Origin of the sequence: Paenibacillus sp. PL2-23, from assembly GCF_040834005.1 — a bacterium.
GTDB lineage: Bacteria > Bacillota > Bacilli > Paenibacillales > Paenibacillaceae > Pristimantibacillus.
Genome location: NZ_CP162129.1, coordinates 4,925,434 through 5,040,776 on the forward strand (window position 1 = coordinate 4,925,434; position 115,343 = coordinate 5,040,776).

Below are 115,343 nucleotides of genomic sequence, written 5' to 3' on the forward strand. Positions count from 1 at the left end.
TGCCATGGATTATCAGGTGTTCCTCGTCTCCTCCATGCGCGAATCCTATGTGCACGGACAGCGAGGACGGGACAGCGTCATTCAGGGCTACAACCACGCCAGCCGCGTCGTTGTCGCGGCTGCCGTCATCATGGTTGCCGTATTCGCCGGCTTCGTGCTTACGCATGACATCATGATCAAACAAATCGGCTTCGCCCTTGCGATCGGCATTCTGATTGACGCCTTCTTCGTCCGCATGGCGCTTGTGCCGGCGATCATGGCCCTGTTCGGCGACAAAGCCTGGTGGCTGCCGAAGTGGCTTGACCGCATGCTGCCGAATCTCGACGTCGAAGGCGACAAGCTGATTGCCGAGCTTCACGCTGCAGAAGGCAAGGATACCGGAAAAGTCGTGAAGGTAGCCGCCAAGACAAAAGCCTAAAGCCTTTAGCATTCCCGCATTTGCCTATTTACCTATTTACCCAATGACCCATGTAGTCATGGCACAGCCGTTCTGGCAAGCGCACCATACGCAGATAACTACGCCCCCCTTCACTGCCGAAGGGGGGCGTTTGAGCGTTATTGGGCGCGCGGCGTACTCTCATTTCTTATTCGCAGGCCTGCTACGATTCACTCTTGTTCAACGTGACAAGTTTCGTTATATTGGATGCAATACCCGTCTAATGGGAGAGGATCATATTGTCAGCTATCGTAAGCACGAATCTGAATGATGGCTCCTTATATTTCGTATACCGGCGCGTCAGCATGGACAACCGTCACAAGGAGACCTTTCACTCCCATCGCGGGCTGGAAATCCTGTTCATTCACCAGGGCCGGGGCACGATGATCGTCAACAATGTCAGCTATGCTATACGCCCGGGTATGCTGTGCGTCTTCCAGCCCTTCCAGCTCCATCACCTTCAGCTGGAATACACGGAGGGCCAGACGTTTGAACGCTCCCTCGTCATTTTTGAGCCGTCGCGTTATGCGTCTTATATGGCCAATTGGCCTTCGCTTCACGCCTTCTTCAACCGGCTGTGGTCCAGCGTGCTTCCCGCTCCCTGCATCTACGGCATAGACGAGCAGAGCGAGGTTGTTGCCGCGTACCGAAGCATGCAGCTTAGCTTGCCAACTCTGTCAGAGGCGGATCAGCATGAAGAAGCTTCATTATTCCTCATTCAGCTGATTCGCAGCCTCAAGCCCTTATGGCTGGAGCAGCAGGACAAGCAGCCAGCCTCCGCCTTGCGCATGCGCAGAAATCATCAGGCTGAGCTCATGCTGGAATGGCTGGAGGGCCACTATGCGCTGCCCTTCCATCTGGAGGATATGGCGAAGGAGCTGCACCTCTCCACCTATCATCTGTCCCATTCTTTCAAGGAGGCTGTCGGCGTCAGCATGACAGAATATATCGCCGCGCGCAGAATGCACCAGGCCGTTATCCTGCTTACGACGACGGATAAGCCCATTACGCTGATTGCCGAAGAAATCGGCATTACGAACAGCTCTTATTTCTGCAAGTTTTTCAAATCCCGAATGGGCACAACGCCGCATCAGTACCGCAAGCGCTCAGGGGGCTGAATGGTGCTGGCTCCGGCTCTGCTCCGGACGCGTCACTCCCGCTTCTCCTCGCGGAGCGGCTTCACGTCGAGCGGAATATGCTCAGGGGACGTGTCGACCAGGCGAGCCTGGAAGGAGCCCTCGTATTGGAACACGGTGCCCAGCAGCGGATTGTTCACCTCCACGGAGATGCGATACCGCTCCGCCCGGTCGTCATACCATTCGCATACATCGGCAACGCCGGTCAACCCTGCAGGGAACCGAAACTGCAGCAGCCCCTCATAGAATCTCTGCTCGCCCGAGCGGATCCGGATGCCGCCGTTAGGAGCGGCGCTGATCTGCAGGTCGACGGCCAGATGCTGCTTGTTGCCCAAGTAATCGACGATCCGCTCCCGCTCGCCGCTGTAGATCATGGTTGCGTCGAAGCGGCGAATGGCCTGGGGGAACTTGAACTTGCGAATCCACGTTACCGTCTCTCTTCCGAATTGATCAAGGTAAGCGAAGTTCTCAATCGTAAACGGAACGCCCTTCCCCCCTTGAGGAAACATAATATGGCGCTTCGTGCCCCAATAAAGCGGCAGCGCTGCCACCTTGGCATACCAGATGCGCTCCATCACCCCTGTCCCGATAGAAGCGACGCGGTCTGCGCTGCTGAAGCCGAAGCGCTCCTGGATGCGGGGATGCAGCCTGCGGAACTCATCGCCCAGCACCAGCTCATAGATCGATGGCATCATGCCCGCCTCCCCTCTGTCCACTCTCTTCCCGTAATCGGCGCCGGCATCTTCGCGCGCTCGGAACACCATCAGCCGTCATTGCCGCAATCAGGCACAGCACGGCCATGGGCATGCTTGTCGTCAAAGGATTAAACGGCGAAGCCAGAAGCTCCGGCGCCCCTATACATGCCGCTGCTCCAAGCAGGATCAGCAACCCCAATGACACCGCGTATACAATTAGCTTCCTGTGCCAGATCAGCACTGCCGCTCCTGCCGCCAGCTCCGTAATCCCCAGCGCGGGCAGGAGTATCTCCTCTGCCCCCGGGAATAGTCCCGTCGCGGAATAGATGGCCAGCTCGCCGCCCTCCGGATACAGCAGCTTGGGCACAAGTCCCTCGAACAGCCATAACATCGTGATCGCAGCAACACTCATATAGTGGACAGCGGCCAGCTTGAGGCTGACAGCCGGCGTAAGCCCGCGCTCCAGCCACAGCCGCAGCCGGTCGAAGCTCCAAGCCGTGGCATAACCGAAGAAGGGACGGAATAGCAGCCCGTCCAGCAGTCTGCCAAGCTTGCCGAAGCGCGTCTCATAATGGAAGCTGGTGCTGAACGTAACACCAGCGCCGTTCGGCTTGTAGCGCCAGTAGCCGCCGCCTTGGCTTATGAGCGATATCGGCTGTGCGGAGCCGAATACGAGTGTAGACATCCGCTGCCCTGACGTTGACCAGGGGGGTGTGCGAGCTTCACCGGTCCCTTGTATATGGAGCCCGAAGCCGATTCGGGTCCGGTACAGAAAGCGCTGCGGCTGGCCCTCCGCCTCCTTGGGGAGGTAGTTGATCTCCGTAAAGCGCAAATCCCACTGCTGATGCAGCGCCGGCTCCTGCGTATGACGCCATAAGCTCTCCATGTCTGCTGCGATATCCAGCTCCACATATATCGGGTTCCCTTTCATTGGCCCTGCCTCCATCCTCCGCCGACAATTCACACGACTTAGATGCCGGCTTGTTACACCGATTGTAGCCCACTTCCCGCTGCTTGCGGCAGTTCTCTCTTCTGTAGGCCCCATGCCAGAAGGGGTACTACGTCGCGTAGTACCCCTTCTCCCGGCTATTGCCCTTATTTCTTAATCCGCTATCGCCCTTGTCACTTCTTGCCTATTACTTATCGCTTCCCAGCTGTCGCCCTTGTCACTTCTCGCCTATTGCTTATCGCTTCCCCGCTGTCGTCCTTATCGCCCATCCCGCTTGCGGAACAGGCCCTTCCGGCGCACCAGCTCCACCGCTTCCTTGCTGCTCCTCACGCCAAGCTTCTTCAGCATCTTGTTCACCTGATTCTTCAGCGTGCTCTCCGCCTTGTACAGCTTCCTCTCGATCTCGGGCCCCGTATACCCCTTCTCGATCAGCTCGAACACCTCGCGCTCCGCGGGCGTCAGCCTCTGAAGCTGCTCCTCGCGCTTCAGCCTTGCAAATTCCTTCAGCAGCGCGTCCATGGCAGCAGGCTGTCGATAGGCGCCGCGAATCGCGGAGGGCAGCTCCTGATAGCGCGTTTTCTCCACATAGTTGACTGCCCCGGCGGTGAACGCTTGCGTCATGACCTCTTCATCGGTCACCGATGTGAGCATAATGATTTTGGCCGGACGTATATCATGAATTTCCATCGCGGTGTAGATGCCTTCGAAGCCGCCCTTGGTCAGCTGAATGTCCATAAGCACCACATCGAACGATAATGCCTCTGCCAGCCGCAGCGCCTCCTCGGACGTAACGGCAGCTCCTACTACCAGCATATCCGGCTCCCTGTTCAGGTACGACGTCATCGCCTTAATCCAGTCTGGATCATCCTCTACAATGAGCACCTTAATGGGTTCCGCCGTCATCGTTCTCCTCCTTCATGTCCACCCGCATGACCTTCCTCCGGGGAAAAACAAGCGAAGCCGTTGTCCCGCCGCCTTCCCGATTCACCATTGCAACCGTCCCGCCGCACTCCCGCATCACTTGATAGACATAGGATAGTCCCAGTCCAAAATGCTCGGAGCCGTTCTTCGTGCTGTAGAACGGCTCGAACAGCCGGTCCGCCTGCGCGTGCGGAATGCCCGGACCGTTGTCGTCGACCGACAGCCGCACGCTTCGCTTGACCGTATCCACCCGCACCACGATATGCCCGCTGCCAGGAGGCACCGCCTCTATCGCATTGGACAGCAAATTGCCGAACGCCTCGCGGATATGGACGGGATCGCAGATCACCGTAGGCTGGCAGCGGAGCTGGATTTCCATTGCAACACCGTCGCTTGGCAGACGCTCCTGATGCTCCCGCATGACCATAGCGGCCAGCTCGTCCAGTCGAACCGGCCGCTCCTGCAGGACAATGTCCTTGGTCTGGCTGTGAATGCGGCCCACCATGGCCAGCATATGGCCGGAGGCGCGGTCAATCATGCCAAGGTGCGCGCTCGCCTCCTCGCGAACGCCCTCCGGCAGCGTATGGCGGAGGTTATCCGCGCTGATCGCGATTTTGCCAATTTCATTTTTGATCGTGTGATTCAATAGCTGGGTGCCCGAGCTGGCCGCCTTCATCGCGCTTTCCAGCGGATCGCGCTCCATTCGCAGCTTCACTCCAAGCACACCATATACAAAAGCGAGCAGCACCCCAGCCGCCAGCGAATAAGCAATAAAAAAGGATATGTAGTCGAAAAAAGCAAAGGCCGGCGAGACCACTCTAGCCACATAGATGAAGCCCAGCACCGCAAGAAGCGTCGGAACAATCAGAACGGTAGCGATCAGACGGGCTCGCCTTCTGCGCTCATCCCGCTCTCGCCATAGGGACCGCAGCAGCAAATAGCAGGCGAGCAAATAATAAGGTCCGCTCCACAGCAGAAGCAGCAGGTTATGGATACGAAATTCCGCTTGCCCAAAGCCCGCCGCCAGCATGATCGGAACCGGCAGGAATAACAGCCACTGCGGCAAGCGCGGCCGCTGCTGGCCGCGCTTGCCGACATCCGCATAGGAGATGGCGAACGCCAGCACGCCGCATGGCGTTACTGTCAAATTCAGAAACTCGATGGCGCGCGCCGCACCCTCCAGCCCCGCTTCCCTGGCTGCCCCAGACAAGCCGCCGATGGCCGCGAACAGCAGAAAAAACGCGCCCCAGCGGTTCGTGCTGCTCCGAATATCGCTCGCCAGCAGCACAGCCGCGGTTGCCAGCAAGGCCAAAAAATAATAAATCATCCTAATCGACTCCGATATCGAAATGAGACGTCTCCCTAGATACAGCTATACTCATTCTATACCAGGCTGGAACAGTATGCCATTCCATGGGATGTCTTCATTTCTCAGGAATCAATTCCCGCTATTCCACCTTCACCGCGTCCCGCTGGGCGATCAGGCATAACTCAGCCGCCTTGAAGGCGTGCTCCTGCGTCATCGCGTTTTCGGTACGGTGGAAGCAGTCGAGAATGAGCTGGCCGAAATACGGATGGCCTACCTGACCCGACACATTCCAATAATATTCGCCTTCTCCATTCACCAGATAGACGTTGCCGCCTCTCTTCTCCCTGCCGATGTCCACATATTTGCGCAGCTCTATATAGCCTTCCGTCCCCAGAATGACAGTACGGCCATCCCCCCATGTGCTCAGTCCGTTAGGGGTGAACCAGTCTACCCGCACATACCCCGTTGCTCCATTGTCTGCGATCAAGGAGGCGTCGCCGTAATCCTCGAACGCGGGGTGCCCCTTGTGATGGTAGTTCGCTGTTTTGCTGTGCACAACCTCGGCATTCCGGGCCCCGGTATAATAGAGGAACTGCTCGATCTGATGGCTGCCAATATCGCATAGAATGCCTCCGAACCGTTCCTTGTCGAAGAACCATTCCGGACGGCTGCCGGCGTTCACACGATGGGGTCCCAGTCCCAACACCTGCACGACACGCCCGATTGCGTCCCGCTCGATAAGCACCCCAGCGTATACAGCGCTCTCCACATGGAGCCGCTCGCTGTAGTAGACCGCGTATTTGCGCTTCGTCTCGGCCACCGCCCGCTTCGCCTGCTCCAGCTGTTCAAGCGTCGTAAGAGGTGCCTTATCTGTAAAATAGTCCTTCCCATGCGCCATGACCCTCAGCCCCAGCGCACAACGCTCGGAAGGAATGGCAGCCCCCGCAACAAGCTGAAGGTTGGAATCCTGCAAAATTTCCCCCTCCGAGCGGGCGACCTTAACGCCCGGGAACTGTCTCTGGAAGGCCTGCACCTTCTGCGGATCGGGATCATACACCCAGCTAAGCTGGCCGCCAGCCTCAATAAGCCCTTGGCTCATCCCATAAATATGACCGTGATCCAGCCCAATAGCCGCAAATTGGAATTCGCCAGGCGAGCATACCGGCTCCGGCTTGCCCTCCGGTACATAAAACATTCCGCTTTTGTTGTTGTCCATGCTAAGCCTTCCTCTCCTCAAGACTGCTTCCCATCGTTATGGTGGAATCTGCAAAATTCTCGATATGTCCCTTCTTCTCGTAGAAGTAGACCGCATTCCGCAGCACGCCCTCCCGCGTATAGAAAGGATCGTCCGGCTGCAAAGGCAGGCTGACGGTCTCCCCTGTGCTGGCAGACTTGTAAATAGCCATAATCAGCTCCAGCGTATCGCGTCCGCTGTCGCCGTCGATGAGCACCGACGCCCCCGTCTCCATTGCCGTCAGCACATCGTCAATCTGCGCCGTATGACCCTCATGCGCAAGCTCAGGCAAGCTGGCGTACAGGCTTTGGATTTGGTCTTCCAGCTCCCCATCCTTCTCGGGAAAGCCGTTCGGTCGTGAGACTGAGGCTGTCAGCTTCCACGGCGCGGAGATCCGAGCGTTCAGCCCCTGGAACACCAGCTGCTGCTCCTCGCCATGGTGGACAACCGAGCTTGTCACTTGCCCAAGCGAACCGTCCGGATACCGCAGCATGGCCAGAGACAAATCCTCGATTTCCGCATTATCATGCGCGACATTGCTCATGAAGGCCTGCACCTGGCTTGGCCGTCCCCGCATCCACAGCAGGGCGTCGATATGGTGTACGGCATGATTCAGAGTCGGTCCCCCGCCCTCCTTCTCCCATGTGCCGCGCCACCACAAGTCATAATAGCAGTGTCCGCGCCACCAGTGGGAATCCACCTGCGCGTGCACAATCCGGCCCGCGAGTCCGCTGTCCAGCACCGCCTTGAGCTTCATCATAGGGTTGCGGAACCGGTTCTGCGCAATAACGGATACGATTCTCCCGCTTTGGCGGGCGGCAGCGTTGATTCGATCACATTCCTCAAGCGAAGCGGCCATCGGCTTCTCGATCAGCACATGGCTGCCCGCGCACAAGAAATCAACGGCAATATCCGCATGCGTATACGGCGGTGTGCAGATGGAGACCAGGTCAATGTCCTCGCTCAACAGCTCCCTGTAATCCGCAACCACCTTGGCATGCAGGCCGAACTGCTCCGCTCTTGACCTTGCTTTATCGGGATAAACATCGCTAATCGCAACAATCTCGCAGCGCTCTCTGAATGTCAGATACCCCTCTATATGAGCCGTCGATATAGCTCCTGCGCCGATTATAGCCACCTTCAACATGGGCAACCCTCCGTGAATTCGTTTTCAACGTAAGAATACTGCATTCGCGAATAGAATTGTCCTGCTGTAATGCGGGAAAAATGACGCTCCGTTGCGGTTCTGCTAAAATAAAGACAAACGATGTTAATCACGAATAGGAGCGGCAAAGCTATGTACCCAACATTGGAAGCATGCGTCAATGATCTGGAACGAAATGGACATCTCGTGCGGATTCGGGAGGAGGTCGATCCTGACCTGGAGATGGCCGCCATTCATCTAAGGGTGTTCGAGGCGGGAGGACCGGCTCTCTTGTTTGAGAATGTGAAAGGCACACGCTACCGGGCAGTCTCCAATCTGTTCGGGACGTTGGAGCGAAGCAAGTTTATTTTCCGGCAGACATGGGAATCGACGCAGAACGTCATTGCGCTGCGCAACGATCCCATCAAGGCGCTGAAGCAGCCGCTTCGTCATGCCCGGGCCGCAACGGCGGCAACGAAGGCACTGCCCATGCGGCAAGGCGGCGGCGCTGCCGGCTTCGAGGAAATCGCGGTCAGCGAGCTGCCGCTGATCAAGCATTGGCCTATGGATGGAGGAGCCTTCGTCACGCTGCCGCAGGTATATACCGAAGACCCGGACAAGCCCGGCATCATGAATGCGAACCTGGGCATGTATCGGGTGCAGCTAACAGGTAATGACTACATCACGGACACGGAGATTGGCCTGCATTATCAGATTCATAGGGGCATCGGCATTCACCAGCACAAAGCGGACCGCAAGGGCGAGCCGCTCAAGGTAAGCATCTTCGTCGGCGGACCTCCCTCGCATACGCTGTCGGCCGTTATGCCTCTGCCGGAGGGCCTCAGCGAGCTAACCTTCGCCGGCTTATTGGCGGGACGCCGCTTCCGGTATGGCTATGAGGACGGCTACTGTATTAGCCGCGAAGCGGATTTTGTCATAACCGGGGAGATTCATTCCGGCGAGACGAAGCCCGAAGGACCATTCGGCGACCATCTGGGCTATTACAGCCTCGTGCACCCCTTCCCTATGATGCGCGTTCACAAGGTCTATGCGAGGCCTGGCGCCATCTGGCCGTTCACCGTCGTCGGCCGGCCGCCGCAGGAGGATACCGCGTTCGGAGCGCTTATTCATGAGCTGACCGGAGACGCGGTCAAGCAGGAAATTCCCGGCGTGAAGGAGGTGCATGCCGTGGATGCGGCAGGCGTCCACCCGCTCCTGTTCGCGATCGGCAGCGAGCGGTATACGCCATATGCGCCTGCCAAGCAGCCGGCTGAGCTGCTGACAATCGCGAATCGTATTCTCGGCACGGGCCAGCTGAGCCTTGCCAAATATTTGTTTATTGCCGCCGAGGAGCAGGAGCCGATCAGCACGCATGACGAAGCGGCGTTTCTCTCGTATATACTGGAGCGAATCGATCTGCAGCGGGATATTCATTTCCAGACGAATACAACCATTGATACGCTGGACTATTCCGGCACGGGCCTGAACCAGGGCAGCAAGGTGATTCTGGCCGCCTGCGGGGACAAGAAGCGCGAGCTGGGCGCCAGTGTGCCGGCGCAGCTGCAAGGGCTGCGGGACTTCGTTCATCCGCGGCTCGTTCAGCCCGGCATCGTGGCGCTGGAAGGCCCGGCGTTTGCAAGCTATGCCGAGGCGGAGCGCCAGCTGCAGGAGCTGTCCGAGGCGATCGCTGAGCGCGGCGCTATGCCGGAATGCCCGCTGATCGTGCTCTGCGACGACAGCGCGTTCCTCTCGGCGTCGCTGTCCAACTTCCTGTGGGCGACCTTCACCCGCAGCAATCCGTCCCATGACATGTACGGGGTGAACAGCGGCTATTCCTTCAAGCATTGGGGCTGCGACAACCTCATCATCGACGCTCGAACCAAGCCTCACCATGCTCCGCCGCTCATCCCCGATCCCGCTGTTCAGAAGCGGATCGACCGCCTATTCGCCTCCGGCGGCAGCTTGAGCGGCGTGCGATAGGCCATTGATCGCGAGCGCTCAGCGCTCATAATGGTAACCGCCCCTCCGAAACACGCAAACGGAGGGGCGGTATTTGTATCAGGAGTAAATCCTGCGAAATCTGCAGTAATTTAGGCTCTGAAGGTAGGTTAGAGATTAACTTGTTGCAAATGTGCAGGATATCATCTCATACTGATCGCAAATGGGCCGCTCTCGCGTAATTTCATGTATAATCGCAGCAATTCCCTTCGTTTGAGCCGAAAGATTGGTGAAATATTGTAATTTTGCAGGATTCCTAGCCGATACCCCGAACGGTAGTAAAATAGCGGACAGACGTAGATCAACAGTGAGAAATCTTCTATCGCTGCCCTTAAATCACTTCCCCTTAAATCGCTACACTTAAATATTCCTTGACAGGAATATTCCCAATGAGGTATATTCAATGTGCAAGCAAGAGGCACCGCTAAGACGAGGTGAAGGTCACCCTATGATGGACAGCACAACGTTTAGCGCTCTGGCAGAACCACACCGATTACGCATCGTAGATTTGCTGGCTGGCGGACCGCTCTCCGTTGGGGAGATCGCGGAGCGCCTTCAGCTGAGGCAGCCGCAGGCGTCAAAGCATCTGAAGGTTTTGTTGGAGGCCGGTCTGGTTGAGGTCGAAGCCGAAGCGAATCGGCGGAACTACAAGCTCCGCATTCAGCCTCTGCAGCAGATGGATGAATGGCTGGAGCGATACCGGCGGATCTGGAATGAGCGTTACGACAACTTGGAGCGTTATTTGCAGAAGATGCAAGAAAAGCCTAAATCGTAAACCCAAAATTCGAGGAGGAACTATGATGACAAACCAAATGCTAAGCAAGGTAGAAGGCAACGTATTGATCCTGGAGCGCGTATTCAATGCCCCCCGCGAGCTGGTATTCCAAGCATTCTCCGAAGCTGAGCACCTGAAGCAATGGTGGGGACCTCGCGGATGGACAGTCCCGGTATGCCATGTGGACTTCCGCCCGGGCGGCGTATGGCACTACTGCATGAAATGCGAGGATAAGAACCAAGGCGACTTCTACGGCATGGAATCCTGGGGCAAGGGGATCTACAAGAACATCGTCACAGGAGAGCTTATCGAATACACGGACTACTTCTCCGATGCTGAAGGCAATTTAAACGCAGACATGCCGAGCACAGAAATTGTCCTCGAGTTTATAGAAGTGGATGGCGGAACCAAGTTGCTCAACAAGGCGACGTATGCTTCGGCGGAATCGCTCCAGCAAGTGCTGGATATGGGCATGGAGCAGGGCATCACAGAAACCTGGGATCGCCTCGAAGAGCACCTGCAGAACGTCTAATAAGCTACAAGCAAGGAAGCCGCCGCAATGGCGGCTTCCTTTCGTTGTTCAGAACGTTCACTTTGGAGCACGAAGCCTATGAAGACGCACTCGACTTCGATGACCTATATGGCTTCAGCCCTTTCTGCTCCTACTGGACAAAATGAGACATAACAAACACCGCAGGCGAATTCCAGTAGATGGTCACTTCATTCGTGGAATAGCTCTCCATCACGTCGGCGAACGAGGCAGCCGGCGCCCTGCCCGCCAAATGCTGCTTCGCGTAGTCGTCATGCAGACCCGCATTGGGGCCGCCGGAGACAAGCCCGGGAACCGGCTCATCTACACCGTCTCCCTCTGATGGGCGATGATGCGGATAGCGGATAGCGTTGTTCCCAAAGCCCGTGACATAGCTCATGCCGACAACATTCATCCCGAACAAATAATGAACATGCGCAAGAGCATGGCGCTCATACAGGGCGGAGCCTGACAGCCGATCTGCCAGCAGCAGCAGCATCGCATTGTTCAGCACCAGCATATTGCTGCCCCAAATATAATGCTTCGGCAGGAGCGATATGCCGTAGCCGTCCTTCTCCGATACAGCCGCCAGCTCTTCAGCGCGGCCAAGCCAGCCCTCCCGCAGACGGGACGCCAGCTCCGGGGACTTCTCCCGCTCCGTACGTATATACGCAAGCGAGCCGTAGCCGCTCATATTCGACCAGCCCAGCTCGAACAAGCCTTGCGCTTCCACCTGATCCACCAGCGCCTGGAAGGCCTGGTGATACGCAGCCTCTCCCGTGGTCCGGTACAGCTCCGCCGCCGCCCAATACCGTTCGTCGGCGTCAATAGGGTCCCCATATTCTCCCGTCGCGATCTCAGGCGGATTGCGGAAGCCCGGTGCGTCCGGGTTCCCTTCAAGCCAGGACCATGCGCGCTTGGAGGCAGACAGACACGTCTCCGCAAAATGACCATCATAGGCGATATAACGTCTTGCGGCCATCGCCATGACAGCAGCGAAGCAGCCTGTCGCCGTCGCCGATATGGGCGAGACATACAACTCCGCCGTATCCTCCTCCGGCATCGTATCCCCTGGAGGGAACACAAGCGTAGTCAGCTTGTGATAGACGCCGCCCGTCTCCCCATCCTGCATCCGCAGCATCCATTCCAGCTCATACCGGCATTCGTGCAGCACGTCCGGCATGTCGCCATCCGTCTCGGGTATAAGCAGCGGTCTTGCGAACGCCTCCGGGTAAAGCTCCTCCGCCAGCAGCAGATCCGCCACGGCCTTGGCGCCTGGACCCACATATTTGCCATAATCGCCGGCATCATGCCAGCCCCCGTACGCATCTACCCGCTTCTCTTCATCCCCGTAGACAATGGCAGGGGAGGAATGACAGGCGCCATGCTTCCACGGGCCAGCATACCTCTCCTCCAGTTCCATCCCGCAGCGGAAGAAGTAGAACGCTTTCAATAATGCGGCGTGCGCGTCTACATACACCTCATCGCTAATCACGAATGGGCAGGACACGCTCCCGTCCCCGCTCTCGATCCGGTAAACCCCGGGCTGCTGCCAAGCGGAGAAGTCCGCGCGGCTGACCGTCTCCCCGCTTGCCGCGTCCCGCTCGGCGACGCCAGTCTCCCCTTGCCATACCGTGCCGCCGCTGGCCATATCCACGAGTCGGAAGCTACCGCTTCCGCCTCTCATTACAGCGAGCTTCAAATCCTGGCTTCTATAGCCGAGCTGATTAACCGCGATGTCAATCGTATGGCTTGCTCCCATGTGCGCACGTCTCTCCTTTGGCTGATGGAACGAGCGAAGCCCGTCCTATCAACGACCCATTAAGATGAATAATGCCAGCTTTATTTTATCACAGAATTTTTTGTACCAACGCCAACAACGCCAACAAACCCGGCTTTCTCTCCACTTCAAGCAATTAGAGATTCAAACCGGGCTGATGGAGGTATAATGAAGTACACCGTTTGACCATCCTAATGCCAAGGAGGTGAGTATCCATGGCCAAAGATGTTCTGTGCGAAGTGAACTCCTGCAAGCATTGGGCTGCAGGCAACCAATGTAATGCTTCTTCGATTTACGTGGTCAGCCACCGCGGCAAACAAGCCAACAACTCGGAAGAAACAGATTGCAAAACGTTTGAACCAAAAGTGTAACGCTAGCTCCACGAGGACAGCCGTGCCATCGGCTGTCCTTTCTGCCGCTTGCCATTATTTTAACCAATAATGATAATTATTATCAGGGTTTGTGGAAATTTTGCTGAAGCTCCGTCCATATTCCCCTAGCCATTCTCATGAAGAACAACGACTGCTCCCACCGATCGCTGATCTCATGCTTGCGGCCGCCGCATTCGTCCGTCGTGATCGCATAAGGCGGGGGGCCCAGCTCCACGACAAACGGCAAAACGTCCCCTTGACCGGCAGAGTCCAGCCAATAGGCCATCCCGCTGCGCCACCATCGCTCGAAATGCCGCAGCATGGCATGCTCGCCATTCCCAACGTCCACCTGCACCTGCTCGCCGTTCGATACTCTGGCATGAATAGCCCCTGTGCGCGTCAGCAGCTTTCCAAGCAGTGCCTCCGCCTCGGCGCTTATGGTATGCATCTCCCCCGCCACTACATAATGAGACAGATCGATCGTCAGGCGAAGATCATCCAGAGCTTCGATATAAGAGCATGTACGCAGCAAATCCTGTGTAATCGTGCCCCGATGAGTCTCGATATAGACCGGAATGCCAGCCTCGCGAGACAACCGATTCAGGTCTCCAAGCAGCTCTACAGCTCTGCCCTCCACCACGAAGGGCGTCATCACCTGCACGTTAATATGCTGGATGCCCCCAAATTCCACAGCCCTCTCCAGGAACCGGCTCATATCCTCCGGTGCGGAAGGGTACGCATTCACGCTCAGGGTCAAGCCATAATAGGCCAACAGCCGCTTCCACTGTTCCTCCTCCTCTGGAGAAGGGATGAAGCCGTTAATGCCGTCAAAGCCCGCTTGCGCAATCGATGCAATTTTTTGCTCTAGGGTATATTCCCTTCCGCCCTGCTCCAGTCCAGTCATTCCCCACCAGGACATATGAACCTCCAGCTTGGGTGCACCAAGCTCTGGAAGGCTCAAGCGAGAGCGATCCGATAACATGGTCATAGCCGTCACTCCCTCCAATAAGGCTATACCCAGTGTAGGACAGCCGGCATAGCAAGGGGGAGTAGCAATACTGCTGTTGGCTCACACAATCCTGCAATCTGCCGAGATTTCCGCTGCAGCAGCTGAACGTTATAAAGCCGCCGATAGGCTTCGGCGGCTTGTCGAACACGAACGAGCTATTGTCTAAGCATGTACATGATGACGCCCAATAGGTACGATCAGAGGCGATCCGGAGACGGGATCGCTGATGACCGTGCAATCCATGCCGAACACATCCTTAATCAGGTCGCTCGTAATGACCTTGGACGGCTCGCCCTCTGCGATCAGCTTCCCTTCGCGGAGCGCGAAGATATAATCCGCATAACGGGCGGATAAGTTAATGTCGTGAAGCACCATCACTATCGTTGTGCCATGCTTCCGGTTCAAATCGGTGAGCAGATCCAGGATTTCAACCTGATAGGTAATATCCAGGAAGGTCGTCGGCTCATCCAGGAACAAGATATCGGTCTGCTGTGCCAAAGCCATCGCAATCCAGACGCGCTGGCGTTGACCGCCGGACAGCTCGTCGATGTTCAGATTAGCCAGCTCCGTAATCTTCATAATATCCATAGCCTCCGCCACGGCCTCGTAATCCTTCTTGGACCAACCGCCCAGCCAGGTCTGATGCGGGAACCGTCCTCGACCGATCAGATCCGAGACTGTGATGCCTTCCGGCACGATAGGCGATTGCGGGAGCAGTCCGACGATTTTGGCTAGCTGCTTGGGCGGGTATTGATCGATCGACTTGCCGTCGAGCGTCACTCGACCGCCTTCCGGCTTGATCAGTCTGGCCATCGTCTTGAGCAGCGTCGACTTCCCGCAGGCGTTGGCGCCGATTATGACGCTGATCTGATTGCTGGGAATAGAGAGGCTTACGCCATGGACAACCCTTCTGTTCTCGTAGCCCGAGACGGTATCCTCCGCTTGGAACTGATGCAACGGCTTCATGTTTAGAAATCTCCCTTTCGATTCATTCGGATAAGCAGATAGATCAGATAAGGCGCTCCCAGAATACCGGTAATAACGCCGACGGGGAATCTGGTCTGAAACGCAAATTGTCCGATTAAATCCGATGCCAGCACCAGGATGACGCCGACAAGACCTGCTGGAATGACCGTAGAATAGCCTGCTCCGACTAACCGCCTTGCAATCGGTCCAGCCAGGAACGCCACGAAGGCAATCGGACCCGTTGTAGCGGTAGCAACGGAGATCATGCACACTGTGGCCAGAATGAGCATGATTCGTGTTTTGTCGGTATGGATGCCAAGCGATGTCGCCGCCTGCTCACCCAGCTCCAGCAGACTAAGCCTCTTCCCTAGCAGAATGACAATAGGCGTACATACCAGCACCGTAATGATAAGCGTAGGCAGCTCCTCCATCTGGGAGCCGTTAAGACTACCGCTTAACCAACGGTACGCTGTAGCGACGTCATGCTCAGAGCTGATGCGCAGCAAATAAGCGATAAGCGCCCCAAGCATGGCGTCCAAGCCGATGCCAATGAGAATCAGCCGCCCTAACGCGAATGTCCCTCTAATGGATAGCAGATAAAGCACCAATACCGTAAGAAGGCCGGCAACAACGGAAGCGATGAACAGCACAGCTTCGCTTGTATGGAGAATAATAATGCAGAATACAGCCGCAACGCTGGAGCCGGCCGTTATCCCCAGGACATTGGGATTCGCAAGCGGGTTGCGAAGCATCGTCTGGAACACGCTTCCCGCTAAGCCGAAAGCGAAGCCGGCGAACAGACCGGCGAGCATTCTAGGGAGCCGTATCGTCTCAATCGCAAACGAAGCACCCTTGATTGGCTCCCCCATCAACACCCGCGCGATGACATCCACGGAATACAGGGTGTTGCCCAGGTACAGCATCAAGCCGCAAAGGGCCACAGAAATGATTGCAAGTATAGAAGTAATCAGCACATAACGACGCCTTCTCTGGCGTCTGCCCGACATGATCAACTGAATGGTGTTTGTAGGATTCATCATAAGGCACGCACTTTCGCTCTCATCGCTAATAGAATCAGAATGGGAGCGCCGACGAAGGCAGTCACGATGGCCACCTCAAGCTCGCCTGGTCTGCCTAGAATCCTGCCTATCACGTCGGACCCCGTTAATACAATCGCTCCAGCCAGCGCCGACATCGGAATGAGGAAGCGCTGATCTGGGCCAATCATCAATCGAATCAGGTGGGTTGCCAGCAGCCCGACAAAGCCGATAGGCCCTGCCAGCGCGGTTACGGTTCCGCACAGGACAACAGCCGCCAGCGACGAGACTACACGCAGAACACCTGTGCGAACGCCCAGCCCCGTAGCCGTCTCGTCACCCAGCGCCAACGCGTTCAGCGCGGGAGCTGTGAATAGGACGATCAGAATGCCGACAATCAGAAAGGGCGAGAAGGTTGCGATATCGCTCCAGGTAGTCCCGCCTACGCTTCCCACCTGCCATCGCCGGACTTGATCCAGGACATTCGTTCGGGGAATCATAATGGCGCTTATAAGCGAAGTAAGCGCAGCGCTGGTAGCCGCCCCCGCTAATACCAGCTTAACGGGCGTAGGTCCGCCATGTCCCATCGAGCCGATGCCCAGCACAAATAATGCGGTAATGGCTGCACCGAGGCAAGCCATCAATATATACTCATTCGCCGATCCAATGTTCAGGAAGGCAATGCCGGCCACAACAAACAAGGACGCTCCTGTATTCACGCCCAGAATGCTGGGGTCGGCAATGGGGTTGCGAGTGACTGCCTGCATCAAGGCGCCGGAGATGCCAAGCGCACCGCCGCATAAGAGGCTGAATACCGTACGGGTCATTCTCTGCTTGATGACATCGGTGTTATACGAATCAATGGACGGGTTGAATAACCCGTCCATTAACTCCTTAAATCCCATGACTCGCGAGCCGAAAGCCAACGATGCCAGAACACATAGACCGAGAACAAGCAGGCAAAGCACGAGCACCATCGTAAAGTGCTTCGGTGTGAGCGGCTTATGCAGCTTGTCGGCAAGAGGCGCTGAATTATTCATTGATCTTCTTGGCTGCTTCTCCGATCAATCCTACATATTCATCGATTGTGTACGCAACCGACAACGGATTCGGGTTGCCCGCAGCCGCAAGCGGCGAATTGTCTTCCACGACTACGACGGAGCCTCTGGCGATGGCCGGAACCTTGCCCAGCAGCGGATCGGCTTGCAGAGCGGCAAGCAGCTCGGCATTGCCATAGGTCACGATAATGTCCGTGTCATTCAGCGCATCGGCATTCTCAGCACTCAGCTGCAGGTAGAAGCTGTCGGTAACCAGACTTGCCAGTGCGTCAGGGAACGGCATGCCCAGCTCGCCCAGGAAGTCGCCGCGCGGGTCTCCAGGGGCATAGATCGAAAGCGTCGACAGGTCAGCAGGGTTAATAAAGGCAAAGGCAGCTGTCTTGCCTTGAAGCTCTGGATGAGCGGCTGCCGTGTCCTGGATCAGCTTCTCTGTATCCTTAATCAGCTGCTCGCCCTCCGCTTGCATGCCCATACCCATGGCGTTGAACATCACTTGATCGCGCCAGCTTGCCACCCAAGGAGCCGACTGGTACGCGACGACCGGGGCTATTTTGGACAATGTATCATATTCCTCTTGCGTAATGCCGGAGTAAGCGGCCAGAATAACGTCTGGGCTCGCGTCCGAGATGGCTTCAAAGTCAAGGCCGTCTGTATCCTGGAACAGGTTCGGCTCGGTAACGCCAAGCTCCTCCAGCTTCTTCTTCGTCCAAGGCAGCAGTCTGGAGCCATCCTGTACGCCGTAGTTCGCTTCGGAGAAGCCTACAGGCACAACGCCCAGGGCAAGCGCAACGTCATGGTTCGCCCACGAGATCGTTACGACGCGCTCCGGCTTGGCTTCAATAACAGACTCGCCAAACGCGTGTTTAATGGTAATAGGATATTGAGCCGCCGCTTCCGATGCAGAAGCATCGCTTGCTTCAGGGCTCGCGCTTGGAGCAGCGGTTGGCGCTGCGCCGGCATTGCTATTGGCATTGCCGTTGTTCCCGCCGCAGCCGGCAAGCAACACAACAAGTGCTAGTGAGGATAGAAGCATGGACATCGATCGTTTGTTACGTGCTTTCATGTGTAGACCCATCCTTATTCATTGGAGTTAATTGATAATGATAATCAATTTCCTCTAAATTATATGACCAGGCTATTTCATTGTCAATGTTAAAACATGTAAGTCAATGACCCCCACTTAACTAACGTTTGAAGTGGGAGCTTGTAACGACCCGATCGTACGAACGTCTTGCGACTCCGATCTTTTGGCGTTCCGAAGAACGTGGTGTTACATCCTCGAGTAAGTCTTCGCCTACCAATGGGCAGATTGACAGCTGCCCTGCAAGCCTAGTCATGCTAAGCCTGCACCTTCAAGAAGGTACTCTCTTCCCTTCAGACAGAGATTCATGGCGCCGATCCGGTCATCATTGCTTGCATATCCGCATGCCTGGCAACGAAAGCGATGCCTGCGTTTATCCCGGTTTTCTTTGTCCGTGTGGCGGCATAGGGGACACGCTTGCGAAGTGTGCTTCGGATCCACGGCTATCACCATCGATCCTGCAAGCTTCGCCTTATACGTCACCATCTGACGCAGCTGATAGAACGCCCACGATACCGTCACATACCGATACTTCAGCTTTGACTTTTCCGCCCTGCGGCGGATCCCTGTCAGATCCTCCAGCACAAACAGCGTATTCGCCCCATATCGGGTAACGAGTGCCTTACTTACCTGATGGTTCACATCGGTCATCCAGCGGTTTTCTCGTTCTCCGATTTGCTTCAGCCTGCGGCGGGACGAAGCCGTTTGTTTGCGTTGCAGCTCGGAACGCAATCGTTGGTAGTTTGCTCGTTTGTGTTTGAGCTCCCTTCCTCGAAAAAACAGCGTTCTCCCCTCGGTGTCATACACCGTAGCTACAAAGTTGATGCCCAGATCAATCCCTGCAACGTGTTCAATCTCCTTAAGCTCAGGAGAGGCCATTTCCTTAGACACTGGAATATGCAAAAACCACTTCTGCTTTTTGCATACCAGCTTGGCTGTACCGAATGTCCATGTGCCGTCGAAATAGGTCTCCATTCCTTTGGCTTCGAAGGGGATCTTAATGCGGCCTTGCAGCGTATTGACGGAGAATAGCTTTGCGCTTAGCGAGTAATCCCGTCTCCAGACGAGATCGTATTCCGGCTTCTTAAATTGTACGAGAGTCCAAGCATGCCCACTGCTCAAGATGGTCTTGTATTTAGCCCGTACCGTTTTCAATACCGACTGCGCCATTTGAGAACGCAGGCCCATCGCGCTGCGCAGGGTTCGATACGTCATTCGGTGCAGGGCAGACTGCCGGCGCTCGCTCGTCTCAAACACAAGGGCAGAGACAAAATTACACCCTTGACGATAAGCGATCATCGTTTGTTGCAGGGCCATCATTTGACTTTCTGACGGTTTGATTTTGATTTTCGCCGTCACGGTAACGATCATACGTTCGCCTCCTCACTATACTAATTTTAGCATAGTAGGGAGAACAAGAACACACCAAATATCATTCCGGCTAACGCCGAACGCCCATTCCTCCCCCGCTTATAGAAGACGGGAGTATCCTGGGCGATATTGATGAAGCGGCTATTTTCACAAGGTGAGGGCTAGGCATGAAAAAGGCAGTCCCAGCCTCCTCCCTGACTGCTCAAGAGGATTAGGGACTGCCTGATTAATAATAAAAGCCAACCAAGTTGTAGTACTGCATAATCAAGAGGAAAATGAGGCTAGCTGCCACGAAGAAAGGCATATACAGCTTGTTGAAAAGCTTCATTGCTCTCCAATTCCGTACCGTATGATACGCCAATACGAAGGTCAACAGCAAGGCGAGCAGCGGGGCCGCCATCGCAAGCTTCAGCAGGAGAGGAACCTCGCTATTGAGATAAAACATCGTATCCACCGTCGACACATAATAGACGAAGCTGCCCATTAGAAACAGGTGGCACAGCGATATCGACAACAGGAGCAAGCCTCTTGCCCGCGACGCGCGCACAGCCTTGCGCAAGGCCTGGATACCCATCTGAATGGGAACCGCAATGGCTGTCACCAGAAACACAGCGGCTGCAGCCAGCAGGATGATGGGATTATGGTTCAAGGAGATGTGATACCAAGGCAGCCTCTCGAACACGACTCCTGCATATACCAGCTGTCCGTCAGCAGGCTCGAAGTAGATATAATCCCCCTCCTCCGAGCGGAACAGAGCGTCGCCTACGGGATCATAAGCGATCTCCTCCCCGTACCCGATCAGCTTCAGCCGCTCTCCATCAGCCTCGACAGTCAGCTCCTCTGAGGTCAGCAGCGTAAAATGTGTAAAATCGTTAACGGGATAAATATTAGGGGCGTACACCCCTTCAAACGGCTCCAGCGTTGGCAACGCTGCCGTCGGCGGCGGCGAAGCTTCGGCTTCGGGCTCCGGCACAAAGGCCGCCAGAAAATCATTGGCAATGTGCCTGCCATTCATCTCGCCCACAAACACATAATAAAGTCCAAAGCTGCGGTCAGGACTAAGCAGCATGTAGCTGTTCGTCGCAGCCATCGTTCCTCCATGCTCCAGATACCTCTCGCCGCCGTGGAATCGTTCATGGAAGCCGTACGCGTACCCCGGTATGGCGGGATGATGCCTGAACTGCGGATCGTAGATCGGCTTCGTCTCACTCTGGAACAACACATCGGCACGACCGGACATTTCGTTCAAGTGGCCAAGCATATACTTCGCCACATCATCCGTTGAAGCGATGATTTCTCCTGACGGAAACGTGTTTTCGCTGTAGATTTTGATTTCTTTGTAGGCGTCATTCTTGTATACATATTCAAGCGCCAGACGGTCCAGCCATTCCGGGCGAATATCCACGTCCGTATGGCTCATGCCGAGTCTGTCTAGAATATGGACTTTCACATACTGCTCATAGGGCATGCCTGAAGCGAGCTGCACCAGATAAGCCGCCAGCGTCGGGCCAAAATTGATGTAGGCGATTGCCTTGCCCGGCTCGCGGATCCGCTTGGGGAGGTACTCCTTGACGTAGTCCTCAAGGGGAAGCCGGTTCTCATAATGCAGCGAGACGGTGTTGAGATAGACCTCCTCCAGCCCGCTTGTATGCGTCAGCAAGTGGTGCAGGGTAATCGGCTCGCTGAAGGTTTCGGGTATTTGAAAGGTGGTCAAATAGTCATTAATATCGGTGTTCATGTCCAGCTTGCCTTGCTCAACGAGCTGCATAACTGCGGTTGCGACAACGGTTTTGCTAATGGATCCGATTCGGAACATCGTTTCGTCCGTGGTGGCCGCTGTGTCTTGGTCAATATTTGGTTTGCCGAATGCCTTGCTGTAGACCGTCTTGCCGTTGTGCACGACAGCCATAGCGGCGGCGGTGAGATGATGCTCTTCCAGCTTCTCCTCCGAAAAATATTGCATCGCGAAGTCGTCCAGCTCCTGCTCCTTCCAATCCAATGCCTCCGCGAATGCAACGGCTGGCGAAAACACGAGAAAAGCGAATGCTGCTAACAGCATAATGGCTGTATTCCGTTTCATTTTACAATCCCCCTCAGCAACAGATTCTAACAAATTCCATGCGGGTTTTGGCTGGACCGAGGTCGGGTTTACAATAAATTAAACAAAAAAGCCAGATCCCGGGAATGGGCTCCAGCCTTGCTGCCTATAACTTTTTTGCTGCTATGATAAAATATTCCCGCGTGTTCTTCTTCAAGCATACCGATTCCACCACGGAGAATGCCGCTTCCTCCTCTATCGTGCGGGCAAGTGCGGCTCCCTTAAACGGCTTGATGGTCGGCGCTAAGCCGGCTTTGCCTAGAAGGGACAGCAAGCCCTTCAAGAGCGGCTTCTCCCCCACGCATGGCGTAGTAGAAATCAGCAGCCCTCCCGGCTTTAACATCTCATTTAATCTGCGAAGAGCCTTGCGCTCATCCTCCAGCAAATGCAGGACGTGAAAAGCAAAGATGACATCGTAGGCGCCTCTCTTGAACCGTTCGTCCATTAGAGTGGTGTGTATGTAATCGACGTTGGTGATGCCGCGTTCTTGAGCCTTCTTTGCTGCGATGGCGATCATATTCGATGAAAGATCAATGGCGTGTATACTGCTCACATATTGCGCCATCTCGTTCGTCATCAAGCCGGTTCCGCAGCCGACCTCCAGCACGATGTCGCTTGGCTTGAGATGCTTTTGTGTTCGCTGCATGATGCTCCTGTAAGTGGGCTCCGCCTTTTTCTCCTGCTGATCGTAAGTATGCGCCGCCTTGTCCCAGAATCGCTCCGATCGACTCATATCGCGCCCCCCTGATTCGCCGTATACTGTGCGCCGCACAGCGTCATCCGGATTGTCTCATGCAGGGGGGAGCAAGTCAACGGCTTGGTGGAGTTTGGGAGGAGGGATTGAATGAGAGAGTGAGTGAAGGCTGGACCTCTGTCAATAGATTGGACACATCAAACCGAGAGAATTACGCCATCTTTTGGAACGTACGTTCGTACTGATTGGGTGTAAGGTATCCTATGGAAGAGTGGATCCTTTTTCCATTGTAGAAACAGGTTATATATTCAAAAATTTTGGCCTTTGCCTCGGCCCTCGTTTTGAACTTATTTAGATAGATCAGCTCTTTCTTCAGAACGCTATGGAACGATTCGATGCAGGCATTGTCGTAGCAATTTCCTTTGCGACTCATGCTGCCAGTTATCTTGTAATTTTGGAGACGTTCCTGGTATTTGGCTGACGCGTACTGGCTGCCGCGATCGGAATGATGCAGCACCCCCTCCTCCGGCATTTGGAGGCGATAGGCCTGATCTAGAGCCTTTAAGCACAGCTCCTTTGTCATCCGTTCATCCATGTGAAATCCTGCGATTTTGCGTGTGCAGAGATCTTCCACACTAGCGAGATAAAGCCAACCTTCATCTGTGGGAACATAGGTGATATCCGCCATCCATACCTGATTGGGCTTCTCGGCCGTAAAGTTCTGATTTAAGACATTCTCGGCCACCGGCAAGTTGTGTTTGGAGTTCGTCGTAGCCTTATATTTCTTGACCGTACGCGATCTCAAGCCCATTTCGCGCATTCTCCGGCCTACCGTCTTCTCTGAAACCATTACGCCTTGCTGTTTCAATTTCTGATGGATTTTCGGGCTTCCGTAAAGCTCTCTGGAGTCCACGAATGCTTGCCGTATATGCTTATCTAGTTCTTTACGTTTAAGGCTTTGCTCACTTTCTTCACGAGTCGTCCACTCGTAATAACCGCTTCGGGATACACCTAACCAAGAGCACAACTTCGTGACACAGCGCTTTGAGCGGTGTTCATGAATGTAAGCATAAATCAACGCCGGTCTTTGGCGAAGTAGTGCATGGCCTTTTTTAGGACTTCATTTTCTTCCTCCAGATCACGGATTCGCTTCTGGAGATCACGCATGGCTTTGTCATCTGGCTTCAGTTGACCGCTACCAGGAAAAGCTTGAGCTCCGTCCGCTTTAAACTCTGCTAGCCAACGGTAAAGGGTATTCTCATGCAGCCCCATTTCGCGGGCTACCTGCGCCACCGTTTTCCCTTCTTCTTGAATGAGCCGCACGGTGTGCATCTTGAATTCTCTGTCATACTTTTTGGTCACGTCAAACACCTCGATTAAGAATGGATTTATTGTCGCACTCTCGGTTCGATGTGTCCAATTAAAAGTCTAGCACCAGGCCTCACGTGTTGCTCAATATGAGCAAATGAGTCGGTAGATGTGCCAGAAACGTCTATTTGTGCTAGGACGGGTGGTTTGGCGCATTTAGACGTGCCAGAAACGTCTATTTGTGCTGGGACGGGCGGTTTGGTGCATTTAGACGTGCCAGAAACGTCTATTGGAGCGTGGAGCGGGGGTTTGCAGCAATTAGACGTGCCAGAAACTTCTATTTATGCTAGGACGGGTGGTTGGGTGCATTTAGGCGTGCCAGAAACTTCTATTTGTGCTAGGACGGGTGGTTTAGTGCATTTAGACGTGCCAGAAACGTCTATTGGAGCGTGGAGCGGGGGTTTGGAGCAATTAGACGTGCCAGAAACGTCTATTGGAGCGTGGAGCGGGTGGTTTGGCGCATTTAGGCGGGTCGCTGCTGAACAAATGGAAGGCCCCGGCGGGGCAGCAGCACGCAAAGCGCGTTGCTGACGCCCGACGGGGCCTTCATGGCTTATTGCCTTCCCAGCAGATCCAGCCTCAGCGGGGTGAACGCGTCCAGAAGCTTGCTCGGCTTCAGCGCCCGGCAGCCATGCTCGGCGTTGCTCGGAATACGGATCGTCTCACCGGCTGTGATAACCGTCTTCTCTCCATCAATCGTAAATTCCAGCTCTCCCTCAAGACAATACGAGAACTGCTCGTGCACGTGACGGTGCAAGTACCCTTCCGCACCTTCCTCGAAGTGCACCTCCATCATCATAATCGACTGACCCGGCTCGAATATATGCCGCTTCACGCCAGGCTCTGCCGCTTCCCATACCTTCTTCTGCTCCATGTCATGCCCTCCTCCATATTTGGTTCTACTCTGACCCTTACTCCGGCATCCGGAAGCTTGTGCGCACTCCATCACGCAGCAGCGTCACCACGGGACGGCCTTCTGCATCCAAAGCCGCGCTCCAGCCGTCACCCGCTCCTGAGCCTTCCACACTCCGGAGCCCCTTCGGCGCTTGCCCCAGACTCGGCTTCATGTCTTAGCCGAATGCCTGTCTCAAGCGGACGCCTTCGGCAAGACTGCGTGGATAACCTTCACCTGCATGTAATCCTATTATAAGGCAAAAGCCCCGTCGGGAGTGACGGGGCAATTCACTATGTTGGGGGGACGAAACGACTGTTGCGGCCACACAAGCCCCCCGGACTTGCGTGAGCCTGGCTGGCGCTGCATTAGGCTACAGCATGCCCAGTCGCAGCTCGTAGAAAAATTGCACAACGGGATGCTTAAGCTTCATGATCTCGCTCATATTCTGAAGCCGCTTCTTGCCGACGCGTCTGTCTACCAAAGCGAATATATTCAATAAGATGTCCCGGCTTCCCAGGCTCTCTTCTATGGAGGTGGATAAAAAAAGCTGCGCGGCAACAGTAAAATCCGTTTTGCTTAATGCCGCTTGCGCGGCCATCAGCTCCTTCGCATGCTCCGAGGCTTTCCGGCCTCTTGCCATGACAACCAGCCGCTCCTCCGGAATGGCTCCCTTGCCAGTCTTTCTGACCGCTTCAATCTCTTCATTGGTGACTGGGATTTGGATGGCGGGGTCGTTCTTGATCTCTATCTCATTCTGATACCACCGGATGGAGGTTGTCTTGTCGTTCATATTAAATATCTTCTTATGATCCACAGCCAGGTAGCATAACCCCGCTTTATCCGGCACATAACGGTAGCTGGTGGCCAGATACGTCACCCTGCCCTGCAAGGCGGGACTGAGAAAGCTCTCCAGCTGCTGCTTCAATTTGCTCCAGGACATGTTGTTCTCCTATGCTCCGCCAGCTTCGCGTCGATGAGAGATAACACGTACTGGCGATCTGTCTCCTTATTTTCGAAGTCGATGCCATCCACGTTGATCTTCAGAAGGGGCGAAGCGCTGTATTGCTCGAAATATTCGGCATAATAATGATTCAGCCTCTCCCAATAGCCGCGTTCCACGATCTGCTCGTAGTCTCGGCCACGCTTCTGAATGCGCGCAATAGCACCGTCTACCGACAGCTCCAAGTATACCATCAGCCTCGGAGCCTTGCAGTGCTCGATCATATTCTCGAAAAGGTCCATATATAGCTTGAACTCCTCGGTCGACATGTCGCCGCTGTCATGAAGCATCCGGGCAAAAATCAGGTCCCCGTAAATCGAGCGATCCAATACCGCATGGTCGACCTTCGAGGCTTCCTTAATATGGCGGAACCGTTGATTTAAGAAAAAAATCTGGAGGCTGAAGCTGTAGCGCTCGCGGTCGTGATAAAATTTGTCCAGCAGCGGATTATCCACCACCGGCTCCTCAAAGGGCATAAGCCCTCTCTCCTTGACCAAAATATCCATGAGCGTGCTCTTGCCTGCCCCTACTACCGCATCAATAACGACCATGTTCCATCTTCCTTCCTGCTGCAGTTTTCCAAGATGCTGAGAGAACAGCATATCGCTCACCTCGTTTGTTGTACAGCACATTACCAAAAAAACAGCCGCTTTGACTGACCCATCCGCGGATCCTCAAAGCGGCTAGTGCACCCAGCCCTATATGAGGTTGGACTGGATAAGCAGGCGTTGAATCATGACGGCAACCTCCGCACGGGTCACCCAATCATCCGGTGCCAGCAGCATATCGTTTCTACCCTTCACAATGCCCGCCTGTACGGTATTCGACGCAGCGCTCAACGCCCAATCGGACAGCTCTTTCACGTCGGCATATAATTGGATAGCTTCTTGATCTTCAGACTCGGCACGCAAATTCGTAATACGCATAGCTCTGTCGAGAATGACCATTGCTTGTTCGCGCGTAATACGCTCATTCGGCTTGAAGGTGCCGTCTTCAAAACCAAGAATTAATCCATATTGATGGGCAACAGTGATAACACCATTATACCAAGCATCTGACGCTACATCCGTAAAAATATCCTTTCCGTTCTCCAGCTTCATTCCCAAGCCCCGTACAATGATTGCCGCAAATTCAGCACGGGTAATGGCATCCTCAGGTAGAAATATACCTTGATCCGTGCCCTCAATAATCATTCGCGAGCCCATGTCGTTGACCGCAGCTTGCGACCAGTGCCGCTCGACGTCGCGGAACGTAATGGGGTTCCATATCAGCGCATAGTCGCTGTTAGTCAGACTGTTAATAACGGCTGCATAGCTTTCCCCTTCAACTGTTACTTGAGTAGGCACATGCCGGACCGACCCATCCTTCTCCACAACAATACCTGTTGTGATTCGTGCAGGATCAGTTCCTTCCGGTAGAATGATGGAACGTTCTACATAAGTGTCGAAGGTAGACACCTCAACAGAAACACCCTCGTACTCCGCCGTCATTTCGAATTGAAGCGGTGAAGCCTCCATCGAGAGCCCTTGTGCATCCAATACTTCAACCAAATGGTTCAGCGAAGCTTCTGGCAGAGCGGATACTTCAATCTGAATCTTAATTTCGTCTAATGAAGCGAAATTCCCCAATTGCTGGAATATGGCTTCCAAGTCGATTTGTCCGGGTTTTATCGAGTAGCTGCCTTTGTCGGTTCGAATCTCGAGAATGGCTTGATGGTCCTCGATATCCTTGAACATTTGACCGTTCATTTCCACAATCACCGTATCCTGCTTGGATGTGAGCCCCAATTGAACACGGGCGTTCTCGCCTTCCTTGATCAAGCTGTCTTTCAATTTGTTCTGGTCAAATGTAACAGTCGTTACCGTCTGTCCTTGGACCGTCTTACTGGCAGCCCTTGCAAAATTCATATCTTTCCCGTTAACCAAACCTAAACCGACAGCAGCTGTTCCGTTATTAGAGGCACCGCCATCTATGACGATTGGAGCCCATGGAACAACAGTATTCGTTACATGAGAGGCAGCACTTGTGCCAGCCGCATTTTTGGCCTTGACGGTAAAGGAATAGCTAGTCCCGTTCATCAATCCCGTGACAACGATTGGACTTGCCGTTCCGGTCAGTACCAGATTGCCCGGCATCGTCACAACCTCGTACTCCGTAATAGGGCTGCCTCCGTTGTCGGAAGGAGGTGTGAACGTAACGGTGGCTTGACCGTTGCCCGCAACCGCGCTTACATCCGTTGGCACAGCTGGCACCGTCATTGGCACCGCTGAGACTTGATTGGAATAAGGGCTCTCCAGGCTGCCGTTAACGGATTTAATCTCAAAATAATAGGTCGTACCATTCGTTAAGCCCTCAATTTCAACCTCTGTTACGGAAGCAAGCACACTTTCTACTTCTACGCCATGCGCTCCAGCAGTATCACTCTGATAGACCTTGTATGCGGTAGCGTGCGATACAGCGTTCCATTCCAGCGATACCTTCCCATTAGCACCGGATGATGTGAGAACCGGCGCTTCCGGCGTAGATAGAACGGTCAGCGCAGCCCCGTTCGATGTTGCGTCTGGCGTTGCAGCCCCCGTCACCACGGCACGGTACATATAGCCGTTCATCGCGGATGTAGCGCCCGTAATGCTCAGTGTGGATGTTGTTGCGCCGCTATATAGCGCTCCGTTTGTGATGTTTGTGTAACCCGAACCCGTATTTACTTGCCACTGGTAGTCCATTGCGTAACTCGCCGTTACCGTGAACGTCGTATTCTCTCCTGCCACAATCGTCGAGTTGCTAGGGTGCGACGTTATCGCTGGCGGCGAATTCACCGTCAACGCAGCCCCGTTCGATGTTGCGTCTGGCGTTGCAGCCCCCGTCACCACGGCACGGTACATATAGCCGTTCATCGCGGATGTAGCGCCCGTAATGCTCAGTGTGGATGTTGTTGCGCCGCTATATAGCGCTCCGTTTGTGATGTTTGTGTAACCCGAACCCGTATTTACTTGCCACTGGTAGTCCATTGCGTAACTCGCCGTTACCGTGAACGTCGTATTCTCTCCTGCCACAATCGTCGAGTTGCTAGGGTGCGACGTTATCGCTGGCGGCGAATTCACCGTCAACGCAGCTTCGTTCGATGTTGCGTCTGGCGTTGCAGCCCCCGTCACCACGGCACGGTACATATAGCCGTTCATGGCGGACGTGGCACCCGTTATGGTCAACGTGGACGTTGTTGCGCCGCTATATGGCGCGCCGTTTGTGATGTTCGTGTAGCCCGAGCCCGTATTTACTTGCCACTGGTAGCCCGTTGCATAACTCGCCGTTACCGTGAACGTCGTGTTCTCTCCTGCCGCTATGGCCGAGTTGCTAGGGTGCGACGTTATCGCTGGCGGCGAATTCACCGTCAGTGCTGCTCCGTTCGATGTTGCCTCTGGCGTAGCAGCCCCCGTCACCACCGCACGGTACATATAACCGTTCATGGCGGATGTAGCGCCCGTAATCGTCAGCGTGGTCGTTGTTGCGCCGCTATATGGCGCTCCGTTTGTGATGTTTGTGTAACCCGAGCCCGTGTCCACTTGCCACTGATAGCCCGTTGCATAACTCGCCGTTACCGTGAACGTCGTATTCTCTCCTGCCGCAATCGTCGAGTTGCTTGGGTGCGACGTTATCGCTGGCGGCGAATTCACCGTCAGAACAGCTCCGTTCGATGTTGCGTCTGGCGTTGCAGCCCCCGTCACCACGGCACGGTACATATAGCCGTTCATCGCGGACGTGGCACCCGTTATGGTCAACGTGGACGTTGTTGCGCCGCTATATGGCGCTCCGTTCGTGATGTTCGTGTAGCCCGAGCCCGTATTTACTTGCCACTGGTAGCTCGTTGCGTAACTCGCCGTTACCGTGAACGTCGTGTTCTCCCCTACCGCTATCGTCGAGTTACTTGGATGTGACGTTATCGCTGGCGGCGAATTCACCGTCAGTGTAGCTCCGTTCGACGTTGCGTCTGGCGTTGCAGCCCCCGTCACCACGGCGCGGTACATATAGCCGTTCATGGCGGACGTGGCACCCGTTATGGTCAACGTGGACGTTGTTGCGCCGCTATATGGCGCGCCATTTGTGATGTTCGTGTAGCCCGAACCTGTGTCCACTTGCCACTGATAGCCCGTTGCGTAACTCGCCGTTACCGTGAACGTCGTGTTCTCCCCTGCCGCTATGGCCGAGTTGCTTGGATGTGCATCAATATGCGGTGCCAAAGCTTCACTGGCAACGGCTAATAAGTTATCGATGCCAATAGCACCACTGAGCGTGTAGCTATCATTCGGCAGAATCCTGAAGGCATCAATTCCGATAAAATGACTATTACTCGAAACATCAAAGGATGTTAAGGTCACATTTGGATTCGAAGCATTAGAAATCGTCTGCGATAATATTGCGCCCGGTACCGGATTCCCATTCCGGTAGCCTATCAACTCCACAGGTGCGCTGCCCGCTTCATTAACACCATCAATCGTAATATCAACCACATAAAGATTAAATGCTCTTCCGTCATGTCTGGATACATCAACATGCGTCAAATTGGTTACACCATTCTGCGAACTGGCGTATAACAGGGGCGTTTCAGCTGTGAACGGTTCAATGCCGATATCTACATCCTCAGCATCGTTCGATGAGTAAACAGTGAAGTCATACCCCTTAATATCTAATGCCGTTAAACCCTGATCTGCAGCTTTCGGAGCGCCGTTCACCAAGCTCACATAGGTTCCGCTGTAATAGGAGTCAAACGTTACAACCGGTTTGCCAATCTCTATATTGTTAATGGCAATCCACATCTCTTGATTTGCTTGGGGCGCTATACGTATTTCATCTACATTTTCAAAAAAAGACGACGTTAATCCGTTACTCTTATTAAACGTATTCTGCCAGCCGTTTTGAGTCGTATCTAGTTGCACGGTGCCTGTTGGCGCCCCATTATCGTAGCCGGTTACTTGAATGGCACTGCCGCCATAATCACTAATAAAAATAGATCGAAAATCAAAGTTGATCGCGGGGTCTGCACTTTTTATCGCAATTAAATTGGAAGACGCACTATTAAGATAGCTTGCAGCTATTCCAGACGCTGGAGCATAGGGTGTTTCGTAGCTCCAATTGTAACCATCGCCGCTCGTGATTTGCAGTGTTATCCCTGGAATCGCAGTCGAACCGCCTTGACCGGCTGTGACCGTAGATCCTGCAAAATCGTAATCATGCGTGAAGCTCACCAGGTCTGACGCTGGAGCGGCTTGAACGGAATAGTGAGGCCAATAGGTACTGATTAGAAGCATAGTCAACATGATGGATAACGACTTGCGCCAATACGGCTTTTTATTACGTTTCATGGGATGACAACCTCCACTGTCGATTCATTTACCTCATAAATTCGACAGAATAAGCCAAGTTACCTCTCTCCTCTTCGGAAAACTATTTAGCACCTGCAAGAAACCGCAGCAGAAGCGACCTTGCCTCTTCGAAGCTCCTGTATTCGCGATAAAATTGTTGATACGTCGTTATCCTTCCCTCTAAAAACTGATATTGTGGGAACATTTCGAAGAAGGAATACTTCAACATGTTCTGTTGACTCCTTGGAATTTTGAACAAGCTCCCCGTTAATACGTAGCTTCGAGACCCCGCTATGTTCATGCAATAGGTATTAAAATCGGCAATCAAGGAACTTTCATCTTCTTGCAGGTTTTGAAAATTGGTTTGAAAATCCTCCAGTAATTGATGGATATCCCCATATGGAAACGGATGGTCCAATTCAATACTCCCGAGCTTTTCAACTAGACTATTCATATTGTATCTCCTCTATTATTTAGCCCCTCTTATGCAATAGGAGTTCCATTGGCAACTGGGGCATCAGGCCTTAATAACACCACATCTCCTTCCTGTGGAGTTCCGCCTAAGACCAGTACCTCGGATTTAAACCCTGCTATTCGTCTGGGCGGAAAATTAACAATACACACCACCTGTCGCCCAATCAGCTGCTCCGGAGTATATCTATAGGTGATCTGGGCAGAGGATGGCTTAATTCCGAGTTCGCCCAAATCAATCATAAGCTTAATCGCGGGCTTCCTCGCTTCCGGGAATGGCATTGCCTCTATTATGGTGCCAACGCGCAGGTCCAATGCCAAAAAGTTATCCAAATGCGCAAATGTGTGGCCGCTAGAGCTCTGTTCCATTTCAATCCCTCCTGAACTAAAATAACCCCTTTCGTCCCCAGTCAACAATAAAGCTCTGTTGGCTGGAGGGACGAAAGAGGAACATCTTTTGGCAACACCCTAATTTGCAGAAAATTGTGATTCTAAGTCATGAGGTGAAGATTTCCTATACAATCTTCTGAATAGCAATTTCCAACACTATAGTTGCCATAACACTGATACAACTTGTGCACTTTCCGCGCGTGTTACCTCAGCCTGTGGAGCAAACAGGTTATGCCCGCGGCCTTGAATAAAGCCAAGCTCAGCTGCAAGACTAACTGCATCACGAGCCCATGTATGCACAGAAGCAAAATCGGCAAAGCCTGCTTCAGTGGAAGCTGTGACCATCTTTCCAGCTTTAACCTCATAAGCTTTGACAAGCATCATCGCCATTTCTTCACGTGTAATGTATGCGTTCGGCGAAAATCTATCCGCACTGTAACCCGATACGATACCCGCTTCATAGGCTGCTGCAATTGCTTCTGCATACCACTCAGAAGTGTCTACGTCATTAAAACTCACTTTTTGCGCTGCCTCTAAACCGAGAACTCTCACAAGTAATGCCGTAAACTCTGCTCTTGTTATGGACTGCTTCGGTGCAAATTCCGTTTCACTTTTACCTGCAACAATATGCTTCGCCGCCATAAGTTTAATCACATCATGAGCCCAGTACTTCACATTGACATCTTCGAAAGTCTTGTCGTATTCAAGCACCGCATATTTACTAAAGTGTGTGACTTCTGTTGTCATGACGCCATTGTACAGCTGACCTCCAACATATGCAAGGCTTCCGTCATCCGCAACATAATAGATGCCTAATAGATCAGGATCTGCTTCACTGTTAACAGCCAGTCTGATTTTGATCGGTTGTATGAACGCAATCAATTTCAATTCCTTACCGTCTTTCGTCAGCAAGCATAAGTTAAATTCGTAGATTTCACCAGCCGCTTTAACGTTCGCTTTATATTTGGACTTCGCTTGAGCCATAAGACGTTTGGTTTGTTCCGTATCAACCAAGTCCATGCTGAAAGCTATTTGTGCATCTCGTAGTGGCTCCGTTTTCCCAAGAGCCTTTAGCGCTTCTAATACCTCTGCAGGAATTTCTATTTGTGCGTTTTCTGCCGATAGGCTCAAAGCATTTTTGCCGTCGATTGCCGTTGCATTCGCTGGAAGCAACACCCGCTTTTTGCCTTTTGCAATCGTTACTGCAATTTTCCCATCCTTAGCCACAGGATTACTAATCACTTGTTTATCTTCCTCAACAATAACAACCGGAGCATATCCATTAGGATCTGCTGGTGAAGAGAGCACCATCTCCTCAACCTGCTGGACATACATATGGTCAATAATTACACCGCCTTCACGAGTAACAACGGTTATAGAATCACTCTGAATGCCGTTACTGACTTTGATAGAGTATGTTCCGCTTGGTACATTAAAGTAGTAATACACATAATCGTTAACGATATTCCCCTGATCATCTTTGAGATCCATGACACCATATATCGTTTCTGCTTCAGTACCGTACGATACAGAATAGAGAATAACCCCTTCTTCATCAGCGAGCTCCACAACAGTATTAGCCTTTTCGTTACCATTCAGCTTCACCCCTCCATATAGGTGATAAGTCGTTGGCAATTCCGGCTCTACAATCTCTTCAGGTGCAGCAATTAATTGCACATCGTCAAACCCGGTCCAATTGCCGCCTGTCGCGTCGGAATAGAGCGCAACTTCAACTTTACCTGTTGTCACTTCGAAAGGCTCGCTGACAAAGAGCGTCCATTCGGAAGAGGATGCACTTAACAAATCTATATGCTGCTCGACACCTCCATGCTGCTTGACTTCCAAGCGAAGAGCATTCTGACCGCCGCCTGTTCGTACCCAAACAGATGCTTGGTACTTACCGTTCTCAAGTTCAATAGTACGATAAGTGGTCTGCATATAATCCGTACTGCCCCAATGTGTAAGCTTGTATGTTCCTGTACGAGGATCTCCATCATCCACGTACTGAGCATTGCCGCTATTATCCCAGCCGCTCCATCCTGTCAGATCACCAAGCTCAAAGCCCGCGTTTTCAAATGCCACCACTTCATTGGGAACCAATGTTAAGATAGCTGATTTCATCGATTCGTTACCGTCTGTATCTACAGCACTGACGGCAAAATCATAAGCTTGACCATTTTCTAATCCTGTAACGTTATAGGTTCGGCTGGTAAGCTCTTGAAGGAACACGCCATCCTGATACACTCTATATGCTGCAAAATCATGTTCAGAGTTAGCTGCCCACTGTAGCGAGGCTTGACCTTCGCCGCCGACCCCGATTAATGCAGTTGGAGCATGAGGTGCATAGCTGTAAATCTCAAAATCATCAATTGCAGCCCAATTGCCAGCCTTCGCATCTGAGAACACTGCGATCTCCATCTGACCGTTAGTTACTTGAACGTGATTAATAGAGAACGGCGTCCACTTGCCGCCGTCAGCTGACCTTAAATCCTTCTTCAACTGCTCGCCGCCATAATTTTTCACTTCCAGCTGGAATGTATTTTGCCCGCCGCCTGTTCTTACCCACACTTGCACTTTATAAGTCCCATTCGGCACCTGCAAGGTACGATAAGTCGATTGCAAGTAATCTTCTGGTCCCCAGTGCGTGAGCTTGTATGCCCCTCTAGGACTGTCATTATCGACAAAGTTGGCGGCAGGCTGCTCTCCCGGGTGCCACTCATTCCATCCTTCGAGAGTACCAGACTCGAAATCTAAATTCTCGAATGCAAGCTTAATGCCCGATGCATTTGGGGCTGCACTCACTGTACTGCTGTGAGGCGATTCATTGCCATACTTATCAACTGCTGTGATAGTGAACTCATAACTCAACCCCGGTGTCAATCCAGAAGCGGTATACTGGGTCTGCGTTACCGGGTCGACGGAAGCAAGACGCTCCCCATTGCGATAAATATTGTATTTCAGAAAATCACTTTCTAAGCTATGTTCCCATACAAGCTCCACACTTTCGATGCCTGCCACAGCCTGAAGCTGTGTTGGCGCTGCAGGTGCCGTCAGATCATGGCCAGATGCAGTAACGATGTGAGCTGAAGGCGAAACCAACGATTGGCCATCCGCGTTAAATGCCGTAACGACATAATAATAAGTTCGATTCCCTTGCAGCCCGGAATCCCTATAAGAGGTGACATCCGCTGAAGTCAGACTAACTTCAGCAAATTCTAAGTAAACATCGTTCGTAACCGTTGCGTACGGAATATCCGTTATGGAACGATAAATCTTATAGCCTGCCGCATGCTCAGACGGTTCCCAATTAATGATGGCTTCAAAACCGCCATCAATGGAAGCCGTGACAGCTGTGGGTGCTGCCGGAACTCCTTCATTCCCAGGAGAAGCTGGTGCATTCGTCGTTACACGTTTTAATTCAAAGTCATCAAATGCAGCCCATTCTCCCGCCGGACTATTGGAGTAAACTCCAACTTCTACTTGCCCATTCGTCACATGGATATTATCAATTATTAATTCCTTCCACGAGCCGATATACTCAGTCCCTGCGTCAACCGATAGATTCGGCCCACCATAATTTTTCACATCGAACCTAGTCTCAATCACAGAGCCTTTACGCAGCCACACCGATGCTTTATACGTTCCATTCGGCACTTTAACTGTACGATAGCTAGTTTGTTGATAGGCCTCTCCTAACCAATGAGACAGCTTATATTCACCGGTTCTCGGTTCGTTAGCGTCAACCTTATGCGCAGAAGCTTGGCCCTCTGGGCTCCAGCCATTCCATCTTGATAGGTCCCCTGCTTCAAAGTCACCATTGTACTCAAGGTAGTTTAACGTGTCTTGCAAATAATCTTTACTGAATTGAAACCAGTTTAGATTCACAGAGCCTTTGAAAACGAGATACAAAGTATGAACACCGCTTACCCCGTCAATAGAACTTGATTTCGTCTTCCAGGTTTGCCAGCCGCCTGTATCAGATAAGCTAACACTGCCCACAAGCTCTCCATCCGGCCGGTCTAAACGAAATTCTATGCTGGCATCTTGCCTTGTAGCAGCCCGAACCTTCACACTCGCTGTTCCATCTACAAACTCTACATGATTAAAGGCGATATAATCACCGTCATTCGTTTGCCCTACTAATTGTCCGCCCCCATTGTCGGAGGTAATCTCTGTGCCAACACCGCTCATGGCGTCATAATCCTCTGCTTGAACAATACTATAAGGAGTTATGAATGGATCTCCTGCAGGTGTACCATCCCAGGTATAAGTAGCAACTGCACCTGCCGGCAGCGAGGTAGTAAAGCTTTGACTACCCCAGCGAACCTTAAACGACCTTGCTTCTTTGGATGAGTTCAGTGCAATGAGCACCTTCGAATTATCAGGATTTTTAAACGCAACGGTTTCAATGCTTCCATTACCGAATGTATTAGACTTAATGCGAACTGCACCCGTCGAAACAAATTTACTTGCATGGCCGAAAGCGTAGTATTCTTCGTTGTACAAGACCTCATTAGCTGTACGGTCAACAGTCACCACGCCTCTGCAATCCTCACAACCCCCAATATATGGTCCATGATTTTCATCCAGGGCCAAATTCCATTTGAGGGATGTCTTAGCCCAGTTTCTAGTGGCGCCAATGATTAAGTTTTGAACGTCCCAGACGAGATTTTCTCCGAAGTTAGGAGCAAATTCTCCCCCAGAGCTCTCAGTAAAATAAATGCCTCTATCCGGATGCTGATCATGAACAAGCGATTGATTCTCCACTACGCCTGCATAACCATGAAAAGCTGTACCATCGATATAGGATTTCGCTTCAGCATCGTTTAAAACCTCGATTGGGTATTCTGGCTCATCCCAATTATGGTCCCAAACAATAATTTTGGTATCGATACCCGCTTCCTCAAATGCAAGACCCAAGTGCTTTGCTAATGCTGCTTGATCCTCTGGCTCCATTCGCATTCCCGAATAATTGCTAGGTTCATAGTGCGGCTCATTTTGCAGCGTTACTGCATCAATGGGGATGCCTTCCGCTTCGTAAGCCTCAATAAATTTCACAAAATACTGTGCATAAACCGAATAATATTCTGGCTTTAATTTCCCTTTATACAGCGAACCATTATCCTTCATCCAAGCAGGAGCACTCCAAGGCGAGCCCATGAACTTCAGGTCTGGATTTATTGCTAACGCTTGCTTTAGAATCGGGATAATATAGGCTTTGTCATACTGAATCGAAAATCGACTCAATTCAAGATCAGTTTCGCCCTCGGGGATGTCATTATACGTGTAAGAAGTATCCGCTTGCGTAAAATCACTTGCCCCCATCGGAATGCGAACATAACTGAAGCCTGCGCCAGTGGATCGATCGAACAGTTGCTGCATAACCTCGTTTCTTGCGGCCTCATCTAATTGTGTGTATAAAAGCCATGCTGACGAATCTGTCATGGAAGCGCCGAAGCCGTCCATCTCTTGATAAGTGACATTTTCATCCACATTAATCGTGAGTTCCATCGGGCTTGTATCCGCCGAGAAGAAGAGATCAGCCTCCCTGTTCAACAGTTTATTCTGATCTCCTGTAGTTAGCCAAGCGTTTACCTGCTCTCCTGCAGCATATGTCTTATTAGTGGCTAATCCGGTACTCATTGTAAAAGCCAGAGAAAAGCATAAAAGAAAATAAATACATCGTTTCATATTCACCTTCCACCTTTCTATTCCTTATAATATGGAATCGATTTCACCAATAGTCTACGCCTGCAATCGCTTAGTTTGGCATCCAGCTCTTTGCCCCAGATACGGTGGCCTTCATACTTTCTATTTTCAAACCCTCAGCAATACGTGATTTCACTGTAATCGATTTCACTTCAGACAGGTTTATCCCCTCTGCTCGATATAGAGGAATATAAATCGGATACGAGGTTTTGGCTAGTATGTCGAAAGACGCATAGGTCCAGCTATTCCCCGCTTGATCCTCAAGAATAACATCCACGCCATTTGTAGACTGCTCACTGAACACATTTATATTTAAATACTCATAAGCGGCTAAATTAGCTTCTATTGAATCCAATGACAAGTGGTTTAATGCATCCTCTCCCTCATACAATAACAGATCCCGCTGCAGGTCAGCCCCACTTGCAAGACCTCGATTGCCTGAGATCGCCCTGCCATAGTCCCCGCGTATGATACTCACAACCTTCTTCTCTTCCTGTCGGTCCATATGATAAGCGCCAAAGGTATCTATCCATTGATTGTGGTTAACATACCAGTCATACATGATCCAGAAATCAATCCCCGCTACATAACCGTCTGCATTCCTGCTTCCATCCGGGTTAACCGTTCGCTTTTCGAGCAGTGCCTGAACCATGGCATCATATGCCTTCACCTGCTCAGCCTCCAGCACATCCCGATCTCCTGTCCAATGTCCATATTCGGTATTTAGTACTGGTTTATCCGGAAACGCACGATGAGCCTTTTCGAGAAAGAGTCGAGTCCCCTCATAATACGTGCTTCCATGAAAAACTCCAAAATACATGGTCCAACCCGCTACATCAAGCGGCTCCATTGAAGGGTCATTAAAGCCGGGCTGATCTGCTGCTGCACTTTGAGTAATTAGACGTCCATCATCATAATGCTCATGCAAATCCTTAACTAAACGCTTATTATATTCAAGCCTTAATTGAACATCCTTAGACTCATTCTGCGTACTCCACATAATCACAGACGGACGATTATATTGAGAGAACACCATCTCCCGCCACATCTGATCAGCGAATTGACGAGTATTCTGCAATTTGTAATGGATCGTTTCAAACTGCCATAATGGTATTTCGCTCATAGCTGTCAAGCCTAAACGATCCAGAAGCATATAGGTGTATACATGATTGGGATAATGCCCCGTCCGTACCATATTGACATTTAGATTCTTGATTTGCTGTAGATCCGTAAGAATTCTATCCCAGCTGGCAGTTCTTCCAAAGCTCGGCCATTCCTCATGTCTAGCCATACCTGCTAGAAAGACTGGCTTTTCATTCAACAAGATTTGGGTCTGATCCGTCCCAAGTGTACGAATGCCAAACTGGGAATAGAAAACATCTGAAACCTGCTTGTCTTCTTTATCCACAAGCATCAGCTTAGCTACATACAGGTTGGGCTCCCATATTGACCATAGCTTGGGATTGTTAATGGTCAGCTTGAAGGTCAGTACCTTGACTGTTCCAGGCTCAATCGTTAGCTCTTGCTGTATCGGCGTACTAGTTGCCGCTTGTGCACCCAAGCTGGCCGCAGGGCTTGGATCCGTTAGAAAATTAGGGGAGTTCGAGTCCGATTCATAGAATACCCCATCTAAATGTAAGGTGCGCTCTGTATGACCTCGGTTTTCCACAACAACATTCATTTTCACGTTCCCATTTGTATCAAGCGGAACCACATCCACTCTAGACATATGAACTGCGTTGGTTACTTCCAAATAGATGTCCTGCAAAATTCCTGTATAGTTAAAAAAGTCGGTGGAGGCCAGCGCAGGAATGACTTCATGACGACTCCCCCATGGCGGGTTGTCTACACGAATTCGAATTTGATTCTCCCCATCCTCCAGGAATGGCGTCACATCAAAGGCGAATGGTGTAAAGCCGCCTTCATGATAGCCAATCCAGCTGCCATTCACCCAAATATCAGCCACATAACTAACACCAAGCAGCTTTAGAGTGACAACCTGATCGCTGCCATCACGTTCATAGTTAAAGCTTCTTTTGTACCAAACACCATTCTCATAGGTCTCAGCAGCGTGCGCTTCCTCCCTCCCGCTCAGTTGATTTTCCGGCATTGGAATCACATGCGTACTCCAAGCCTCACCGTTGTCATTCAAGAACTGTCCTTCTATCTGTTCCAGCTTTTCCAGCCAGGCTTGATCTCTTGGTGCCATCGTTAGATCATGATCGGCATCAAACCGCTTTTTTCCCCATTCTCCGTTCAGGGTTATAACTTGCCTCTCTTGAGGTTCAAACGCTGGTACAGGTATACCATTCTGAAATGGAATTTGAACTTTATCAATCGACTTTAATGATAATGTTGTTTGGAGGTAAGGTCCCTCTGCGCTGTCTTCGATTGGATTTAAATTTGTATATATGTTTTTCTGCTTTGTATTGTTCGATTGCTGTATCATCATGTAGACCCCTCCCGCTGTCAGAAATATAATCAATACGATCACAAACCATTTACTCTTCATCCTTAAACTCCCTTTCCCAATCTAACCTTTCACTCCACCAGCATTAATGCCTTTCATAATATGCTTTTGAAAGAATATAAAGATGATGATTAGAGGAATGGCAGTAATTACCGAGGATGCCACCATGATGGGGTAATTCTCAGCTTGCTTTAATGTCGAAAGAAGAGCTCCTAACCCAAGCGCAATTGTGTAGTTTTCCGGGCTATTGATGACAACCAAAGGCCACAAGAAATTGTTGTAATTCCACATGAAGGTGAAAATCCCCAATGTGACGACAATCGGCTTTGCAAGCGGAAAGGCGATTTTCCAGAACACAGTGTACCAACTCGCTCCATCCACAATACCAGATTCCTCAAGCTCACGAGGCAGAGTCAGGAAGTGCTGACGCATCAAAAAGATGTTGTAAACCGACATGATAAAAGGAATCATTAAAGCACCCAAGTGATCGTATAGGCCTAATTCATTCACAATGATCATATTCGGGACCAGCAGCACCGTGCCCGGGATCATCATCGAGGTCAGGATCACCTTAAAGAGTAAATCCCTTCCCTTAAAGCGTAATCTAGCGAAGCTGTAGCCAGTCAATGAGTTGAAGAACGTATTCGCTATTGTATTTACCGTTGCAACTAAAAATGTGTTGAGAAACAATACAGAAAAATTCATTCGATTAAAAGCATTCTTATAATTCTCTAATGTGAATGTAAATTCACCTGTATCCGGATCTCTTGGAATCAACGAGAATACTGGCGAAAAAATATCTCTGCTTTCCTTAAAAGAAGATGACAGCAACCAGATAAAAGGGAAAATCAAAATGATTACAAAAACCCATAAGAATAGGTAGGTGAATATCCGTTCTTTAAATTTCACAGCCATCGTTGTCATCCCCTCCTATTCATCAAAGCGCTGCGGCACAAATTTGAAATTTATCCAAGTGACCAATAAAATAACCAATAGTAGCAAGTAAGACATCGCAGCAGCCGTTCCCATCTCAAAGTATTTAAATGCATGATTATATAAACTGAACAAATAAGTTGTCGTTGAACCGTTTGGTCCGCCCTTCGTCATTAAGTACATCTGATCAAAGGCTTGGAAAGAGGCTATCAATCCAGTCACAATTAAAAAGAATATAGTAGGCTGGATCATCGGTAACGTAATCTTAAAAAAACGCTGCAGCATGTTGGCTCCGTCGATGCGGGAGGCTTCGTACAGATCATCTGGAATACCCTTCATACTGGACAGGATAATCAACACATTGTACCCAAGACCGCCCCAGATCGCCATGACGCCAAGAGCAGGCAGAGCAGTATTTTCATTTGCGAGCCAAGAGGTGGTAGAGAATTGATCCAACCCCGGGATCTTCTCAAGAAGCTGATTCACCAGACCAAATTTGGGATCCAATAAAAAAACCCACATCGCAGCAACCGCAACTGCCGCAGTAATATTAGGTATATAATAGGCGGTTTTAAAGAAGCTTTCGCCTTTGACATTCGAATTCAGCACAGAAGCTAGCACTAAAGCAATGAATATCCCTAATGGCACACTATATATAATGTATTTTAGGGTTACGATCAAAGAAGGCCAGAAATCTGGATAACGCACATCATCCGTCAACAAGTTTTGGTAGTTGTCAAGACCAACCCACTTGGGGTCCGTACGCAAGTTCCACTCTGTAAAGCTCACACCAAACGATATCATCATAGGCAATAATTGAAACACAAGGAAATATAAAATTAGAGGCAAAATAAACAAAACACCTGCGCCAGCTTCGCTTTTCAACCAAGCCGGGAGACTTTTCCTTATGCGTACTTGCTCGCGATTGTTTTTCATTCGTCTCACCCGATCTCCCATCTAAATAAACGAGGAAATCAGGAGTTGATTTCCTCGTTTCATCTCTAGTGAACTTACTGATTGATAATTTGAGTAGCATTTTCTGCTGCTTTTTTCATTACATCTGACGCATCCTCTTCGCCAATGAATACTTTCTCTAATGCCTTGCCGATGATTTCGTCATTGATTTTTAACCACTCTGTAATAGTTGGTCTTGCGACTGCCGTTTCCATTTGCTTCAAGAAGACGCTTAGATCTGGATCATTCGAGAACTTTGGATCTTGTGCTGCAGCAAGACGAACAGGGAAGTTGCCAGTTACATCAGCCATTAAGATAGAATTTTGATCATTTGTTAAGAATTTAATGAAATCCCAAGCTGCTTCAGGCGCCTTTGTGTTTTCGTAGATAACAAGGTCGTCGCCGCCAATGTTAGAATAGGACTGTTGGCCTTCAGCGTGTGGAATTAAAGCTACGCCATAATTCAAGTCTGGAAAGTTGCTTTTGAATCCGCCCATTTCCCATGGTCCGCTGATTTTCGTTGCAATAAGACCATTACCGAATGCATTATTACTTTCACGAACTGCCTTATCGGAGTACTCTAACAATTGATTAACAAGCTCAACTGCTGCGATACCCTGCTCACTGCCGAAGGTTGCAGCTGTTTCTTCGTCATTCACCATCGTGCCGCCTCCACTGTGTACCAATGCCGGAAGCAGCCATGCACCCCAACCGCCAGTGCCTAAGCCTTCAAATGCTGCAATTTCATTAGCTTTGTAGATTTCACTGGATGCCTGCACCCACTCTTCCCACGTTTGCGGTGGAGTTGGCATCAAATCTTTATTGTAGAATAATGCAACTGTTGTTTGGTTTAGCGGCAAGCCGTATAGTTTACCGCCAACTGTTACCGTACCTAATGCGCCTTGATAAAACTCCTCTTTATTGATACCGTTTTCACCATTTGCGTAGGCTTCAAGCTCCAACAGCACGCCGTCTTCTGCAAACTTAGGAACCAGCGGCTGATCCAAATAAGAAACATCTGGATTTTGACCTGCAACAATGGAGCTGTTTAGCTTTGTATTGAAATCATCTTTGGGAATAAAAGTTGTATTGATGGTATGACCGGATTGCTCTTCATATTGTGCAATCAAGTTAACTAATACATCTTTACGTTCTTGTGTCTCAGGCTCATATACCCAGAACTCAACTTCTTCAGGCGTAATCTTCGTCTCTTGAGAAGCATCATTGCTTGGCTTGTTGCTGCCATTAGCTTCATTGTTTCCAGCAGCATTATTATTGTTTCCACCGCAAGCAGCTAATACGGCTACTAAAACGATAACTACCATCATTTTCATTGTCTTTTTCACGTATAACCCCTCCAATAAATGAATTCACAAATCCAATCTTTTCTGGTGCCATTGTCTCTTCCTCTGCCCAAAACCACCGCCTCTTCGTCATATCACCCAAGGTCTGGAATCGATTTCATTCTTTGCAAAAAGACTTCAACTTCTATACCCTCGGACTTATATTAGATTTTCAATCCCTTTTTCTGCTTTATTATAGCATTGGATGAAATCGATTTCAATAAGAGGCTATCAATTTATTTGAAGAATCTCGATAGAAAATTTGAGAAGCTTTTATAATTACTCTTTCCTTGATCAGCTCTTCATTTAATTGATTTATGAACATCTGAGTAACCAAATACCCCATCTCTGTATTCGGTTGTTTTACTGAACTTAAGGGGGGCGTTACATACTTGCACATTCTGTTATCATCAACGCCGATCACCGCGATATCGTCTGGGATCCTTAAGCCAAGCTCCTGACAGGCCTTGTAGACTCCAATAGCCATTTCATCATTCGCCGCATATACGGCAGAGATGTTACGATTTTTGTTATATATGCGTTTAAACGCCTCATAACCTTTCTTTTCATTAAACGCTCCATCCTCAATAAGCTCCGGTTGAAAAGGAAGCTGACTTAGCTTCAATCCTTGAATGTACCCCTCTAATCGGTCAATACTATCGTTTGAATGCTGTCCGCCGCTAATAAAAGCAATGTCTGTATGTCCTTGTTTCGCAAAATGCATGATAATTTCCTTCGAGAATTCCACATTATTCGTCACACAACAAGGAATATTGTGACAGTCAATGATCCTTCCAATAACGGCCATCCGATATCCCTCATTCGCATATTCCTTGATCAGATCATCCGATATCGTTGGGAATACCAGCACAAAGGCATCTACCGTCTGATTCTTGAGTAGAGCTAAATATTCATGTTCCTTAACCATGTTATTATCCGCATCACAGATGATAACATTATAATTTTGACTTTGTGCGGCTCTCTCAATTCCTTTAATAAACTCAGAGAAAATAAAGACATTGATATCGGGCACTAAGATACCGAGAGTCATCGTTTTCTTATTCCGCAAACTTTTAGCTGTTGCATTGGGATGATAACCGAGCTCCTGAATAATGTGAAGCACTTTAATCTTCGTTTTTTCTTTCACTTGCTGACTGTTATTTAGTACCCTGGATACTGTGGTAACAGAAACTCCTGCATGCAGGGCAACTTCTTGTATGGTAACTCCCATTCGACTCCATCTCTTTTCTTTATATCTCTTTTCTAATTCTGAGGAGGCGGCCGATAGGACCGCCTATGTTTGAACACATTCATACCCTTAGTGCTAATTGAGTAATTCAATTTGCCACAGCTGATTATCGGCGCCGGACCAATCCCATTGGTTGACATTAGCCCCATCCGATATGGACGCACCATTGACATTTAGCACTTTGCCGCTGTATTTGTTTGTCAGCTTAAAGAAACCATTTCCAGCATTCTCAATCAACCATTTTTTGTTGTCTTCGTTTGCCCATTCCCATTGTTGAATATTGCCCCCGTTAGAGGTTGACCAATCCTGTACATCGAGCACCTTCTGACTATAAATCGATCGCACTCGGTAATAACCATCACCGGCATCTTCTATAATCCACTGCTGATTACTGCCGCCAGTGTAAGCCCATATCTGAACATTGGCTCCGTTTGAAGCCGATTGATTGGCAATATCTAACGCTTTTCCGGTTTGCTTGGATGCAATTTTATATGTCTTTCCAGAAACAATGGCGACAGGCTCCTGTGAGCCGCCTCCGTTGCCTCCTGTCCCTGAATTAGAAAACTGAATCCAGTTCACATTCATTAAGCCGCCTGAGCCGCCGACAAACACCAAATACAGATTGTGCGTATTGCTTGCGCCGCTTATGCCGCATTTCACTGTCGTCCAGGTCTGCCAGCCTCCAGTGCCTGGCACATTACAAGTGCCGACAGGTGAACCAGTCATGCTATCTAGATAGACTTCAATAACACCGCCCGCGTTTCCGCTTGCGACCCTTACATCCAGGCTATTTGCTCCTGAACCGAAGTTCACACCAGCGTAGGAAGTCCAGTCGCCATTATCAATCCATCCAATGTTTTGTCCACCGTTCGTATCAGAAGTGGCCTCTGTTTGAATGCCGCTCATGCTTGTGAAGTTCTCGGCTTGAATCCGACTGAAGGCATCAAGTTCAACTGCCGGGCCACCGCCACCTTCGCCGCTCTGATTGCCAGCCCATGTGAAGGTAGCCACCGCTCCGGCTGGGAGAGTGTATGTGAACGCTTGAGCTCCCCACTTCACTTTGAAGGTACTGCTTGCTAATCCATTGTTAAGAGCGATTAAGACTTTCTTCCCATCAGGATTTTTAAAGGCTACGCTCTCTATGCCGCCGTCGTAGGTATTACTTTCAATTCGCACCGCGCCTGGATCCACGAATTTACTTGCATGACCAATAACGTAATACTCAACTTCACGTTGATAACTTCCCGCGTTCTGATCAATAGTGACGACCCCTCTGCAGTTTGTGCAGCCGCCATTAATTGGACCATGATTCTGATCCAAAGCCAGGTTCCAAAGCAGTACACTTTTACCCCAATTACGAGTCGATTTAATAATCAAGTTGGATACGTTCCATTTCAGATTGGCGCCGAAGTCTGTGGACCAAGCGCCTCCTGAACATTCCGTAAACCAGACCCCTTTATCCGGATGGCTGTTATACACCGTTGTTTGTGCCGATGGGTCTCCCGCATAACAATGAAAAGCCGAGCCCGCTACATAAGCTTTCGCTTGTGCATCATTTAGAATTCCCAGCGGATAATCCGGGCGATCCCAATTGTGATCATAAGCTAAAATTTTAGTCGAGATATGATTGTTGCTGAATGCTGGACCCAGGTGATTCTTGATAAAATCCGCCTGTTCAATGGATTCCATTCGCATAGATGGATATCCAGCTTCATGTAAGGGCTCATTCTGCACCGTAATGGCGTAAACAGGAATCCCTGAAGCTTCATAAGCATTGATATATTTCACAAAATAATTGGCGTATTCATCATAATACTGGGCCTGCAGCTTACCGCCATTTAGATGATTATTGTTCTTCATCCAAGCCGGAGCACTCCAGGGAGAGCCAAGCACTTTAATACTGGAGTTCTTTGCGATTACTTTTTGAAGCATGGGTACGACATCATTCAAATCCTGTGCCAATGAAAAATGGTTTAAGCTCGGATCCGTTTGGCCAGACGGCATATCGTTGTAAGTATAACTGCTTCTTGAGAAGTCAGAAGCCCCAATCGTATGCCTAACCATACTCATTCGAATTCCACTATCTGTAAACAGGTCATTCAGGAGCTGATTGCTTTGCTGACTGGACATTTTTTGATTCATCAAATAACCAGAAGAACCTGTCATTGCAGCCCCAAAGCCGTCCATCGTTTGATAGGCTGTATTCTCATTTACCGTGATTTTTGTTGAATGCGAGCCGAGGTCTGGACCAAAGCTAACATCTGCCTGTCTCTGCAGCAGTTTACTTTGATCTCCCGTAGTCACCCAAACCTTAACCGTTTCTCCAACGGCCTCAACCTTAGAAGCATTTGTGATAAAGGATCCAGAAAGCACTAACAGCAAGGCCAGCAATACATTCGTCATCTTTTTAAAGTGAATCCATGATGTCAAAATTCTCACTTCCTTTCCGTTTTATTGGTTTGCACTGATTAGACCTAGTTCACCTCCTTATTAAAGTATGACGAGTGAAATCGATTTCATTTTAGTGTATAAAGTATGCTCTTCATAAATGCCTAATGTTAGAGTAACACCTGCTGAAATCGTTTTCAATGCTTTTTTTACTTTGGTATAGCTTTTTCACACATAGCAACAAAGCAACCGCTGCGAATCCCATTCGAAGCGGTTGCCTTTACTGCCGTAAAGCGTTTATTGCTGCCAATAATTCTTGTCTTCTATACATTTAGAACCTTGAAATCGGAGGAACCTCGAATCAATAATTCTGAATCAACCTTAAAGACACGTTGATTGACAAATTGATTTTCATTAATCTGATCAATGATTTTCTCCACCAGCAAAGCACCCATCGTATATTTAGGCTGATTAACTGTACTTAGCTGCGGAGAAATATACTTGCTAATTCTATTGTTATCTACTCCTACGATTGCCAATTGCTCCGGTATCATAATATGGAGCTCTGCACAGGCCTTATAAACCCCGAGAGCCATTTCATCGTTCGCTGAATAAATCGCGGTAAAGGATAGTTTTTTTTCAACCATTCTTTTAAATGCGTGATAACCGCCCGTTTCATTAAAGTCTCCATTTTCAATAAGCTCCGGACGAAACGGGATATTATGCTCACGCAGCGCCTTCATGTAACCTTCCAAACGCTCATAGCTGTCAATCGCATCGGGGTAGCCGCTTAAGTAAGCAATATTCCGGTGCCCTCTTTCAATAAGATGTTCCAGGGCTTGCTTGGAAAACTTCACATTATCCGTAAAGCTGCATGGCACGTTCGGATGATCCAGATATCTGCCAATCAAACCTATCACAAAACCTTTATTCACATATTCCTTAATCGTTTCATCTGACAGCATAGGTGTAATCAGAATCATGGCATCTACCGTTCGATTCAGCAATAATTCCAAATACCCCAGCTCTTTTTCCTTTTGATTTTGTGCATCGCAAATAATTACTTTGTATTTTCTCGAATAAGCCATATTCTCTATGCCTTTTACGATTTCTGCATAGTAGGACACATTAATGTCAGAGACAATAACACCTATCGTCATCGTTTTTTGAGACCTCAAGTATTTGGCCGTCGCGTTCGGATGGTAGCTCATTTGTTCAATGGCTTCCTTCACTTTACGCTTTGTACTTTCAGCCACTAACGAACTATCATTTAATACTCTTGAGACTGTAGCAGGAGATACACCTGCCATCTTCGCTACGTCTTTAATTTTTGTATCCATATCCCTCTACCTTCTAACTGTTGAAGTCACTTTCTTTGGTATTGGTGACCTGTTTGTAAATCGATTTCATTGGTTGCTAGTTCATTATATTATCTATTCAGAAAAACAATCAAGTCTAAACCGGTGAATACATTCCCTTTCACCCTGGCTTGAAAGCCACGAATTCACAATTTGTTATCGCAAAAAAACAAAAAACCTCTCGTCCCTAGTCATCAGCAGTATGCTGTCATGACCAGGGAGTCGAAAGGATGATGTTTCGTCGTACCATTCTGATGTATAAGAAGCTTTAGAATTTGAACCCACGAGGCAGGCAGACCTTGTCTGCAACACTGTACCCCATGCCATTTTACAGCAACTCGCGGCGGAGCTCCTCGGGTGATTTGGGAGATAAATAAGAGAATGGCACGTCGAATACCGTTTTAGCGCCGCTTAGCCCCTCGTTGCTCATGCGGTTAGCCGCTCTCGCGTAAGCGACCAAGACACTTGCCGTAAATTCGGGATTGCTCTCCAGCTTAAGCCCAAACTCGATAATTTGCTTTGTGCCAGCTCCCGTGATGCCGCTGCGGATGACAAAGCCTCCATGCGGCATGCCTTGGTGCTCGGCTTGCATTTGCTCCTCCGTGATGAACGTAACCGTTGTGTCGTAATCGGAGAAGTAGTTCGGCATCGATACAATTGTCTCTCGGATAGCTTCCTGATCAGCGCCTTCCTCAGCCACTACAAAGCACTCGCGCAAATGCTTCTCGCGTGTCGCCAAATCAGGTGTTTCGCCTGTCCGAATTCGCTCGATGACCGACTGTACGGGAACCGTGTACTGGACGCCTGCCTTCACGCCAGGAACGCGGCGAATCGCATCCGAGTGGCCTTGGCTGACGCCCTTGCCCCAGAACGTATAGTCCGTTCCTTCCGGCAGAATCGCTTGGGCTAACAATCGATTCAATGAGAACAAGCCTGGATCCCAGCCAGTGGAAATAATGCTTAATTTCCCGTTTTGCTTCGCTACAGCGTGCACCTGGTCATAAAACTCCGGAATCTTCGCATGAGTGTCGAAGCTGTCGACCGTATTGAACATGCTGGTCATGAAGGGTGTTTGCTCTGGAAGGTCCGTCGCCGAGCCTCCGCATAGAATCATAACATCTATCTTGCCTATATATTGCTCAGCAGCCGAGATATGCTCGAACTTCACTTCGCCCGTCGCCAGCTGCTCCGGCTCTCTGCGAGTGAAGACAGCCACAAGCTCCATGTCTGGATTCTGTTTAATCGCTTTTTCGACACCTTTGCCAAGGTTGCCGTAGCCGACGATGCCTACCTTCATCATTCCTAATATCCTCCTATTATCAAGGCGAATCGATCCTATAAAAGTTATCCGATTATACCCATTATCGCCCTGGTTTCTTCTTCAACTTCTATTTATATTATAGAATGAAATGGAAAAACGCAATCAAATATTTGCGTTTTCTCATCAATAACTTATCTAACATGATAGATTACTATACATTTCATCATTACTATATGGTTGAAATAATAACATTAAGAGTTAACATTATTAACGTGTTAGAAATCTGCACCATTTTTTCAACCTTGACGATCGGCAAACGTATGACTACCATGGAATAGGGATTGTAAAGATAGGAGAAGAACACAGCATGTTCACTAGGGTGACGCTTGAGCAAAATCAAATTTGGCTTTATCTCGTCATATTAATACTGGCAGCTGGACTTGGTTTATTGACCCCAAATGCTATGACGCCATTAGATAACCACATTCTGATATCTGCCGTTATCGCTTAAGGTGGTTCCGATCTATGCCGCATTCATGATCATCATGCCGTTCATTGCTCGCGTAATTGTAAAAGGCTTCCGGCTGGACATAGCGTCAGGACGGGCTGTGATATTCAGTGCAGGGACACGTAATTCTCTGGTGGTGCTGCCTCTCGCCCTAGCCTTGCCTGATCCTTGGAGCACATTAGTTGCAGCCATTATCGTAACGCAAACGATTGTCGAGCTTGCAGGAGAACTCCTATATATTCACTTGATCCCTAACACGATTCTACGAGATAAGCTTAATACTCATATTCCACGTCAGGAGTAGATCTCATGATAACCGTCTTCATTATTGGCTGTGAAATAGCCTTCTGGGTGCTTGTGCTTGCAGGCCTGGCCACCCGCTATCTGCTTCGCCTTCCCAAGCTTGGCGCCGCTCTTCTCTTTCTTACGCCGGTCGTCGATCTATTCCTCATCGTCGCAACGGTAATCGACCTTCAGAACGGCACCACCGCAACAATTATGCATGGCATATCCGCGATCTATATCGGCGTATCCATCGCGTACGGTCATAGAATGATTAAGTGGGCCGACATCCGGTTTGCACACCGCTACGCAGGCGGACCCGCTCCGATCCCCAATCCGAAGCATGGCCCCCAGCACGCAGCCTATGAGCGCCGTATGTGGCTCCATCATCTGCTGGCCTGGGTCATTGGCGGCATTGTGCTGGTTGGCATGATTCAGTATGTCGACGACGCTTCACGTACCGAGAGCTTGCTCAGCATCCTGCGTATCTGGTCTGTCGTTATCGTCATCGACTTCTTGTACAGCTTCAGCTTCACCCTCTGGCCCAAGAAGGAGAAAGATAACGCCTCTATCCTGCCGTAACCGCCGTTATGCGGACATGCTTAGCGACATATGCGGCTGCTGCCCAGTCGACGGGCTGTCGATCGAGCGCACGCTTGAGCTATAGGTCCCAACTGCGGATACATGATCGAACGAATGCCTATACATTCGTTCGATTAATGCTTCAGCATCGCCCTCCTCGTAGGCTTCCACAAGCTCCCTCAGCAGCTGCTGCTCTACCATTCCATGAGGCATATATACATCCTCTGATTCCAATTCAGCCCTGATTGCACATAGGGACTGACGCGCCCGATACAAGGCCGCCTTGATCGCGCCCTCCGTCGTATTCATCAGCTCCGCCGTCTCCGCAATGGAATAACCAAGTCCTTCCCGCAGGACGAATACCGTCCTTTGCAGAGGGGGACAATGGTTCAACAGACTCTGAAAGATACGCTCCAGCTCCAGACTACCGCCCTCCAATTGAACCTCATCCGGGAGAAACCGAGAAAGCCGATCTAACAAGGCGGATTGTCTGCGGCAATGATCGATCCAGCTGTTTTTGGCAATTCGCAGCAGGAAGGCTTCCACATTCTGATGTCCGCACTCTCGCAGGATGCGCAGCGCCTTCAGCCAGACGGTCTGGGCAAGATCGTCCGCATCCCATTCCGAACCAGTCAACGACAAACAGTATCGGTACAATATATCCTGCCAGACCTCCAGGCATTGCCTATCCTGCCAATCACACGCGTTTTTCTCCGTTGAATGAAGCTCCATCCTCCATCCCCCTCCCAACCTACAATCCTCTTTGATAAGTAAACGAATACGTGCCGGCAAAAGATACGCCGAAGCCCTCGATTTATTTTACACTGCTGCCGTATCCTTCTCCCCCAGCCATTCGTCTTCGGAGTGAAAGTCATCTGAATATATGGAGGTTATATCATGACTATACCTATTCCTTATGTTGTTGAGCAATCTACTCGCGGAGAAAGGTCTTACGATATTTATTCACGGCTGCTGAAGGATCGGATCATCTTCATCGGCTCAGAGATCGACGACACGCTCGCGAACAGCGTGATGGCCCAGCTGCTGTTCCTGACGGCTGAGGATCCCGACAAGGACATTCATATGTATATTAACAGTCCGGGAGGCTCTGTAACTGCCGGCTTCGCCATCTTCGATACGATGCAATATGTAAAGCCGCCAATCCATACAATCTGTACCGGCTTCGCCGCCTCCTTCGCAGCCATCCTCTTGCTGGCCGGAGCAAAGGGCAAGCGTTACTCCCTGCCAAACAGTGAAATTATGATTCACCAGCCGCATGGTGGCGCCCGCGGTCAGGCCAGCGATATTGCTATTAGCGCCAAACGGATTCTAGGATTGAGGGAAAAGGTAAACCGGATAGCAGCGGAGCGAACGGGCCAGCCCATTGAACGAATTGAAAAGGATATGGACCGTGATTGCTTCCTAACAGCGGAAGAGGCCGTTGAATACGGGATTATCGATAAGGTTATTGTTTCTTTAAAATAACTTGACGATTGGCATCTGTATGACTACCATGGAATAGGGAATTCACCCTCTTATAGGAATTTATTTTACAGACTCATCCAACTCGAATTCAACTTCAATTATTACAGGAGGGGCACAGGATATGCAATTATTAAAATCTACTCTCACGAAAAGTGAACCTCGTACAACAAATTCTAATACTCTAGTGCTCTTATTCATTCAACTGAGACCTAAGCAATGGACTAAAAACCTTCTCATATTCTCTGCGCTCTTATTTTCCTATGAAACTATGAGTATCGTGACCCTATTCAACACCATAATAGGCTTTATACTGTTCAGCTTCATATCTGGATGCGTATATATTCTGAACGACTATGCGGATAGAGAAACCGACCGATGTCACCCAGTAAAAAAATTTCGCCCAATGGCGTCTGGTGCTTTAAACCCCAGATTGGCATTGATCTTTGGTTCCATTCTGTTATTCGTTTCATTGCTAGGATCGTATTTCATTAATCCGCTGTTCACCTTGCTGCTGACTGCCTACTTAATGATGAACCTGCTTTACTCATTCAAGCTGAAGCATGTGGTTATTGTAGATATTATGATCATTGCAGCCGGATTCGTAATGCGAGCCATAGCGGGCGGTCTTGTCATTCATGTCCCGTTAACGCCGTGGTTCCTATTGTGTACAATGTTGCTCTCTTTATTTCTCGCGATCGGCAAACGTAGACATGAGCTGTCTCTACTTGAGAACGATAGCCATACACACCGCAAAGTACTGGATCGATATTCGTTTGCCTTACTCGATCAGTTGATCAGCATTGTCACCGCCGCAACCATTATCAGTTATTCCCTGTTTACATTCACATCTGGTCGAACGATCCATTTAATGTGGACCATTCCGTTAGTGATCTATGGGGTCTTTAGATATTTGTACTTAATTCACATTGAAATAGCCTCTCGGAATTAGAGCCTGGCTGAAAAGGAGAAAGCGGGAGTACAAGAGTTTTGTTTCTGGAAAATATGGATAATGAAAACCAGTTTTCAAAAAAAGACAGACCTCACCAATTTAGGCGGAGCGCATTTTTAAAAAAATTAAACGACTGTAGGGCAAATGGTAGCTTTCAGCTTGTCCCATTCATCTTTCTGGCTCACATACCAGGCATCCATGTGCTGACAGATCATAATGGCGTAGATGCGTATGTACCACATCATCGTCGAGCGGTGCCGACCGGATTCGAGCTTGTAATCGATCTTCTCCCGCTTGTTGGAACGCTCAATGGATGTGCGGCGTTTGTAAATCAACTTCCACTTTTCCGACCCACGAGCGGTTCTGGGGAACAGGCGAAGATTATCGCTGCTGTATGTATGGTACGTCCGCCCGTATTTGGCATCGGAGCACCCGCAGGCTACAGAGCATCTCCACTTGCGACGATTCTGGGATTTGTCAAAGCCGTTTGGCTTCATTTCGTTGCCTTTCGGACAGATCGGAATACCTGTTGGAGCAATCTGAATGTCGCTTTCCGTCGCCGTATTCTTCTTGCTACGGTTGTTGAGATCGATGAATGGCTCGATGTTTTGGTGATCCAGAAGCATGTAAATCGCCTCAGCATCATGAGCGGCATCAAGCAATATCTTATCGATGACGCCAAGGTTGAAACGTTGCTTGCATTCCATCATACTCATAACTAGACTGACAGCGTCATGCCGGGAAGCAGGCTGCAGTCTAGGGTACAAAGGCAAGTCGTATTTACTATCAGCTGCTGACATCATGTAGAGATGGTATCCGTTATAATACTTCTCTCTGGCGCTGTCCCAGCCCGAGTCGCAATCGGGCTGGGAGTAAATACGAGGATGGTTACAACCTATCATACCTTTGGCATAACAATCGCAAGTGGATTTGCTTCTTGGATAGGCAGAGGTGACGATGGGTGTTCCATCACCGGCAGCACTGAGCGCTGAAAGATCACCAAGCAATCCCAGATTCGCCGATACGCTGAGGATCTGTGACTGGAAGAATTCGAATAAGGGATCGGCAGGCAAGGCTGTTCTCTTATCTGCATGACGCATCATCCATGTGACGAGACGTTTCACTCTACCCGGTGTAGCCGTAGGTGCTTTCTCTCCTTTCTTCCCTTTCTTCGGTTTACTCTTGCGTTTGGGTTGCTTCATCGGTTTCAGATTTTTGTCTACCGCAGGCCAGAGGCGCCTGAAGAAATCATAGAAGGTCCCGACGCCAGGAAGATCGTCAAAGTCGAAGCCGCAAAGTATGGCATAGATAGGTGTCCGCTTCAAGACATTCACACATTCGGTTAATCCCTTTTCAGGGTTGGTCATGAGGAACAAGAGAAAGGATCGAAACATAGATGCTGGATCTCGAGGTTCGGGGCCTCGATCAGAATAAGCGTCTCGAAGAAACGTCGTGATGGGGGAAAGATCAGTCATCCATAGTTTTGCAAGAAGCGGCCAGTCCTTATTGATGATGACGATACCGGGTCCAACATGAGTACGAAGTTGCTTAAGAACAAAGCCTTGGTAGTCCGCATGCGGAACAAAAATAGGTTTCATGAGAAGTCCTCCAATCGCGATTAATGGGTTAAAAAACAAACCCTTACAACGCGATTTTGGAAAAATGGAGAATTTGTCAAGTCTTTTTCGAAGAAAATGACCAAATATTCCTAGAATATTTCCCATAATGAAAAAAGGAATTATATGAAAAAATCCCCCTACGAAGTAGGAGGAGAGTAAGTTTGGTGGTACGAGGAAACCCTTGTCCCATCTGCCTCGGCGAATACCGAGAGGCTATTGAACACAAAGGAGGGGCGCCTGACCGCGTATTAGTGGAGGATAAACACATTCTAACCACGGTGGTTATGTATGTGGTTAGTGTGATATTTATTCTCGCATTCTTTGAATAAATGGTGGAGGCTACGTCATGCTTTTAGCGAATAACCCTCATGCGGGGAAGCTGCTCATGCTCGGTTCAGCACTATTAACGGCTACTGGACAGCTGTTTTGGAAATGGGGCCATGACCATCTCCTTTACATGATTCCGGGATTCTTATGTTACGGGACTGGCGCAATATTGATGATTCGAGCTTTCGCCATTGAAAAACTTTCTGTCTGCTATCCTTTAATGTGCACCAGTTACATCTTTGCACTCGCCTATGGCAGCCTGTTTCTAGGAGAAACCTTTACCATTCAGAAAGCGGCCGCTGTCGTATTACTGGGGATTGGAGTGACTCTAACATCCTATGATAAGTAACGCATTTCATTTCCTTCTTCTCCTGGCGATGACCCTTAGCGGTGCTTTTGGCGCCGCATTCTTGAAGCTATTTGCCATGCACAGGAAAATGCTTTATGTGTTAGCTGGCCTCATGTTTTACGGGCTGGGAGCCTTGCTCAACATCTATCTATTACCTGAATCCGTGATACAAAGTTTATAAAAACCGAGATATTTAAAGGAAAATGCATCTCTGAAGTCGAAAATTAAAGATAATCGCTTATTATCTACTTTCACCAACGAGGTGCTGAATATGAAGATCCAATTCACCCAATCTAAGGAAATCCTCTTAACAACGCATGCAGGCTTGGCTGCGGTCGGTGCGCTGCTTTCCCATACACAGTTGTCTCAGCGTCTTAATCGCTCAGCCGTTAAAGGAATGGAGAATCCGATCCACGGGAACGGCGAAGTCATGAAAAGCTATCTTGGTCTGCTCTGCCAAGGTAAAAGCGATTTCGACCACATCGAGCCTTTTCGCAAAGATACGGTGTTTCAAACATGCCTGGGTATTCGCAAAGTGCCTTCAAGCCCTACGCTCCGTCAGCGACTGGATGCCGCTGCACAAACAATAGATGCCAATTGGAATGACATTCTGTTGCAGGAATCTGCCGACCTCATCCGAAACCTCAATGCCCCGGTAACTGGACTTGACGCAGGCGAGCATACGGTCATACCGCTGGACATTGACGTTTCGCCGTTCGATAACTCCGGCACGAAAAAAGAAGGTGTCTCCCTCACGTACAAAGGAACATTTGGATATGCCCCCATCTTTGCCTATTTGGGCCGAGAAGGGTATGGCGTAAATCTTCAATTGCGTGAAGGTAGTACACACAGCCAGAAAGATGGTGCTGATTTCCTTCGGGAAACGATTCATTACGCTCGTCGCATTACAAGTGATCGTCTACTCGTCCGTATGGATTCTGCTCACGATAGTCTTGAAAACTTGCAAGTTTGCCACGCGGAGAAAGATGTTGACTACATCATTAAAGTCAATCTTCGCGGCGCTTCCAAAGAAAGCTGGCTGCGAGTAGCCGAAGACAAAGGGATATCTTGTGAGCAACGCCCTGGGAAGACCACCTACATCGGCGCGATTACATTTCCACAGAAAGACTTCGATTGTAACCTGCGTCAAGTGTTCCAAGTCATCGTGCGTACGATCGATCGGGATGGGCAGGTGCTCATGTTTCCAGATGTGGAAGTGAACGTTTACTGGACATCTCTGACTTGCTCGCCATGGCGTGTCATTGAGCTTTATCGCGATCATGGCACAAGCGAGCAATTTCATAGTGAGCTTAAGACCGATCTAGATTTGGAGCGATTGCCGGCAGGCAAGTTCGATACGAATGAGCTAGTCCTGCACGCTGGCGTATTCGCCTATAACCTGCTTCGCATCATGGGACAAGAAAGCTTACGTCAAGATGATGCACCGATTCGTGGAGGCGTCGGGCGCCGTCGTATCCGAACTGTCATTCAGAACATCATCTACATCGCAGCTAGAGTCAGCCGCCATGCCCGACAAACGTCCTTCAATTTCGGCCGTTACAGTCCATGGTTCCAAACCGTTCGTCGAATCTACCAGGCATTTGCCTGATTATTGTGAATGAAACGCAAGCACAGCCACCAGTCGCCTCCCCCCTGTAAAAAAGGAGGTTTATTTCGCATGCCTTGCTTCCTGTGAAAAGCGCTTCTTGTTTGAATCCGAAGATGGGAATGTTGTAAGATACACAATCTTCTACGCCTGTTTTCCAAAATACGGACTGCCTAGGAGGTAGGGGACCTAAGCTGTCACGGATTCAGGTATTATCCATACTCCCATATACTGTTGTATTACCCGCTAACGCCATCACTTTTATATGGGCTTTGCTATTGGCTAAATGGATGTTCCATGAATCAATTGGAGGCTATAAAGTAGTCGGAATTATTTTCATTATTGTTGGAGTTATCGTGTTGCTTGTATGATCGTCAATTTATAAGGAAATGGTGGAGCATGATGAGTTTCGGGAAATTTCTGTTTAAGGAAAAACAAAATAATTATTGTGCGCTTGGGCTTTTCATCGCCTTTTTTTTATTTTATGTGGTTATTAATTATCCCTATATCCTGTATATGGAGCGGCATAGCTCTGAATTAATAATACATAGCCCTTTTTACGGCGTGCCCTTTACCCTGAATCTTTTTAACTTTGATCCTTCTATCTACTACGGTTTTGGGAACGCGTCCATTATTCACCCCTTTCTCAATTTCCTAGCGGGATCATTAACTTACTTGTCCGAGTATTTGTCAGGCCATTTATTTTTTCTCATTATCCACTCTGTGATAAATGCCGGCAGTGTCGTCATGATCTATTACTATTTGCAAAAAACAGAGACGGGACATATCATTTCTTTGCTGTTTGCTTCATTTTTCGGCATAAGCTCCTATACAATCTTCACAGCGCTTATACCAGATTCCTATCCCTATGCACAGTTTGTCATTTTGCTGTCCGTTGTCTATCTGCTCTACTGCAGAATGGAAGACCGTTCCCCTCTGATTCCAACAGCACTTCTAGCCATCACTAATTTTGGCATTACGTCAACCAATATTGTGCCGTTTGCAGGGGCATTATGGATTAATATGTTCCAAAAGCGAGGTTACAAATTTATCACTACATTGCTGTTAATTGCGGTCTATTTTTTAATTGGCGTCGCTGCACTTACATGCCTGCAAACTTTAATCGGTTCCTCCTGGATTCAGAACTGGCTGCAAAGCTTGCACAATGGCGGATTCCAATACACGGCTCCGTTCTCCTTCAGTCAGCATTGGAAAGCAATCTATATGTTAGTCATCAGTCCAGTATTGACACCAGACATTGTTCTAATTGATCCAGGGATTGTTGCCTTTGCGACCGATCTTCTAAGCCCCTACCCGCTTTATGTTACAGTGATTGGTGCGGCTGTCCTTCTGATGGCTGCTCTGGGCTTTGTCCGAAACCGCAGAACCAGAGAACCTTGGGTGCTTGCGCCCTTTCTCCTATTCGCGTTCGGTCTGCATATCGTGATTGGATACGGTCTGGCTGTTTTCAAATATGATCTATTCCTGTATGCGGGCCATTACTTGTTTGTCTTCTTCCTGCTCAGCGCAAGATTCATTGCCACACTTAAGCACACGCTGACCAGAAAAATCTTGATCGGCATCATACTGGTATTCGTATTAACGACTGCAACGCACAATATCATCAAGCATGGAGCAGCTCTAAATGAAATAAAGGAGTCTTACCGCTTATTGATGTAGATAAACTGGAGAGCAGCTTGCCGTCGGCAGGCTGCTCCTTATAATTTTGAACAATTGTGATTGGTTGTTGTAGGGTGGGCGCAGGGTGAAAGCATGGTTTATATATAAGTATTCACTAATATTATTGTTTACTTATATAATGAAATTTATATATAATACTAATGATCAGAGTCGTACCACACCACCCATGTCAGGCAACACTTAACCATACTCGCACAATCAAAATAAAGGAGGATACACATATATGTCGATTAAACGAATGCACGTTGCTCTCAACTGCTCCGATCTTGAAACTTCACTCACTTTTTACCGCAGCTTTTTCGGGTCCGAACCGACCAAGGTCAAAGAAAATTACGCTAAATTTGAACTCGAGCATCCTGCGCTTCATTTTTCCTTAAACGTAAGGCCCTTTGAAAAATCAGGTGTACTTAATCACTTAGGATTCCAAGTCGATAACACCGAAGATGTACTGGCAATGGGAGATCGTCTCCGCCAGGCCAATCTATTGACGATTGACGAAATGAACACCACTTGCTGCTATGCCGTACAGGACAAGGTTTGGGTGTATGATCCGGACGGCAATGCTTGGGAGATCTTCTACACCAAGGAGGATTCCGAATTTGAATCAGCCGGCGAAGCAAGAGATTTATCTCTTTGCTGTGCTCCGCCTGCAGCTGGACCAATAGCCGTTGAATTTTCATCCTTCAAACAAAAATAAGGGGTGCAATAACATGCAAAAGAACTATCATAGCCTCGTGGAAGATAAAATCTTTTTCGGTGGGGCTGCTGATGTCGAGGATATGTTTAAACATGAGGGTATTGAAGTTGTTGTAGATTTAAGAGGTGAAGCAACCGAATGCGCGTATCCAAACGAGAATTTAAAGTGGATTCAGGTGCCGCTCGGGGACAATGCAGATGGTCCGCAAGATCAACTATTTAAACAAGCCATAGAACAGGTGGTAGAGGCGTACAAGCTTGGTAAGAAAGTGGGATTCCATTGTGGCGGCGGCAGCGGGAGAACCGGTGTTGTTGCAGTCGGAACGTTGATTGAGTTGGGAAAAAGCCAAACCATTGACGAGGCGGAAGCTCTAGCAAAGTCTATCCGACCAAAAGTGAATATCAAGCCTCCACAACGTGAGGCGTTAGGAAAACTTTATAAGTAAAACTAAGCAAAGCGGAGAGCTTAATGGGCTCTCCGCTTTCTTGCCGCCGGCAGGCTGCTCCTTGTAGATTATTGTTCTTGGAATTGCATTTCGGAGCCTGTAATTTTGAAGCCTTCTTCATCCTTCGTAATTACCTTAATGTAGTGGTTGTTGGCATTAATAATCCATACGGTATTTTCATCTATTCGCACTGTGGAGATCGGCTCCTCTGTCGGAACATGGGGAATCCCCGAAACATGAATTGTATTTTGGCCCCTCATTATTGACGTCACACTATTAACGGCCCATATAGTTAACCATGTAATCCATATCATAATGACAATAGCAAAAACCTTGTTATTAACCATTTGGTCAGTTCCTCCCTCCATTGAACAGTAATTTTCTTAGCATCTCAATCTTGGAAAAACTAGGCGTAATATAATTTCTTCACTTAGCAAACCAATCTTCAGCTTGTTGTCTATGCTCATCCGTAATATGAATGCTAATCACTTTAAACGCCGTCCAGAAAGCGGCGGCATCATCTGTATAACCTAAACCCAATACAATATCTGGCATAAGGTCGAATGGAAGCACAATGTAGGCAAGAGCACCAAAGGCAGTCATTTTTGCTGATACCGGTGTCTTGCTATCTATTGCACAAAAATACATTGCTAATGCGTCTTTGGCAAATGGAATCTTCGAGGCATGCTTCTTCAGTTTTTTCAAAAAGCCCTCTTTCACATATTGTTCTTGCTTGTCGCTCCCACCTATTTTTGAAGTCCATTCATTTACATCGACCTTGTCCTCTTGAGGGAACTCACCATCCATCTCAAGCGCTGATGCTAATTGTTCATTTGATTTGTATGTTACGAATGTCTCTTCATCAGTAAATTTAGCTTTACAAGTCCCACATATTTCTTGAGAAAGCTTCTGTGTATCAACATTATTTAATTGACCGCAAGCAGGACATTCCAATGTTTTAAGCATTTTATCGTTCCCCCTTTTTATCAATGGTTCATACTCATTCGACATCTTTCCGTTTTTTTCCTTCACTTTTCGTTATCCTACGAATTTCAAAATTTATGGTCCTAAGGGGAACCTTTTGATGAAATGGAGCCGAAACATGATGTGGCGGACGATATCACCCAGGATACTTTTATTCGAGCATTTCGTTCACTTACATCCTTTCGAAGTGAGAGTACGATTAAGACTTGGCTACTCAAAATCGCAAGGGACGCATGCATCAATCATAAGAAATCCGCTTTTATCCGAAAAATGGTTTTGATTGATTTTATACAGGACACCAAATCCGCTCCATCGGCAGAATTAGACTATTTTAATACGCAGTTCACCAATCAAGTATGGGAAATTGTTTTTAAACTGTCCCTAAAGAAAAGAGAAGTGATTGTATTAGATGCATATTATGAGATGCCAATCGCTTCAATTGCTGAATTTCTAGCTGTACCTGTAGGAACTGTAAAGTCTAGAGTACGGAGGTATGGTTTATGGCAAATCCAGAATGGTATCGTCAGCTAAAAAGTGATCCACTTCAACATGAACCGAAGCCAACAGAAGGGAATATCAATAGGATTGTAAACGAGGTACTTGTAATGAAAAGAGGGAATCGATTGTTCCTGACATCGCTTGTGTCATGTGTTGTTGTGGGGGTAATTATGTTTGTGATATGGCTCTTACCTCCGGATATAAATCATCAGGCAGCAGCTCCAAACATTGATCAGGCACTTGTTAATGTCATCAATGAAAAACATAAATTCATGGCGTTTGAGGTCGATGAAATTATTCATAAAGAATTCACCAAAGATGGAATTCTCGTCTTTTATTCAAGGGAGTATGACACAGATTACGAAAACAAAAAACGGTCAATTCATCTGGTTCCTAACCTGCCCGATTACTATGGAAAGTCACCTTCAAGTTCAGGCAAGGGATGTCAACGGGAATGTTATTTCGAATAATAATATACAAATCAATGCTAATCAATGATGTAGTGTTGAAGGAATCAGAACCACGGGCCAATATTCAAGCAAGTGAAGAGGCTATCTAGGAGATAGCCCGCTCTTTTATTCCCAGCTTCTCCCGCCTGTTGTACCAATACTGAAAAGGTTGCAAAGATATCGCATTACCTTGATATGGCTATGGATCGCGCCTCATGTTTGTTTTCGCCGTGTCCTGCACCGAATATATTTAAAACAACTATGCCGATATTAGATTTCTCTTCTTCAGCCTCTTCCATTCTTTCAACTGCTTCCTTCCATTCGCAAAGTATTATGGGTGTTCAAGATTTGAAAAGTTAAACATAGGCACTAAATTCGGCTTATCTCTATAGTCACGAAAATCATGACCATATTCCACGAAAGCTGCTGTTCCAAGATGGTTCTTTACCTTTTCTCGAATTTCTTTTGGGATAGCCTTATATACATCTTCTTGAAGTTGTATTGAAATAAAATCTTCGCCAATCTCCTCAATATTAAAACATGGTGTTGCCAAAATACGCTCTTTACTAAACAAATCAATATAGGGGCGCCCAAAAATAGCCTTCCATTGCAATTCTGGAGCGATTATCGTTAAATCAACTGCCTCTCTTTTCTCGGGAATAGAGAGGTTTGATATGTTTGCATACACAGGTTTACATATTCGAATTAGTTTTTTGCAATTCGTCCATAATATCCCCATATTCTCTTCATTTTTGAAATAATCTAATGACATACTCATAGACAATAAATTAAAACTTGTGACATTTCCCTTTCCCCATATCACTTGAAAACTACATTTGAACCCAGAATTTTTTTTCATAAGAATAGATCCACCATAAAAACTGTTTTCCTGAAGAACTCCTTTATCTATGTTATCCTTATTCAACCAAACTGACACTAGATCACTAAAGTCTTTGGAATTCACTTTATTTTTTAATGGTTCTTCAGTATCGAACTTTTGAGGAGCATAATCTCTTCCAAATGCTTTTATTGAATCCAAAACTTCTTTTGCTAGCACCTCATCCTCAAAGTCCTCTAGACTAAATAATTCAAAGTTTATGAATGGGAACGTTGGTATTATTTCGTACATGGATAGTATCCTTCCTTTCGTGAAGTACGCTAAGGAGGAGAGGAGATCTCATCTCCTCCAAACGTACTTTTAATACATTTAATTCACTTTAATTAGTGTTACCGTAACGTGATCGTTTCGTGCTCGAGCAAGTAAAGTTTCACTTAGTCTAGTCGTATTTTGAAGGCATCCTCCGAAATGATGGAGCTCGCCTGCAAATCTTTGCCTCGCAGCTACTTCAGAAGCCCAAGCTGCATGCCGATGAAACGGGATGCCGCGTGGACTGTATTTCGTCAAGCAAAATTACCCCAAAAAATCGTGCATTTTTACCCATCATGAGCATGGGTATTTTTTTGCCCGTGAACCTTAAAAATCGGGTCTAGTCAGCTCCTCGTAAAGAGCTAGATTCCCCTGTTGAAGTGCATCCCGTTCCCTCGTTAGCCTTTGAATTTCTTCGCGTAATCGTTCAACCGCAGCTTCCATCTCTGCGATCCCGTTTCGGGAGTCAGCTTGCTGTTTCGTTATATTGTTCACTCGTATCATTCTCCTTGTTTAGCGCTCTTTCATCAGCGCGTTCTTCATCCGGTAGCTCTCGCCTTCAAAAATCAGCAGATGCCCATGGTGGGCAAGACGGTCAATCATGGCAGCGGCCATCTGGTCATCGGTGAACACCGAACCCCACTTAGAAAACTCCAAATTGGTCGTAATGACAAGGCTGCGACTCTCGTAGCTATCTGCGATGACGCGGAACAATAATTGGGAGCCCTCCTTGTCTACGGGGATGTAGCCCCATTCATCGAGAACAAGAAGCTGTGCGCGCTGAATGTCCGCTAATAGCCTCTCCAGCGTGCCGCCGCGTTTCGCCTCTGCAAGACGCATCACGAGCTCCGCAACCGTATAAAACTTGGCGACCATCCCGAGTTCGCAAGCACGCAGTCCCGCTGCGATCGCAAGGTGCGTCTTGCCAGTACCGACAGGCCCGTAGAGGACGAGATTTCGCTTCGCCTGGATGAATGTCCCGTCTTCCAGGTCACTCCATTGTAGGGAGCCCGGCAGCTTCACGCCTCTTCGCTCGTATCCTTCAAGTGTCTTGTAGACCGGGAACCCCGCTCGGCTCATTAGCCGACTGCGGCGGCTGCGCTCCCGGTTCTCCATCTCTTCCGCAAGCACGCGGTGTAGAAACTCCTCTTGTTTCGGTGTGGCTTCGGCCTCGCATAACTCGACAGCACGCTGGCTCAATACGAGCTTCTTGCAGAATGCAGAGATTTCGCTGCGCACAGCGGCGCGTTCCTTCACCATACTCATAGCTGTACGCCTCCGCTCGGCTCTAGCATCTGGTCATAGATGGATAAATCCACGCCACTGCTATCCTCCGGCTCGAACGTCGCTAACCGTGCAGCTAGCACCATGCTGTTCGCGCTGGTCAACCGTCCGAGTTGCGTCGCCTCATCCATTGCTTGCAGTGCGTATCAAAGCCATAGCGGCTAGACAAATCCTGCATGGTCCGCAGGGCTTCTTTCAACTCCGCACGCTCGAGCGCATCCATGCCAACACGTAGTTGCTCGGGCACGGCATCGCGAAGCAGACTGTTGCGCCATGCGCCAGGACTGTGCAACAGACGATTAATGGTCGTCCGTACATCCACGCTGTCCGTTCGCTGCTTACCATACATGCGCGCATGCACGCTAATGACTTCACCGCTGGGCGTAAGCGGCTCTATGGTATGGGCACCGATTCGCACTACGACCTCTTTACCGGCCCACTCTGGCGATGAAGAGTAGAAGTGCTTGCCGTCCAACAGAAACTTGCCATACCCGTCCGTCTTTACGCGGAGATACCGGCAAACGGGGAAGGGCTTCGGCAAGTACAACAGCGCCTTCTTGTCTTCCTCAAAAAGGACGGTCAGCGCTTCGCCTTTCTTGTAATGCTCCCGCTGCCAATCCGCTTCGCAGCGCTCGAGTAGTTCCATGTTGAACGCCTGGATGTCTGTCACCGTTGGGACAGGCACGAACAGGTTCCTGCGCATGTAGCCGACCTTGTTCTCAACGTTTCCTTTCTCATGACCGGCATCTGGATTACAAAACGTCACGTCAAAGCCGCAATGTGCTTTAAAGCGTAGGAACAGCTCTGCCATCCGTACGTTGTCTTTCACGCGCCTACCGACACCGCTGGCGTTGTCGAAGATGAGCCGCCCCGGTATGCCACCGATTCGTGTGAAGATGTCCTGCAGACCGTGAGCCACGCATTCTGCGGTCTCGCCGCCGAACAACTGCACGTAACCGGCATTGCTGTGCGGGAAGCTGACGCAGAGGAATTTATGAGGCTTGAGTTCTCCGAATGCATCGTAGAAGTCCGCTTCGCCAAAGTCCACTTGTGCTTCGCCAGGCGGCCATGACAACTCATTTGTTCCTTCCTGATGACGGTATTCCCGAAGCTGTTTGACGTACCGTTGGACGAGCGCGTAGGAGGCATCGTACTCCGGAAGTTCCTTCAGCCGATCATGAATGCGCTTTGCAGTATGCCGCTGCTTGTATCGATGTTTGCGATCTTCTTCCAACCATTCTCTGATAGTCGGTTTGAACGGATCTAGCTTTGAAGGCAGTTCTTCTTTTGCGCGCGGCGCACGTTCCGGCATCACCTCAGCGTTCATGTACTTGCTCACCGTCTTCCGTGTAATGTTAAGCCGCTCTGCGATCTCCACCGGCCCCAAGCCCTTCCCCCGCAATTCATGGATAAGCTCCACTTGCTCCATCCTCAACATCTCCCCGTTAGCACCCCTCAACATCTATCTAGCAGAAGGGTACTCTATTCTCTGAAAATCGTCTATTTTTACCGCGATGAAATGGGGTATTTTTGCACGATTTTTTGGGGTAAATGGCTTTGATTATTTGGGGTATTTTTATATTACGTTATACAGTGGACGGTAAGACGCAATGGATGCATGTGATTTCCGATGAACTCTTCACGTTGCTTAACTTCCATGCCAAGCACTGAAACGAAGCCATAGATGCCATAGGCTTTTTACCGCAATACACCGGCACGGTCGTTGATGACTTTATGCTGGGGTATTTCAAGGACAAGTATGACTTCAATCATGCGCTTTGTAATGTGCATCTGCTCCGGGAATGCCGGGCAGTAACCAAAATAATAGCTAAAATACTAATATACTATGTACTTCCTTATGAAGCTGTTTACAAAGAAAACCTTTCCTTTGGTATGTGGTTAGGTGATCCTCCACTTTTTCAAGGAAAGGTTTCTTTTCGTATTAAAAATTAAAGAAGGTTGTCCTTTAGTCATCAAGTGACTTATAGGACTACCCCATAATCTCATGTATTATTAATCATCTTTTTCAAAACAATACTCGCCCTAAATTCTAATTCATTTTTACTTGAAAGAATAATCTCTTCTTTTGTAACAGGATGTCTCCCAACGCTAGCAGCAACTTCTTTAATAGCAAAAGTCCCAAAATCCTCGAGCACTACTTTCTCTCCATCCTTAATTGAAGCGCATATTACTTCAATAAAATTATTAACTATAACTTCAACTACCTCATTATCGATTCGCACTTTCTCCACAACTTTATTTATTGCATCCACTTTATTCATTCAAGTCTCCTCCTGAACTATCTTTAACATTTATGCATTTCTCTAACTACATTTAAAACATTTCATATAATTTAGTAAAAGTATATGGCATTAAGAGAATTAAAATCAATTATTTCTAAAGAATTTACGATCATCATCACCAATGTTGGGCTGTTCAGAAGGAATTTGGATGGGCGATGAAAGATGGATTGAAAAGCACGCTTTCTTCCCCCCACTCGTCTGAGCAACGCAGACTTCCCGCGCCGACCTCGCCGGTCAAGACGCTACCGCCATGTTTTATCGTTCAAATGCTTCTTGGTGGGCCCCAAACGCATAGAGTTGATAGAGGAACTCATCATGTTCATTAGTAACAGAAACAAGTATGTATGGTATTCACCACCATGCAGTATGTATCTTGATAAATCATTACTTTCTGCTAATTATATCTGCCAACTGCATTTATTTATTCTTTCGTGTAATTTTCAAATCGATGATATCCACTATCTCACCTTGGTCAAGTGTTACTGCTGATCCATAATGTCCAGAAAATGATCACGTTAGTTGTCCAAGGTCTGATCGTAATCATGTCCATAGAGACTCAATGAATGGGAAAGCCGAGAGTATTACGGCTTTCCCATTTCTGCTAAACGAATCGAATGTGGTAAATGTCTTTGTTTCTTAAGTTAAATCGGGTTTCTCTCATGATCACGTACCAATAACGGTCAAGCTCGAGTCGACATGGGATGCCGCGATCCCCAATGCGAATTTCAAAACATTCACCGCAGTAAACAGGATAAGCGTTCTCTCCTAGCTGGACAAACCAACTATTTGCGTCCCGATCGTACGTCATCCGGTTCCAAGGCTCGTTCATGACAATTCACCCTGAATCACGTGCTTCACCATATGATCGTCAATGATGCGGCGCTTGATCTGGGCTCCGTAGATGAGGCAATGAGTGCTCAACTTGTTGATGAGTCTGGCCGATCCGCCCGAGAATCGGTAAACTTCATTTACCGCCTCATCCGAGAATATCTCATGATCGGTGCCGGCATATGCTAACTGACGCTTCAAATATTCGCCGACTTGGGAACGGTCGAAATAGGGCAGCTTGCACTGAAGGTCAATCCGCTGACGAATCGCTGCATAGGATTGGAGACGAAGCTTGTCCCATAGCTCGCTCTGCCCGACTAGAATCAGTGCCATAGGGCTTTGCGCATCCATCTTGCAGTTGAGCAGGAAGCGCACTTCCTCTAGCATCTCCCGATCAAGCAGATGGGCTTCATCTACGACGACAACCGGTTCCAGTCGATGGATGCCGCGCATGAGCTCCACTTCGCGATGTAGCTGACGCTTCGCATCGCCCCGGTAGAACTTCGACTCGCATCCGAGTTGTTCGAGCAGCCCTTTGTAGAAGTGGCGCGGCGTTAGCTTGGAGTCCGACAGGTACAGCAGCCTATACTTTGCGGCATCCAGCATGGCGGCAAAACGGCGGACGGTCGTCGTCTTGCCCGTCCCGCAGTCGCCGCTGATGACGGCGAATAATTGGCGCTCAGCAGCGTATTGCAACCGGTCCAGCATCTCTTCCATAGCACTCGCCGGATAAAGCTCTGTCACGGGAATATCCCGAGCAAATGGTGTACGGGTCATGTCGTAGAAGGATTCAAACATCCTTGCCAGCCTCCTTCCTCAGCATGCGGTAGGAGACGGCCGGCGTTTGGGTTTGTGCGCGCTCGTCATGCTTCCGCTCGGCACCTCGGAGCAAGCGGGATTCCGTTGCTGACTGCTTCTGCAAATGCTCTGGAAGGGCCGGCCGCTTGCCAGCCCTTTCTCCAATGATGAGCTCCCGTGCTTTCCAAGGCGTACATCCCTCGTATTCGATCGTCACTTCTGTGATATCTGCCGGGTCATAGACGACTTGAACCGTTTGCCCAATGAACAACAGCCCAACTTCATACTTCTTGCCTTGAAAGCTGATACAGCCGGCCTTATCCACTTTCCGCTGTTCCGCGTGGAGGAAGCTGGCCGCGAGGTGCTCGGAATTTACGAACTGAAGCGCTGCCGGATCGCTCCGAAACGCAGCTTCGGGTGTTTGTTTGTTCGCCAGCGCGGCATGGGGTTTATTCTGGTAGCACTCCGAAAGCCATACTTGGAACCAGTCGTTAAGCTCGGTGAGTGTCTTAACGTTCTCAAGCGCGACCTCGTCCAGAAAGCTCTGCACAGCGCCGTTTAGACGCTCAACCTTGCCTTTACTTTCCGGAGAGTAGGGCTTGGCAAAGAGCAAGCGAATACCGAGTTTCGCGCACGTCCGGTTCATCCAAGTCGTGCGGTATTGCTTGCCGTTGTCGAAGTACACGGCCTCTGGGACACCGTATTTCTCGATCGCTCTTCGGAAACTGTCCTCGACGATGGCTTGCTCCATCGACGCGTAGAAGGCTCCATGCAGCACATACCGCGTCGCGTCATCCACGAATAACACCAGATAGACTTGTTTCTTCGAACCGCCAGGACCAATGGGAAGGTACGGCCCATACTTGATGTCACTCTGCCATAAGCGATTGCGGGACTGCTTCTGAAAGCGCCGCGCGGCCGTACCGCCACCGGCATACATCCGCATCTGCCTTGAACTGTAACCGCGCCTGGTTAATCTCGCCTGCAGGGTGCTGCGTTTAATTATTCCAGGTGCGATCTTCTCCTCCCATTCGAGGATCTGGATAATTTGGCGCACACTCCGCTTCGGCACCTCCCGCCGAAGCAGGATCGCTTCTTCCAGCACCTCAGTTGGTATGGTGTCTGGCAGCGGCTTCCGGCCTTTGAGTTTCGGCTTGAGTCCGTCGAACCCATCCTTGCGATATTCGGCCAAGTACCGGCGCAGCGTCCTCTCTGATAAGCCGGACTGCGCACAAATGGCCGACTTTAACTGAGCCGCCTTCGCCGCATCCAGACCGGATGCTAGGAGCGGCGACAGCAGTTGAAAGCGTTCCGCCGCAACCTCGTCCGATTTCTTTTGTCTGTTCATCCTCATGCCTCCATTTACTAGGGTTAGCATGAGTCTAAAACAAGCTTCAGCGGACAGACAGGCAGAACGGGTCTGTAACCCAAAGATTTAAATTGGCGATGGGGCGGACAGTTCTTCCTAGCCATCCGGCTGCGTCACCGACATACCGTCCTAAAGCGTGGAGTGCGGACTGTGGAGCAACGGACGCTTGTTCCACAGGAAGCTGAAACCGGGTACTAATGGCGTGTAGAGCTGCTGCTGCATACACCGCCCAAACCTGAAACCAGGCCAGCCATCTAGAAATGGTGGATTCGTCTGCGGCTACTACCGAAGCATCTGGTTCTGCCCATACACCTTCGATGCTTTCAGCGTCATAACGCTTGTAGGGGACAAGCAGATCCGGCAGTTCATGATGAATTCTCGCGCATGGCCTACAATACAACCTCCGAATGATGAGCTTCGCCCGTTCTCCGCTGCTTCTGTACCACACCCGCCTCCGGCTGCCCGCGACCTCTAACCGGCCTCCGCAGCAAGGGCAGGGAACCAGTTCCGCACTCCTAACAAAAAACGCCGGATGCAGACTCCTTCTCAACCAGCGTGAAATCTGATACAATGACCATATTCTTGAGGTGACGCTTCCGGTTATGCTGCTACCAACAGCATGACGATTACGGGAGCGTTTCTTCTTTCTTTAGACTGATAGTATGGTCACTATATCGGTCTAAATTCGGACATTTATGAACGTCAACTTCCGGCTATTAACGGACGACAGAAACAGTCAAGAGCAGACAACATTCTAAACTGTGTAACTAAGCTATTCTCCATCTGATTAAGTTCTCCCACCAGTTGTTCGAGGTCATCTTCTTTTGTTGTATCGCCGAATAAGCCGAATAAGAGCCATGTTGGATTAATGTTAAATTCCCTGATATTAGCCAAAATTGTTTCCAGTGAAGGATTGTATTTGTTTTGCTATAATTCACTCAGAATCCCTTGGGACACCCCAATCTGGCTTGAAAACTCCATTTGGTTCATCTGATTTTTCTTTCTAATTTCATGAATTCACTCCCCTAACACTGGCTACAGTCCCTTCTTGATAAAAAAAGTCCCGATGATCTAACAAAGCATCATCGGGACAGTTCTAGGAGTTCCATACTTTTTTACTGGTTCCAGACATTCTTTACTGGTTCCACACTTTTATTTCATCGGACACGACTGTCAGGTGTAAAAAATCTCTGGAACCAATTTTGTTGATTTTATTGGGTTTGCCGCGGCACGTGATAATCAAGAAAAATAAAAAGTCTGGAACCGCTAGAAAATACCATGAAAAGAAAGTTGGAAACTGGACAGCTAAGTTATTGAGAGTAGTAGCCCTTTTTTTATCAATTTCTGTGGTTAAACTTAAAGCTCTTTGAATATATTCTTTAGCTTCTTCCGGAGCACAGGATGAACAAGAAACGAAATATCTTTTGTAAGGTACTGATAGCCTTATTCTCCCCCTAAATCTATAACCCTCTACGAGGGACCAAAAACTCTTCCCCTGTAATCTCAGAAGCAATTTCATGAATAAATTGATAAGGAGCACTTTTAATGAATTCCGATATCAACCAGTTTTGTTGACTATTTAGATGCTTAGATAAAGTTATTGGTTCATATCTGGATAACTCACTCAGTCTATGCATAGCTGCAAATGTAATGGACAACGCACTCAAAGGAATACTCTCCTTTGTATTCGTTCGTTTTATATACCACCTACTTGATATACCAGCAATATACTGCACATTTCTTCTAACTTTTTTATGATAATTAATAAATTTTGTAGTGGAAATAGTTTGATTACCCTTCCAACTTGTTCGATCCTTAAAGCGAACTACAAACCGGTCTAGAAAATTAATATCCCTTTCAAAACAATCATCTATCTTGTTTAACGTGTGTTGGGTTGCATATTTCTCATCGACTTCTGCACAAAACCAGCATTCCGTCGATTTGTCTTTTTTCACCCAAAACACATCATTCAATGGTATAAATAATTCTTTACTCCCTTCAGATGTATAGGTAAGACCATAAGTGCGATGAATATAAACTAAATTTCTCAACAATTCCTTTAAGGTATATTCGACCTTATTACTCCCTTGAGGTAGACAATCATTTAAACATCTGCATAAAGCCGGTAAGATACCACCTGATTTTAGAATGATTATCTCATTGCTTAAAGAAAGCTTTGATCTTTTCTGGTATCCAGAGACCCCATGTTGATCTGAAAAACTAATATTTCTAATTAATAATAATGTTTTTGTAGCATTTAAAAAGCAATAATATGAAGTTAACGGGGCTGATGTTAACGGCAATGAAAGTGTAGCTTCGTAAAACTGTTTCGCTTGTTGCCAGTAAAAAAGTCCTGAATCCGTGATACAAAGTTTATAAAAACCGAGATATTTAAAGGAAAATGCATCTCTGAAGTCGAAAATTAAAGATAATCGCTTATTATCTACTTTCACCAACGAGGTGCTGAATATGAAGATCCAATTCACCCAATCTAAGGAAATCCTCTTAACAACGCATGCAGGCTTGGCTGCGGTCGGTGCGCTGCTTTCCCATACACAGTTGTCTCAGCGTCTTAATCGCTCAGCCGTTAAAGGAATGGAGAATCCGATCCACGGGAACGGCGAAGTCATGAAAAGCTATCTTGGTCTGCTCTGCCAAGGTAAAAGCGATTTCGACCACATCGAGCCTTTTCGCAAAGATACGGTGTTTCAAACATGCCTGGGTATTCGCAAAGTGCCTTCAAGCCCTACGCTCCGTCAGCGACTGGATGCCGCTGCACAAACAATAGATGCCAATTGGAATGACATTCTGTTGCAGGAATCTGCCGACCTCATCCGAAACCTCAATGCCCCGGTAACTGGACTTGACGCAGGCGAGCATACGGTCATACCGCTGGACATTGACGTTTCGCCGTTCGATAACTCCGGCACGAAAAAAGAAGGTGTCTCCCTCACGTACAAAGGAACATTTGGATATGCCCCCATCTTTGCCTATTTGGGCCGAGAAGGGTATGGCGTAAATCTTCAATTGCGTGAAGGTAGTACACACAGCCAGAAAGATGGTGCTGATTTCCTTCGGGAAACGATTCATTACGCTCGTCGCATTACAAGTGATCGTCTACTCGTCCGTATGGATTCTGCTCACGATAGTCTTGAAAACTTGCAAGTTTGCCACGCGGAGAAAGATGTTGACTACATCATTAAAGTCAATCTTCGCGGCGCTTCCAAAGAAAGCTGGCTGCGAGTAGCCGAAGACAAAGGGATATCTTGTGAGCAACGCCCTGGGAAGACCACCTACATCGGCGCGATTACATTTCCACAGAAAGACTTCGATTGTAACCTGCGTCAAGTGTTCCAAGTCATCGTGCGTACGATCGATCGGGATGGGCAGGTGCTCATGTTTCCAGATGTGGAAGTGAACGTTTACTGGACATCTCTGACTTGCTCGCCATGGCGTGTCATTGAGCTTTATCGCGATCATGGCACAAGCGAGCAATTTCATAGTGAGCTTAAGACCGATCTAGATTTGGAGCGATTGCCGGCAGGCAAGTTCGATACGAATGAGCTAGTCCTGCACGCTGGCGTATTCGCCTATAACCTGCTTCGCATCATGGGACAAGAAAGCTTACGTCAAGATGATGCACCGATTCGTGGAGGCGTCGGGCGCCGTCGTATCCGAACTGTCATTCAGAACATCATCTACATCGCAGCTAGAGTCAGCCGCCATGCCCGACAAACGTCCTTCAATTTCGGCCGTTACAGTCCATGGTTCCAAACCGTTCGTCGAATCTACCAGGCATTTGCCTGATTATTGTGAATGAAACGCAAGCACAGCCACCAGTCGCCTCCCCCCTGTAAAAAAGGAGGTTTATTTCGCATGCCTTGCTTCCTGTGAAAAGCGCTTCTTGTTTGAATCCGAAGATGGGAATGTTGTAAGATACACAATCTTCTACGCCTGTTTTCCAAAATACGGACTGCCTAGGAGGTAGGGGACCTAAGCTGTCACGGATTCAGGAAAGTGCTTCGTTACTATTGTTATTTCTTTTCAACCATAATTCTACATACTCCCAAGGGTCATTTACCAAGATACTCTTACCGCTAAAATTCGGTTCATTATATGATCGCTTTAGAGTTAAATTTCTACGATTGATTTTTATAATGTTAACCATTTAGAACCCCCGAAATAGAACTCTCATTTCGTTTACTTAACTGTACCCTGACGAACAATTAACATTGGCGTGTATTTGTTTTGAAACTTATTTCGACTAAGGCATTCCGTTATAATCTAAATACTGAATCGAAACCGAAATTAGCGAAAGACATCTCTTGTAAAAATAATCATAGTGTCTATGATCCTCGATATCTGTTTTAGTTGTTTCATGGTGTCGAATTCTAAAGTTATTCCCAATTTGTGTGAGTTCAAGAAACTCCTTCTCAAAGAGTTCTTTATAATGGGCTTTTTGACCACTCATATGATTAATAATCCTGCTAATAGATTTCTTCTTATCTAATGTAGGAGAATAATATGTTTTAAGCCTTTCAAAAGCATCCCACAGCTTTTCAACAGCAATTTTAAGGTTACCTTCATCATAATAAATAGCTGCTTCTTGAAGTAACTCTTTGAGACCTGCTTCCTGGATTGGAACTAATGTATTAGCTTTTATTTGAGAAATAAATGTACTTTCAATTTTACCATTATTCAGCTTTAGGGCAATATTATTCAGTTTTAATATTGCATTAACTTGAGCCTCGAAATCAGTATTCTGGTTATACTTCTCAAAAAACTCTATTGCATCGATTACACAATAGGGTGAAGTATGGCATACAAAATCTTTTAGGTTATCTGTTTCCACATACTCCCTCTGACTATTGTAACATTTAGGTATGTAAAATTGCTGAATGTCGTTGAACACCTCTTCACTTGTCTTAACATTATAGTTCCAACCAGTTTCATCTGTTTTTTGAAGAACATCATTATGTTTTTCTAGAAATTGATAAATTTGATTTCTTGCACTTAGTTTGATTGATAGTGACATTCTCTTTTCTTTAATTGCCTTTTGATATCGTTGAGAAAAAGGGATAAATAGTTTGTTTTCTATCAAATCAAAAAATCTCCAACTATACACATCACGGTTAGATATTTTTTCTGCTGGGTAAATTTCATATCCATCGTTTTGTAGCAATTTGTTGACCTCTATAAGAAACTCTTTCCAATACCCTTTTTCATCTCTTACTGTGGGATGAAATATTTCGCAGATAAATTTTAAATATATTTCATCACTTCCGTTTTTTAATTGGAAGCGCTCGTCCTCAAATACCCAACAAAATGGATAATCATCATTGTTTACTGTATGTTGCCAGATATCTTCCTCAGCATTGTGGTATCTTGTATCTAGGCTTGGCATTCTCTTAAAATCATAAAGTCTCTGGAGAAACTCTCTTTCTTCTAACCGTCCAAAGTAATTGTACTGCACTCTTCGCATTTCCCATAAATCGGGCATATCCATCCCATGTTTAAACAAATCAAAAATATCACGCTTGGTTATCTCACTTATGGAATTCATATGTTTGAATTCTGCTCCTTTCTTACTTTTGTTGACAGAATAATCTAATCCCCATTATTTATAACAATTTGAGGGTTGTATGATCGCAATTGCCACTTGTCATTTTCATATATGAAGAATAGCCCCGAAATGTTAGCTATTTTGGAAAACGGCAAACTATCTGTTGATTCAACTTTCTCATAAAAATGACCGTCACTTGAAGTAAGAAAATACTCCCCATTGACCACTTGAAGATACAATTTATCGGGAAGATTGTGTTTTTCCCAAGTGAAATCAGGAAAACTAACCTTTTTTCGGGTTTGTGTTCTTAAGGATTCTTTAAACAACTCTATCCATACCCTAGAGCTGTCTGAAAGAGTATGATTACCTACTGAAAGGCCCGAAAGTGCTTGCTTGATATCAGAAATACTCTTATTATTGAAAATATCAAAAGCGGACAACTCTAAAGCGGCACTTCTAGAACGCACACCTGCCATATATATATTCACAGCTATATTGTTAGGAAGGCCCAGCTCAACAAACATGGCAAGTGAAGTATATAACTGAACTACATTCTCTTCTGTTTCACGATCAAATAATTGAGAAACAGCGTGTATAATCCAAGGTAACGTAAAGCCGTAGTAGTCTTTTGAGATTACGGCCGCATCTAGTTCAAGCGTCATAATGGTTGCGAGCGCATCTCCACTTATCCAAGAACGACGCATATTATCTAAAGCAGCTTGCTCTGGTATAGAATTCATTAAGTTCTTTGCTTTTTGGTTACTCCAGATTTCCAATTCACGAATAATACTATCTATCAACCCAATATAATCGTGTTCGCCAACAGTAGCTTGAATAAATGTCAAAGCAAGGCTTCTAAAAAATTCAATATCGTCTAGCATAGCTTTAGAGACAGACAATGGTACGCCAGAAGAAATTAACTTTTTTCTATCCGTCTTATTTGGTATTCTGCGCAACAGGGCAGTGGTACGTGCTTTTAAAAGAGCTAGGTAAGACTCTTCGTTCTCGCTTTCTGCCTGAATAAGTGCTAGCGAATTTCTAAAGACATCATCAATCCAGCTAATATCGACTTCATTTACACTAAAATTTTCATGCATTGCAAGAAGCTCATCATCTATGAAATCAAAAATATGGTTTAACCACTTAGAGAAATCTTCACGAATATTCCCTTCACTAAAGTCATTTGCAATTGTTTCAACAAGCAATGTGAAATCAGTTTCAGTACGATTTGCATTTTTGTATATAGCCTTCAACGCAAAAAGTAAACCACTTCTTACTATCTCCATTTGTCGATTATCAAAATAATTTTGGGCAAGTTGTCTATCTTTATTAACATGCCATTGTGACCTTGCTGTATCAATTGCATAGAGAATTTTTCCTTCAATATCGGAAAAAGCACGCCCTGCTCTTCCGCAAATATTCCAAAAATCTCTGTTGCTTATTGCTTCGTCACTATAATATGGAGTAGAAACAATCACAGTTGAAATTCCAACATTAACCCCTTGTCCGAGTGTTGAAGAAGCAATGATTATTCGTGGAGGTTTAGAGCGCATGAGCCTTTCAATAGCAATACGAACAAGTGTGGGTAGTCGATTATTATGACAAATGACCCCTTTTCTTGCGGCTGTTAAAACAATATCTTCATTCCCAAGCTCTTCATTACAAACACTTTCAAAAACATTCCATAAAGATGCATCCCATAGATAATCTTCTGGGTGCTTTCCTAGTGCTAGAAGTACATCCTTAGCCAACCCATTAATTGAATTCGCTCTTGCGGAATAAATCATAACTGTCCCATTTTGGGCCAATCGAACTGCTGTTGCTGCTACAGCTTCATTCTTATCATTTGGAAAAGGAGTTCTTCTGCGCCCGAATCCCAAAGGGCCTTTTTGAATAAAATTTGGGTTAAATGGTTCGCCCTCACTCTTCCACTCTAACCTAACCCGATTGCCGTCCCACAGTAGTAAGCCTAACCGTTCTAAAGCAGGCTTCCATTCTGACTTTGCTACCAAATTCGAGTCGCTTGTGATCCATTGAGCTAAATCTTCTGCATTTGGTAATACGGCAGATAAAAGCAGCATTCTAATTTGATTTCTAGAAGCAAACTCTTTGATATGCGTAAGGAACATTTCATTTTTAATATATCTTTCTTCTGCCCCCAACAAGTGACCTTCATCAACGACAATTAACTTTACTTCTGTTTCCAATCCTGACCCACAACGAATAAGTGCTTTTGCCTTTTCAGGCGTGGCAATTACGATTTGCGATTCATTTATTAGCTCAAAATCCGTAACATTTGCAGTTGAACCTCCATATAGCTGCGAAACTGTAATGCCTAATGGTCCAAATGTGCTATTTAGACTTTGTTCAATTTCAAAGGCTAAGGATCGAAATGGTGCAAGATACAAAACCTTTGATAATACATGGGTAGATAAGGTCTTAAGGATCGCTATCTCTGCTATTCTTGTTTTGCCACCGCTTGTACGAAGATTAATAACAGCACCATCATTATCACCAAGAGCAAGTGGCAATGCAGCTGTCTGAGATGGCCATATTTCTGTAACAGGAGATCTAAACCCGCTGAGTAAGCGAATATACTTTTCAGCGATATACTTTGCAGGAAGAAGTGGTGGTAAAGTAGACCATAAGGACGAAGCTTGAAAAGTAGAAAGAATAATTCTTAACAAACGAATAATTAGCCAATATAGCGTCAAAGCACTTTCGGAAGAAAGTGCTAATAGCTTCTCTAGAGTATCTTTTATAAGTGAAAAGTTGTCTTGATTGCCTGTGTAAATGAAGTCCATGACAATAAAAAAACAACGTGCTATTTCATGTGATATTACCCATTCATCAAATTCCCGAAGATCTAATTGTTCTGGTGCTTGTGTGAATAGAACTTTACTTGCAATTTGAAGCATGGATTCAAAATCTTTTTTTATAAAGCAAATGATTATTTGTCCAATTGTAAAATCAACATCAATGTTATGTAGGACAATAAATGCACGTGAGTACTGTTTAGCAGCATATAAAGACATCCCGGCAATGAGTAAATTATAGTTCTTCGTCTCAATCTCATCCGGATTAAACTTAAATGCATCCGATAATATCTTACCCGCTTTTTCCAATGCTACTAATCCCTCAGCAGGCTCTACCTCTTCATTTTCTATCAATGAACAGCCGCAGGAAATCAAAGTGTATGCTATATAGGTTGCTTTTTCTGTAAGTGCAGAATCAAAATTAGGATAATTCTCTGAGTTTTCTCTAACTTCTTGTAATATTCGTCGTGCATCAGTTTGAGTTATGAGATTTTCAATTCTACTTTGTTCTAAACTACGGAGCAATGATATTGCATAATCTGTAGGGATGCTCATTTGTTATCTTCCCTCCAATTGTGCAAATGCTTGTTGCACAATTGCATCTGGTGATTCAAAATTTAACGATATCATTAATAAATTATGAAGTTCACTTGAGGTATGGGTATTTACAACATTTTTGGCGTTATGATTACTCATTAGAAAACCAACATAATCTATCTGCAGTTGATTTGATAGAAATAATACAGCACAATTCTGAACCTTCTGTGCAAGCTCCGAGTTACCAACTTCAAACAAACGCTCTGCAACAAACATTAATGAAATAGGTAGTCCAGTTCGATTTGAACGTACAAGCCCTTCAACTATATCGACAACTGCTTTCTTATCTGGAATTCCTCTGAATTTCGATTCCCCGACAATAATTCGTACTGGATCAGAATCCATATCAAAAAGCAAAACATCGTCGCCTTTCATTGATTGTTCCACATTCGGATTGTATCTCAACCTGTATATAGGGAGCTCCGCCTGAGTCGTTGTACACAAATACTCCGCCAAAAAAACTTCAGCAAAATTCCCTTTCTGGGTTGTAGTATTTTTGGGAAAAGGGGACACAAGCATTGGTGCATCCTTTATCTGAAGAGTTTCGATTAAATCTCTACGGCGTTCTAAAGCCTCGGGGCTAATGTGATGATTTTGCAGTGCCAACGTCATATAGTCCAGAAATACATCTCGACTACTATTTTCTAATAAACATCTATGGGAAACACCATTTGTAGAGCTTTCATCATTAGATAAAAGTGATTCGGCAAATGGATGGTTTTCAGATGGATGATCATTTATAATTGGCATAATTCCCTCAACTCCCTAACCAATAAGAATTCTCATACTATTACGGAAAACTTTCATTATATACCAATCTTCAGGTTCTAAATATTCGACAAAAGAAGGGATCACTCCAATTTTACAGAAGGCGTACGGAATGCTCTAAGTGTCTGAATCCTTTAAAAGACTTCATTGTTGGTTTAAGCCCACCTTAGCATAAGCACCTTCGTTGCGGATTTCAAAAATTGAATATCTTAGGTATGGAAATTCTAAAATTAAGTCGTTTAATCTTTTGCTTAATTGTTTTTTTGCAGTAGTATGTCCATTACTCTGGTTCTTAGCTTCAACAACTACCATAAAAAAATCCTCGGGATTTTTTTGCGGCAAGAAGAATACACCATCAAACTCAGCATCATTATTGGGATTCTTGGGATCATACTTGAGTTCAGTTGACCCAACGTACACAAAAATTGGCCCCCTATGATTAAGTTCTAGTACCACTTTTTTAGATAATTCTAGTTCATGTAGTCTGTCTGAGGATATGTTTCCTCTCACCCTATCGATATAACGTTTAATTTGTACTTCTGTGTTCACTCTTCCACGTTGAAAGAAAAAAGGGCCCTCCCCACCTGGATCAGATATCCAATCGAGCTTAAATAGACTTTTCGGGCCAAACACATTCTTTAGAACAAAACGATATATTCTTTCCTTATTCTCAAAATCTTTCAATTGGAATGTTTGATTATTAAACTTCCTTATTTTGCTGACTTGATTTAAAATACTCAAACTCTTTACAAGAGCAACCCGACTATGAATTCTCACATTTAAACCAAATGCAATACGTAAAAGTGAAAATGATGGGTCAATTTGAACTCCTACTCGGCATGCAGCCTTTCCTATATTATTTCTCAGATCATTTTCCCACTTAACCAAGTCAATATTGAAGCTTTCTCTATCCATCGAATCAATTACTACATCCACTTGTAGCACTCTGTCCAGATCCCAATCCGGCTGGGTATATTGCCTTCGATTACCATTGAAAATCTCCATCACTTTATTATCATTAGAGATAGGTTCAAGTAAATCCCTAACAACTGATACTCTATTCCAAGATCGATCTACGTCATTAAAATCACTTGCTATTCTTTCACCTAATCTCTGGCTTGCTAGAAGTGCATTCGGGTGTAGGTATACAGTATCCTGTAAAACAGTTTCCAAGTTTTTAAGTGCCAGTCGTAATTGAGAGCTTCGTATTAGAATATCCTCAAAGACATTCTCAAAATCTAATAATATAGAAGATATATCTAAAGAAAACGGTACTGGTGAGTACAATGAATCTAATATTAAGAACGATAAAGTTCGAATACTCCGATATAATTCAAACAACCTTTTTAGGCCAGGAGGATTATCTTCATCTTGTGTGATATATGATTTCAACAAACTTTCTGGAAAGGATATAAAATCTTCATTGCCTCCATTACGCCTGTATCTCTTTAATAGAAAAAGACCGATTAATAGATGTGTATCATAAACACCGTACGTTTTATAATTTTTATTGAAAAGTTTCGGTTCATTTAAGCCGTGTTTAAATCCCTTTTTAAGTTCAGGATTCTCATGTAATAAATGCTGAAAAACTCTGGAGGCTGCAAAAGTCTCAGGTAAATGCCCTAGATTACATAGAAGCACTAGACATTGCAAAATTTCAGCTCCACTAGGATTTTGCTGTAATCCTGGTAGTTTACCAAATTCTTTTCTATTTTTTGCACTAAGTCCGAGTCCCTTTTGTTTTTGAAGAGCACAGATTAAACTCCATTGTAAAAAAATATATTCAAACCTTGTATGGTGGGATCCTGGAAAAACATCACGAAGTGAACCCAATTGATTGGTTGTATGAAACTTATTCTCATAACCCATTGGCTTTAAAAAACTATATAGTTTCTGTGCATACGGGTATAAGGATACCTCCAGCATGCCAAAACCTGGAAGGTTATATCTAATAATCTCAATACTCATTTTTGTACCCCTCATTATTGTATTTCAAGAAGACATTTTAAATTTATCTTGTTAAGCCTTTTGTGATTATGAATGTATATATTAATAGTATGACACTTTGAATTCTCTTTTCTCCACTTAACACAATTGTCGCCTTGTAGCCACAATCGAAATTCACGGTTTACCGATGTTGCCGTAAAGTGAGATCCGTTCAGCCACTCTAATAATGCACAACATGATTGGTTACGTTGCTCCTTACTCAGACTTCATAAGCTCGTTTCTATACTCATCCAATAACAATTGGTTCAATTCCGAGAAAGCCTCAAGTTTCTTAATCCTCGAAATTATAGTCTTTCGTTTTTTTTCATTTTGTTTCTGGCCTTCTCCCCAAATATCATTATGCAAATCTCGAAAGATTACAGAAAAATGGTCGTCTTCCTGAAGTGCTACTGAATTCTCTAACCATTCGATTGTAGAATCATCAGTTGCAGCCAATGCAGCTTGTTCAAGCACATATTTTAACCACACACGCGCTGCTTCATCTATTCCATCGGCTATATCCAGCCACTTTTGCACCTCTTCAGGGACACCATCCTTTTTTTCCTTTCTATTTTCAAAGAAGAAATGACGTTCATTTTCAGGATCAAGCCGTGCAAGTGTACGAATTATAGGCTCAAAATTTTCAAATGGCCTTGAACCCCTCGGGAATGATAACCTGTGTTTCCATAATTTTAATATCGTTTCAACACAACGTTCTTCCGCCTCTTTTTTTTCAGCTCCAGTGCTATTTTCAGCTCTTTCAATTTGCTCAGCAATATAATGCGCCATCCATCGAGCAGTGGTGTCTACACCAGGGTCCAAACTAAACTCTTTGACTAGCGCTTTGCCTAAGTTCATAGTACGTTTCTGTATCTCTGAGTCTTCCATCGGCTGAGAAGATAAATAATTTGCTAAGCGGTGGCTTATACTCATCCGACCCACTCCCTCTCATGTATGATTTCTGTCTAAATCTTCTTCTAATTTGAACTTCAATAATTAATTCACTTTGGAATTCAGAGCAAAGTCTTTTTAGAAATGAGAGCGATGCTGTTAGTCTATTGCCGCGGCACATTTCCTCATCTTCATGACTATCATGAATAGGCGCCCAGATTTCACAAATTATTGATGCTCTACTCTCATCCGCCAAAGTCCATTCCCTCTTCTCATAATCAGAGGATATCTTCATTTTCTCAGCGATTGAGTTCCCTATTTTATAAGGCGGGTAATCTACTTTAGCAGAATGTGGATCGAACTCATCCAGACGCTTAGATGCTTCTTCTTGATATACCCAACCTTTAAGTTTAAAAGTATCCACGTTTATTTCCATTTCCTCTTCTTCGTAATCAGGTAACTTAAAATCATGAGGATTTGAACATGTGCTCAATGCATGCAAAAGAGATTGCGCAGTGGCCGATGATACAAGAGAGCTTGCAATATAGAAACTTTCCGATCTTTCACTCTCTCCATCCTCCCAAGATCCGAACACGTTTAGCCATAGTTCTCCGTTTCTTTCAGACAATATGCCATCAAGAAAATCATCATTTGATATCTCTTCACGCCAATCTGGATTTCTCATTTCATTAATCCAATCCCTTCTATACAAAGGAATAGGATCTCTACGGTCATATAGCCAATAACCATCACTTCGAGTCAATAAGTGTCTGTGTAACCACTCATGCCACTCATCTTCATACCAATCCGAGCTGTGAACAACAGGCATTTTCTCCAGCAACCTCGAAGCCACAACAAGCATGGCATGATATGAAAGATAAAAATTATAATTATCTATACGAGGGTATCCTTCATGGTGATGATACACATCCTGTTGGACTCTAGAGGATCTCCACAATGAATGACGCGGATCATTTATAAATCTATCATCTTGATCTATATTCCACTCATTTATAACAACGTCCGTAGCAAGGTCTTCAACTTGCTCACTTGTAATACCAAATACCTCCGCTAATGGTTCAAACCAGTACCTATCAAAATCATACCCATGATGAAAAGTTAAACTTGTATTAATCGTTTCGTTAGCATGCCAATAACTATCTCTTGTTTCCCAACGATCCTCTAATTCAACCTTACCAAATTGACTTTTCCCCACTTTTTGAAGTGAATCAACTTCTTCTTCCGAGTAAGTCCCTGGATAAGCCTTTTCGATATTAAGTGCTATATCAGTTGCATATTTTTGAATAAGTATATGAAGTGAAGATTGCAAGGCATGCTTGTAGAAAACATTCTTATGACGTAGTAAAATGTGCGGATTATCTATTGATACTCGAGCAAGTGAAATTAATAAATATAATCTTGCATGTAAGTTGTAGAATGGAAATTTATTAGCCCCAAATGCATCAACAGTATCCCTTTCCATCCAATCAATTAAAGCATCGATCTCATCCCTGCATTGAGCTTCTGCGAGTCTACGAACACAGTGAACGGCACACCAGCGTGTTGAAGATCTTGGAGAACCTAAAGCAGACCAAACAAAACCTGTAAAAGCACTATCCATGTGAACCGGCGGTAACCACAATTGAGACCATGGCCCATCAGCGTACTCAGAATCAATATGTAGTTCGAATCTCGATAATGCGAAGTCAAGTAAATCAGTTGCTTCCTGTGTTGAGATATGTTTCGAAGCAACAGTTACAAAGCCAAAAAATGTAGTTGCATGAACCAAATCTCCATGGGTTGCTAATCCTTCGATTATTCCTTTTTGAATAAAAGGTATATTTTCCGCCCCTAAATGAAGTCTCCTAGTGAAAAAAGAGATTGATCCCCTTTCCAGCAGAAACGTAGCAAATCGTTTCCCTACGTATTGCATGATTTGGGGCCACTCAATTTTAATGCTCATTTTGCGATGCCATTCTTCCGGCACTAACAAAAGCGCATTCTGTATATCATAAAAATCGGCTTCATCTACTTTAATAAGCTCATAAAAAAATTTCTTCGCTTTACTATCGGAAATTCGATTGTAGACTTCACGCCATAAGGACTCGCTGTTTCGCACAGTCTGAGGAAGTCCATCATAACGTTGGATAGCTTGTCTTAATCCATTAGATGAAACCAAGTCCAAATCATGCAGCAGATCGTTCCAATCGATCGCACTCTCTTCCGACTGTACACGAAGCGAGGAAGTACTTTCTTGGTTAATAGTATTCACTTCTTCATCAATAATTTCGCGATTATAAGCAATAACTTCATCCAATAGATTACTTTGTAAAGAGTACTTTTTAGCCGTTTCAGCAATCCTTTCCCAAACTTCCCCTCCAACTCCGTTTATCCTAAGTTCTCTAATGACTGAATCAAAAATATACTTCCGGTTATCATGCGATGTTTCCTTCTCTATACATAGTCTTGAGAAATCCCCTATTTCATACTCCGTCATAAACGCAGAAAGAGACCATGCTACCGTTGGTACAACGTAGCCGCTTCTTACAATTTCCTCGGACAAAGCAATTAATTGACGATTAAATCGACCAATTTCCCGGTCCCGCCATCTGCTTAGTGCAGCGATTCCAGTTACCGGGGACAATCGAATACAAGTCCTAACAGCCTCGTCCCTGTCCCAATACTTTTCGCGAGCTACATTTTCTCCGATAAGCTCTGCACAACGTATAAATCTGTAAGCTAAATCGTAAGGTGCAAATTCATCTACTTTTCTTTGGTTAGCTAGGGAAACAACTGCTCCCCATCTCTCGACGATTTCATCGCCAAATTTCGAAACGGCATCGATGGCAAAATTGAAGTAAACCGCGGCATCATCACGATTTACATTAATCAATGCTCGTGCAAGATCAATGTAACAGTTTGCCCTTTCCTCTGGGCCAATGTCTGTAGCAGAACGGATTACGTCATAAGCATATTGTTCAAAATCGCGCCTCTGTTCAGCTAAGTGGCTTAATCGGAAAGCAGAACGAACTAATTTTAGATGGTCAGGAAGAAACATCCTGTTAGCCTTTATATAATTTTCATAAAAAGTTTTGGCTGACATTTGTCCGGAAAATTTATGAAACATCAAAACGTCGCAACATATTCTAGCTATTTCCGTTGGTAAACTATCAAAGTCTCTATATCGACTCGCTGTTGCTGATCCTGACTTCTTTTTCACTTCCGCTACTTCATTTTCAAAATCAAGAATATCCCCTGCTAAACAGCGTATCCGCAGCATATACCAAGGTAACAGTCCGTCAATTACCTCTTTTATTTCTCTTACCTCTTGTTCATCCTTATATTTTCTATTCTGTTGTAGATTCTTTGGAAGCAATTCATTAATATCGAATTCGAGATCTGAAAGTAATACTTTCTTTAATGCCAGTGCACGCATAAAAATTGCACGATCTTTATTATCGTAATCGCTTGTAATAGACCGTGTAGCACTTTGAGGGAAATAATGATTTAGAACCCTGATGATTTTCTCCTTCGGTAACTTGTTTGCTGCGCAAGATTCAAGAAAACAGATAAGAGATTGAAGTGTTGTGTCTTGAAAGGTGTCTTGTATTTTTGAAATTCTAGCTCGCTTTGCAGTTAGTAAATCAAGGCAAGTGCAGAGAACATCCGAATTAGGAATATACCCGATATCTAAGGATTCATGTGCGAAAGCAATTATCAAATACTGATTATGTTTACCTAGTTTTGCAAACTGCGTTGCAGCAGATAATTCCCCTAGGTCCATAAGCCGTCTAAACAGTTGCCTAGAAATATGATAGATTACTTTCTCCGGGTGCCAACTAATAAGGAATTCGAAGGCCTTCTCTATCCCATATAAATTAAAATGTGTGTATACGAGTTCCACAATTTCTTCATTTTTTAATTGTTCATGATGAAATGGAATATCTTCTTCTTCCTTATCTCTATCCTGGAAGTATAGACTTAACCAGTTCTCGGCAGCCCTAAGAAAGCTTCTGGCTTCCCCTCTAAAATTCTTGACTGTTGATAACAATGCTGCTGAGTAAACATTCTCTGATCCTCTCCAAGAACCACTAAACAAACGACGAAAAGCAAACTCTTGTACACGTTGTTCATCTTGTAAAGGCGCAATCAGATCAATATTGCTTGTAAGAAGTTCTAACTGTCGTTTATCACCGGCTACTTCCTCACCTGCTCGTAAAGCTAATTTTATTGCCTCAACAAAGCTTTCTTGTTTCAACGAAGCCTTAAATGCAAATTGAAGACGAAACACTCGAACATTTCGCTTATCAATGAGATTATCGGGAAGATACTTATCGGATAAAGCTAATTCAACAAGATCGGTGTTCTTCCCTGCTTGTAATAACAGAGCAGGCATAGCAGAAGCGACATATGAATACTCGTTAGCTAATGGTTTGATTTGTTCAATAAAAAACACTATTTGTTCCTTCGATGCTGCATACGTTTCCCTAAACCAAGTTTCCGTAGGCTCATCTCTAAACTGAACTGAGGAGTCAGAAAGCCATAAGGGACGTCCTATATCTGCAACAAAACTTCTTATAGCAGACTCCTCAACATCAGCTGCCCTAGATAGTATCTTCAGTGGAATAAAGGGAGGTAATGTAGCAAGACCTACACAGATAGAGTCGATTTGTTTTCTGTAATCATCATGAAGTTTATCTCTTATTGAATCAATTGCTGACATTAATTGTCCTTCTATTTGTTCGTCGACAGTGGTTCCAATACTACCAAGTCTGGAGAATACTTCAGCAATCGTACTACCATTTAAACTTAAAGCATTTGACTGTACACGTGGATTGCCACTAGTAAGCCTATGAAATTCTATTCCATCCTCTTTAGACGCTTGCGGATAATGAGACCTTAAATAATCAAAAGACTCTTTCTCCGAAAATGGCTTCAACTCAAGTTGTTTGATGTTACTAGGCGGCTGGAGTAAATGTATCCGCTCGGTTCTACAAAGGGCAACTATTTTAGCACCTTCAATTATACGTTCACGGAGAAGTTCATGAGCAAAGCAATTATCATTGAACTCCGCCGCGGCCATTTCAGCGTTATCGGCTGCATCTATTAGAATCACTAGGACTGCATTGCTATTTGATTTCTTCATAGCAATAACTGCTGTTTCAATTCTGTCGAGGAACTTTCTTAATATATCTGTTTCAGATGCGCCGGAATTCACTATTAGTGGATCACAAAGGCCTTGTACAGCCAATTCATTAACAATCTGAACAAATGCTTGGCGATGGTGATGCCTCACTTCGCTCCGATTACGATAACGTCCACCACCAAAGCAATCATATACAACGCCGAAAGATCCAACAGGTAATGATTTGGCTATTTGGCGAGCAAAAACCGTTTTTCCTACTCCTCCAGGAGCATGTATGATCAACGGAGCTGCTAATTCTAAAATGGTTTTCAACAAGTCATTATGCTGCTCTCTATGCACAAGAGTTTCAAGTTTTTCAAACTCAGGTGGAGCAGGAAAGAGATCACGTTCAGACGTAACTTTAAATTTCTCAAGTATTTCTTCACGAACAATTACACCATTGGAATCAGGTAAAGCCTTGTCGCGAACTAGTCCAGTAATACTTTCTATTTCAGGATTATCAATGCTTCCGGCAACCAACTGAGATATTTCTACATGAAGCCTATACTTCTGTCCATTATAGTCACCTTCACCGTCTGCGAATTTTAAACAAGCACAAAACCTTTTTAAATCTTCCTCAGATAACTGCGTATATTTTGATAATGTGTTCTTATACTTTGAATTGGCTTTCTCACCAGTAGATAACTTCTCAATATTTTCTTTAAGATTTTGATTAATTGGTCTATTGGTGACGATAGTAAAGATGACACTATCGATTTGGGTAGTGGCACTGGTAAGCTTTTGAAACCTTGCTGAAAAACCCTCAAATGTTTCCCTAAGATCACTAAGATCAAACGGGTTATTTTTATGAACAGTGGTGTGTTTCAATTGATAATAAGCTACATCTTGAAATCCTTGTCTAGTTAGCGAATCAGAGTACTCGGCAACATCAATAACATATTCTCCTGCAAGTTTATTCTCCTTAGAACCCTCAACCACAATTTGATTAATTCGAGACTTGGGTGAGATTAAACGCAGGCACCGGCGGGCAGCCCAACGGTAATGAAAAATGTCACCAGCTCTTGAATACCTAACAAGTTCGTTCTCCATTAATTAGCCCCCAAACTAAATCAAAATTAATTTTCATCATCTATGCGTCCGAAATTTATGTGGAATTCCCTTCTGTTGTTTAACTTTCCAAAGAAAGTCGCCGTCTACAAAAACGCTTGCTTTATTCATTGTTGCAGAATATCTATTTTCTCGTGCATCCACTAGTAGAAGTTCAAATTCAAATTGATCAGCACATATGCCGTATTCATCAATATTTAGTCTAAAAGGATCTGATGACTCAAAACCAACCATCAAATGTCCAACTGCTTCTGACTTTGGTGGCAATGCTAATTTGAAGTCTGCTCCTATGAATTCATCCAATCCATACACGTGATGCCTTGATAACTCTTTTCCATGACAATTACGGATGTACAACGTGCCCCCGATTATTGTTATAGGCAATTCTGTTGTATTCGCTAATACAACTTCTATTGATGCGCAACCTTCTGTATCATGTACGGCGTGTAGCGCATGTCCTAGAAATCTTATCTCGAACTGTCCTCTGCTTAAATACATATAATCAAAGTCGCTGCGTTTAGCCACTGTATTCGTACTTCCTTTGCGAATCAAGCAATATCCCTCGTTCAGTCTGTCAAATTTCTTCCTCATCATGTATGGCTTATTATCTGTTTTATAAATTTTAAAAACGCCTAGTACTGAATCTTTATATTCATATTTGAAATAATCAAACTGAATTTCCGGTTCGATATTATTCAGAATTAACTGCATATAATTGGAAGAATCTATAAACTCTTGCGGATCTATCCCCTTTATCTCCTTACCTTCTGGTCGATCCTTGACTCCAACAATGATAAATTTTTCTCCATTATGCCGCGAATTAGCCATCGCCATTATATCCATTAGTAAATCCATACTTTTGTCTTTATGGTACTGCTTCTCTTTAAAATCTAGGTAATCGCACTCATAGCCGAATTCGATTAGTTCAGCAATCTTATCCATAGGCACCTCACATTAACCTTATGTACAACGGACTATATGTTCACTGTAAAAATTCGACATCCAACAAGAAAATCCTACTTTATACACAAGAATTCTCCAAAAAGGTGGGCTACAGTAACAACATAAAAAAAGGAGGAGTAGCAATCGTGTTAATAAATGTGTCCTTTGTTTTATCGAGTAGATAGAGTATTACCTGTTCCTAAAGATATCGTGGATTGTCATGGCATTATATAGAATTATTTACTTGGTTCAAAGCGTAATGGTCATCTTTTCAAAAATGAATACCATAAAAAAAGTTGCCCTGAAAACTGGGCAACCTTTTGTAGTCAAAATAAATATATTCTTGGTTTTTGAAAAACGTTCAGTTACCAACATTAATATCCGTAGACCAACTTTATTGTCACTGAAAAGGCTCCAACACACCCAATCGCCCTTACTCCACCGTCACGCTCTTCGCCAAGTTCCGCGGCTTATCCACGTCATGGCCTAGCGCCAGCGAAGCGTAATACGACAGCAGCTGCAGAGGTACGACGGCAAGGGCTGGCGACAGGATCGGCAGCGTCTTCGGGATGCCGAAGATTTCGTCGACGGATTTGGCGACTTCGGCTTCGGTGCCGTTGTTAGCTACGGCGAGGACGTGGGCGCCGCGCGCCTTCACTTCCTTGATGTTACTCAGCGTTTTTTCGTACAGAGCTTCCTGCGTGACAAGAGCGATTACCGGAATGCCCTCTTCGATCAGCGCCAGCGTGCCATGCTTAAGCTCGCCGGCCGCGTAAGCTTCGGAGTGGATATACGATATTTCTTTGAGCTTCAGCGAGCCTTCCTGCGCGACTGCATAGTCCACGCCGCGGCCGATGAAGAACAGGCTCTTGTGGTGAGCCATGGACTCCGCCACCTGCTTCAGAACCGTCGCTTGCTCCAGGATGCTTTCGACTTGCTCAGGCAATGCATGCAGTCCTGCGATCAATGCTTCCACTTCGCTTTGCTCTTGCGTACCGAGCACGCCTGCAAGATGCAGACCGAACAGGTAGAACGCGATCAGCTGCGACGTATAAGCCTTTGTGGACGCGACAGCGATTTCCGGGCCTGCCCAAGTGACGATAACATCGTCCGCTTCACGGGCAACGGAGCTGCCGACAACGTTCGTGATAGCTAGCACGCGAGCGCCGTTCTTCTGAGCTTCACGGAGCGCAGCCAGCGTATCTGCTGTCTCGCCGGATTGGCTTACGACGATAACAAGCGTGTCAGGCGTAATGATAGGCGAGCGGTAACGATATTCGGAAGCGACATCCGTCTCCACGGAAATACGCGCCAGCGATTCGATGACCGATTTGCCGACAAGACCTGCATGGTATGCAGTGCCGCATGCGACAATATGCACCTTGCGGATCGACTTGATGTAGTCGCTCGACATCGACAATTCCTTCAACTGAACGGATTTGCCGTCGTCAGCGATCCGGCCCAGCATCGTGTCGCGATACGCCTTCGGCTGCTCGTATATTTCCTTCAGCATGAAATGATCGAATCCGGCTTTTTCCGCTGTCACAATGTCCCAATCGACATGGAATATTTCCTTGGAAATATTTTCTCCCTCAGTCGTCATCAGTTCGACACCATTACGTGTCAACACGGCCATTTCGCCGTCGTTCAATATATACACATCACGGGTATGCTCCAGGATCGCGGGAATATCCGACCCGATGAAGTTCTCGCCTTGGCCGATGCCGATGACGAGCGGGCTTGCGAATCGAACCGCAACCAGCTTCTCCGGCTCATATTCCGTCAGTACGCCAAGCGCGAATGCGCCACGCATACGCTTCACTGCGCGCTGCACCGCTTCGACAATATTGCCGTCGTATTCGTCAGCTACAAGATGCGAGATCACCTCGGTATCCGTCTCCGACACGAATACCCGGCCCTTCTCTATAAGCTCTTCCTTCAGCTCCAGATAGTTTTCGACAATACCGTTATGCACAACGGAGAACTTCAAGGAATTGTCCGTATGAGGATGGGAATTGACGTCAGAAGGCTTGCCGTGCGTAGCCCAGCGCGTATGGCCGATGCCCACGGAGCCCGCCAGCGGATCGCCCTTCAGCTTATCCTCAAGCACAGCCAGACGGCCCTTCGACTTCTTGATCTCAAGCCCGTTCGACGTGAACACAGCGATGCCTGCGGAATCGTACCCGCGGTACTCCAGCTTCTTCAGACCCTCCAGCAAAATATCCTGAGAATCGCGATTTCCAATATATCCGACAATACCACACATAATAAAATAGCCTCCGTTACGGTATATTTCCCATTGTCTAACGGACGCCGCCTTCCTTGCGCAGCAGTGCCAAGTATGAGGTTGTCACATCGGCCAACATCTATTACGCATGCTTGAAGAGAAGGCCGCTCCGAGGCGCCTTACACTCTTCCAGGACTTGCGCATGAAATGGCTAAGCATGTAACCCTTGGCCAGTGCCTGCCCCTCAGGCGGCAATCTGGACATATGGGAGCAGTATAATAATGACTGGCAGCCTGTCGTACGTTTGTAGGATCGGTCGCCCGATCGTTTTCCGTATCGACTTACGGTTGGCCGCTATATACCGGAAGGTCCCCGCCGAAAGTTCGAACACCTTCACCTCGTCAGCTTCCCGTATGAACGTCCTTAGTCTGCCCTGTACAAGCGGCTTCATCCGATCCGTTCATCACGCAAGCTCTGGCGCTTATGAATCTGCAGCAACCTCTATCCTCGCTTTCCTTCTGGAATCCTATGCTCTACTATATTCATTTCCTCCTATGGGCGCAACCACTTTTATGAAAATGATTGAAAATTGACGTCGTCTATCACATTTCTGCAAATCCATGCAAAACTCAATCATCAGCTGACAGATGCTGTCATTTTTTTTGCCTATTTTGTAATCTGCATTCCCTCCTCAAAAATAAAACACGGCCCCAAGCAAACGCCTGCGCGTTTGCCTGTGAGCCGCTTCATATCCGTTCATGGAGCTAATCGTTAGCCCAATTCACTTTTCACCACGCTAGCGATCTGGTCGACGTATGCCTCCACCTGCTCCTTGTCCGGCCCCTCTGCCATGACGCGAATCAGGGACTCCGTTCCGGACGGACGTACCAGCACGCGCCCATTGTCGCCCAGCTCCGCCTCCACCTGCTTCACCGCCGCTTCAATCGCGGCATTGCCGTTGTACAGGCTCTTGTCCGCGACACGCACGTTAACCAGCTTCTGCGGGAATTTGCGCATAAGGCCCTTCAGCTCGCCCAACTGCTTGCCCGCTTCCGCTACGGTATCCACCAACTGCAGCGCCGTCAGAATGCCGTCGCCCGTCGTAATGTAGTCCAGGAAGATCACATGGCCGGATTGCTCTCCGCCCAGGTTGAAGCCTCCGCGCCGCATCTCCTCCATCACGTAGCGGTCTCCTACAGCCGTCTTGGCCGTGTTCAGGCCAAGCTTCTCCGCCCCCTTGAAGAAGCCGATGTTCGCCATCACCGTCGTCACAATCGTATCGTGCGCCAGCTTGCCCTCCCGCTTCAGACGGTCGCCGATAATACACAGGATAAAGTCCCCGTCCACCTCTTCGCCCTTCTCGTCGATCGCGATCAAGCGGTCGGCATCGCCGTCGAAGCTGAGGCCGAGATCCGCGCCCAGCTCCAGCACCTTCTCCCGCAGGTATTCCGGATGGGTCGATCCGACGCCGGCGTTAATGTTCAGGCCGTCCGGCTCCGCGCCTACCGTGGTCACCTCTGCGCCCAGTTCGCGGAAGATGGCCGGCGCCAGCTCGAATGCCGCGCCATTGGCGCAGTCCAGCACAAGCTTCAGACCAGCGAACTGGCCCTTCACCGTTGTTTTCAAATATGCTAAGTATTGCTTCTTCGCGTTCTCGTCTGTCGCTACAGAGCCAATGTCCCCGCCTGCAGGACGCGGAAGCTCATCCTTCTCGGCATCGATCAACGCTTCAATCGCAAGTTCTGTGTCGTCGGATAGCTTGAAGCCGTCCCCGCCAAAAAACTTAATGCCGTTATCCTCCACTGGATTATGAGAAGCCGAGATCATCACACCCGCGTCAGCCCCCAGCTGCTTCGTCAAATAAGCGACAGCAGGCGTGGATACTACGCCCAGACGCACAACGTCCGCGCCGATGGAGGTAAGCCCCGCGATCAGCGCCGCCTCCAGCATAGGGCCGGATATACGCGTATCCAGACCGATGACGACCTTAGGCTTGCCCGTTGCCGTCTTCGTTAATTCATAGCCGCCGCAGCGGCCGATCTTGTAAGCAAGCTCCGGCGTCAAGCCCTGATTCGCGACTCCGCGCACGCCGTCTGTACCGAAATATTTCCCCATTAGTTACGTTCTCCTTTATCCCATATCTATTGCGATTCTTGTTACGATTACGTATACGCGCGAGGCTAGGCAGCCGTTACACGGCCAGACTGTCCGCTTGCAGCAAGCCTGGCCTCATTGAGGGCACCCCCCGCATTGCCGGAGGTGCCCCCGTTCCCTGACGCGGCATCCGTCTCGCCGTCCCCGCTGCTGCCGCCACTTGCGGAACCGCTGTCCCCTCGGTCTCCGTCAGGCGGCTCCGTCTGGGCGCCGCCGACCTCCAGCTCCTCTTGCTCGTCGGCCGACGCCGACTCATCCAGAATCTCCACGGTCGCGCTCAGCGTCTGACCTTCCGACAGAATCGGCTGCACGTAGGAGGGCAGCTCCAGCTCAAGCGCAATCGTATGGGTACCCGCTTCCAGACCGTCAATCTTCGCGATCACCGTCACGTCCTCCGCGCTTACATTCCTCAGCACAGACTCCGCTCCGCCGATAACAAGATCGATTGTCCCGCTGGCGGGACTGGCGATATCCGCGGTCATTCCATCCTCTGTTCCGATGATGGTAATGGGAAGATTGGACAATCGCTTCGTCGTTGTGCCCTCCACAATGACGGCAAGCTCAAGCTCAGCCGGATTCACCGCTTCGATGCCGTCCACCGGCGTCGTTTTTACCTTGACGGTGCCTGACTGCTTCACCTTGGACAGATCCAGCACCGCGCCGCCATACACGGTAATGGTATCCAGCACGCTCTGCTCGGCGTATACCGTGACCTGGTCCATCTCCGGCGTTACCGACACGAGGCTTAGATTGTCTGCAAGGGTGCCGGTATAGCGAATTTGAACAGGCACCTGCTTGTACGGCCTTGTAATCTTGGTCTCGACATGCAGGGTCGAAGGCTGTACGATTGCATTCGAAATTTCTTGGCCCTCTGTGTCATAGACGACAATCTTCGCCTTTTTGTTCTCGACAGATTTCACGGCGCCTTCGACATTCATCGTCACCGCCACAAGTCCAACCTTGTCCATGTCGTCTCTTGGCAGCGTGACCCCCACGACATTGCCGCCTTCCGACAGAACCTGAGGCGTTCCTGCGACATAGCCCTCAGCCGGCTGGCCTTCTATAATGACCTGTGCGTCGAAGGTCTTGCTGACAATCTCCTCGATCTGCACCGTTACCTGGCGTGGAGAGAGCTCCACCTCCTCGATGCCTTTGGGCAGCTTGAGCGTAAGCGGCAGCTCCTGAATACCCGGCTTGACATTGGTGAGATCGACGTTGACGACGTAATCCAATGGTGTATTTTTGCGCAGGTTCGAGATCGAGCCCTCTACAACTAGCCTCACGACTGTCGGCTCCATTGCGGTTAATACATATTTCTCTTCATCCAGGCCTATAGGCTCGATTGTAACTGCCTCCAAAGCCGACGTATCTACGCTGGACACAGTTGCTTGCGGAGCCGTCTCCGGATCGATATGTACAACGGCGAACAGCAGCACGCCGAGCAGCACCGATATTATCTTAAGAGCAGTAGGATGACTCAGCCACTTGTCCATTGTCAATCCTCCTTCCGTTTCCAGAACGAAGCCAAGCCGCTCTTTTCCTTGCCGTTCACCTTAGGGGTCAGCTCGTCGAACAGCTTGGAGATCAGCGATTCCTCATTAATGTCGCGCACAATCATCCCGTTGATGGAGAGGGACACCTGTCCCGTCTCCTCGGAGACGATGACCGACATCGCATCGCTGATCTCGCTGACCCCGATAGCGGCGCGATGCCGAGTTCCCAGCTCCTTGCTGATGAACGGATTCTCAGACAGCGGCAAGTAGCAGCCCGCCGCCATTATCTGATTGCCTCGTATAATAACAGCTCCGTCGTGGAGCGGCGCATTCGGGGTGAAAATATTAATCAACAGCTCCGATGTAATACGCGACTCCATCGATATGCCGGATTCGATCAGCTCGCTGACGCCCGTCTTCCTCTCGAACACGATAAGCGCCCCGATCTTGCGCTTGGACATATACTGTATGGCGCGCATAATCTGCTCCAGCTGCTCGCTCAGCGCGTTCCGCTCCATGGACGAGCCTCGGGAGAACAGATCGCCCCGGCCAAGCTGCTCCAGCGCTCTTCTCAGCTCCGGCTGGAAGATGATCATCACCGTCACGATCCCCCAGGTGAACATCTGATTCATCAGCCACTTGAGCGTGTACAGGTTGAACCATGTGCTGATCGCCCATGTCGCCACAAGCACAAAAATGCCTTTGAGCAGCTGCACAGCGCGGGTTCCGCGAACGATCAGAATTAATTTATAAATAATATAGCTGACGATTCCGACATCAATCGAGTCCTTCAGCCAATCCTGCCAGGTCGAATCTGTAAAATAACTCACCTTTCGACAACCCCTAACTGCAGAGCACGTAGTATCTCTATATTCGTGTTTCAACTTTATTGTTTTCTATAAAAGGGGAAGGAAATCCTTTATTCTAAAATTATTTTCAGAAAATTTTCTATTAGTGCGTGTTCAAAAAGTCCAGTTTTCAGCACCGAGAAGATCGGATGAAGCTAGGAAGTGAGGAGTGGTACACGTTTTCGGAGAAAACGACATCGTAAGCATCCTCTTAGTGGAGCTACGTGAGCACCTCCAGTGTTTCCGGAGGAAACACACTTCGTAAGCATACGCTTGTTTCGGCTGAATTCGATATTCGATGCCGAGTATGCTTCCTGATTAGCTTCGTGATCAAAAGTGGGCTTTTTGAACAACCTCTATTAGACTTGTCGAAAAAAAACGCCCCCCTTTCCAATGGAAAGGGAAGCTTTCGTCGTTATTGCGGCAGCACGCCTCCGAATACGGAGGTGACCTTGAACCAGAACCAATCCAGCGCTTGGTCAATTTCACGGCTCTGTCCCGCGATATGTCCTGTTGAGGCGAGCACCATCGAGCCGTCGATAACGGTCACGTCTCCGTCCACGGTGCCTTGCACCTCTACTTTACCGTTCTCCACGGTTAAGCTGCCCGCAACTTGCACGCCCTCCGGCACAATGACGGTGTCACCGTTGATGACGACATGCTGCAGATCCTCGCCAGAAACGACCATCTGCGTATCCTGATCCCACGTCGCCATGAAGCTGCCCAGTATAACGAGCAGGAACACGGCTGCGGCCGTCAGGCCGGGATACTTGTACAGGAGGCTCGCGAAGCGGCCGCGCCCCTTGCTTCTAGACTTCGGCAGCTGCGCCATGATGCGCTCCTTCAGCTGAGTGGACGATGCTTCGTCCAATTGAGCGGACGGCTTGACCGACTCCCACGCGGAGAAGGCAGCCGCGTCCGCTTGCTCCAGCTCCTTGAAGCGAGCGCTGCAGGAGGAGCATGCCTTCAGATGCGACTGCAAGGCGAGAATCTCCTCGCGAGGCAGCTCGCCGTCCAGGTAGTCATGGATTTTGACGATGGCGACTTTGCATTCCATAGCAGCCATTCCTTTCCTCTGATGCTTATGCTTGTGAATGTATGGGCACTGTCTGTGCCAAGACCTTTAAGTGACGAGTAACTGAACACACATTATAGGATACGTATGACGAGAGATGATGTTTCAAAAAAAACAAAACACCCGCTGGTCCCCTTATAATCGGTGCTCCAGCTTCTTGCGCAGAAACTCCCGCCCGCGATGCACACGCGTCTTGATCGTCGTCACCGGCATGCCGAGAATATCTCCGACCTCCTGCAGCGACAAATCCTGTATGTATCTGAGCATCATAACCGTCTTGTATTTGGGCGGCAGCGACTCCATCGCTTGATGGATAATGCGCTGGGTATCGGACAGGATCAGCTCCGTCTCCGGCGTCTTGTTGTCGCTCGGGATCATGGAGTAGCCGTCCAGCCCTTCGTATTCCTGCGATTCCGCATCCAGCGAATACGTCGGCTTCCGCTTCCGGAGCCGGTCAATGCACAGATTAGTGGCAATGCGATAAATCCACGTTGAGAATTTGAGCGTCTCATCGAAGCGGTCCAAGTTTTTGTACACCCGCAAAAACGTATCCTGCACAACATCCTCCGCCTCCTGGCGGTTGCTCAGCATACGGTAAGCCATATGGTAGAGCTTGTCTTGGTACAGATCCACAAGCTCCGCGAATGCCTGCTGGTCACCCTTGAGGGCAAGCCGCGCAAGCCTGTTCTCCAGCACATTCACCTATTTATTCCTCCAAACGTCTCGATCGTCCGCCCGCTTTCGACTTTGCATGACTTCCATTCATGAGTTCACCTACTAGAAAAATGGTAATCCACCAGGCGGCAAATTGCAAGAAGTTATCTGCGCGGCTTGTCGTTAGGGGCGAGATCGCTGCGGGAGGATTCCGTTGGAAGCGATTTGCTTCTTCTATAAGAAAAACGCCTGACGGCGTCCTTGATTAAAGCGATCGCCCGCGTCATCATCTCAACCGGGCTTCTAACGGTCAAAAAAAAATCCTTTAGACTAGTCTAATCGGCCATTCAAAGTTGTAACGCACATTTTCGAATGTTAGAACGACACTTGAGGGAAAGTCAGTGCGTTTAGGAGGGCTAAGCGTCCAGTTTGACCGTTACAGCCTGGAAAGCGCTACATTCGAGCTCTAAGCGCATTTTTTGTCCGTTAGCGTCGCGGCGTTCGAACCGCGTGAAAATGTTATACGCTATAACTGGGACAAAAACCAGCGGCTTGTCGCCGCTGGCCGAATCCACCTTGCTTATCCGTGAAGCGTGTTCGTCTTCAGTCCCTCCAGCACCTCGCGGATGGTCGTCGTCGGGATAGCGAAGCCGATGCCCTGCGCCTCGGCGTTGACCGCTGTATTGATGCCGATGACCTCGCCGTTCTCGTTCAGCAGAGGACCTCCCGAATTGCCGGGATTAATGGAGGCATCCGTCTGAAGCAGGTGCTCGAAGGTATGCTCCCCCTCCTCGTCGACAATCGTGATGGGGCGCTCCTTGGCGCTCAGCACACCCATTGTCAGCGTCTGATCAAAGCCATAAGGATTACCGATCGCCAGCACCCAGTCGCCGATACGGGTGTCGTCAGAATCGCCCAGCGTCAGAGCCGGGAAGGCCTTGCCGTCCGGATTCACAACCTTCAGCACCGCCAGGTCAAGCTCAGGGCTGGAGCCCAGCACCTCAGCCGTAAGCGGCTCGTCATAGCCCTGCACAGTCACCTTGACCTCAGCCGCATCGGCAATAACATGCTGGTTCGTCAGAATATAGCCCTCCTTGTCGAAGAAGAAGCCTGTTCCCGATCCGCTTAACGTCAGCTCGCCGCCGCTTTGCGGGGTCTGCTGTCGCGAGGCCCCTCCGCGGCCGCCTCGCGACTCGCTGCCATAGAAGGAATCAAACCAAGGATTGCCCGTCATCGTCCACTGCTGCATAAGGGCATAATTTTCAATCTTCACGACAGCCGGACTTGCCTGCTCGTAGATCGAAGCAATATCTTCCGCCGAGCTGAAGGAGGCCGTCGTCAGCCCCGCTCCCGCGCCGGTCGATCTACTATCCGCCGTTACGCCTGCCGAATAGGCTGCGCCTGACGTCCCGCCTGTAAACAGGTTGCTTCGATCAGCCGTATAGGAGAAGCCGCCAATGACCATCGCCCCCGTCAGGAATGCCGCCACCATCGGCATTGCCTTAGCCCTCTTCTTGCGGCGGGCCGGCTTGCTCACAGCCACTTCCTTATAATAAGCCTCAAATTGGTTTCTATAATCATTCGATTCGTTATACATACTGTCCATCCTCCCTCATGTGCTGCTGTTGTATGGCATATCTCTATCATGAGGGACGCACCTTAAATCAATCTTAAGTCCAACTAAAAGCAAACTAAAAAAAGCCGCCATCATCAGCCTTTTGGACTGATGACAGCGGCTTTCTCATTTCTATGGACGGGGAAGCCTGCAAGCGACGCTTGCGAGCAATGCTTCTAGCCCGTATTGCGAAGGCCGGCTGCAATGCCGTTGATAGTGAGCAGCACCTCGCGAAGCAGCTCAGGATCATCCTGATCGTTTGCGCGCAGCTCACGCAGCTCGCTAAGCAGCTGAACCTGCATGTAGCTGAGCGGATCGACGTACGGGTTGCGGAGTCTGATGGACTCCTGGATGACCGGCACATTGTCGAGAATTTCGTCCTGGCCCGTAATGCTCAGGATGAGCTTCGACGCCAGCGCGTATTCTTGCTCGATCTGCGAGAAGATACGATCGCGAATGCCCTGATCCTTGATCATGTCCGCATATTCCTTCGCGATGACGAGATCCGCCTTGGCAAGCGCCATCTGCAGATTGTCGATCAGCGAGCGGAAGAACGGGAATTGCTCGTACATCGTCTTCAGCGTCTCCAGCTTGGCAGGATCGTCCTGCACATATTCCTGGAATGCCGTACCCGCAGCATACCATGCCGGAAGCAGGTAGCGGCTTTGCGTCCATGCGAATACCCATGGAATTGCGCGCAGGTCCTCGAAGCGGTCGCTGTTCTTCCGTTTGGAAGGACGGGAGCCGATATTCAGCTCGCCAACCTCAGGAAGCGGCGTGGATTCCTTGAAATAGGTCAAGAAGTCCGGATCGCGGAAGATCAGATCCTGATATTTCTTCAGCGCCGTCTCCGAGATGGAGCGCGCGATAGCATCCCATTCCGCTTCCGCCGCAGTCTCCTGCTGCGGATATTTGGCCAGGCGGGCGGCTGTAATGAGCGCCCAAGTGGCCTGCTCCAGGCTGCGGTAAGCAATGCCCTGCATGGAGTAACGCGAGGACAGCACCTCGCCCTGCTCCGTAATCTTGATGCCGCCGCCAATGGTATGTGGAGGCTGCGCCAGAATACTGCGGTTCAGAGGCATGCCGCCGCGTCCCAGCGCGCCGCCGCGTCCGTGGAAGAACTTCAGCTTGACGCCGTATTCCTTGCCGGCCGCTGTAATTTCCTTCAGCGCAACGCGAAGCTCCCAGTTCGCGGTAACAACGCCGCCGTCCTTGTTGCTGTCAGAGTAGCCCAGCATGATCTCATGCTGATTGCCGCGAGCCTCAACCGCCTTGCGGTAGATCGGCAGCTCGAACAGCTCCTTCATAATGCCAGGCGCCGCATGCAGGTCGTCGATCGTCTCGAACAGCGGCACAGACTGCAGCGTGCAGCGTACGGAGCCGTCTCCTTCGTGACGGAACAGACCGACCTCCTTCGCGAACACCATAACCTCCAGCATATCGCTGGCTGCCTGCGTCATGCTGATCAGGTAGCTGGTAATGCAGTTCTCTCCGAACTCCTGTTGAGCCCGGTAGATCGTATGATAGACATCCAGGCATTCGCGCGTCGATTCCGTGTAATCCAGATGGCTCGACGTCAGCGGACGCGGATCGTTCAAGAGCTTATGCAGAAGCTCGGTTTTCTCTGTCTCGGAGAGGGAAGCGTAGTCGCTCACGATATGCATCTTGGCCAGGATCTCAGCCATTGCGTTCTCGTGCTCCTTGCTATGCTGACGAACGTCCAGCGCCATCAGGTGGAAGCCGAACAGCTCCACTTGACGAACCAGCTTGGCCAGATCCGTGTCTGCCACGTAATCCGCGTAGTGATTGCGCAGGCTGCGGTCGATAACCAGCAGATCCTCGCGCAGCTCATTAGGATGATTGTACCGGCTAGGTTTGCCCTTGAGCGCTTCCTTGCGCGTGTTCGCCAGCTTCTCCAGCATGAAGCCCAGCTTGATGCGGTATGGCTCCTTGGCGTTGCGCCACAGCTCAATGTTCTTCAGCTCGACATGCTCGCGGTCCTTCTGAATGGAAGCCATCAGCTCATCGGATACCGTCACCAGATTCGTGCTGAAGCTGAGAATGCCCATAAGGCCGTTAAGCTTCTCTTCGTACTTCTGCAGCGCCAGCTGACGATGCAACTGCAGCGTCTCCCAAGTAACCTTGGCTGTTACGGACGGGTTGCCGTCGCGGTCGCCGCCAATCCAGGAGCCGAAACGCAGGTAATCCGGAACATGCCATTTCTCCTCCGGGTAATACTTGGCCAGGCAGCGCTCCAGCTCCTCATACACATTGGGCAGAACCTCGAAGAGCGTCTCGTCGAAATAGTACAGGCCGTTGCGCACCTCGTCGACTACTGTCGGCTTGCGGTCGCGAAGCTCGTCAGTCTGCCAGAGAACGAGCACCTCGTTCATCAGCTTCTCCTTCAGCTTCTCGCGCTCGCGGAACGTCAGCGTAGGGTTGTCCAGCTCCATGACGTCCTCCGCAATCCGCTTGTGAATGTCCAGCACCGCGCGGCGTGTCGCTTCCGTGGGGTGAGCCGTCATCACCAGCTCCAGCGAGATGTTGCTAATAATTTCCTTCACGCCTGCCACCGCGATGCCGCGTTCCTTCAGATCCTGAACGGCGCTCTCGATGGAGCCGCGCTGAACCGCCTCGCCAGCGGATACCTCATAATCCCGCTTGCGTCTGATCCGGTGGTTCTGCTCCGCAATATTAACCAATTGGAAGTAGATCGCAAACGCACGAATGACTTGATGGCGAATCTCCGGATCAAGCGACGAGATCGTCGACTTGAATTGATCGAACAGCTCCGGAATGAAGTCGGCGCGCAGCGCCTTGCTCTGCTCCCGAATCTGCTCGACGATATCGAGCAATTCCCTTCCGCCTTGGTGCACGAGCACTTCGCCAAGAATGTTGCCAAGGAAACGAACATCGCGTCTCAGCAAATTGTTCGCTTGTGTCCGACTAGCCGCTGTTGTTGTTACCGTTTGTTCCGACATATCGTTCCTCCTATAAATCTGTGCAGCAAACTCACTTTGAAAGCATCCGCTCTTATTATGCGCACATGCCCGTTTTCAACAATGTAAGGTTACTATCAGGTAATGGCCTAATCACTCCTAACATCATACTACAAAATGCTACTCCGTTGAAGCCCTAAAGCGCAATCTGTCGCCATGGGCATTCCTGCTCCCCGCTTGATAGGGCAAAGGCTGCCGCCCTATTGTGGCTCAGAGTATGCGTATTTCGAGGCCTATATCCCTTTTTGCAGGAGGCCTGCTGTCAGATATGCTGCAACACAACCCTCCACATGGTAAAAATACTAGTAATTTGTGTAAAAAACCAGCGATGAAAGCGCTTGCGGACTTGCGATACCATAATAGATGTCCCTGTATGGGGCCATTCCAATCGGTCAACAGAGGAGGATTTATGGATGAAAAAAGTCAAAGCTTTTAGTGCCCGACTACGCTTTGCGGTCATGATTGCCGCGCTCATAGCGGGGCTGCTGCCGGTTTCCGGCACACCGAGCTCGTATGCTGCGGCAACGGATATTTTTTTGGACGGTAATCAGATTCAATCAGGCAATATCAACGGTCTCACATTCAAAGGCTTCGGCGTGCTTAGCGGCAACAGCTCCAGCGCCTTGCTTATGGACTATAAGGCGGAGCAGCCCGAGAAATACGCGCAATTGCTGCAAATTCTGTTCGGCGGGGAGCGTCCCGTCATGACCCATGTAAAAATCGAGATGGGCAATGATCGCAACAACTCCACAGGTCCCGATCCTGCCACAATGCGCACCGCCACCGAGTCGGCCAATGTGAAGCGGCATCCCGGCTTCCAGCTGGCGGCAGACGCCAAGAAGGTCAATCCCAACTTAAAGGTAAGCATCCTGCGTTGGAACGCTCCGGGCTGGGCGAATACCAATGACCTTATCTATACCTGGTACAAAAATACGATTCTCACCGCATATCGGCAATATGGCTATATGGTGGATTACGTGAACCCGGGCGTGAATGAGCATTCTGCCGATCTGAATTGGACGAAGCAATATGCCAATCAGGTGAAAACCGACAGCGCCGGGTTCCAGAACAGCACAGAGAGGAGCCTGTACAACGCTATACAGGTCGTAATCTCCGACGAAGTGTCCATCGGCAGCTTCGGCAATGCGATGGTCAGCGACGTCACGTTAAGAGACGCCGTCGCGGTCGCGGCCTACCATTATAATACCGATGATGACAGCGCGGGCAATTACAAGAAGCTGGCGGAGCAATTCGACAAGCAGGTCTGGAATAGCGAAGCGCAGGCGACCTTCAGCAATACAGCCTTCCGTCCCAACAACAACGTCAAGGACCCTACGGTTGCGGGCACCGGCATAGGCGGCGTGGGGAGCTCGCTTGAGATGGGCAATACCATTATTAAGGGCTTCGTCAACTCAAGGCGCTCCCACTTCATCTACCAGCCAGCCATCGGCTCGTTCTATGAGGGGGGCCAATATTCCTTCAAGGAGCTGGTTAGCGCCAGAGACCCCTGGTCGGGCTGGATGCATTACGATGCCGGCATTCAGGTGCTGCGCCATTTCAGCTGGTTCGCTACAACGGGCTGGGAGAACGCGAGCAATACTGCGGGAATTTGGCGCGCTGTGCCTCAGGCCAGCTCCACCGGTGCAACGGGCACCAATCCCGTTAATGGACGGAACGGCACTCCGAGCTATATGACGCTTGCCGCTCCTGATAAGAGCCATTTTTCGACCATCCTCATTAATGACAGTGAATATTCGAGAGACTATACGCTTCATACAGCCAACATGAATATTTCCGGAAGCCCTAATCTAGAGGTATGGGAAACTCGCGCCGCCGCAGCCGGGCAGGCGTTCAACAGCCAATACATGAAATATCTTGGTGAAATTGCCGCAAGCAGCGGTATCTATTCCATTACGGTGAAGCCCTATTCCATCGTAACCGTCACGACGCTGGACAACAGCTCGAAGAGCGCGTATCAAACCCCGCTTCCCGTAGAGGGGGTGCGCACTGTGCTTGATACCGATGCGACCGGCTCTGTTCAGAACACCTCCGACTCCATCCTGTACGCGGACACCTTCGATTATACCGGCAAGACTGTGCCGATTATCGGGGCGGGAGGCGCCATCACGGGCACCCAAAGCTATATTGAAGCCCGAGGCGGAACCAAAAGCGTTATTCCACGGTACACCAGCGATCGCAACGGGGCATTCGAGGCTTATCTGCCGGATGGCTCCAGCAACTACGTTCTGAGGCAGCAGGTCGACAAAACGACTATGGGGCTTGGCGGTACGTGGAACAATGGAAATCCGATCACAGCTATCGGAGACAATCGCTGGATGAATTACAAGGCCAGCATTGATGTGTCCTTCGAGCACAACAGCACCGCAGGCGGCGACAATTATGCGGCAATCGGCGCCCGCCAGCAAGGCGGCAGCTCCTCCCACACCATGACGGGCACACCGTACTGGCTGAAATTTTGGTTCGACGGCGGATGGTCCATGCACGTGAACGGCAGCTCCGTCGCCAGCGGCAACGTCGTAACCGGCAGCGGTGGCGTCACCATCGCGGGGTTCAACACCGCCCATACCGCGTGGCATAATATCGCCATTCAGGTCGCGGACAATCAGGTAACCGCTTATCTGGATGGCGTAGCGTTATACACCTATACGGATGCGAATGCCAAGCTTGCAGGACGCGTCGATCTTGCCTCCGGCTATTATCATGTCCGGTTCGATAACCTGCTGGTGGAGACTATTCCAGGCTATGCCCCGTATTATACCGAGCTTCTGGACAATCTAGAGATGCACACCCTTGCTTCCACTCCGTCGCCCAAGCTAATCTACAGCGGCTCCTGGGCGCATGAGAACGGCAAGTCTATGTATACGTACCATCGCTCTCTCTCTACGAGCCAGGGCGCAGGCGCTGCAATGCAATACACCTTCACGGGCACCGGATTCGATATTCTCGGCGCCAACACCGGAACAGCTGTGCTGGAGGTTACGGTTGACGGACAGATCGTTCAATCAAGCGCTGCAACTAAAGCTTCTTCGGAAATGTATCAGACCTACACGCTTCGCGGACTTTCCAGCGGACAGCACACGGTGCAAGTGAAGGTGCTGAGCGGCACGCTGGCCGTAGACGCGGTTGCGATCATAGCCGCCCCCACCTCCTCAAGCAGCTCCTACGTGCTTATCTGCAATCGGGCAGCGGGGTTGTGCATGGACGGCATGGGCCGAACCGCCAACGGAGCCAACACCGGGCAATGGACCAATAATGCCGGGCATCATCAGCAATGGCTGATTGAAGCCGCAGGCAGCTACGTCCGCATCAAAAACCGGGCGACCGGACTGTACCTGGACGGCATGGGCCGGACAGCCAATGGCTCTATTGCGGGTCAGTGGAGCGACAGCAACAGCCATAATCAACAGTGGAGCATGGAGACCGCCGGCAATTACTACAAGTTCAAGAATCGGGCGACAGGCTTATACCTGGACGGGGCCGGCAAAACCGTTAACGGCGAGGATCTGAAGCAGTGGGGCAGCAGCAGCAGCTACAACCAGCAATGGTCCGTTGCTTCAACCCCTTAATCATTCATGCGCATAAGCAATACGCTCCCCCGCTGCAGCTGCAGGCGACCGCTTGAATCAAGCGCCGCTGCAGCTGCAGCTTTTTTTGTGGTTGAACGGAGCGAGGGCCCCTCCGTTGCTGCCATAACGACATGGTGTGTCGCTGTTGACCAAACATGGTGCTCTTGGCACGCTATAACGATCTCTCGTGTCGCTGTAGCGCGTCAAATCGCCTCCGTTGCTGCCATAACGACATGGCGTGTCGCTGTTGACCAAACATGGTGCTCCTGGCACGCTATAACGATCTCTCGTGTTGCTGTCGCGCGTCAAATCGCCTCCGTTGCTGTCATAACGACATGGCGTGTCGCTGTTGACAAAACATGGTGCTCCTGGCACGCTATAACGATCTCTCGTGTCGTTGTTGCGCTTCAAGTCGTCTCCGTTGCTGTCATAACGACACGGCGTGTCGCTGTTGACCAAACTAGCTGCTCCTGGCACGCTATAACGATCTCTCGTGTCGCTGTCGCGCGTCAAATCGCCTCCGTTGCTGCCATAACGACACGGCGTGTCGCTGCAAATTCCTCACATGACGCCACAAGCAGCTAATATGTATCATTTCAAGAACGCAAAAAAACCTCCTGCACCGCAGAAGGTTTCGAAGTTTAGATACTGGAGCGGGTGATGGGAATCGAACCCACGCTATTAGCTTGGAAGGCTAAAGTTCTACCATTGAACTACACCCGCATATAAGAATGAATGGTCGGGACGACACGATTTGAACATGCGACCCCCTGGTCCCAAACCAGGTGCTCTACCAAGCTGAGCTACGTCCCGATGTGATAATTCATTCCTGAAGTAAAAGATGGCGCGGCCTAAGAGATTCGAACTCCTGACCTTTTGATTCGTAGTCAAACGCTCTATCCAGCTGAGCTAAGGCCGCAAATATTATGGAGCGGAAGACGGGAATCGAACCCGCGACCCTCGCCTTGGCAAGGCGATGCTCTACCGCTGAGCCACTTCCGCACATTAGGTTTGTCGTCGTTTCATATCATCCATCATCGCGGCGACAAGTAATAATATATCATCTTGCGAAATGAATTGCAAGCGCAAAATCAAAAAATAAGTAAATTTCTTAAGCCGGCAACAGAACGACCGCTTTCCCGGAGGAAAACGGTCGATGTACATAAGTTATTTGTTGTTAAAAAGTACTCGCAAGTGGGACCCTCTTAAGCGCCCGCCGCAGTCAGCTGCTCACGTTCAACCTGATCATGACTGCCCATGACGCGGTCGGCAACCGATTGTCCAGCCAGGGCGAACGGCAAGCAAAGCGGCAAGCCCGTACGCGGATCAGGCACAATATCGGCTTCTATGTTGAATACTTCCCTCATAATGTCCGGTGTAATGACCTCCAGCGGCGAGCCTTCGCCCTTCACCACGCCGGATTTGATCGCAATCATATGATGCGCGTAACGTGCAGCATGATTAAGATCGTGTACGACCATGACGATAGTCCGGTTATTCCGCTCATTCAGCTTCTGAAGCAGATGGAGCACCTCAAGCTGGTGAGCCATATCCAGGAAAGTCGTCGGTTCGTCGAGGAACAGAATGTCAGTCTCCTGCGCAAGCGCCATTGCAATCCAGGCACGCTGGCGCTGCCCGCCGGAGAGCTGGTCGACAGGACGATCGGCAAATTCACCCATGCCAGTAGCTTCAATCGCCCAGTTCACAATATCACGGTCTTCCTTCTTCATCGAGCCGAAGCCCTTCTGATAGGGAAAGCGTCCATATGACACTAGCTCCGAAACGGTAAGGCCGTCTGGCGCCGTGGGATTCTGGGGCAGGATAGCCAGCTGCTTCGCCACTTCCTTGGTGGACTGCTTGTGGATGGACTTGCCGTCCAGCATAACATTGCCTTGCGCCGGATTCATAATCCGGGCCATCGTCTTCAGGATGGTCGACTTGCCGGATCCGTTCGCTCCCACCAGCGCCGTAATTTTACCTTGCGGGATTGCGATATTCAAATTCTGGACAATTAATCGATCATCATAAGCAATGTCGAGATTCGCAGTCGTTAATCGAATCATTGGACAAGCACGCTCCTTCCGCCAAGCTTTCGCAGGCTCTGTATCTCCATGTCATCTATATGGACAAAAAATGAAAATTATTATCAATAACACACAATAATGATAATGGTTCTCAGGTCTAATGTCAATGACAATCTTCACTTTATCAGCATATTAGTGCAGGGGCGGGCTGTGGGCGGAGTTGAACGATATTTCGTTCAAAAGCGATGTACGAGGTGCGTTACTTTGCAGTTTTGACGATATTTCGTTCAAATGCAACATTCGAGACGAGTAACTAAGCGAACTTGAACGATTTTTCATTCAAGTTGCTGCGCGCGCGGGGATGCTTGTTGTGATTTGTACGATATTTCGTTCAAAATCGATGTTAGAGGAGCGCTACTTTGCAGATTTGAACGATAATTCGTTCATATGCGGCACTGTCGAGAGCTGCTGAGCGAGGTTACCTACCACAGCGCGCGCGCAAAAAGCCGTTGCAGGGCTGACTGGCTGCCCGCAACGGCCTCATTGCTTCAATTACCACTTTAAGTTGTTGCCGAACACCAGCGCATTGCTAATGAGACGTCCCGGCGTGGTCACCAGCTTGCCCCCCATATATAAGCCGGAGGAGGCGCCGCCGTCCAGATTCATCGCGTGCTGGGCGCCCAGCTTGACCATGATCTCGCCCCACTGGTTGATCGTCGCTGCCGGTACGGTGGCGATGACGATGGTTCCGTCCTTTTTGACCAGGATACCGCTTCGAGCCGCCGCATTGGTCAAAATCTTGGCTTCCGTGAAGCCCTCCGCTTTGGCTTGGATGGCTACCTTGCCATCCTTCACCAATCTCGGCCCAGCTCCAACCGCAGTATGCACTCGTGACCAGTCGATGAGCTGACCGCTCAGATTTTTGGTCTCCAGCTTATAGTCAACCCTGTCACCGACTTTGAACCGATCCGCCAGCTTCTCCTCAACGCCCGTGAATACAAGCACATAGCCGTCACCTGGAATAGCGGCATTCTGATTTTTGCTCTTCAGCGTAACGACGCCGTTCCGCACCGTTACGGCTGTGCCGTAAGCGAACCCAAGCTTCGCTCCACGCTTCGGAGTGAACAAGACGGCCGAGGACGTTCCCTGCGCCGGCGTGCGATTCACGAAATAAGCGTACCAGTTGTTGGGATGGGAAAAAGACCCGTTGATGCCTCCTAAATATTTGGCGCGGAGGTTGTCCATTAACACTGTGCCATCCCAAGTAAAGCCGATGGTCGTACCCGTATTGCCGATAAAATCAACCTTGCCGTCGGACATCATCATCCCATACGGCTCAGGCAAACCCTCATACGCCGAAAAATAAGTTCCGTTAACGGCGGCTTCCGCGCCATACGTTTTGGCGATATCGGCGAGCGCCTGCGACGTGCCTACCGATCGTTTGGCAACGCCGAGCGTAACTGGCATTCCTCTCGGAATGGTCACCGTCTGCACCGTATACGTTGCTCCATTGGACAGCTTCACCTTCTGGGAGGCGTGCTTGGCCTTCAGCTGGGTGGAAGCGGCGCTCACTTCTACGGGCAGCTCCAGCGACCCCTTATAGCCCGGAGCAGTGACATCCATTATTAGCCTGGCTTTGCCGGCTGCAACCGGCGTCACGATGCCCTCCGGGCTTACGCGCACAACCTTCCCATCGGTTGTGCGGTAGCTGACCGCGACTGGAACGGACAGCTTCAGCTTGTCCGTGATCAGGAGCCGCGTCCCCAGCGGCAGCTTCAGCGCCGCTGCCGCATAAGTGACCGCGACGGGCCGATACGGCCCCGCCGCGACAAGCACGTCGGCGGACGCGTACGCGATCCGTCCGCCGCCAAGCGCCAACACGCCGCCCGCTGCGCTGACAGCGGCGTGCTTATAGCTGTACGCGATCCGCCCTGCGGGATCGATCGCGAACACCGCGCCGGAGCGCGCGGCGGCCAGCACATGGCCGCTGCCGCCCTCCGGCGCAAGCGCCGCGGGGCCGAAGCCTCCGGCCCCGCTGGCGCTGGCGCGCCACCGTTCCGCCCCGTCCCGGAGGCGGAACGACACAATGGCATTGCCGCCAAGCTCAGCGGCAATGAAAGAGCCGTCGTCCCCGGGCAGCGCCACCGGGGACGACCAGCCGCCGCCGGCGGGCGCGGCGGACAGCTCGCGCGTGAAGCGGACCGTGCCGTCCGCTTCATAGCCCGCAAGCGCCTTGCCCGCCGCCAGCACGAGGCCGCCCGTTCCGTCGGCGGCCAGCTTCGCCTGCCGAAGCGCCGACGGCAGCTCGGCCTGCCACAGCAGCTTGCTGCCATGCACGGCGTACAAGCTGCCGTTGCTCCCAAGCGCGTAGACGCCGCGTGCCGCAGGGGCCATGTCGGTGACCGTTGTTCCTGCGGGCAGCGTGAAGGCTTCCTTTTCCCCCTTCGCATTCAAGGAAAGAATCGCATGCTCATAAGAGAAGTAGGGGCGGCCTTCGCCATCCACAAGCGCGGCAGACGGCAGCAAGCGCTCCGTCTTCTTCTGAAAATAATAAATGCCCGCCATCTCGCCATTGCCCTTATTGTCATATCGGTACAGCCTGGCGCTCTCTCCCGTGATCCAGATCTCGCCTTTCTTGTTCGTAACGGGTGCAGTGAGGCGGGTATACTGATTTTTGGCAAATACCGCTTTGCCATTCCCGTCTACAATAACGATATGGCCGTTCTCCGTCGTCACGAGCATTCGGCCCTCTAGAAGCGTCAGCGGCTTATTCAGCTTACCCTCCGCCTGATAACGCCAATACTCTGTTTCTGTTTTGGCCTGCACACTGCTCTGCTTGCTCTCTGTCTCTAACGCGTGAAGCTGTGCCCCCGTCTTGGCAGCAAGGCTTGAAGCCGCATAGCTTGTTCTGTCCTCTGACTGGCCCGCAGGAGCCGTTAACACTAGCGCTGCCGCAAGCAGCACCGCTGCTGCGCGCCTTCCCCTTATTTGTTTTATTACCACCCTCGACGCCTCCGCTCTCTCTAGCAAACATGCACCTATTGGAATAGGACTGGAAATTATATCGGACATCCCTGCAAAAAAATGTAGATCTCCACAACATTTCGTTTGAATTGTCTGGTGTTCATTTAGTACACTGAGGTTCAAGGAGTGGATAATCCGTGATGAACAAAAGATATACGCTGGAGGAAGCAAACGCCCTGTTGCCGCAATTGAAGATAGAGCTTGGACGTCTGCAGGAAATGTCCGAGGAGCTGGAGGAGCAGTATATCGCTTATCGCAAGCTAAAGGCTGTCCACAAGACAAGCGAAGGCGATCCCTTATTCGAGCTTGAGAGCAGACTTGATTTCATGCAGGTGGAATTTAATTTGTATATGGACAACTTCTCTCGAAGAGGGGTGCTGGTCAAAATGGTATCGCCTGGCCTGCTTGATTTCCCCGCGATTATGGACGGCGAAGAGGTGCTGCTCTGCTGGAGGGAAGGTGAGAACCGTATTACTCACTATCATGGATGGAACGACGGCTACGCGGGCAGACGGCTCCACCCCGATGCCTAGCAAGGCTGTATGGGGCTAACGAAATTTATTAACGACTTCATAATCTTTCGAATCGTCCGCTTCACCTGTTAAGCAAGTAAAGCAAACGTTCCATCCTGCAATTGCTGTTCCAACCGCCCAGATTGGCTCTGCGCATTGGATGCAGCAGGTCCCTTCATGCTTCGCAGTAACCGCCAATCTTAGCTTTTTAAGCATATCTTGTCTGTTTTCGTTTGGATTGGATTGCAAATATAAAGTCACAAATTTCTCGATAGATATAGGCTTCAATGTGACATCTCCTTGTCAAAGGTCAAGAATGTTCGCTCTTTCGCTCCAAACAAAAAAACCGACGGGACCAGGTGGTCCAATCGGCGTTCTTATGTAAGTGGTGCGCGTAGAGGGACTTGAACCCCCACGGTCGCCCGCCAGATCCTAAGTCTGGTGCGTCTGCCAATTCCGCCATACGCGCATATTGAAGCTCAGAATTAGATCATACACGATTGCGTTACAAAATGCAACTACTTCAAGCTGCAGCAAGCCCGACCTCCTTAATGAGGCGGGCTTGCTGTGCTTGTAAGAGGCTTAGCGCTCTGTGTCTTCTGCTTCTTCTTGCCCTTGTTGATTCACATTCAGCTTGAGGGATGCCTTCAGGATTTGATGGTTGTCCATCTCCACTATCGTCCATCGGTGATCCCCATGGTCGATTGGCTCGGGATCCTCCTCCAGCGAAATAAATTGCACCTGCAGCCAGCCGCCAATCGTGTCCACATTGTAATCGTTCTGGAACACGATGCCGAATTGCTCTTCAATGTCGCTGAGAAGGACACGTCCACTCAAAATATATTCATCCTCGGACACCTTCATCACATCTGGCTGCTCGTCCAGGTCGAACTCGTCACGAATCTCGCCGACGATCTCCTCCAGAATATCCTCCATGGTGATGATACCAGCTGTGCCGCCATACTCATCCACCACAAGCGAGATATGCATGCTCTTCCTCTGCATCTTCAACAGCACCTGCTGCAAAGGCGCAGTTTCATGAATGGCCTCAATCTCATGCATCAGCTCTCGTAATGGCGTGGAGCGACCAAGCGCCACATCCGTAACAAATTCCTTTGCGTTCAGGAATCCGATAATTTTATCTTTATCTCCATCCTGCGTCACAGGATAACGGGTATAACGATTTTCGTCAATAACAGCCAAAATATGCTCGTTCGACATCCGTTCATCGATGGTAATCACCTGCATACGCGGAACCATAACGTCCTTCGCTACACGCTCGTCGAATTCAAAAATATTTTGCATATAGGCGAGCTCAGTCTGATTGATCTCTCCGCTATTGAAGCTTTGAGTCATAATGATCTTCAGCTCTTCCTCGGAGTGGGCTTGCTCATGGCCTGCAGGCTGCACGCCAAATAGTCGCAAAAAGATTCGCGCCGATCCGTTCAACAGCCAGATGAGCGGGAATAGCAGCTTGCCGAACAGCACAAGCGGACCCGACAGCAACAAGGTCATGCGTTCAGCGAATTGAATCGCCAGCGTCTTCGGTGCCAGCTCTCCGAATACAACGTGGAGGAACGTCATCAGGGATAGCGCCAGCGTATAGGAGATTGGCGTTGCCCAAGCGTCAGATATTCCCCAGTCATGGAAAATGGGATGCAATATTTTCTCAATTGTCGGTTCGCCAAGCGCACCAAGACCTAGAGCTGTAACCGTAATACCAAGCTGACACGCCGACAAATAATAATCAAGCTCCATCACCAATTTTTTGGCCGCGACAGCTTTCTTGTTACCCTCCGCAATCAATTGATCAATCCTCGACATCCGGACCTTAACAACCGCAAACTCGGCACCGACAAAAAATGCAGTTAATCCAACAAGCAGCACAACCAAAAGCAAGTTAATAACAATAGTTAATTCCAATCCGTTCCCTCTAAGATTGAGGGATTCACCTCCATGCGTCATAAGCAGAATAGTCACCTATACGTTGGTTAGTCCTCTCTCGTTTCAAGATTTGTACATTAATTTGCTTATTATGTCGAAAACGGCGAGGACTATTCAATATTTGGACAAATTTCAGCGGATTCAAACCCTAGCGCTGCAGAAAAAGCAAAAACCACCAAGAGCAAGCTCCTGATGGTTGAGTCATTGATAAATGGTGCGCGTAGAGGGACTTGAACCCCCACGGTCGCCCGCCAGATCCTAAGTCTGGTGCGTCTGCCAATTCCGCCATACGCGCATGGATCAATATAAAACTGGTGAGCCATGTAGGACTCGAACCTACGACACCCTGATTAAAAGTCAGGTGCTCTACCAACTGAGCTAATGGCTCTTAATAAAATGGCTGGGGATCTAGGATTCGAACCTAGGCGTGACGGAGTCAAAGTCCGTTGCCTTACCGCTTGGCTAATCCCCAGCGAACGGTAATGGTGGAGGATGACGGGATCGAACCGCCGACCCTCTGCTTGTAAGGCAGATGCTCTCCCAGCTGAGCTAATCCTCCAGGATGGTGACCCGTAGGGGATTCGAACCCCTGTTACCTCCGTGAAAGGGAGGTGTCTTAACCCCTTGACCAACGGGCCTTAAAGTATTGCGATACAAAAAGTAATGCTTGTCTTTCACATGATACCGTCAGTGCTTCGAAGAAGAACTGGAGCTCTCAACCGGGATCGAACCGGTGACCTCATCCTTACCATGGATGCACTCTACCTACTGAGCTATGAGAGCGTGAATGGCTCCCCGAACAGGACTCGAACCTGTGACAACTCGATTAACAGTCGAGTGCTCTACCAACTGAGCTATCAGGGAACATTGACATTATGTCCTTGAGCATAAGCGGCTAAGAGACAATCATTTCAAGGCTTGCGCCCTGAAAACTGGATACGAAAGATTGCTGAACTTTAGCTGTCATAAGCATATGCTTACGATGTGTTTAGGATAAGCCCTCGACCGATTAGTATTCGTCAGCTGCACACGTTGCCGTGCTTCCACCCCGAACCTATCAACCTCGTCGTCTTCAAGGGGTCTTACTAATTGGGAAATCTCATCTTGAGGGGGGCTTCACGCTTAGATGCTTTCAGCGCTTATCCCGTCCGTACTTGGCTACCCAGCGGTGCTCCTGGCGGAACAACTGGTACACCAGCGGTACGTCCATCCCGGTCCTCTCGTACTAAGGACAGCTCCTCTCAAATTTCCTGCGCCCGCGACAGATAGGGACCGAACTGTCTCACGACGTTCTGAACCCAGCTCGCGTACCGCTTTAATGGGCGAACAGCCCAACCCTTGGGACCTACTTCAGCCCCAGGATGCGATGAGCCGACATCGAGGTGCCAAACCTCCCCGTCGATGTGGACTCTTGGGGGAGATAA

84 protein-coding genes, 12 tRNA genes, 1 rRNA gene and 3 pseudogenes (2 of these 100 only partly in view) are annotated in these 115,343 nt (G+C 48.7%); 21 read left to right on the forward strand and 79 right to left on the reverse strand.

Going from position 1 to position 115,343, the window contains the following annotated elements; translation table 11 throughout:
* Together AB1S56_RS21820 and AB1S56_RS21825 are read left to right on the forward strand one after the other, a co-directional pair.
* A protein-coding gene (locus tag AB1S56_RS21820) for an MMPL family transporter (RefSeq protein ID WP_340871956.1) crosses the window boundary here: on the forward strand, nt 1-418 show its final stretch. It extends 1,982 nt beyond the left edge of the window; only the last 418 of its 2,400 coding nucleotides appear in the window; the start codon falls outside the window, past its left edge; it ends in the stop codon at nt 416-418.
* Nucleotides 419-675: 257 nt separating this feature from the next.
* Complete coding sequence (locus tag AB1S56_RS21825; protein ID WP_340871955.1) at nt 676-1,554, forward strand: AraC family transcriptional regulator; 879 nt, start codon at nt 676-678, stop codon at nt 1,552-1,554.
* Between the two features lie 32 nt (nt 1,555-1,586).
* Here the strand turns inward: AB1S56_RS21825 and AB1S56_RS21830 are convergent, their stop codons facing one another.
* From AB1S56_RS21830 to AB1S56_RS21855, 6 genes are all read right to left on the reverse strand, one after another.
* Nucleotides 1,587-2,264, reverse strand: a complete 678-nt coding sequence (locus AB1S56_RS21830) for a DUF4166 domain-containing protein (RefSeq protein ID WP_340872037.1) — start codon at nt 2,262-2,264, stop codon at nt 1,587-1,589.
* Nucleotides 2,248-3,198, reverse strand: a complete 951-nt coding sequence (locus tag AB1S56_RS21835; RefSeq protein WP_340871953.1) for a DoxX-like family protein — start codon at nt 3,196-3,198, stop codon at nt 2,248-2,250. The genes AB1S56_RS21830 and AB1S56_RS21835 overlap by 17 nt, the downstream gene beginning before the upstream one ends.
* 276 nt (nt 3,199-3,474) lie before the next feature.
* A complete protein-coding gene (locus AB1S56_RS21840) occupies nt 3,475-4,119 on the reverse strand; it encodes a response regulator transcription factor (protein ID WP_340871951.1) in 645 nt (214 codons plus the stop codon).
* Nucleotides 4,100-5,464 (reverse strand): HAMP domain-containing sensor histidine kinase, encoded by a 1,365-nt coding sequence (locus AB1S56_RS21845; RefSeq protein ID WP_340871949.1) that lies wholly within the window; start codon nt 5,462-5,464, stop codon nt 4,100-4,102. Before AB1S56_RS21845 ends, AB1S56_RS21840 begins: the two co-directional genes overlap by 20 nt.
* Before the next feature lie 121 nt (nt 5,465-5,585).
* Nucleotides 5,586-6,662, reverse strand: coding sequence for a Gfo/Idh/MocA family oxidoreductase (locus tag AB1S56_RS21850; protein ID WP_340871947.1), 1,077 nt, complete (start codon nt 6,660-6,662; stop codon nt 5,586-5,588).
* 1 nt (nt 6,663) lies between these two features.
* Entirely contained in the window at nt 6,664-7,827 is a 1,164-nt protein-coding gene (locus AB1S56_RS21855) for a Gfo/Idh/MocA family oxidoreductase (protein ID WP_340871944.1), read from the reverse strand.
* Between the two features lie 150 nt (nt 7,828-7,977).
* On the opposite strand from AB1S56_RS21855, the gene AB1S56_RS21860 reads away from it, so the two are divergent.
* From AB1S56_RS21860 to AB1S56_RS21870, 3 genes are all read left to right on the forward strand, one after another.
* The gene (locus AB1S56_RS21860; protein ID WP_340871943.1) at nt 7,978-9,804 is read left to right on the forward strand and encodes a UbiD family decarboxylase; all 1,827 of its coding nucleotides are present in this window, start codon (nt 7,978-7,980) and stop codon (nt 9,802-9,804) included.
* 469 nt (nt 9,805-10,273) lie between these two features.
* On the forward strand, nt 10,274-10,597 hold the full coding sequence (locus tag AB1S56_RS21865; protein ID WP_340872036.1) for a metalloregulator ArsR/SmtB family transcription factor: 324 nt from the start codon (nt 10,274-10,276) through the stop codon (nt 10,595-10,597).
* 22 nt (nt 10,598-10,619) lie between these two features.
* Entirely contained in the window at nt 10,620-11,129 is a 510-nt protein-coding gene (locus AB1S56_RS21870; protein ID WP_340871940.1) for an SRPBCC domain-containing protein, read from the forward strand.
* A 130-nt stretch (nt 11,130-11,259) separates the two neighbouring features.
* Here AB1S56_RS21870 and AB1S56_RS21875 read toward each other — a convergent pair whose 3' ends face one another.
* The gene (locus AB1S56_RS21875; protein ID WP_340871939.1) at nt 11,260-12,888 is read right to left on the reverse strand and encodes a glycoside hydrolase family 9 protein; all 1,629 of its coding nucleotides are present in this window, start codon (nt 12,886-12,888) and stop codon (nt 11,260-11,262) included.
* A gap of 233 nt (nt 12,889-13,121) precedes the next feature.
* Between AB1S56_RS21875 and AB1S56_RS21880 the strand changes: the two genes are divergently transcribed.
* Entirely contained in the window at nt 13,122-13,277 is a 156-nt protein-coding gene (locus AB1S56_RS21880; protein ID WP_340871938.1) for a DUF1540 domain-containing protein, read from the forward strand.
* 82 nt (nt 13,278-13,359) lie between these two features.
* Here the strand turns inward: AB1S56_RS21880 and AB1S56_RS21885 are convergent, their stop codons facing one another.
* The 25 genes from AB1S56_RS21885 to AB1S56_RS22005 all read right to left on the reverse strand — a co-directional run bounded on the left by AB1S56_RS21885 (nt 13,360) and on the right by AB1S56_RS22005 (nt 49,785).
* Entirely contained in the window at nt 13,360-14,265 is a 906-nt protein-coding gene (locus tag AB1S56_RS21885) for a TIM barrel protein (RefSeq protein WP_340871936.1), read from the reverse strand.
* Between the two features lie 183 nt (nt 14,266-14,448).
* A complete protein-coding gene (locus tag AB1S56_RS21890) occupies nt 14,449-15,252 on the reverse strand; it encodes an ABC transporter ATP-binding protein (RefSeq protein ID WP_340871934.1) in 804 nt (267 codons plus the stop codon).
* 2 nt (nt 15,253-15,254) lie between these two features.
* On the reverse strand, nt 15,255-16,292 hold the full coding sequence (locus AB1S56_RS21895; protein ID WP_340871932.1) for an iron chelate uptake ABC transporter family permease subunit: 1,038 nt from the start codon (nt 16,290-16,292) through the stop codon (nt 15,255-15,257).
* On the reverse strand, nt 16,289-17,329 hold the full coding sequence (locus AB1S56_RS21900; protein WP_340871931.1) for an iron ABC transporter permease: 1,041 nt from the start codon (nt 17,327-17,329) through the stop codon (nt 16,289-16,291). Before AB1S56_RS21900 ends, AB1S56_RS21895 begins: the two co-directional genes overlap by 4 nt.
* Nucleotides 17,322-18,410, reverse strand: coding sequence for an iron-siderophore ABC transporter substrate-binding protein (locus AB1S56_RS21905; protein WP_340871929.1), 1,089 nt, complete (start codon nt 18,408-18,410; stop codon nt 17,322-17,324). Before AB1S56_RS21905 ends, AB1S56_RS21900 begins: the two co-directional genes overlap by 8 nt.
* 270 nt (nt 18,411-18,680) lie before the next feature.
* A complete protein-coding gene (locus AB1S56_RS21910) occupies nt 18,681-19,799 on the reverse strand; it encodes an RNA-guided endonuclease InsQ/TnpB family protein (protein ID WP_367903393.1) in 1,119 nt (372 codons plus the stop codon).
* A 226-nt stretch (nt 19,800-20,025) separates the two neighbouring features.
* The gene (locus AB1S56_RS21915) at nt 20,026-21,879 is read right to left on the reverse strand and encodes a serine hydrolase domain-containing protein (protein ID WP_340873794.1); all 1,854 of its coding nucleotides are present in this window, start codon (nt 21,877-21,879) and stop codon (nt 20,026-20,028) included.
* Nucleotides 21,880-22,003: 124 nt separating this feature from the next.
* A complete protein-coding gene (locus AB1S56_RS21920; RefSeq protein ID WP_340873792.1) occupies nt 22,004-22,630 on the reverse strand; it encodes a class I SAM-dependent methyltransferase in 627 nt (208 codons plus the stop codon).
* Nucleotides 22,631-22,802: 172 nt separating this feature from the next.
* A protein-coding gene (locus AB1S56_RS21925; RefSeq protein WP_340873823.1) for an IS3 family transposase occupies nt 22,803-23,923 on the reverse strand; the annotation gives its coding sequence in 2 pieces (ribosomal slippage) (nt 22,803-23,698 and nt 23,698-23,923; 1,122 coding nt in all).
* A gap of 589 nt (nt 23,924-24,512) precedes the next feature.
* Nucleotides 24,513-24,833: a cupin domain-containing protein gene (locus AB1S56_RS21930; protein WP_340873359.1), complete on the reverse strand. Its 321-nt coding sequence runs from the start codon at nt 24,831-24,833 to the stop codon at nt 24,513-24,515.
* A 37-nt stretch (nt 24,834-24,870) separates the two neighbouring features.
* Nucleotides 24,871-25,026 (reverse strand): hypothetical protein, encoded by a 156-nt coding sequence (locus tag AB1S56_RS21935; RefSeq protein ID WP_340873358.1) that lies wholly within the window; start codon nt 25,024-25,026, stop codon nt 24,871-24,873.
* 198 nt (nt 25,027-25,224) lie between these two features.
* Nucleotides 25,225-25,794: a hypothetical protein gene (locus AB1S56_RS21940; protein ID WP_340873357.1), complete on the reverse strand. Its 570-nt coding sequence runs from the start codon at nt 25,792-25,794 to the stop codon at nt 25,225-25,227.
* Nucleotides 25,776-26,405, reverse strand: a complete 630-nt coding sequence (locus tag AB1S56_RS21945; protein ID WP_340873355.1) for a deoxynucleoside kinase — start codon at nt 26,403-26,405, stop codon at nt 25,776-25,778. The genes AB1S56_RS21940 and AB1S56_RS21945 overlap by 19 nt, the downstream gene beginning before the upstream one ends.
* Nucleotides 26,406-26,552: 147 nt before the next feature.
* Nucleotides 26,553-31,211, reverse strand: coding sequence for an S-layer homology domain-containing protein (locus tag AB1S56_RS21950; protein WP_367903394.1), 4,659 nt, complete (start codon nt 31,209-31,211; stop codon nt 26,553-26,555).
* An 82-nt stretch (nt 31,212-31,293) separates the two neighbouring features.
* Complete coding sequence (locus tag AB1S56_RS21955) at nt 31,294-31,665, reverse strand: YxiJ family protein (protein WP_340873352.1); 372 nt, start codon at nt 31,663-31,665, stop codon at nt 31,294-31,296.
* Nucleotides 31,666-31,694: 29 nt separating this feature from the next.
* Nucleotides 31,695-32,051, reverse strand: a complete 357-nt coding sequence (gene csaA, locus AB1S56_RS21960) for a chaperone CsaA (RefSeq protein ID WP_340873350.1) — start codon at nt 32,049-32,051, stop codon at nt 31,695-31,697.
* A gap of 177 nt (nt 32,052-32,228) precedes the next feature.
* Nucleotides 32,229-37,763 (reverse strand): S-layer homology domain-containing protein, encoded by a 5,535-nt coding sequence (locus AB1S56_RS21965; protein ID WP_340873349.1) that lies wholly within the window; start codon nt 37,761-37,763, stop codon nt 32,229-32,231.
* Between the two features lie 70 nt (nt 37,764-37,833).
* Nucleotides 37,834-40,233 (reverse strand): glycoside hydrolase family 2 TIM barrel-domain containing protein, encoded by a 2,400-nt coding sequence (locus AB1S56_RS21970; RefSeq protein ID WP_340873347.1) that lies wholly within the window; start codon nt 40,231-40,233, stop codon nt 37,834-37,836.
* 81 nt (nt 40,234-40,314) lie between these two features.
* A complete protein-coding gene (locus tag AB1S56_RS21975) occupies nt 40,315-41,166 on the reverse strand; it encodes a carbohydrate ABC transporter permease (protein WP_340873346.1) in 852 nt (283 codons plus the stop codon).
* A 15-nt stretch (nt 41,167-41,181) separates the two neighbouring features.
* Nucleotides 41,182-42,120 carry a sugar ABC transporter permease gene (locus AB1S56_RS21980; RefSeq protein ID WP_340873345.1) on the reverse strand — a complete coding sequence of 313 codons (939 nt, stop codon included), beginning with the start codon at nt 42,118-42,120 and terminating at the stop codon, nt 41,182-41,184.
* Between the two features lie 74 nt (nt 42,121-42,194).
* The gene (locus tag AB1S56_RS21985) at nt 42,195-43,484 is read right to left on the reverse strand and encodes an ABC transporter substrate-binding protein (protein WP_340873343.1); all 1,290 of its coding nucleotides are present in this window, start codon (nt 43,482-43,484) and stop codon (nt 42,195-42,197) included.
* 214 nt (nt 43,485-43,698) lie between these two features.
* Complete coding sequence (locus AB1S56_RS21990) at nt 43,699-44,712, reverse strand: LacI family DNA-binding transcriptional regulator (RefSeq protein WP_340873342.1); 1,014 nt, start codon at nt 44,710-44,712, stop codon at nt 43,699-43,701.
* A gap of 93 nt (nt 44,713-44,805) precedes the next feature.
* The gene (locus tag AB1S56_RS21995; protein WP_340873341.1) at nt 44,806-47,160 is read right to left on the reverse strand and encodes a carbohydrate-binding protein; all 2,355 of its coding nucleotides are present in this window, start codon (nt 47,158-47,160) and stop codon (nt 44,806-44,808) included.
* 281 nt (nt 47,161-47,441) lie between these two features.
* On the reverse strand, nt 47,442-48,458 hold the full coding sequence (locus AB1S56_RS22000) for a LacI family DNA-binding transcriptional regulator (protein ID WP_340873340.1): 1,017 nt from the start codon (nt 48,456-48,458) through the stop codon (nt 47,442-47,444).
* A gap of 346 nt (nt 48,459-48,804) precedes the next feature.
* A complete protein-coding gene (locus AB1S56_RS22005; RefSeq protein ID WP_340873361.1) occupies nt 48,805-49,785 on the reverse strand; it encodes a diaminopimelate dehydrogenase in 981 nt (326 codons plus the stop codon).
* A gap of 452 nt (nt 49,786-50,237) precedes the next feature.
* On the opposite strand from AB1S56_RS22005, the pseudogene AB1S56_RS22010 reads away from it, so the two are divergent.
* Together AB1S56_RS22010 and AB1S56_RS22015 are read left to right on the forward strand one after the other, a co-directional pair.
* A pseudogene (locus tag AB1S56_RS22010) lies at nt 50,238-50,549 on the forward strand (arsenic resistance protein); the annotation flags it as partial.
* Nucleotides 50,550-50,554: 5 nt separating this feature from the next.
* Nucleotides 50,555-51,109, forward strand: a complete 555-nt coding sequence (locus AB1S56_RS22015; protein WP_340873339.1) for a hypothetical protein — start codon at nt 50,555-50,557, stop codon at nt 51,107-51,109.
* Between the two features lie 6 nt (nt 51,110-51,115).
* Here the strand turns inward: AB1S56_RS22015 and AB1S56_RS22020 are convergent, their stop codons facing one another.
* A complete protein-coding gene (locus AB1S56_RS22020; RefSeq protein WP_340873338.1) occupies nt 51,116-51,841 on the reverse strand; it encodes an RNA polymerase sigma factor in 726 nt (241 codons plus the stop codon).
* A gap of 165 nt (nt 51,842-52,006) precedes the next feature.
* Between AB1S56_RS22020 and clpP the strand changes: the two genes are divergently transcribed.
* Both clpP and AB1S56_RS22030 read left to right on the forward strand, forming a co-directional pair.
* Complete coding sequence (gene clpP / locus AB1S56_RS22025; protein ID WP_340873337.1) at nt 52,007-52,594, forward strand: ATP-dependent Clp endopeptidase proteolytic subunit ClpP; 588 nt, start codon at nt 52,007-52,009, stop codon at nt 52,592-52,594.
* A gap of 121 nt (nt 52,595-52,715) precedes the next feature.
* A pseudogene (locus AB1S56_RS22030) lies at nt 52,716-53,525 on the forward strand (decaprenyl-phosphate phosphoribosyltransferase); the annotation flags it as partial.
* 143 nt (nt 53,526-53,668) lie between these two features.
* Here the strand turns inward: AB1S56_RS22030 and AB1S56_RS22035 are convergent.
* Nucleotides 53,669-55,141, reverse strand: a complete 1,473-nt coding sequence (locus AB1S56_RS22035) for a transposase (protein WP_340873802.1) — start codon at nt 55,139-55,141, stop codon at nt 53,669-53,671.
* Nucleotides 55,142-55,377: 236 nt separating this feature from the next.
* On the opposite strand from AB1S56_RS22035, the pseudogene AB1S56_RS22040 reads away from it, so the two are divergent.
* The 6 genes and pseudogenes from AB1S56_RS22040 to AB1S56_RS22065 form a co-directional block, all read left to right on the forward strand.
* Nucleotides 55,378-55,491, forward strand: a pseudogene (locus tag AB1S56_RS22040) (decaprenyl-phosphate phosphoribosyltransferase); the annotation flags it as partial.
* Nucleotides 55,492-55,508: 17 nt separating this feature from the next.
* On the forward strand, nt 55,509-55,838 hold the full coding sequence (locus AB1S56_RS22045; RefSeq protein ID WP_340873838.1) for an EamA/RhaT family transporter: 330 nt from the start codon (nt 55,509-55,511) through the stop codon (nt 55,836-55,838).
* A gap of 271 nt (nt 55,839-56,109) precedes the next feature.
* The gene (locus AB1S56_RS22050; RefSeq protein WP_340873812.1) at nt 56,110-57,447 is read left to right on the forward strand and encodes an IS1380 family transposase; all 1,338 of its coding nucleotides are present in this window, start codon (nt 56,110-56,112) and stop codon (nt 57,445-57,447) included.
* A 396-nt stretch (nt 57,448-57,843) separates the two neighbouring features.
* Complete coding sequence (locus tag AB1S56_RS22055; RefSeq protein ID WP_340873698.1) at nt 57,844-59,124, forward strand: DUF6080 domain-containing protein; 1,281 nt, start codon at nt 57,844-57,846, stop codon at nt 59,122-59,124.
* 244 nt (nt 59,125-59,368) lie between these two features.
* Entirely contained in the window at nt 59,369-59,842 is a 474-nt protein-coding gene (locus AB1S56_RS22060; RefSeq protein ID WP_340873701.1) for an ArsI/CadI family heavy metal resistance metalloenzyme, read from the forward strand.
* 13 nt (nt 59,843-59,855) lie between these two features.
* On the forward strand, nt 59,856-60,287 hold the full coding sequence (locus AB1S56_RS22065; protein ID WP_340873702.1) for a dual specificity protein phosphatase family protein: 432 nt from the start codon (nt 59,856-59,858) through the stop codon (nt 60,285-60,287).
* 68 nt (nt 60,288-60,355) lie between these two features.
* On the opposite strand, the gene AB1S56_RS22070 is transcribed toward AB1S56_RS22065, so the two are convergent.
* Together AB1S56_RS22070 and AB1S56_RS22075 are read right to left on the reverse strand one after the other, a co-directional pair.
* Nucleotides 60,356-60,634 carry a hypothetical protein gene (locus AB1S56_RS22070; protein WP_340873703.1) on the reverse strand — a complete coding sequence of 93 codons (279 nt, stop codon included), beginning with the start codon at nt 60,632-60,634 and terminating at the stop codon, nt 60,356-60,358.
* A 79-nt stretch (nt 60,635-60,713) separates the two neighbouring features.
* The gene (locus tag AB1S56_RS22075) at nt 60,714-61,253 is read right to left on the reverse strand and encodes a YkvA family protein (protein ID WP_340873704.1); all 540 of its coding nucleotides are present in this window, start codon (nt 61,251-61,253) and stop codon (nt 60,714-60,716) included.
* A 123-nt stretch (nt 61,254-61,376) separates the two neighbouring features.
* Here AB1S56_RS22075 and AB1S56_RS22080 point away from each other — a divergent pair, with 123 nt between their 5' ends.
* Both AB1S56_RS22080 and AB1S56_RS22085 read left to right on the forward strand, forming a co-directional pair.
* Nucleotides 61,377-61,802, forward strand: a complete 426-nt coding sequence (locus AB1S56_RS22080; protein ID WP_340873705.1) for an RNA polymerase sigma factor — start codon at nt 61,377-61,379, stop codon at nt 61,800-61,802.
* Nucleotides 61,772-62,239, forward strand: coding sequence for a hypothetical protein (locus tag AB1S56_RS22085; protein ID WP_340873707.1), 468 nt, complete (start codon nt 61,772-61,774; stop codon nt 62,237-62,239). Before AB1S56_RS22080 ends, AB1S56_RS22085 begins: the two co-directional genes overlap by 31 nt.
* Before the next feature lie 310 nt (nt 62,240-62,549).
* Here AB1S56_RS22085 and AB1S56_RS22090 read toward each other — a convergent pair whose 3' ends face one another.
* From AB1S56_RS22090 to AB1S56_RS22130, 9 genes are all read right to left on the reverse strand, one after another.
* The gene (locus AB1S56_RS22090; RefSeq protein WP_340873708.1) at nt 62,550-63,347 is read right to left on the reverse strand and encodes a hypothetical protein; all 798 of its coding nucleotides are present in this window, start codon (nt 63,345-63,347) and stop codon (nt 62,550-62,552) included.
* Nucleotides 63,348-63,878: 531 nt separating this feature from the next.
* A complete protein-coding gene (gene istB / locus AB1S56_RS22095) occupies nt 63,879-64,631 on the reverse strand; it encodes an IS21-like element helper ATPase IstB (protein WP_340873709.1) in 753 nt (250 codons plus the stop codon).
* A gap of 118 nt (nt 64,632-64,749) precedes the next feature.
* The gene (gene istA / locus AB1S56_RS22100) at nt 64,750-66,078 is read right to left on the reverse strand and encodes an IS21 family transposase (RefSeq protein ID WP_340873710.1); all 1,329 of its coding nucleotides are present in this window, start codon (nt 66,076-66,078) and stop codon (nt 64,750-64,752) included.
* A gap of 574 nt (nt 66,079-66,652) precedes the next feature.
* Complete coding sequence (locus tag AB1S56_RS22105) at nt 66,653-66,931, reverse strand: HU family DNA-binding protein (protein WP_340873711.1); 279 nt, start codon at nt 66,929-66,931, stop codon at nt 66,653-66,655.
* A gap of 622 nt (nt 66,932-67,553) precedes the next feature.
* Entirely contained in the window at nt 67,554-67,781 is a 228-nt protein-coding gene (locus AB1S56_RS22110) for a DUF5348 domain-containing protein (RefSeq protein ID WP_340871918.1), read from the reverse strand.
* Nucleotides 67,778-68,578 carry an ExeA family protein gene (locus AB1S56_RS22115; RefSeq protein ID WP_367903357.1) on the reverse strand — a complete coding sequence of 267 codons (801 nt, stop codon included), beginning with the start codon at nt 68,576-68,578 and terminating at the stop codon, nt 67,778-67,780. The genes AB1S56_RS22110 and AB1S56_RS22115 overlap by 4 nt, the downstream gene beginning before the upstream one ends.
* Nucleotides 68,571-69,926, reverse strand: a complete 1,356-nt coding sequence (locus AB1S56_RS22120) for a DDE-type integrase/transposase/recombinase (RefSeq protein ID WP_367903356.1) — start codon at nt 69,924-69,926, stop codon at nt 68,571-68,573. Before AB1S56_RS22120 ends, AB1S56_RS22115 begins: the two co-directional genes overlap by 8 nt.
* Nucleotides 69,927-69,972: 46 nt before the next feature.
* Complete coding sequence (locus tag AB1S56_RS22125; protein WP_340873551.1) at nt 69,973-70,395, reverse strand: DUF6431 domain-containing protein; 423 nt, start codon at nt 70,393-70,395, stop codon at nt 69,973-69,975.
* A gap of 1,012 nt (nt 70,396-71,407) precedes the next feature.
* A complete protein-coding gene (locus tag AB1S56_RS22130) occupies nt 71,408-72,433 on the reverse strand; it encodes a YaaC family protein (protein WP_367903395.1) in 1,026 nt (341 codons plus the stop codon).
* On the opposite strand from AB1S56_RS22130, the gene AB1S56_RS22135 reads away from it, so the two are divergent.
* Nucleotides 72,417-73,754 carry an IS1380 family transposase gene (locus AB1S56_RS22135; protein WP_340873812.1) on the forward strand — a complete coding sequence of 446 codons (1,338 nt, stop codon included), beginning with the start codon at nt 72,417-72,419 and terminating at the stop codon, nt 73,752-73,754. The two genes, AB1S56_RS22130 and AB1S56_RS22135, sit on opposite strands and share 17 nt — an antisense overlap.
* Nucleotides 73,755-74,211: 457 nt before the next feature.
* On the opposite strand, the gene AB1S56_RS22140 is transcribed toward AB1S56_RS22135, so the two are convergent.
* The 17 genes from AB1S56_RS22140 to ppc all read right to left on the reverse strand — a co-directional run bounded on the left by AB1S56_RS22140 (nt 74,212) and on the right by ppc (nt 102,810).
* Nucleotides 74,212-75,510, reverse strand: a complete 1,299-nt coding sequence (locus AB1S56_RS22140) for a hypothetical protein (RefSeq protein ID WP_340873022.1) — start codon at nt 75,508-75,510, stop codon at nt 74,212-74,214.
* A 44-nt stretch (nt 75,511-75,554) separates the two neighbouring features.
* Nucleotides 75,555-78,881 carry a DEAD/DEAH box helicase gene (locus AB1S56_RS22145; RefSeq protein WP_340873023.1) on the reverse strand — a complete coding sequence of 1,109 codons (3,327 nt, stop codon included), beginning with the start codon at nt 78,879-78,881 and terminating at the stop codon, nt 75,555-75,557.
* A 3-nt stretch (nt 78,882-78,884) separates the two neighbouring features.
* On the reverse strand, nt 78,885-79,673 hold the full coding sequence (locus AB1S56_RS22150; RefSeq protein ID WP_340873024.1) for a Hachiman antiphage defense system protein HamA: 789 nt from the start codon (nt 79,671-79,673) through the stop codon (nt 78,885-78,887).
* Between the two features lie 162 nt (nt 79,674-79,835).
* A complete protein-coding gene (locus AB1S56_RS22155; protein WP_340873025.1) occupies nt 79,836-81,659 on the reverse strand; it encodes a hypothetical protein in 1,824 nt (607 codons plus the stop codon).
* A 234-nt stretch (nt 81,660-81,893) separates the two neighbouring features.
* Nucleotides 81,894-82,535: an AVAST type 3 anti-phage proein Avs3b gene (avs3b, locus tag AB1S56_RS22160; protein WP_340873027.1), complete on the reverse strand. Its 642-nt coding sequence runs from the start codon at nt 82,533-82,535 to the stop codon at nt 81,894-81,896.
* Entirely contained in the window at nt 82,501-88,803 is a 6,303-nt protein-coding gene (locus AB1S56_RS22165; protein ID WP_340873028.1) for an ATP-binding protein, read from the reverse strand. Before AB1S56_RS22165 ends, avs3b begins: the two co-directional genes overlap by 35 nt.
* 36 nt (nt 88,804-88,839) lie before the next feature.
* Nucleotides 88,840-89,763: an ATP-binding protein gene (locus tag AB1S56_RS22170; RefSeq protein ID WP_340873029.1), complete on the reverse strand. Its 924-nt coding sequence runs from the start codon at nt 89,761-89,763 to the stop codon at nt 88,840-88,842.
* Between the two features lie 433 nt (nt 89,764-90,196).
* On the reverse strand, nt 90,197-92,029 hold the full coding sequence (gene glmS, locus AB1S56_RS22175; RefSeq protein ID WP_340873031.1) for a glutamine--fructose-6-phosphate transaminase (isomerizing): 1,833 nt from the start codon (nt 92,027-92,029) through the stop codon (nt 90,197-90,199).
* A 205-nt stretch (nt 92,030-92,234) separates the two neighbouring features.
* Nucleotides 92,235-92,441: a hypothetical protein gene (locus tag AB1S56_RS22180; protein WP_340873032.1), complete on the reverse strand. Its 207-nt coding sequence runs from the start codon at nt 92,439-92,441 to the stop codon at nt 92,235-92,237.
* A gap of 320 nt (nt 92,442-92,761) precedes the next feature.
* On the reverse strand, nt 92,762-94,105 hold the full coding sequence (glmM, locus tag AB1S56_RS22185; RefSeq protein WP_340873033.1) for a phosphoglucosamine mutase: 1,344 nt from the start codon (nt 94,103-94,105) through the stop codon (nt 92,762-92,764).
* Between the two features lie 65 nt (nt 94,106-94,170).
* Nucleotides 94,171-95,637 (reverse strand): CdaR family protein, encoded by a 1,467-nt coding sequence (locus AB1S56_RS22190; protein WP_340873034.1) that lies wholly within the window; start codon nt 95,635-95,637, stop codon nt 94,171-94,173.
* 2 nt (nt 95,638-95,639) lie between these two features.
* On the reverse strand, nt 95,640-96,467 hold the full coding sequence (cdaA, locus tag AB1S56_RS22195) for a diadenylate cyclase CdaA (protein ID WP_340873036.1): 828 nt from the start codon (nt 96,465-96,467) through the stop codon (nt 95,640-95,642).
* 433 nt (nt 96,468-96,900) lie between these two features.
* On the reverse strand, nt 96,901-97,542 hold the full coding sequence (locus AB1S56_RS22200; RefSeq protein WP_340873037.1) for a zf-HC2 domain-containing protein: 642 nt from the start codon (nt 97,540-97,542) through the stop codon (nt 96,901-96,903).
* A 153-nt stretch (nt 97,543-97,695) separates the two neighbouring features.
* On the reverse strand, nt 97,696-98,262 hold the full coding sequence (gene sigW, locus AB1S56_RS22205) for an RNA polymerase sigma factor SigW (RefSeq protein WP_340873039.1): 567 nt from the start codon (nt 98,260-98,262) through the stop codon (nt 97,696-97,698).
* Nucleotides 98,263-98,378: 116 nt separating this feature from the next.
* A complete protein-coding gene (locus AB1S56_RS22210) occupies nt 98,379-98,528 on the reverse strand; it encodes a hypothetical protein (RefSeq protein WP_340873040.1) in 150 nt (49 codons plus the stop codon).
* 266 nt (nt 98,529-98,794) lie between these two features.
* Complete coding sequence (locus AB1S56_RS22215; protein WP_340873041.1) at nt 98,795-99,811, reverse strand: trypsin-like peptidase domain-containing protein; 1,017 nt, start codon at nt 99,809-99,811, stop codon at nt 98,795-98,797.
* A gap of 194 nt (nt 99,812-100,005) precedes the next feature.
* Entirely contained in the window at nt 100,006-102,810 is a 2,805-nt protein-coding gene (gene ppc / locus AB1S56_RS22220) for a phosphoenolpyruvate carboxylase (protein WP_340873042.1), read from the reverse strand.
* A gap of 431 nt (nt 102,811-103,241) precedes the next feature.
* Between ppc and AB1S56_RS22225 the strand changes: the two genes are divergently transcribed.
* Nucleotides 103,242-106,415 (forward strand): RICIN domain-containing protein, encoded by a 3,174-nt coding sequence (locus tag AB1S56_RS22225; RefSeq protein WP_340873043.1) that lies wholly within the window; start codon nt 103,242-103,244, stop codon nt 106,413-106,415.
* Nucleotides 106,416-107,064: 649 nt separating this feature from the next.
* Here the strand turns inward: AB1S56_RS22225 and AB1S56_RS22230 are convergent.
* From AB1S56_RS22230 to AB1S56_RS22255, 6 genes are all read right to left on the reverse strand, one after another.
* Nucleotides 107,065-107,138 (reverse strand) — tRNA-Gly (locus AB1S56_RS22230).
* Between the two features lie 13 nt (nt 107,139-107,151).
* Nucleotides 107,152-107,228, reverse strand: a tRNA-Pro gene (locus AB1S56_RS22235).
* A gap of 29 nt (nt 107,229-107,257) precedes the next feature.
* Nucleotides 107,258-107,334, reverse strand: a tRNA-Arg gene (locus tag AB1S56_RS22240).
* An 8-nt stretch (nt 107,335-107,342) separates the two neighbouring features.
* Nucleotides 107,343-107,417: transfer RNA gene (locus tag AB1S56_RS22245), tRNA-Gly, on the reverse strand.
* A gap of 203 nt (nt 107,418-107,620) precedes the next feature.
* Nucleotides 107,621-108,478, reverse strand: a complete 858-nt coding sequence (locus AB1S56_RS22250; protein ID WP_340873044.1) for an ABC transporter ATP-binding protein — start codon at nt 108,476-108,478, stop codon at nt 107,621-107,623.
* A gap of 513 nt (nt 108,479-108,991) precedes the next feature.
* A complete protein-coding gene (locus AB1S56_RS22255) occupies nt 108,992-111,442 on the reverse strand; it encodes a phosphodiester glycosidase family protein (protein WP_340873045.1) in 2,451 nt (816 codons plus the stop codon).
* Nucleotides 111,443-111,603: 161 nt separating this feature from the next.
* Here AB1S56_RS22255 and AB1S56_RS22260 point away from each other — a divergent pair, with 161 nt between their 5' ends.
* A complete protein-coding gene (locus AB1S56_RS22260) occupies nt 111,604-111,996 on the forward strand; it encodes a DUF2203 domain-containing protein (RefSeq protein WP_340873050.1) in 393 nt (130 codons plus the stop codon).
* Between the two features lie 15 nt (nt 111,997-112,011).
* Here AB1S56_RS22260 and AB1S56_RS22265 read toward each other — a convergent pair whose 3' ends face one another.
* The 11 genes from AB1S56_RS22265 to AB1S56_RS22315 all read right to left on the reverse strand — a co-directional run.
* On the reverse strand, nt 112,012-112,263 hold the full coding sequence (locus AB1S56_RS22265) for a hypothetical protein (protein ID WP_340873047.1): 252 nt from the start codon (nt 112,261-112,263) through the stop codon (nt 112,012-112,014).
* 98 nt (nt 112,264-112,361) lie between these two features.
* Nucleotides 112,362-112,444 (reverse strand) — tRNA-Leu (locus AB1S56_RS22270).
* 113 nt (nt 112,445-112,557) lie between these two features.
* The gene (locus AB1S56_RS22275; RefSeq protein ID WP_340873048.1) at nt 112,558-113,898 is read right to left on the reverse strand and encodes a hemolysin family protein; all 1,341 of its coding nucleotides are present in this window, start codon (nt 113,896-113,898) and stop codon (nt 112,558-112,560) included.
* Nucleotides 113,899-114,131: 233 nt separating this feature from the next.
* A tRNA-Leu gene (locus AB1S56_RS22280) sits at nt 114,132-114,214 on the reverse strand.
* A 17-nt stretch (nt 114,215-114,231) separates the two neighbouring features.
* Nucleotides 114,232-114,307, reverse strand: a tRNA-Lys gene (locus AB1S56_RS22285).
* A 9-nt stretch (nt 114,308-114,316) separates the two neighbouring features.
* Nucleotides 114,317-114,391 (reverse strand) — tRNA-Gln (locus tag AB1S56_RS22290).
* Between the two features lie 11 nt (nt 114,392-114,402).
* Nucleotides 114,403-114,478: transfer RNA gene (locus AB1S56_RS22295), tRNA-Val, on the reverse strand.
* Between the two features lie 4 nt (nt 114,479-114,482).
* Nucleotides 114,483-114,557, reverse strand: a tRNA-Glu gene (locus tag AB1S56_RS22300).
* A gap of 69 nt (nt 114,558-114,626) precedes the next feature.
* Nucleotides 114,627-114,702, reverse strand: a tRNA-Thr gene (locus AB1S56_RS22305).
* Between the two features lie 5 nt (nt 114,703-114,707).
* Nucleotides 114,708-114,783: transfer RNA gene (locus AB1S56_RS22310), tRNA-Asn, on the reverse strand.
* A gap of 125 nt (nt 114,784-114,908) precedes the next feature.
* Nucleotides 114,909-115,343 (reverse strand): 23S ribosomal RNA (locus tag AB1S56_RS22315); it runs 2,496 nt beyond the window's last position.

Coding starts and splice junctions, on each gene's coding strand:
- AB1S56_RS22225 (WP_340873043.1), top strand. CDS start 103,242: ATGAAAAAAGTCAAAGCTTTTAGTGCCCGACTACGCTTTGCGGTCATG.
- AB1S56_RS21930 (WP_340873359.1), bottom strand. CDS start 24,833: ATGGAGCAGAAGAAGGTATGGGAAGCGGCAGAGCCTGGCGTGAAGCGG.
- AB1S56_RS22035 (WP_340873802.1), bottom strand. CDS start 55,141: ATGAAACCTATTTTTGTTCCGCATGCGGACTACCAAGGCTTTGTTCTT.
- AB1S56_RS21980 (WP_340873345.1), bottom strand. CDS start 42,120: ATGAAAAACAATCGCGAGCAAGTACGCATAAGGAAAAGTCTCCCGGCT.
- AB1S56_RS22165 (WP_340873028.1), bottom strand. CDS start 88,803: ATGGAGAACGAACTTGTTAGGTATTCAAGAGCTGGTGACATTTTTCAT.
- AB1S56_RS22070 (WP_340873703.1), bottom strand. CDS start 60,634: ATGGTTAATAACAAGGTTTTTGCTATTGTCATTATGATATGGATTACA.
- AB1S56_RS22015 (WP_340873339.1), top strand. CDS start 50,555: ATGATAACCGTCTTCATTATTGGCTGTGAAATAGCCTTCTGGGTGCTT.
- AB1S56_RS22250 (WP_340873044.1), bottom strand. CDS start 108,478: ATGATTCGATTAACGACTGCGAATCTCGACATTGCTTATGATGATCGA.
- AB1S56_RS21880 (WP_340871938.1), top strand. CDS start 13,122: ATGGCCAAAGATGTTCTGTGCGAAGTGAACTCCTGCAAGCATTGGGCT.
- AB1S56_RS22120 (WP_367903356.1), bottom strand. CDS start 69,926: ATGAACAGACAAAAGAAATCGGACGAGGTTGCGGCGGAACGCTTTCAA.
- AB1S56_RS21885 (WP_340871936.1), bottom strand. CDS start 14,265: ATGACCATGTTATCGGATCGCTCTCGCTTGAGCCTTCCAGAGCTTGGT.
- AB1S56_RS22215 (WP_340873041.1), bottom strand. CDS start 99,811: ATGTATAACGAATCGAATGATTATAGAAACCAATTTGAGGCTTATTAT.
- AB1S56_RS22055 (WP_340873698.1), top strand. CDS start 57,844: ATGATGAGTTTCGGGAAATTTCTGTTTAAGGAAAAACAAAATAATTAT.
- AB1S56_RS22060 (WP_340873701.1), top strand. CDS start 59,369: ATGTCGATTAAACGAATGCACGTTGCTCTCAACTGCTCCGATCTTGAA.
- AB1S56_RS21910 (WP_367903393.1), bottom strand. CDS start 19,799: ATGATCGTTACCGTGACGGCGAAAATCAAAATCAAACCGTCAGAAAGT.
- AB1S56_RS21830 (WP_340872037.1), bottom strand. CDS start 2,264: ATGCCATCGATCTATGAGCTGGTGCTGGGCGATGAGTTCCGCAGGCTG.
- AB1S56_RS22065 (WP_340873702.1), top strand. CDS start 59,856: ATGCAAAAGAACTATCATAGCCTCGTGGAAGATAAAATCTTTTTCGGT.
- AB1S56_RS21965 (WP_340873349.1), bottom strand. CDS start 37,763: ATGAAACGATGTATTTATTTTCTTTTATGCTTTTCTCTGGCTTTTACA.
- AB1S56_RS21970 (WP_340873347.1), bottom strand. CDS start 40,233: ATGATGATACAGCAATCGAACAATACAAAGCAGAAAAACATATATACA.
- AB1S56_RS21945 (WP_340873355.1), bottom strand. CDS start 26,405: ATGGTCGTTATTGATGCGGTAGTAGGGGCAGGCAAGAGCACGCTCATG.
- AB1S56_RS21940 (WP_340873357.1), bottom strand. CDS start 25,794: ATGTCCTGGAGCAAATTGAAGCAGCAGCTGGAGAGCTTTCTCAGTCCC.
- AB1S56_RS22260 (WP_340873050.1), top strand. CDS start 111,604: ATGAACAAAAGATATACGCTGGAGGAAGCAAACGCCCTGTTGCCGCAA.
- AB1S56_RS21990 (WP_340873342.1), bottom strand. CDS start 44,712: ATGGGAGTTACCATACAAGAAGTTGCCCTGCATGCAGGAGTTTCTGTT.
- glmM (WP_340873033.1), bottom strand. CDS start 94,105: ATGGGGAAATATTTCGGTACAGACGGCGTGCGCGGAGTCGCGAATCAG.
- istB (WP_340873709.1), bottom strand. CDS start 64,631: ATGAGTATGGTGAAGGAACGCGCCGCTGTGCGCAGCGAAATCTCTGCA.
- AB1S56_RS21950 (WP_367903394.1), bottom strand. CDS start 31,211: ATGAAACGTAATAAAAAGCCGTATTGGCGCAAGTCGTTATCCATCATG.
- AB1S56_RS21850 (WP_340871947.1), bottom strand. CDS start 6,662: ATGGACAACAACAAAAGCGGAATGTTTTATGTACCGGAGGGCAAGCCG.
- clpP (WP_340873337.1), top strand. CDS start 52,007: ATGACTATACCTATTCCTTATGTTGTTGAGCAATCTACTCGCGGAGAA.
- AB1S56_RS22155 (WP_340873025.1), bottom strand. CDS start 81,659: ATGAGTATTGAGATTATTAGATATAACCTTCCAGGTTTTGGCATGCTG.
- AB1S56_RS22115 (WP_367903357.1), bottom strand. CDS start 68,578: ATGTTTGAATCCTTCTACGACATGACCCGTACACCATTTGCTCGGGAT.
- AB1S56_RS22145 (WP_340873023.1), bottom strand. CDS start 78,881: ATGAGCATCCCTACAGATTATGCAATATCATTGCTCCGTAGTTTAGAA.
- AB1S56_RS22085 (WP_340873707.1), top strand. CDS start 61,772: ATGGCAAATCCAGAATGGTATCGTCAGCTAAAAAGTGATCCACTTCAA.
- AB1S56_RS21890 (WP_340871934.1), bottom strand. CDS start 15,252: ATGAAGCCGTTGCATCAGTTCCAAGCGGAGGATACCGTCTCGGGCTAC.
- AB1S56_RS22045 (WP_340873838.1), top strand. CDS start 55,509: ATGCTTTTAGCGAATAACCCTCATGCGGGGAAGCTGCTCATGCTCGGT.
- AB1S56_RS22140 (WP_340873022.1), bottom strand. CDS start 75,510: ATGAATTCCATAAGTGAGATAACCAAGCGTGATATTTTTGATTTGTTT.
- AB1S56_RS21865 (WP_340872036.1), top strand. CDS start 10,274: ATGGACAGCACAACGTTTAGCGCTCTGGCAGAACCACACCGATTACGC.
- AB1S56_RS21870 (WP_340871940.1), top strand. CDS start 10,620: ATGATGACAAACCAAATGCTAAGCAAGGTAGAAGGCAACGTATTGATC.
- AB1S56_RS21855 (WP_340871944.1), bottom strand. CDS start 7,827: ATGTTGAAGGTGGCTATAATCGGCGCAGGAGCTATATCGACGGCTCAT.
- AB1S56_RS22080 (WP_340873705.1), top strand. CDS start 61,377: ATGGAGCCGAAACATGATGTGGCGGACGATATCACCCAGGATACTTTT.
- AB1S56_RS22075 (WP_340873704.1), bottom strand. CDS start 61,253: ATGCTTAAAACATTGGAATGTCCTGCTTGCGGTCAATTAAATAATGTT.
- AB1S56_RS22000 (WP_340873340.1), bottom strand. CDS start 48,458: ATGGATACAAAAATTAAAGACGTAGCGAAGATGGCAGGTGTATCTCCT.
- AB1S56_RS22020 (WP_340873338.1), bottom strand. CDS start 51,841: ATGGAGCTTCATTCAACGGAGAAAAACGCGTGTGATTGGCAGGATAGG.
- AB1S56_RS21900 (WP_340871931.1), bottom strand. CDS start 17,329: ATGAATAATTCAGCGCCTCTTGCCGACAAGCTGCATAAGCCGCTCACA.
- AB1S56_RS21860 (WP_340871943.1), top strand. CDS start 7,978: ATGTACCCAACATTGGAAGCATGCGTCAATGATCTGGAACGAAATGGA.
- AB1S56_RS21935 (WP_340873358.1), bottom strand. CDS start 25,026: ATGAAGCCGAGTCTGGGGCAAGCGCCGAAGGGGCTCCGGAGTGTGGAA.
- ppc (WP_340873042.1), bottom strand. CDS start 102,810: ATGTCGGAACAAACGGTAACAACAACAGCGGCTAGTCGGACACAAGCG.
- AB1S56_RS22170 (WP_340873029.1), bottom strand. CDS start 89,763: ATGGATAAGATTGCTGAACTAATCGAATTCGGCTATGAGTGCGATTAC.
- avs3b (WP_340873027.1), bottom strand. CDS start 82,535: ATGAACTTAGGCAAAGCGCTAGTCAAAGAGTTTAGTTTGGACCCTGGT.
- AB1S56_RS21920 (WP_340873792.1), bottom strand. CDS start 22,630: ATGAGTCGATCGGAGCGATTCTGGGACAAGGCGGCGCATACTTACGAT.
- AB1S56_RS21845 (WP_340871949.1), bottom strand. CDS start 5,464: ATGATTTATTATTTTTTGGCCTTGCTGGCAACCGCGGCTGTGCTGCTG.
- AB1S56_RS22110 (WP_340871918.1), bottom strand. CDS start 67,781: ATGAACGAGCCTTGGAACCGGATGACGTACGATCGGGACGCAAATAGT.
- AB1S56_RS21835 (WP_340871953.1), bottom strand. CDS start 3,198: ATGAAAGGGAACCCGATATATGTGGAGCTGGATATCGCAGCAGACATG.
- AB1S56_RS22200 (WP_340873037.1), bottom strand. CDS start 97,542: ATGGAATGCAAAGTCGCCATCGTCAAAATCCATGACTACCTGGACGGC.
- AB1S56_RS21915 (WP_340873794.1), bottom strand. CDS start 21,879: ATGAAACGGAATACAGCCATTATGCTGTTAGCAGCATTCGCTTTTCTC.
- AB1S56_RS22050 (WP_340873812.1), top strand. CDS start 56,110: ATGAAGATCCAATTCACCCAATCTAAGGAAATCCTCTTAACAACGCAT.
- AB1S56_RS22150 (WP_340873024.1), bottom strand. CDS start 79,673: ATGCCAATTATAAATGATCATCCATCTGAAAACCATCCATTTGCCGAA.
- AB1S56_RS21875 (WP_340871939.1), bottom strand. CDS start 12,888: ATGGGAGCAAGCCATACGATTGACATCGCGGTTAATCAGCTCGGCTAT.
- AB1S56_RS22180 (WP_340873032.1), bottom strand. CDS start 92,441: ATGAAGCCGCTTGTACAGGGCAGACTAAGGACGTTCATACGGGAAGCT.
- AB1S56_RS22105 (WP_340873711.1), bottom strand. CDS start 66,931: ATGAATAAAGTGGATGCAATAAATAAAGTTGTGGAGAAAGTGCGAATC.
- AB1S56_RS21895 (WP_340871932.1), bottom strand. CDS start 16,292: ATGATGAATCCTACAAACACCATTCAGTTGATCATGTCGGGCAGACGC.
- AB1S56_RS22090 (WP_340873708.1), bottom strand. CDS start 63,347: ATGTACGAAATAATACCAACGTTCCCATTCATAAACTTTGAATTATTT.
- AB1S56_RS22135 (WP_340873812.1), top strand. CDS start 72,417: ATGAAGATCCAATTCACCCAATCTAAGGAAATCCTCTTAACAACGCAT.
- istA (WP_340873710.1), bottom strand. CDS start 66,078: ATGGAGCAAGTGGAGCTTATCCATGAATTGCGGGGGAAGGGCTTGGGG.
- AB1S56_RS21955 (WP_340873352.1), bottom strand. CDS start 31,665: ATGAATAGTCTAGTTGAAAAGCTCGGGAGTATTGAATTGGACCATCCG.
- AB1S56_RS21975 (WP_340873346.1), bottom strand. CDS start 41,166: ATGGCTGTGAAATTTAAAGAACGGATATTCACCTACCTATTCTTATGG.
- glmS (WP_340873031.1), bottom strand. CDS start 92,029: ATGTGTGGTATTGTCGGATATATTGGAAATCGCGATTCTCAGGATATT.
- AB1S56_RS22190 (WP_340873034.1), bottom strand. CDS start 95,637: ATGGACAAGTGGCTGAGTCATCCTACTGCTCTTAAGATAATATCGGTG.
- csaA (WP_340873350.1), bottom strand. CDS start 32,051: ATGGAACAGAGCTCTAGCGGCCACACATTTGCGCATTTGGATAACTTT.
- AB1S56_RS21905 (WP_340871929.1), bottom strand. CDS start 18,410: ATGAAAGCACGTAACAAACGATCGATGTCCATGCTTCTATCCTCACTA.
- AB1S56_RS21840 (WP_340871951.1), bottom strand. CDS start 4,119: ATGACGGCGGAACCCATTAAGGTGCTCATTGTAGAGGATGATCCAGAC.